This window comes from Vibrio sp. B1REV9 (assembly GCF_905175395.2).
Lineage (GTDB): Bacteria > Pseudomonadota > Gammaproteobacteria > Enterobacterales > Vibrionaceae > Vibrio > Vibrio alfacsensis.
This window is the reverse complement of sequence record NZ_HG992745.1, coordinates 286877-402219: the sequence shown is the minus strand read 5'-3', so window position 1 is coordinate 402219 and position 115343 is coordinate 286877. Positions and strand designations below refer to the sequence as shown.

At 45.5% G+C, this 115343-nt stretch carries 105 protein-coding genes and 1 pseudogene (2 of these 106 running past the window's edge); 61 read left to right on the top strand and 45 right to left on the bottom strand.

All coding sequences use genetic code 11. The features are described 5' to 3' along the window. Positions 1-105, top strand: the end of a protein-coding gene (locus KHN78_RS07310; RefSeq protein WP_080535477.1) for a transcriptional regulator. Its footprint begins 525 nt before the window's first position; the window shows 105 of its 630 coding nt (coding positions 526-630); the start codon falls outside the window, past its left edge; the stop codon is at positions 103-105. A 124-nt stretch (positions 106-229) separates the two neighbouring features. Here the strand turns inward: KHN78_RS07310 and gorA are convergent, their stop codons facing one another. Continuing rightward, positions 230-1585 carry a glutathione-disulfide reductase gene (gene gorA, locus KHN78_RS07305; protein WP_211915632.1) on the bottom strand — a complete coding sequence of 452 codons (1356 nt, stop codon included), beginning with the start codon at positions 1583-1585 and terminating at the stop codon, positions 230-232. 319 nt (positions 1586-1904) lie between these two features. Continuing rightward, positions 1905-2744 carry a 23S rRNA (adenine(2030)-N(6))-methyltransferase RlmJ gene (locus KHN78_RS07300; RefSeq protein WP_211915631.1) on the bottom strand — a complete coding sequence of 280 codons (840 nt, stop codon included), beginning with the start codon at positions 2742-2744 and terminating at the stop codon, positions 1905-1907. Between the two features lie 404 nt (positions 2745-3148). On the opposite strand from KHN78_RS07300, the gene prlC reads away from it, so the two are divergent. Next, positions 3149-5191, top strand: coding sequence for an oligopeptidase A (gene prlC / locus KHN78_RS07295; protein ID WP_128812102.1), 2043 nt, complete (start codon positions 3149-3151; stop codon positions 5189-5191). Between the two features lie 103 nt (positions 5192-5294). Here prlC and asnC read toward each other — a convergent pair whose 3' ends face one another. After that, complete coding sequence (asnC, locus tag KHN78_RS07290; protein WP_128812348.1) at positions 5295-5759, bottom strand: transcriptional regulator AsnC; 465 nt, start codon at positions 5757-5759, stop codon at positions 5295-5297. Positions 5760-5941: 182 nt separating this feature from the next. Between asnC and KHN78_RS07285 the strand changes: the two genes are divergently transcribed. Together KHN78_RS07285 and KHN78_RS07280 are read left to right on the top strand one after the other, a co-directional pair. Next, positions 5942-6721, top strand: a complete 780-nt coding sequence (locus tag KHN78_RS07285) for a class I SAM-dependent methyltransferase (protein WP_128812100.1) — start codon at positions 5942-5944, stop codon at positions 6719-6721. 241 nt (positions 6722-6962) lie between these two features. Continuing rightward, positions 6963-7562 carry a hypothetical protein gene (locus KHN78_RS07280; RefSeq protein ID WP_211915630.1) on the top strand — a complete coding sequence of 200 codons (600 nt, stop codon included), beginning with the start codon at positions 6963-6965 and terminating at the stop codon, positions 7560-7562. A 96-nt stretch (positions 7563-7658) separates the two neighbouring features. On the opposite strand, the gene KHN78_RS07275 is transcribed toward KHN78_RS07280, so the two are convergent. Both KHN78_RS07275 and uspA read right to left on the bottom strand, forming a co-directional pair. Continuing rightward, a complete protein-coding gene (locus KHN78_RS07275; RefSeq protein WP_128812096.1) occupies positions 7659-8537 on the bottom strand; it encodes a carboxylate/amino acid/amine transporter in 879 nt (292 codons plus the stop codon). A gap of 70 nt (positions 8538-8607) precedes the next feature. Beyond that, positions 8608-9033: a universal stress protein UspA gene (uspA, locus tag KHN78_RS07270; protein WP_211915629.1), complete on the bottom strand. Its 426-nt coding sequence runs from the start codon at positions 9031-9033 to the stop codon at positions 8608-8610. Between the two features lie 209 nt (positions 9034-9242). Between uspA and ftnA the strand changes: the two genes are divergently transcribed. The 3 genes from ftnA to KHN78_RS07255 all read left to right on the top strand — a co-directional run bounded on the left by ftnA (position 9243) and on the right by KHN78_RS07255 (position 11542). Next, entirely contained in the window at positions 9243-9770 is a 528-nt protein-coding gene (ftnA, locus tag KHN78_RS07265) for a non-heme ferritin (protein WP_128812094.1), read from the top strand. Positions 9771-9858: 88 nt separating this feature from the next. After that, positions 9859-10182 (top strand): universal stress protein UspB, encoded by a 324-nt coding sequence (uspB, locus tag KHN78_RS07260; protein ID WP_128812092.1) that lies wholly within the window; start codon positions 9859-9861, stop codon positions 10180-10182. A 166-nt stretch (positions 10183-10348) separates the two neighbouring features. Then, complete coding sequence (locus KHN78_RS07255; RefSeq protein ID WP_211915628.1) at positions 10349-11542, top strand: NAD(P)/FAD-dependent oxidoreductase; 1194 nt, start codon at positions 10349-10351, stop codon at positions 11540-11542. A gap of 73 nt (positions 11543-11615) precedes the next feature. On the opposite strand, the gene KHN78_RS07250 is transcribed toward KHN78_RS07255, so the two are convergent. After that, positions 11616-14063 carry a GGDEF and EAL domain-containing protein gene (locus KHN78_RS07250; protein ID WP_211915627.1) on the bottom strand — a complete coding sequence of 816 codons (2448 nt, stop codon included), beginning with the start codon at positions 14061-14063 and terminating at the stop codon, positions 11616-11618. 188 nt (positions 14064-14251) lie between these two features. Then, on the bottom strand, positions 14252-15160 hold the full coding sequence (locus tag KHN78_RS07245; protein ID WP_128812086.1) for a DMT family transporter: 909 nt from the start codon (positions 15158-15160) through the stop codon (positions 14252-14254). Between the two features lie 225 nt (positions 15161-15385). Between KHN78_RS07245 and rmuC the strand changes: the two genes are divergently transcribed. The 7 genes from rmuC to tatC all read left to right on the top strand — a co-directional run bounded on the left by rmuC (position 15386) and on the right by tatC (position 21569). Then, a complete protein-coding gene (gene rmuC, locus KHN78_RS07240; protein ID WP_211915626.1) occupies positions 15386-16918 on the top strand; it encodes a DNA recombination protein RmuC in 1533 nt (510 codons plus the stop codon). A 78-nt stretch (positions 16919-16996) separates the two neighbouring features. Beyond that, positions 16997-17776, top strand: coding sequence for a bifunctional demethylmenaquinone methyltransferase/2-methoxy-6-polyprenyl-1,4-benzoquinol methylase UbiE (gene ubiE / locus KHN78_RS07235; protein ID WP_211915625.1), 780 nt, complete (start codon positions 16997-16999; stop codon positions 17774-17776). Between the two features lie 11 nt (positions 17777-17787). After that, positions 17788-18423 carry an SCP2 domain-containing protein gene (locus KHN78_RS07230; RefSeq protein WP_211915624.1) on the top strand — a complete coding sequence of 212 codons (636 nt, stop codon included), beginning with the start codon at positions 17788-17790 and terminating at the stop codon, positions 18421-18423. Continuing rightward, the gene (ubiB, locus tag KHN78_RS07225; RefSeq protein ID WP_211915623.1) at positions 18420-20054 is read left to right on the top strand and encodes a ubiquinone biosynthesis regulatory protein kinase UbiB; all 1635 of its coding nucleotides are present in this window, start codon (positions 18420-18422) and stop codon (positions 20052-20054) included. The genes KHN78_RS07230 and ubiB overlap by 4 nt, the downstream gene beginning before the upstream one ends. A gap of 48 nt (positions 20055-20102) precedes the next feature. Beyond that, a complete protein-coding gene (gene tatA, locus KHN78_RS07220) occupies positions 20103-20351 on the top strand; it encodes a Sec-independent protein translocase subunit TatA (RefSeq protein ID WP_099079135.1) in 249 nt (82 codons plus the stop codon). Positions 20352-20354: 3 nt separating this feature from the next. After that, positions 20355-20756, top strand: coding sequence for a Sec-independent protein translocase protein TatB (tatB, locus tag KHN78_RS07215; RefSeq protein WP_211915622.1), 402 nt, complete (start codon positions 20355-20357; stop codon positions 20754-20756). A gap of 66 nt (positions 20757-20822) precedes the next feature. Beyond that, positions 20823-21569: a Sec-independent protein translocase subunit TatC gene (gene tatC, locus KHN78_RS07210; protein ID WP_128812075.1), complete on the top strand. Its 747-nt coding sequence runs from the start codon at positions 20823-20825 to the stop codon at positions 21567-21569. Between the two features lie 68 nt (positions 21570-21637). Here tatC and KHN78_RS07205 read toward each other — a convergent pair whose 3' ends face one another. Beyond that, on the bottom strand, positions 21638-22399 hold the full coding sequence (locus tag KHN78_RS07205) for a TatD family hydrolase (RefSeq protein WP_211915621.1): 762 nt from the start codon (positions 22397-22399) through the stop codon (positions 21638-21640). 186 nt (positions 22400-22585) lie between these two features. On the opposite strand from KHN78_RS07205, the gene hemB reads away from it, so the two are divergent. The 3 genes from hemB to polA all read left to right on the top strand — a co-directional run bounded on the left by hemB (position 22586) and on the right by polA (position 27599). Further along, a complete protein-coding gene (gene hemB / locus KHN78_RS07200) occupies positions 22586-23647 on the top strand; it encodes a porphobilinogen synthase (RefSeq protein WP_211916523.1) in 1062 nt (353 codons plus the stop codon). A 124-nt stretch (positions 23648-23771) separates the two neighbouring features. Continuing rightward, a complete protein-coding gene (locus KHN78_RS07195; protein WP_211915620.1) occupies positions 23772-24206 on the top strand; it encodes a GNAT family N-acetyltransferase in 435 nt (144 codons plus the stop codon). A 603-nt stretch (positions 24207-24809) separates the two neighbouring features. Next, positions 24810-27599, top strand: a complete 2790-nt coding sequence (polA, locus tag KHN78_RS07190; protein ID WP_211915619.1) for a DNA polymerase I — start codon at positions 24810-24812, stop codon at positions 27597-27599. A 754-nt stretch (positions 27600-28353) separates the two neighbouring features. On the opposite strand, the gene yihA is transcribed toward polA, so the two are convergent. Then, positions 28354-29010, bottom strand: a complete 657-nt coding sequence (gene yihA / locus KHN78_RS07185) for a ribosome biogenesis GTP-binding protein YihA/YsxC (RefSeq protein ID WP_211915618.1) — start codon at positions 29008-29010, stop codon at positions 28354-28356. Between the two features lie 159 nt (positions 29011-29169). Here yihA and KHN78_RS07180 point away from each other — a divergent pair, with 159 nt between their 5' ends. From KHN78_RS07180 to hemN, 5 genes are all read left to right on the top strand, one after another. Beyond that, complete coding sequence (locus KHN78_RS07180) at positions 29170-29787, top strand: c-type cytochrome (protein ID WP_128812067.1); 618 nt, start codon at positions 29170-29172, stop codon at positions 29785-29787. Between the two features lie 841 nt (positions 29788-30628). Continuing rightward, positions 30629-31267 carry a class I SAM-dependent methyltransferase gene (locus tag KHN78_RS07175; protein ID WP_211915617.1) on the top strand — a complete coding sequence of 213 codons (639 nt, stop codon included), beginning with the start codon at positions 30629-30631 and terminating at the stop codon, positions 31265-31267. Then, positions 31267-31806 carry a Der GTPase-activating protein YihI gene (gene yihI / locus KHN78_RS07170; protein WP_211915616.1) on the top strand — a complete coding sequence of 180 codons (540 nt, stop codon included), beginning with the start codon at positions 31267-31269 and terminating at the stop codon, positions 31804-31806. Before KHN78_RS07175 ends, yihI begins: the two co-directional genes overlap by 1 nt. Before the next feature lie 7 nt (positions 31807-31813). Continuing rightward, complete coding sequence (locus KHN78_RS07165) at positions 31814-32302, top strand: DUF2489 domain-containing protein (RefSeq protein ID WP_211915615.1); 489 nt, start codon at positions 31814-31816, stop codon at positions 32300-32302. 184 nt (positions 32303-32486) lie between these two features. After that, positions 32487-33878: an oxygen-independent coproporphyrinogen III oxidase gene (hemN, locus tag KHN78_RS07160; RefSeq protein WP_128812061.1), complete on the top strand. Its 1392-nt coding sequence runs from the start codon at positions 32487-32489 to the stop codon at positions 33876-33878. Between the two features lie 80 nt (positions 33879-33958). Here the strand turns inward: hemN and add are convergent, their stop codons facing one another. The 6 genes from add to glnA all read right to left on the bottom strand — a co-directional run bounded on the left by add (position 33959) and on the right by glnA (position 42544). Beyond that, positions 33959-34963, bottom strand: coding sequence for an adenosine deaminase (gene add, locus KHN78_RS07155; RefSeq protein WP_211915614.1), 1005 nt, complete (start codon positions 34961-34963; stop codon positions 33959-33961). A gap of 162 nt (positions 34964-35125) precedes the next feature. Further along, entirely contained in the window at positions 35126-37672 is a 2547-nt protein-coding gene (locus KHN78_RS07150) for an EAL domain-containing protein (RefSeq protein ID WP_211915613.1), read from the bottom strand. A 112-nt stretch (positions 37673-37784) separates the two neighbouring features. Next, positions 37785-39188 carry a nitrogen regulation protein NR(I) gene (gene glnG, locus KHN78_RS07145; protein ID WP_211915612.1) on the bottom strand — a complete coding sequence of 468 codons (1404 nt, stop codon included), beginning with the start codon at positions 39186-39188 and terminating at the stop codon, positions 37785-37787. A gap of 58 nt (positions 39189-39246) precedes the next feature. Further along, positions 39247-40293 carry a nitrogen regulation protein NR(II) gene (gene glnL, locus KHN78_RS07140; RefSeq protein ID WP_211915611.1) on the bottom strand — a complete coding sequence of 349 codons (1047 nt, stop codon included), beginning with the start codon at positions 40291-40293 and terminating at the stop codon, positions 39247-39249. Positions 40294-40435: 142 nt separating this feature from the next. After that, positions 40436-40975: a DUF4124 domain-containing protein gene (locus KHN78_RS07135; protein WP_211916522.1), complete on the bottom strand. Its 540-nt coding sequence runs from the start codon at positions 40973-40975 to the stop codon at positions 40436-40438. Positions 40976-41134: 159 nt separating this feature from the next. After that, complete coding sequence (glnA, locus tag KHN78_RS07130; protein ID WP_211915610.1) at positions 41135-42544, bottom strand: glutamate--ammonia ligase; 1410 nt, start codon at positions 42542-42544, stop codon at positions 41135-41137. Between the two features lie 529 nt (positions 42545-43073). Between glnA and typA the strand changes: the two genes are divergently transcribed. Together typA and KHN78_RS07120 are read left to right on the top strand one after the other, a co-directional pair. Then, positions 43074-44906, top strand: coding sequence for a translational GTPase TypA (gene typA / locus KHN78_RS07125; RefSeq protein WP_211915609.1), 1833 nt, complete (start codon positions 43074-43076; stop codon positions 44904-44906). Between the two features lie 117 nt (positions 44907-45023). Then, positions 45024-45566: an AAA family ATPase gene (locus KHN78_RS07120; protein WP_211915608.1), complete on the top strand. Its 543-nt coding sequence runs from the start codon at positions 45024-45026 to the stop codon at positions 45564-45566. A gap of 31 nt (positions 45567-45597) precedes the next feature. Here KHN78_RS07120 and KHN78_RS07115 read toward each other — a convergent pair whose 3' ends face one another. Beyond that, positions 45598-46239: a DUF2959 domain-containing protein gene (locus KHN78_RS07115; RefSeq protein ID WP_211915607.1), complete on the bottom strand. Its 642-nt coding sequence runs from the start codon at positions 46237-46239 to the stop codon at positions 45598-45600. Between the two features lie 35 nt (positions 46240-46274). Here KHN78_RS07115 and KHN78_RS07110 point away from each other — a divergent pair, with 35 nt between their 5' ends. From KHN78_RS07110 to KHN78_RS07100, 3 genes and pseudogenes are all read left to right on the top strand, one after another. Further along, positions 46275-47219: a virulence factor BrkB family protein gene (locus KHN78_RS07110; RefSeq protein ID WP_211915606.1), complete on the top strand. Its 945-nt coding sequence runs from the start codon at positions 46275-46277 to the stop codon at positions 47217-47219. Then, positions 47173-47624: pseudogene (dtd, locus tag KHN78_RS07105) on the top strand (D-aminoacyl-tRNA deacylase). The gene KHN78_RS07110 and the pseudogene dtd overlap by 47 nt, the downstream one beginning before the upstream one ends. Before the next feature lie 107 nt (positions 47625-47731). Then, positions 47732-48649: a bifunctional GNAT family N-acetyltransferase/hotdog fold thioesterase gene (locus tag KHN78_RS07100; protein WP_128812042.1), complete on the top strand. Its 918-nt coding sequence runs from the start codon at positions 47732-47734 to the stop codon at positions 48647-48649. On the opposite strand, the gene KHN78_RS07095 is transcribed toward KHN78_RS07100, so the two are convergent. From KHN78_RS07095 to hslR, 4 genes are all read right to left on the bottom strand, one after another. Then, positions 48635-50653, bottom strand: a complete 2019-nt coding sequence (locus KHN78_RS07095) for an AsmA family protein (protein WP_211915605.1) — start codon at positions 50651-50653, stop codon at positions 48635-48637. The two genes, KHN78_RS07100 and KHN78_RS07095, sit on opposite strands and share 15 nt — an antisense overlap. Positions 50654-50814: 161 nt before the next feature. Beyond that, positions 50815-52443 (bottom strand): phosphoenolpyruvate carboxykinase (ATP), encoded by a 1629-nt coding sequence (gene pckA / locus KHN78_RS07090; RefSeq protein WP_211915604.1) that lies wholly within the window; start codon positions 52441-52443, stop codon positions 50815-50817. A gap of 336 nt (positions 52444-52779) precedes the next feature. Beyond that, complete coding sequence (gene hslO, locus KHN78_RS07085) at positions 52780-53655, bottom strand: Hsp33 family molecular chaperone HslO (protein WP_128812036.1); 876 nt, start codon at positions 53653-53655, stop codon at positions 52780-52782. A 30-nt stretch (positions 53656-53685) separates the two neighbouring features. Further along, positions 53686-54072 (bottom strand): ribosome-associated heat shock protein Hsp15, encoded by a 387-nt coding sequence (gene hslR, locus KHN78_RS07080; protein ID WP_128812034.1) that lies wholly within the window; start codon positions 54070-54072, stop codon positions 53686-53688. A gap of 253 nt (positions 54073-54325) precedes the next feature. Here hslR and gspC point away from each other — a divergent pair, with 253 nt between their 5' ends. The 12 genes from gspC to KHN78_RS07020 are packed head-to-tail and all read left to right on the top strand — an operon-like array spanning position 54326 to position 65706. After that, complete coding sequence (gspC, locus tag KHN78_RS07075; protein ID WP_211915603.1) at positions 54326-55246, top strand: type II secretion system protein GspC; 921 nt, start codon at positions 54326-54328, stop codon at positions 55244-55246. A gap of 36 nt (positions 55247-55282) precedes the next feature. Then, complete coding sequence (gspD, locus tag KHN78_RS07070; protein ID WP_211915602.1) at positions 55283-57322, top strand: type II secretion system secretin GspD; 2040 nt, start codon at positions 55283-55285, stop codon at positions 57320-57322. Further along, positions 57322-58824, top strand: a complete 1503-nt coding sequence (gene gspE, locus KHN78_RS07065; protein WP_128812030.1) for a type II secretion system ATPase GspE — start codon at positions 57322-57324, stop codon at positions 58822-58824. Before gspD ends, gspE begins: the two co-directional genes overlap by 1 nt. After that, on the top strand, positions 58824-60041 hold the full coding sequence (gene gspF, locus KHN78_RS07060; RefSeq protein WP_128812026.1) for a type II secretion system inner membrane protein GspF: 1218 nt from the start codon (positions 58824-58826) through the stop codon (positions 60039-60041). The genes gspE and gspF overlap by 1 nt, the downstream gene beginning before the upstream one ends. 60 nt (positions 60042-60101) lie before the next feature. Beyond that, the gene (gspG, locus tag KHN78_RS07055) at positions 60102-60545 is read left to right on the top strand and encodes a type II secretion system major pseudopilin GspG (protein WP_211915601.1); all 444 of its coding nucleotides are present in this window, start codon (positions 60102-60104) and stop codon (positions 60543-60545) included. Between the two features lie 31 nt (positions 60546-60576). Further along, positions 60577-61182: a GspH/FimT family pseudopilin gene (locus tag KHN78_RS07050; protein ID WP_211915600.1), complete on the top strand. Its 606-nt coding sequence runs from the start codon at positions 60577-60579 to the stop codon at positions 61180-61182. Then, entirely contained in the window at positions 61163-61558 is a 396-nt protein-coding gene (gspI, locus tag KHN78_RS07045) for a type II secretion system minor pseudopilin GspI (protein ID WP_211915599.1), read from the top strand. The genes KHN78_RS07050 and gspI overlap by 20 nt, the downstream gene beginning before the upstream one ends. Beyond that, positions 61545-62270, top strand: a complete 726-nt coding sequence (gene gspJ, locus KHN78_RS07040) for a type II secretion system minor pseudopilin GspJ (protein WP_211915598.1) — start codon at positions 61545-61547, stop codon at positions 62268-62270. Before gspI ends, gspJ begins: the two co-directional genes overlap by 14 nt. Beyond that, complete coding sequence (gene gspK, locus KHN78_RS07035; protein WP_211915597.1) at positions 62263-63273, top strand: type II secretion system minor pseudopilin GspK; 1011 nt, start codon at positions 62263-62265, stop codon at positions 63271-63273. The genes gspJ and gspK overlap by 8 nt, the downstream gene beginning before the upstream one ends. After that, on the top strand, positions 63242-64444 hold the full coding sequence (gene gspL, locus KHN78_RS07030; protein WP_211915596.1) for a type II secretion system protein GspL: 1203 nt from the start codon (positions 63242-63244) through the stop codon (positions 64442-64444). The genes gspK and gspL overlap by 32 nt, the downstream gene beginning before the upstream one ends. 7 nt (positions 64445-64451) lie before the next feature. After that, on the top strand, positions 64452-64943 hold the full coding sequence (locus KHN78_RS07025; RefSeq protein WP_211916521.1) for a type II secretion system protein M: 492 nt from the start codon (positions 64452-64454) through the stop codon (positions 64941-64943). A 1-nt stretch (position 64944) separates the two neighbouring features. After that, a complete protein-coding gene (locus KHN78_RS07020) occupies positions 64945-65706 on the top strand; it encodes a type II secretion system protein N (RefSeq protein WP_211915595.1) in 762 nt (253 codons plus the stop codon). A 395-nt stretch (positions 65707-66101) separates the two neighbouring features. Here KHN78_RS07020 and cysQ read toward each other — a convergent pair whose 3' ends face one another. From cysQ to KHN78_RS07000, 4 genes are all read right to left on the bottom strand, one after another. Next, a complete protein-coding gene (gene cysQ, locus KHN78_RS07015) occupies positions 66102-66929 on the bottom strand; it encodes a 3'(2'),5'-bisphosphate nucleotidase CysQ (protein ID WP_211915594.1) in 828 nt (275 codons plus the stop codon). 62 nt (positions 66930-66991) lie between these two features. Beyond that, positions 66992-67555, bottom strand: coding sequence for an ADP compounds hydrolase NudE (gene nudE / locus KHN78_RS07010; RefSeq protein WP_211915593.1), 564 nt, complete (start codon positions 67553-67555; stop codon positions 66992-66994). 168 nt (positions 67556-67723) lie between these two features. Next, on the bottom strand, positions 67724-68308 hold the full coding sequence (gene nfuA / locus KHN78_RS07005; RefSeq protein WP_211915592.1) for a Fe-S biogenesis protein NfuA: 585 nt from the start codon (positions 68306-68308) through the stop codon (positions 67724-67726). Between the two features lie 97 nt (positions 68309-68405). Then, the gene (locus tag KHN78_RS07000; RefSeq protein ID WP_211915591.1) at positions 68406-69194 is read right to left on the bottom strand and encodes a ComF family protein; all 789 of its coding nucleotides are present in this window, start codon (positions 69192-69194) and stop codon (positions 68406-68408) included. Between the two features lie 84 nt (positions 69195-69278). On the opposite strand from KHN78_RS07000, the gene bioH reads away from it, so the two are divergent. Together bioH and KHN78_RS06990 are read left to right on the top strand one after the other, a co-directional pair. Next, positions 69279-70043, top strand: coding sequence for a pimeloyl-ACP methyl ester esterase BioH (gene bioH / locus KHN78_RS06995; RefSeq protein WP_211915590.1), 765 nt, complete (start codon positions 69279-69281; stop codon positions 70041-70043). 130 nt (positions 70044-70173) lie between these two features. After that, a complete protein-coding gene (locus KHN78_RS06990) occupies positions 70174-70638 on the top strand; it encodes an ATP-dependent Lon protease (protein WP_128812006.1) in 465 nt (154 codons plus the stop codon). Positions 70639-70766: 128 nt separating this feature from the next. On the opposite strand, the gene KHN78_RS06985 is transcribed toward KHN78_RS06990, so the two are convergent. Next, positions 70767-73085: a Tex family protein gene (locus KHN78_RS06985; RefSeq protein ID WP_211915589.1), complete on the bottom strand. Its 2319-nt coding sequence runs from the start codon at positions 73083-73085 to the stop codon at positions 70767-70769. A gap of 209 nt (positions 73086-73294) precedes the next feature. Between KHN78_RS06985 and KHN78_RS06980 the strand changes: the two genes are divergently transcribed. Next, positions 73295-75175 carry a RimK/LysX family protein gene (locus tag KHN78_RS06980; protein WP_211915588.1) on the top strand — a complete coding sequence of 627 codons (1881 nt, stop codon included), beginning with the start codon at positions 73295-73297 and terminating at the stop codon, positions 75173-75175. Positions 75176-75314: 139 nt separating this feature from the next. On the opposite strand, the gene greB is transcribed toward KHN78_RS06980, so the two are convergent. Continuing rightward, positions 75315-75800: a transcription elongation factor GreB gene (greB, locus tag KHN78_RS06975; protein WP_211915587.1), complete on the bottom strand. Its 486-nt coding sequence runs from the start codon at positions 75798-75800 to the stop codon at positions 75315-75317. Between the two features lie 214 nt (positions 75801-76014). Between greB and ompR the strand changes: the two genes are divergently transcribed. Continuing rightward, a complete protein-coding gene (gene ompR / locus KHN78_RS06970) occupies positions 76015-76734 on the top strand; it encodes a two-component system response regulator OmpR (protein ID WP_045460431.1) in 720 nt (239 codons plus the stop codon). Between the two features lie 213 nt (positions 76735-76947). Next, entirely contained in the window at positions 76948-78240 is a 1293-nt protein-coding gene (envZ, locus tag KHN78_RS06965) for a two-component system sensor histidine kinase EnvZ (protein WP_128812000.1), read from the top strand. 86 nt (positions 78241-78326) lie between these two features. On the opposite strand, the gene KHN78_RS06960 is transcribed toward envZ, so the two are convergent. From KHN78_RS06960 to gmk, 7 genes are all read right to left on the bottom strand, one after another. Then, positions 78327-79721, bottom strand: a complete 1395-nt coding sequence (locus KHN78_RS06960; protein ID WP_164837230.1) for a uracil-xanthine permease family protein — start codon at positions 79719-79721, stop codon at positions 78327-78329. A 249-nt stretch (positions 79722-79970) separates the two neighbouring features. Then, positions 79971-81956, bottom strand: a complete 1986-nt coding sequence (locus KHN78_RS06955; RefSeq protein WP_211915586.1) for an alpha/beta hydrolase family protein — start codon at positions 81954-81956, stop codon at positions 79971-79973. A gap of 256 nt (positions 81957-82212) precedes the next feature. Continuing rightward, positions 82213-84294, bottom strand: a complete 2082-nt coding sequence (gene recG, locus KHN78_RS06950; RefSeq protein WP_211915585.1) for an ATP-dependent DNA helicase RecG — start codon at positions 84292-84294, stop codon at positions 82213-82215. Between the two features lie 209 nt (positions 84295-84503). Then, on the bottom strand, positions 84504-85187 hold the full coding sequence (trmH, locus tag KHN78_RS06945) for a tRNA (guanosine(18)-2'-O)-methyltransferase TrmH (RefSeq protein ID WP_211915584.1): 684 nt from the start codon (positions 85185-85187) through the stop codon (positions 84504-84506). 54 nt (positions 85188-85241) lie between these two features. After that, positions 85242-87362: a bifunctional GTP diphosphokinase/guanosine-3',5'-bis pyrophosphate 3'-pyrophosphohydrolase gene (spoT, locus tag KHN78_RS06940; RefSeq protein WP_128811995.1), complete on the bottom strand. Its 2121-nt coding sequence runs from the start codon at positions 87360-87362 to the stop codon at positions 85242-85244. Between the two features lie 39 nt (positions 87363-87401). Further along, the gene (gene rpoZ, locus KHN78_RS06935) at positions 87402-87674 is read right to left on the bottom strand and encodes a DNA-directed RNA polymerase subunit omega (RefSeq protein ID WP_005379346.1); all 273 of its coding nucleotides are present in this window, start codon (positions 87672-87674) and stop codon (positions 87402-87404) included. A 204-nt stretch (positions 87675-87878) separates the two neighbouring features. Beyond that, on the bottom strand, positions 87879-88502 hold the full coding sequence (gmk, locus tag KHN78_RS06930) for a guanylate kinase (RefSeq protein WP_128811994.1): 624 nt from the start codon (positions 88500-88502) through the stop codon (positions 87879-87881). 32 nt (positions 88503-88534) lie between these two features. Here gmk and KHN78_RS06925 point away from each other — a divergent pair, with 32 nt between their 5' ends. After that, the gene (locus KHN78_RS06925) at positions 88535-88699 is read left to right on the top strand and encodes a hypothetical protein (RefSeq protein ID WP_211916559.1); all 165 of its coding nucleotides are present in this window, start codon (positions 88535-88537) and stop codon (positions 88697-88699) included. Between the two features lie 117 nt (positions 88700-88816). Here KHN78_RS06925 and KHN78_RS06920 read toward each other — a convergent pair whose 3' ends face one another. The 7 genes from KHN78_RS06920 to KHN78_RS06890 all read right to left on the bottom strand — a co-directional run bounded on the left by KHN78_RS06920 (position 88817) and on the right by KHN78_RS06890 (position 96478). Beyond that, positions 88817-90031 (bottom strand): tetratricopeptide repeat protein, encoded by a 1215-nt coding sequence (locus KHN78_RS06920; protein WP_211915583.1) that lies wholly within the window; start codon positions 90029-90031, stop codon positions 88817-88819. 11 nt (positions 90032-90042) lie between these two features. Then, positions 90043-90672: an energy transducer TonB gene (locus KHN78_RS06915; protein WP_128811992.1), complete on the bottom strand. Its 630-nt coding sequence runs from the start codon at positions 90670-90672 to the stop codon at positions 90043-90045. Positions 90673-90676: 4 nt separating this feature from the next. Next, complete coding sequence (locus KHN78_RS06910; RefSeq protein WP_128811991.1) at positions 90677-91084, bottom strand: ExbD/TolR family protein; 408 nt, start codon at positions 91082-91084, stop codon at positions 90677-90679. 44 nt (positions 91085-91128) lie between these two features. Further along, complete coding sequence (locus KHN78_RS06905; RefSeq protein WP_128811990.1) at positions 91129-91656, bottom strand: MotA/TolQ/ExbB proton channel family protein; 528 nt, start codon at positions 91654-91656, stop codon at positions 91129-91131. Between the two features lie 9 nt (positions 91657-91665). Beyond that, on the bottom strand, positions 91666-93027 hold the full coding sequence (locus tag KHN78_RS06900; RefSeq protein ID WP_211915582.1) for a MotA/TolQ/ExbB proton channel family protein: 1362 nt from the start codon (positions 93025-93027) through the stop codon (positions 91666-91668). Between the two features lie 3 nt (positions 93028-93030). Further along, positions 93031-93795: a DUF3450 domain-containing protein gene (locus tag KHN78_RS06895; RefSeq protein WP_128811986.1), complete on the bottom strand. Its 765-nt coding sequence runs from the start codon at positions 93793-93795 to the stop codon at positions 93031-93033. Between the two features lie 73 nt (positions 93796-93868). Next, a complete protein-coding gene (locus KHN78_RS06890; RefSeq protein ID WP_211915581.1) occupies positions 93869-96478 on the bottom strand; it encodes a TonB-dependent receptor plug domain-containing protein in 2610 nt (869 codons plus the stop codon). A gap of 816 nt (positions 96479-97294) precedes the next feature. On the opposite strand from KHN78_RS06890, the gene KHN78_RS06885 reads away from it, so the two are divergent. From KHN78_RS06885 to KHN78_RS06850, 8 genes are all read left to right on the top strand, one after another. Then, positions 97295-98320, top strand: a complete 1026-nt coding sequence (locus KHN78_RS06885) for an ABC transporter permease subunit (protein WP_211915580.1) — start codon at positions 97295-97297, stop codon at positions 98318-98320. 1 nt (position 98321) lies between these two features. Then, positions 98322-99365: an ABC transporter permease gene (locus KHN78_RS06880; RefSeq protein ID WP_211915579.1), complete on the top strand. Its 1044-nt coding sequence runs from the start codon at positions 98322-98324 to the stop codon at positions 99363-99365. A gap of 92 nt (positions 99366-99457) precedes the next feature. Continuing rightward, entirely contained in the window at positions 99458-101287 is a 1830-nt protein-coding gene (locus tag KHN78_RS06875; RefSeq protein ID WP_211915578.1) for an extracellular solute-binding protein, read from the top strand. Positions 101288-101296: 9 nt separating this feature from the next. Further along, positions 101297-102154, top strand: a complete 858-nt coding sequence (locus tag KHN78_RS06870; RefSeq protein WP_211915577.1) for an ABC transporter ATP-binding protein — start codon at positions 101297-101299, stop codon at positions 102152-102154. 36 nt (positions 102155-102190) lie between these two features. Then, on the top strand, positions 102191-103030 hold the full coding sequence (locus tag KHN78_RS06865) for an ABC transporter ATP-binding protein (RefSeq protein WP_211915576.1): 840 nt from the start codon (positions 102191-102193) through the stop codon (positions 103028-103030). Between the two features lie 150 nt (positions 103031-103180). After that, positions 103181-103606, top strand: a complete 426-nt coding sequence (locus KHN78_RS06860; RefSeq protein ID WP_128811972.1) for a phosphate-starvation-inducible protein PsiE — start codon at positions 103181-103183, stop codon at positions 103604-103606. Positions 103607-103772: 166 nt separating this feature from the next. Beyond that, complete coding sequence (locus KHN78_RS06855; protein ID WP_211915575.1) at positions 103773-104144, top strand: hypothetical protein; 372 nt, start codon at positions 103773-103775, stop codon at positions 104142-104144. 198 nt (positions 104145-104342) lie between these two features. Beyond that, a complete protein-coding gene (locus KHN78_RS06850; protein ID WP_211915574.1) occupies positions 104343-105296 on the top strand; it encodes a DMT family transporter in 954 nt (317 codons plus the stop codon). Positions 105297-105514: 218 nt separating this feature from the next. Here KHN78_RS06850 and KHN78_RS06845 read toward each other — a convergent pair whose 3' ends face one another. Both KHN78_RS06845 and KHN78_RS06840 read right to left on the bottom strand, forming a co-directional pair. Further along, entirely contained in the window at positions 105515-105919 is a 405-nt protein-coding gene (locus KHN78_RS06845; protein ID WP_211915573.1) for a YgiW/YdeI family stress tolerance OB fold protein, read from the bottom strand. 198 nt (positions 105920-106117) lie between these two features. Continuing rightward, a complete protein-coding gene (locus KHN78_RS06840; RefSeq protein ID WP_211915572.1) occupies positions 106118-106984 on the bottom strand; it encodes a YicC/YloC family endoribonuclease in 867 nt (288 codons plus the stop codon). Positions 106985-107158: 174 nt separating this feature from the next. Between KHN78_RS06840 and rph the strand changes: the two genes are divergently transcribed. After that, positions 107159-107875 carry a ribonuclease PH gene (rph, locus tag KHN78_RS06835; RefSeq protein WP_211915571.1) on the top strand — a complete coding sequence of 239 codons (717 nt, stop codon included), beginning with the start codon at positions 107159-107161 and terminating at the stop codon, positions 107873-107875. 106 nt (positions 107876-107981) lie between these two features. Further along, the gene (gene pyrE, locus KHN78_RS06830; RefSeq protein WP_211915570.1) at positions 107982-108623 is read left to right on the top strand and encodes an orotate phosphoribosyltransferase; all 642 of its coding nucleotides are present in this window, start codon (positions 107982-107984) and stop codon (positions 108621-108623) included. A 70-nt stretch (positions 108624-108693) separates the two neighbouring features. On the opposite strand, the gene KHN78_RS06825 is transcribed toward pyrE, so the two are convergent. The 3 genes from KHN78_RS06825 to coaBC form a co-directional block, all read right to left on the bottom strand. After that, complete coding sequence (locus KHN78_RS06825; protein WP_211915569.1) at positions 108694-109644, bottom strand: Kdo(2)-lipid IV(A) acyltransferase; 951 nt, start codon at positions 109642-109644, stop codon at positions 108694-108696. 5 nt (positions 109645-109649) lie between these two features. Continuing rightward, positions 109650-110240 carry a nucleoid occlusion factor SlmA gene (gene slmA, locus KHN78_RS06820; RefSeq protein ID WP_043046348.1) on the bottom strand — a complete coding sequence of 197 codons (591 nt, stop codon included), beginning with the start codon at positions 110238-110240 and terminating at the stop codon, positions 109650-109652. 158 nt (positions 110241-110398) lie between these two features. Next, positions 110399-111616: a bifunctional phosphopantothenoylcysteine decarboxylase/phosphopantothenate--cysteine ligase CoaBC gene (gene coaBC / locus KHN78_RS06815; RefSeq protein ID WP_211915568.1), complete on the bottom strand. Its 1218-nt coding sequence runs from the start codon at positions 111614-111616 to the stop codon at positions 110399-110401. A gap of 311 nt (positions 111617-111927) precedes the next feature. Between coaBC and radC the strand changes: the two genes are divergently transcribed. From radC to KHN78_RS06785, 6 genes are all read left to right on the top strand, one after another. Beyond that, positions 111928-112602, top strand: coding sequence for a RadC family protein (gene radC, locus KHN78_RS06810; protein WP_211916520.1), 675 nt, complete (start codon positions 111928-111930; stop codon positions 112600-112602). Between the two features lie 302 nt (positions 112603-112904). Then, the gene (gene rpmB, locus KHN78_RS06805; RefSeq protein ID WP_005467944.1) at positions 112905-113141 is read left to right on the top strand and encodes a 50S ribosomal protein L28; all 237 of its coding nucleotides are present in this window, start codon (positions 112905-112907) and stop codon (positions 113139-113141) included. Positions 113142-113154: 13 nt separating this feature from the next. Next, positions 113155-113325, top strand: a complete 171-nt coding sequence (rpmG, locus tag KHN78_RS06800) for a 50S ribosomal protein L33 (RefSeq protein ID WP_004410866.1) — start codon at positions 113155-113157, stop codon at positions 113323-113325. A 289-nt stretch (positions 113326-113614) separates the two neighbouring features. Continuing rightward, a complete protein-coding gene (locus tag KHN78_RS06795; protein ID WP_211915567.1) occupies positions 113615-114091 on the top strand; it encodes a hypothetical protein in 477 nt (158 codons plus the stop codon). Between the two features lie 110 nt (positions 114092-114201). After that, a complete protein-coding gene (gene mutM, locus KHN78_RS06790) occupies positions 114202-115011 on the top strand; it encodes a bifunctional DNA-formamidopyrimidine glycosylase/DNA-(apurinic or apyrimidinic site) lyase (protein ID WP_211915566.1) in 810 nt (269 codons plus the stop codon). Positions 115012-115127: 116 nt separating this feature from the next. Further along, positions 115128-115343: the 5' portion of a glycosyltransferase family 25 protein gene (locus tag KHN78_RS06785; protein WP_223917775.1), read on the top strand. Its footprint extends 477 nt past the window's final position; the window shows 216 of its 693 coding nt (coding positions 1-216); the start codon lies at positions 115128-115130; the stop codon falls past the right edge of the window.

Genomic DNA, 115343 nt, shown 5'->3' with positions numbered 1-115343 from the left:
AATAATGAGGGTATCTTTTTATTAAAAGGTACAGTCGGTAAGGTTGCGCATAGCCTGAATATCTCAGAACCGACGGTTTATAAGTACTTGCAGCAACTTAAGTGATAGGAGGAGCTAAAATGCTCAAGCCATGTCGCTTTGTGGATGTAAAAAGGGCCATTAATGATGGCCCTTTCTCTTAGTGTTCAGTCGTTAATTCATATGCTAACGATAAACGCAATTGACGCTATCAGCGCATCGTCACGAACTCTTCAGAGCCTGTTGGGTGGATAGCTACAACAGAGTCGAAGTCTGCTTTGGTTGCGCCCATCTTCATTGCTACGCCGAAGCCTTGAATCATTTCATCAACCGTGAAGCCGATGCCGTGTAGACCAACAACCGTTTCTTCTTCGCCAGCACATACTAGCTTCATCTTACATGGTTGACGGTGCTTAGTAACCGCTGTGTACATCGCAGTGAAGCTAGACGTGTAGACTTTGATGTTGTCTTTGCCGTATTTCTCTTCCGCTTCTTGAGTCGTTAGACCGATAGTGCCGATTGGTGGGTGGCTAAATACCACGGTTGGTACCAATTCGTAGTCCATCTTCGCGTTAGTTTTGCCATTGAATAGACGCTCAGAAAGTTGACGACCCGCTTTCACCGCTACTGGTGTTAGCTCGATACCGCCTTCCATGATGTCACCCACACAGTAGATGCCTTTCACGTTCGTTTCTTGGTACTCGTCTACCTTGATGTAGCCACGATCGTTCGTTGCAACGCCAGTTGATGCTAGGTTGATAGCGTCAGTGGCTGGGTGACGACCGATTGCCCAGATTAGGGTATCGACATTTTGGCTCTCACCGTTTTCTAGGTGTAGAGTTAGGCTGCCATCTGCTTCTTTTACCACTTCTTTTGGAACAGAGTGTGTATGCAGAGTTGGACCTTCTGCATTCATCACTTCTACTAGCGTTTCGATGATCATTGGGTCGAAGCTACGTAGCGGTGATTCTTTACGGCAGAATAGATGCGTTTCAGTGCCTAGTGCATGCAGAACGCCGGCGATTTCTACCGCGATGTAACCTGCACCGATCACTGCAACGCGTTTTGGCTGCTCAGCAAGCTCGAAGAAGCCGTTTGAATCGATGCCGTATTCTGCGCCTGGGATGTTTGGAATCGTTGGACGACCACCCACTGCGATCAGGATGTGATCCGCTGTGTAGTGTTCACCGTTTACTTCAACTGTTTTCTCGTCAACGAACTTAGCAAAGCCTTTAATCACGTTTACTTTGTTGTTACCAAGAACGCGGTCGTAAGATTGGTGGATACGACCAATGTAAGCCTGACGACTCTCAACCAGTTTGCTCCAGTCGAAACCTTTTACATCTACATCGAAGCCGTAGTCTTCTGCGTACAGGTTCATTGCTTCTGCAACTTGCGCACCGTGCCACATCACTTTCTTCGGCACACAACCAACGTTTACACAGGTACCGCCAAGGTCTTGAGCTTCGATAAGCGCTACTTTAGCACCGTACATTGCTGCACGGTTTGCTGATGCAATGCCGCCGCTGCCGCCACCGATACAGATATAATCAAAATGAGTCGCCATTACTTTCTCCAAGAGCTTATTAATTTTTGTCTGACAACAATTACATTGGGGTGGTGGGTGATGAACTCAACATCCCTAAATAAATTGTTAATTGCCTAAGCCTGTTGAAGTGACTTAAGCATGATCCGTTGTCCCTATCATAAATCGAGTCTAGCAATTTCCTAAATGGGAAAAAGTGACATTGCTTATGACAAATAGCGATGAAAGGATACTAAAGAGGAATAAGGCGAGTATTTGGGAATGCAAAATGAACGAAAAATCAAAAAAAACGCAACGATGAAATCGTTGCGTTTAAAAGTTTAAAAAGCAAAAGAGGTATTTACTCTGGAACGATCCAGTCAACTTTCCAGTGCCCCGTTGCTGGTGCGATCGCTTCTTGTAGGAATGGCAGAATTTCTTTCATCTGACTTTCCAGTTTCCACGGTGGGTTAATCACGATCATGCCCGATGCCGTCATGCCGCGCTCGTTGGTGTCTGGAGAGACGCCCAATTCGATTTGCAGGATTTTGCGAATGCCCAGTCCTTCTAAACCTTCAATCATGTCTTCGATATCACAGCGGTTTACCACTGGGTACCAAATCGCGTAGATGCCTGTTGCCCAACGTTTGTGGCTTTGGAAAATCGCTTGTACGACGTCGCGATATTCTTTTGCTAGTTCGTATGGTGGATCAATCAGCACCAAACCACGACGCTCTTGTGGTGGCAGGCTGCCTTTCAGACGCTTGAAGCCATCTTCTTTGTAAATGCTCACTTGACGATCGCGATGGAATTCTTGTTCCAGCAGTGGGTGATCGGCTGGGTGCAACTCAGTCAGAACCATACGGTCTTGTGGACGGATTTGCGCGCGTGCAACACGCGGTGAACCTGGGTAGTAACGCAGTTTATCACCGCTGTTCAACGTTTTGATTGAATCGATGTAGCTTGCGATGTCTTCAGGAATATTTGGGTTATCCCAAATGCGCGCAATGCCTTGTTTGTATTCGCCTGTTTTCTCAGACCATTCGTGAGTCAGATCGTAGCGGCCTACACCTGAGTGGGTGTCATGATAAACAAATGGCTTATCTTTTTGTTTCAGCGCATCAAGAATGAGGCTTTGAACGATGTGTTTTACCACGTCAGCATGGTTGCCAGCGTGGAAGCTGTGGCGGTAACTTAACAAATTAAACTCTCGAAACACTCTTTGAATGAGTGTGGTCTGTGATTTTCGATTTATGGAGGTATTATACTCAAGTAACTCGAATATGTAGAACTTCCGTTCAATTCAACGTAAATGAAACACCGTTGGTGCGGAAGCAGCATTGAAATTTCATTGCGCTACCCATATTTAGTTATTTGTAACAATACTAAAACGCGTCGTGTTTGAGTGACATACGCTTTTATATCATGACGAAATCTATAAGACTCAAGGACAGAGCAAGCGCTCTTTGACCATTTGGTCATCGCGGCATAGAAAAAGGGAACGGAGATCCCCCATCCATGTTGTTGACTTGCCTGTGCATTGAGTTGGCCTATCTCTATATATAGATAGGCAATTACAGAGCCAAAACACAAAAGGAATTATTCATGTCTAATCCACTTCTTACGTTTACGGATCTTCCTCCGTTTTCGCAAATCAAACCAGAACACATTAAACCTGCAGTGGAGCAGGCGATTACAGATTGTCGTGCCAAAGTTGATGAGGTACTGAAAGACAATGCAAACCCAAGCTGGGCCAGTGTGATCGCGCCGATTGAAGAAATTGACGATCGCTTGAGTCGCATTTGGTCACCTGTGGGTCACATGAACTCAGTCGTGAACAGCGAAGCGCTACGTGAAGCTTACGAAAGCTGTCTACCAATTTTGTCTGAGTACGGCACTTGGGTTGGTCAGCACAAAGGTTTGTACGAAGCGTACAAAGCAATCAAAGCAAGCGACGAATTTTCGACGTTGACACGTGCGCAGCAAAAGACCATCACTGATTCACTGCGTGACTTCGAACTTTCGGGTATTGGTCTACCAGCGGACGAGCAACACCGCTACGGCGAAATCAGCAAACGCATGTCTGAGCTGAGCTCGAAATTCTCCAACAATGTGCTGGATGCGACTATGGGTTGGACCAAGCATATTGTTGATGAAAAAGACCTAGCAGGTATGCCAGAGTCTGCACTTGCAGCGGCAAAAGCAGCAGCAGAAGCGAAAGAGCTTGATGGCTACCTAATTACGCTGGATATCCCATCTTACCTGCCTGTTATGACGTACTGTGATAACCAAGACCTACGTAAAGAAGTGTACGAAGCGTACGTAACGCGCGCTTCTGATCGTGGTCCAAACGCAGGAAAGTGGGACAACTCAGAAATCATCACTGAGCAGCTAAAACTGCGTCATGAAATCTCTCGCATGTTGGGTTTCAACACTTACAGCGAGAAATCTCTGGCAACCAAAATGGCAGAGAACCCAGCGCAAGTGCTTGGCTTCTTGAACGATTTGGCAACCAAAGCGAAACCACAAGGTGAGCGCGAAATCGAAGAGCTACGTCAGTTTGCTAATGCGGAATTTGGTGTCAGCGAGCTAAACGTGTGGGACATTGCGTACTACAGCGAGAAGCAAAAGCAGCACTTGTTCCAAATCTCGGATGAAGAACTGCGTCCTTACTTCCCTGAATCAAAAGCAGTAAGTGGTCTGTTTGAAGTGCTAAACCGCGTGTTTGGTATGACAGTGACTGAGCGCGAAGGTGTGGACACTTGGCACGAGTCAGTGCGCTTTTTCGATATCTTTGATAGTGAAAGCACATTACGAGGCAGTTTCTACCTAGACCTTTACGCACGTGAGCACAAGCGTGGCGGTGCGTGGATGGATGATTGCCGTGGTCGTCGTGTCACGCAATCTGGCGAGCTACAAACGCCGGTTGCTTACCTAACGTGTAACTTCAACCGTCCTGTTGGCGACAAGCCTGCACTGTTTACGCACGATGAAGTGGTGACACTATTCCACGAGTTTGGTCATGGTATCCACCACATGCTGACGCAAGTAGAAACAGGCGCGGTATCGGGCATCAACGGTGTGCCTTGGGATGCGGTTGAGCTACCAAGTCAGTTCCTAGAAAACTGGTGTTGGGAAGAAGACGCGCTGGCGTTTATTTCTGGTCACTATGAGACTGGCGAACCATTACCAAAAGCGATGCTAGATAAAATGCTAGCAGCGAAGAACTTCCAGTCGGCGATGGGTATCCTGCGTCAGCTAGAGTTCGGCTTGTTCGACTTCACTCTGCACACAGAATACGATCCAGAAGTGGGTGCTCGTGTGCTTGAAACCTTGGCAGAAGTGAAAGAGAAAGTGGCGGTTGTACCAGCGGTTGAGTGGGCGCGTTTCTCACACAGCTTTGGTCACATCTTCGCTGGTGGTTACAGCGCAGGTTACTACAGCTACCTATGGGCAGAAGTGTTGTCTTCAGACGCGTTCTCTCGCTTTGAAGAAGAAGGCATCTTCAACAAAGAAACCGGTCTAAGTTTCTTGAACAACATTCTAGAAATGGGTGGCAGTGAAGAACCAATGGAGCTATTTAAGCGCTTCCGTGGTCGTGAGCCAGAAATCGATGCGCTACTGCGCCATTCTGGTATCGCAGCGTAATCTCGATTGAGAATGAAAATGGGCAGCCAAGTGGCTGCCCATTTTTTGTTCGTAGGTTTAATTTTTATTCTTAGATTCGGTGTTTATTCTTTGACTCAGAGCATTATGGATTTACATTGCGATTGATTGGGTTTTGCAACGAAATCAGGGTCTCAGTGGATTGCACTTCGTCGATCGCTTGAAGCTTATCGATCAATACAAATTGCAGCTCTTCAATCGATTTGCACATCAGCTTAACGAAAATATTGTATGCGCCAGTGGTGTAGTAGGCTTCGACTACTTCATCGAGCGCATTGAGCTTTTCGAGTGCTGAATGATAATCACGCGCCGCATTGAGATTAATGCCGATAAAACAGCACACGTCGTAACCAAGCTTCTTGGTGTTTACAATGACCTCGGTCCCTTCGATGATATCCGCCGCTTTCATTTTCTCGATGCGAACGTGGATGGTTGCCGGACTAACATCAAATTGTTTTGCCATTTCCGCATATGGCGTTCGAGCGTCGGCCATTAAAGTCTTAAGAATTGCGCGGTCGAGATCGTCCAGTTTAGGCAAGCTGACATTCATACAAATCGTTCCATAAGGATGAGAGACAAAGGTCATTCTATACGCATCGACGGAACTTCGTACAGTCACGCTTGTTTGTTAAGAGCATGGCCGGGTGAAATCAATTTGGTGGAACCTAGCATCTATAGGTTATTTGGGTATACACTCAGCGGCAGTTAAACCGATTTTACTGGAGCCTCCTTTTGCAACTGCAATTGATTTGTGAAGACCCATCTCAACAGTCTCACCTTGATGAACTCGCTGCGCGTTGGCAGCTTTCTCACACTGATGATAGTGATTTTGCCTTAGTCTTAACGACTGAGCGTTTAGAACTGCGTAAAGTGGACGAGCCAAAGCTAGGTGCGATCTTTGTTGATTTGATTGGTGGCGCAGTGGGGCATCGACGTAAGTTCGGTGGTGGTAAAGGTCAGGCTATCGCCAAAGCCGCAGGCTTGAACAAAGGCGCGACGCCAACCGTACTTGATGGCACTGCAGGCTTAGGGCGCGATGCGTTCGTATTGGCATCGTTAGGTTGTAAAGTGCAGATGGTTGAGCGTCATCCTGTAGTGGCGGCATTGTTGGATGACGGCTTGGCTCGCGCAAAGCACGACCCTGAAATCGGAACTTGGGTATCAGAGCGCATGTCGCTTATTCATGCTTCTAGTCACGATGCGTTAGAACAATTGGCGCAAGATAAAGACTTCGTGCAGCCAGATGTCGTTTACCTTGATCCTATGTACCCACATCCTGAAAACAAAAAGAAATCGGCATTAGTGAAAAAAGAGATGCGCGTCTTCCAATCTTTGGTCGGTGCAGATCTTGACGCGGATGGCTTGTTGGCACCCGCAATGGCGTTGGCCACTAAGCGTGTGGTGGTGAAGCGCCCTGATTACGCGAATTGGTTAGATGAACAACAGCCAAGTATGGCAATCGAAACGAAAAAGAACCGTTTCGATGTGTATGTAAAAGCGTCAATGGCGTAAACATAGCGTAAGATTTTTTAACGGTCTGACTCTGTGGTACTTCTTCTCACAGCGCTCAATTGGGCGCTGTGATCGTTTCTACTTTTCGTCATGTCTACTGACACTTTTCGCTTGCTTATTCAGCACTCTGATTGTATATCTAATTAAGAATTATTATTATTTCACTTGGCATGATGCAGTCGCAGATTGTAAGGCAGTAAGAGAGTAAAACAGTCAATAGCGGAATCGCTGGAGTAGTAGCATGGCTAAACGTTTATGTAAGATGAATCGCAAACAGATCGCCGATAACTTGGGTGATATTCATCGTTTGGTGGTTGCGCCTAAATTCGTTTGTCGTTCTTGTGCGCGATCTTCTGCTTCGAAAGATACCTTGTGTAAACCGACTGCAATTCCACCTCAGAAATGCCAAGATAAGTTGCTGTCCGAGCAACAGGCTTGTGGTTTGTTGGCGGAAGCACTGCCAACTTCATCACTCACTCAAGACACATCAATCAACATGACTTCTGAGCAAAGCGCAGAGAAAGCGGCGATTGTGAAGCGTGTAGTGGAACGAGTAAAAGAGAAAAAACTGGCAGCGAAAGTAGCAGCCGTAACATCCGCTACCAAGTTAGAGATGCCGTCGATGTTTGACTTATCAGATAAGAAAGCGCTGAAGCAGGCGAAGAAAGCGGTTAAGAAACACTACAAGCAGCAGAAGAAGTTGCTTAAGTTAGCCAAAAAGCAGCAAAAATTACTGAAACGCCAACGCAAGCTTGAAGCGCGTAATGCCAAACTAGAGGTGCTGCTACCAACGCCACCAAACACCTTGATGAGCGATAAACTGCAAACCCCGATACATTAAACATCGTTTTCATAACTTATGACAAATATACCATTAGAGACAAAAAACGCGTCCATATGAGAGGACGCGTTTTTTATTGTCTGGTACCGAATATGGCTACTTGTTGGCGTAACTTATCTCTACACGTTTTTTCACCCAAGTCTCGTTAATCCACAATGACAGCATGATGATTGCGCCGCCAACAGTCAGGCGCATTACGTCGACGTCACGGTTCCAAATTACAATATTTACAATCAAGCCAGCAGGCACGAGTGCGTTGTTCATTACCGCGAGCGCGCCAGCATTGACCATAGTCGCACCTTTGTTCCACGCAAAATAACCAAAGCCCGATGCGATCAAGCCGAGGTAAGTCAGAATACCCCATTGTGTTGCCGTGGTTGGCATCTTGTCTAAGTTCCCCATAAGAGCAAAGGCGACGGTCGCGACACACAGTGCGCCTAAATAGAAGTAACCAAATACCGTGTGCTGCGGCAACTCAACCGATTCGGTTTCCATAATGTACTTATAGCCGACCTGACCGATGGCAAAGCACAAATTAGCACCCTGCACGACTAAGAATCCCATCAAGAAGTTTTCATTGATGCCAGCAAATTTAATCCACGCCGCGCCTAGTACCGCAATAGCCGCCGTGACCAAATACCAAGGCGAGAATCGACCTTTCAAGAAGTCATAAATCAAGGTGACGTAAATCGGGGTAAATACGGTGAACAGCAATACTTCTGGTACTGAAAGGAGCAGGAATGACTGGTAGTAAAAGCAATACATTAAGCCGAGCTGGAAACCGCCCACGATCATCAGTTTTACGATCAGAGACTTGCTAACGCCACGGAATTTTAAGAAAGGGATGAACACAACGCTCGCCAGCGCAATGCGCATGAAAACGGAGAACCAAGAATCAACCTGACCAGCAAGATAAACGCCGATCAGGCTAAATGAGAACGCCCAAAGTAGGGTGACTGCGGATAGATAAGCCATGGATGAGAATCTATATCAACAACAAAGATGACTGCAGTCTAACCAAGTTTGAGGGTCGCGCCAACGCAAATCAGTCTTTTAGCGGTACGACCAGCATATCGACGGGTGAGCAGTTAATAAGCTGACGCGTCGAAGACAATATCTTGCTCCAGAAATCTTGGTGGTGGCCGCAGACCACCATATCAAAGTTATATTCCTGAATGGTATCGCACAGTTCGTTACTCAAATCACCGCTACCCACTAGTGTATGGGTAATTGGGTACTCAGCGTACTCTTCAAAGTTTGCTAATTGGGTGCGTGACGCTTCCATTGCCTGGTGCTGGGCCTCAGCCATATTGATATCGATAAGACCAGTGTAGAGCTCGGCATAATTCACATCGATATGAATGAAAGAGACTTTGGCTTCTAGAGGCTTAGCCAATGACACCGCTTTTTTGATCAACACTTTACTGTCATCTGATAGGTCGACGGCCACAAGAATATGTTTGTAACTCATATTGCTATCTCCTTAAGAGGGTATAGATTCAGATTAGCACTAAGTCCCAGATATTTTTGCTGAAGTGATCTCATATCAATATTAATGGTACAAACTTTTGCCATAGTAATCATGTTATAGTGGCGTTATACCCAAGTGACTTTATTGTCGCCAATCCGCCAGTATTGAGGTTACTTGGGTATATTGCATGGACATAAATAGGAGTTAACATGCTGTCTCAAACTATGGTTGAACAATTGAATGAGCAAATTAATCTAGAATTTTTCTCATCCAATCTATACTTACAAATGAGTGCTTGGTGTGAAGACAAAGGTTTTGAAGGTGCGGCTGAATTTTTACGCGCTCACGCCGTAGAAGAAATGGAGCACATGCAACGTCTTTTCACTTATGTGAGCGAAACGGGCTCAATGCCAATTCTAGGTGCAATTGAAGCACCGAAGCATGATTTTGCGAGCCTAGGCGATGTTTTCCGTGAAACTTATGAACATGAGCAAATGATCACGGAAAAGATCAACAAATTGGCGCATGTTGCTTTTACAAGCCAAGACTACTCAACGTTTAACTTCCTACAGTGGTACGTGGCTGAACAGCACGAAGAAGAGAAGTTGTTTAAAGGGATTTTAGATAAGATCGAATTGGTAGGTGAAGATGGTAAAGCCTTGTTCTTCATCGACAAAGATCTAGCACAAATGGCAAAAGAAGGTTCATCTTCAATTATGGGTGCTCCAGCTGTATAACGCGCTTAGATCGCAATAGCAGCGGGTAAAGGGCGAAGCATTGTTTGCCTTTTTCTCTTGAGCATCAGTGAAGATGTAGGGAGGAAAGATGATCAGTGGAGACACAATCTTATTTGCGCTAATGGTAGTAACCGCCGTGAACATGGTCAGGTACTTTACCGCTCTTCGTTCTCTGATATATATCATGCGTGAAGCGCATCCTTTGCTTTACCAGCAAGTGGATGGCAATGGCTTTTTTACTACGCATGGTAATGTCACCAAACAAGTGAGGCTGTTTCACTACATTAAGAGTAAAGAGTATCACCATCATCACGATGGACTGTTTACCGATAAGTGTGAACGAGTACGTGAGTTATTTATTCTCTCTACGGCACTGCTTGGTGTTACTCTGCTCGCCGCTTTTATTCTTTAGTCGCGGTTTTTATTCTTTAGTAAGATACGGTGCTTGGAATTTAAGCGCTTTTCCTGCTCGATATTTGTCGGTAGAATAGCTGTATACAAAGCAAGGATGTGCATTACGCACATCCTTTTTTATTTTTTAGACGGTACCAACCTGAGTAAGTAATTGAGCGTTATCGATGAGTAAGAAATTTGATGTTGTTGTAATTGGCGCGGGTGCAGCGGGTTTGATGTGCGCGGCAGAGGCGGGTAAGCGCGGACGCCGTGTGCTTGTGCTAGATAATGCCAAAAAACCAGGGCGTAAAATCCTTATCTCAGGCGGTGGTCGTTGTAACTTTACTAACTACGATGTCTCTTCAAACAATTACTTATGCCAAAACCCACACTTCGTGAAATCAGCGCTGTCGCAGTACACCAACTGGGACTTTATCTCGATGGTCAGCAAGCACGGCATCGAGTTTGAAGAGCGCGATCACGGACAGTTATTCTGTGTTGATGCGTTTACCTCAAAAGACATCGTTAAGATGCTGTTAGCAGAATGCGACATGCCAAACATTCAGCAGCGTTACCAGTGTGATGTGCATTCGATTGAAAAAACTGACGATGGTTTTCGTCTGCATGCCGGAACGGAAAGCATTGAATGTGAATCCTTGGTGGTTGCAACGGGTGGTTTGTCGATGCCAAAACTGGGTGCGACGCCATTTGGCTACAAGATTGCTGAGCAGTTCGAGATCCCGGTGATCACCACCACGGCAGGTCTGGTGCCATTTACTTTGCACAAGGAAGACAAAGAAGATTTTGCTGAGCTTTCAGGTATTGCTATCCCAGCAGAAATCACAGCGCAAGATGGCACCATGTTCAAAGAAGCGCTGTTGTTTACTCACCGCGGCTTGTCTGGTCCATCGGTACTGCAAATCTCGTCATTCTGGAAAGCAGGTCAGAAGGTAACGATTAATCTCGTGCCAAATGATGATATCGCCGAATTGCTAGAGTGCAGTCGCGAGAAACACCCAAACCAATCTCTAAAGAACACGTTGGCAAAAGTGCTACCAAAGCGCTTAGTTGAAGTGCTGATTGAGCGTAAAGAGCTGGCAGACAAACCGCTTAAGCAGCTCAACCCGAAAGAGATGGCAACCATCGTTGAGCGTTTAGAGAACTGGACAGTAGCCCCAAATGGCACAGAAGGTTACCGCACAGCGGAAGTTACTTTAGGCGGAGTAGATACCGATCACCTGTCTTCAAAAACCATGGAATGTAAGAACATCAAAGGTTTGTACTTCATTGGTGAAGTGATGGACGTGACGGGCTGGTTGGGTGGTTATAACTTCCAATGGTGCTGGTCGAGTGGCTTTGTTGCGGGACAGTGGGCGTAATGCCTTAGCTAAACAGTTTCGAACTCAATGACATTGAAAAAGACCAAGCGCAAGCTTGGTCTTTTTGCTTTGATTATTTGAATAACGCTTCAGGACTGACGGGCGCGCTAAAGCGATAACCTTGACCATATAGACAGCCTCGCTCATGCAAGTACTGCGCTTGCTGCGCGGTCTCTATCCCCTCTGCAATCACGGTTAAGGATAATGTTTTACCCATCGCAATGATCGCATTTACGATCGCGTTACTGTCGTTGTTGCTTGGGACATCGCTGACAAATGAGCGGTCGACTTTGAGCTTATTGATTGGTAGGCCTTTTAGATACGATAGCGAAGAATAACCCGTTCCAAAATCATCTAATGATATTTCTATTCCTAATAGCCTTAACTGGTTGAGAGACTCAATCGCATGCAATGGGTCATTCAGTAGATAGCTTTCAGTAATTTCTAAATCGATGCGATCTGCTGGAAATTGAGTTTGCTGCAAAATGTCTTTTAGGCGTTGAATAAACCCCGGCTTTTGCAGTTGAAGCGCTGAAACATTGATGGCCATTTTGCCAAAATCAATGCCTTGGTCTAACCAATCTTTTCCTTGTCGGCACGCCTCTTTCATTACCCATGGACCAATCACTTGGATCAGTCCGGTTTTTTCTGCAATAGGAATGAACTCTGCTGGAGAAACGCTACCGAGTTCTGGGTGATCCCAGCGCAACAATGCTTCAACACCGACGACCTTGTGGTTATGGATTTGGTATTGAGGCTGATAAACCAGATAAAGCTCATTTTTTTCAATCGCTTCATGCAGCGCAGATTGTAGACGAACGTGAGAAATTGACTTGTCGGTTAAATCTGGAGAATAAAACGCATAGCCATTGCGGCCATTTTTCTTGGCTAAGTACATTGCCGTATCGGCATTTTTCAATAGTGTTTCACTGTCTTGACCATCTTGTGGATAGCAAGCAATGCCAATACTCGTCGAGATGCGAAGCGATTCATTTTGACCTACTTTAAATGGTCGGTTGAATAGGTTTAGTACTTCCTCAACGGCATCGATAAGTCGCGATTTTGATTGGATGTTTGGCAAAATGATCACAAACTCATCCCCACCGATCCGAGCCACATGCGCTTGTCGGTGCAAGACGTCTTGTAATCGTTCCGCTAATTTAGTGAGGAGTTGATCACCATAGAAGTGCCCTAAGCTATCATTGATGTGTTTGAAGTGATCAATGTCGAGGAATAGGGTCGCAAAAGAGTGATGATGTTTACGGCCGCTTTCAATGTGTTGTTCCAGCAATGACAAAAGCTGAGTGCGATTGGGCAAACTGGTAAGCGGGTCATAAAAGGCCATTCTCTGCAGCTTTTCTTCGTGCGCTTTACGTACGGAGATATCTTCAAATACACAGATGTAATTCACCAAATGACTGCTTTCATCCACGACGGTGCTGATGGTCGCCAGTTGGGGATAAACGCTGCCGTCCTTTCTTCGATTTACAAACTCACCTTTCCATTGGCCTGTTGTTTTAAGCTGACGCCATAGCTCTGTGTAGAAGTCCGGATCATGGTGGCCAGAGCGGATGATGTTCGGCTTTTGTCCAATGGCCTCTTCTGCGGTGAAGCCAGTGATGCGAGTAAAGGCACTGTTAATCTCAAGAATATTGGCCGTACGATCGGTTATCATCATGCCCTCATGAGAATGATTAAAAATGGTCGATGCCAATGAGAGCTGGTTTTCAACGGTTTTACGACGGGTCACATTGCGTGTCATACCCAAAATTCCGATGAGCTCACCAGCTTGATTGCGAATGGGCGATTTTATGGTCTCTAACCAAATGGGTTTGTTGCTACCATCAACTAGCGAGTACTCTTCGACAGTGTGTTGTCTACCCGTCGCGATGACTTCTTGGTCTGCATCCATAAATTGTTGGGCACGTGCAGGAGTAAATAATTCGCGATCTTTTTTGCCAATAATGTCCGTACTTTTCATATTCCAAGCCTCTTCAACAGTTCGGCTGGTTAGGACATATTCACCATCAATACTTTTTATCCATGTGTGGTCATCTAGCCCATCAACAAACTCTTGTAAGCTCGGTAATGTAGTATTAACGGGCTGTTGGTTTCGCAATTGCTCTTGATGAAAAATAACGCCAATGTCAAAACCAATGCGTCCACATAGAGCGCTCAAATCGATAGTGACTTCTGTTGAATGTTCATTGTTGTGGACTAAGGCAATCGCCGCAAAAAGTGTACCGTTAGGTTGCCATATCGGACAAAAGCTTAAGGTCTGGCCTGAAAAGTTGATGCGCTCCACCGCGAGGTTTGGTGCCTTGAACTGTTTGGTCATCGATTGAAGTAAGGCCACAATATCTTCTTGGTGGATATTCGTTGTGCTGATTTCACTGAGCTGCCATTGATACGTGTAGTCGTGGGCAAAAAGTAGCCCTTGAGCTTGGAAACGACCACAAAAGTGGTGCAGCGCATGTTTCCATGTAGAGAGAAGATCGGAAGATACTGCAAAGCGAAACATAATTACTAGATGACCTTAGCGGTTTGTTGCAGGAGGTCTGCAAAGCGCTTAAATGATAATTCTGTATGTATAGCGAATGCGCTATCGTATCTGAAGCAAGGTGTTTTCTATATCAGGAGAGAGGTGGTTAATGATTGATTTGTTAACCTCCTCTCCTTTTGAGGTAATCTTGTCGGTTTTTAAATAACTTACGGGGCCGTTTCCGAGACTTGACGTGATTTTCCGAAGCGAACTTGTTGGATAACCAAACCGCTGATGATCATGACTAATCCCATCAATGTTGATGGATGGATCTCTTCTCCGATGATTGTCGCAAGGAGTGCCAGAGAGATAAACGGCGATGCAAAAATCAGGTTGCTGATACGCGCCGTATTCTCAGTCAGTTTGAGCGCCGTAAGCCACAGTACAAATGTCACTCCCATCTCAAATAGGCCGACATAAGTCACCGCAGCCCAACCTTTGGCAGAAATTTGGCCCCAGCTTGCCCCCTCATAGAGACTCAGACCAACAGCAAAAGGGATCGCCACTAAGAAACCCAGTAATACGCCAATGACAGGGTCCGCTTTGTTTTTTGTATTCAGGATCCAGTAACTCGCCCAAAGTAGTGTGGAAAGCAGCGCCAAACAGACGCCAAGTGGGCTTTCAAAATCCATTCCCAAGACGTTACCTTTAGTGGCAATCACAATGACTCCGGCATAACTAAAGCAACACGCGATCCAATCTTTGCCACGAATTTTCTGACCTAAGAAAACGGCCGCCATTAAGGTTAGAGTGATGGCCCAGCTGTAGTTAATGGCTTGTGCTTGAGAGGCGGGTAACAAATCGTATGCTTTGAATAAAATCAGGTAGTAAGCGAGAGGGTTAATTAAGCCCAGTAGTAAGTAGTACCAAGGGTTAGACAAAAAAGTCGCACTAAGTTGGTTTAGCTTACCTTGCACGCCACATACCAGGGTCAGTGCTATCGCTGACACTATGCTTGCTATGGTGAGCATCTGAATAGGAGTGAATTCCGCCAAAGTCAATTTAAATGCGGTCGCCACTGTTGACCAAAGTAATACCGCTGAAAGCCCAAATCCTAGGGCGCGACGCTCGTTCATGATGCCTCTATGTAATGATGACGCACTGCTCGTTGTCGAAAATATGAACAGGAGTGAGTATGTTGTACGGAAACTCGAGGGCGTGATGACCTCTCGGGCGAAATATAACCGTTTGAGGTTAACATCCCTTAGTGTATGCGAGGACTTTTTATCCAACAAACTGGACATTTATCCAGTATGTAAATACCATTATTAAAGATAAAAAACACAGGCTAACTCGCTATTATGCAATGGATTCTTGAGCATCAATCTCTCATTCTGTCTTCACTTTTTGCCGCGACAACGAGCGGTGTCGCAGTAGGTTGGTGGGTCAAGCAACGTTTTGTTATGCAAACTCAGTTGCTTGAACAACAATTACATTCTGAAAAACAGCTTCATCAACAACAACTTGAACAGGCAAAGCAGAGTCTTGCTGATGCGCAGCAAGAATTGGATGAGCTCGATGACGAGCGTGATAAAGCGGCATTTGAGGTGCGTCAAACACACGGTAAGCTGATGGCTGCGATGGAAAAGCTGCGCTATTTTGAAGCAGTGAAACAAGAGCGCCAGCAGTATTTTGATGAGCTAGGGCAGATGCGAGAACACAAATCACGCCTTGAAACCCAGCTTGGTGAGCAGCAAGCGCGTCACGAACAGATCAATCAAGCCAATGCTGAAAAGCTGCAAATCCTCGAACACGCAGAAGCGCGTTTAAAGCAGCAATTCGAGCACTTAGCGAATCAGTTGTTCGAAGAAAAAACCGCCAAAGTCGACATTCAAAACCGTCAGAGTTTGGAGGGCTTGCTTTCTCCACTCAAAGAGCAGCTTGAAGGGTTCAAAAAGCAGGTTAACGACAGCTTTAGCCAAGAAGCCAAAGAGCGTCATACGTTGGTGCACGAGTTGAAAAACCTGCAACGCCTTAATGAACACATGACTCGGGAGGCGGTCAACCTAACCCAGGCACTAAAAGGCGATAACAAACAACAAGGTAACTGGGGGGAAGTGGTTCTGGCTCGCGTATTGGCAGAATCTGGCTTGCGTGAAGGGCACGAGTACCAAACTCAGGTGAGCTTGCAAAACGAAGCGGGCAAGCGCTATCAACCTGATGTGATTGTTCACTTACCGCAAAACAAACAAGTGGTGGTCGATTCGAAGATGGCTTTGGTGGCATACGAGCGCTACTTTAACGCTGAAACCGACACTCAGCGTGATCAGGCGCTGAGCGATCACCTTTCCGCGCTGCGTGCACACATTAGAGGGTTGAGCCTTAAGGATTACCATCAGTTGAAAGGCATTCAGAGCCTCGACTACGTGTTGATGTTTATTCCGGTGGAGCCTGCATTCCAAGTCGCGATTCAAGCGGATCCGAGCTTGGTGAAAGACGCGATGGAACAAAACATTATCTTAGTGAGCCCAACCACCTTGCTGGTGGCGCTGCGCACGATTGACAACCTGTGGCGCAATGAACGTCAGAATGAAAATGCTCAATTAATTGCGGAGCGTGCTGCAAAGTTGTATGACAAGCTGCGCTTGTTTATTGATGATATGGAAGGGCTAGGAAGCGCGTTAGATAAGGCCAATCAAACGTATCAAGGGGCGATGAATAAGCTTGCAACAGGCCGGGGCAATGTGATCCGTCAGGCAGAGGGCTTTAAGCAGCTTGGGGTTGAAGTAAAACGGCCTATTTCTCCTGAACTTTCTCAGTTGGCACAGAGTGAGTCATTTTCTGAAAATGCTTCTTTAGTAGAAAGACATCCGGCTGAGGATAAAGTAAACTAATCGACCGCAGTACAGTGGGCGAGCATATTTGTCAGCCATCGCCCTGACGTGAAAAAGTGCTGCCGAAGAGGAATCAGAATGACGGACACAAGCGTGCAATCAAATACAGCGTTAGAGAATGAAACGACCCACTTTGGTTTTACCACGGTGGCAAAAGATGAAAAAGTGACCAAAGTTGCCGAAGTTTTCCACTCAGTGGCAGCAAAATACGACATTATGAATGATTTGATGTCGGGTGGTATTCACCGCCTTTGGAAGCGTTTTACTATTGATTGCAGTGGCGCTCGTCCGGGTCAACGTGTTCTTGACCTAGGTGGTGGTACTGGTGACCTGACGGCGAAATTCTCGCGCATTGTTGGCGACCAAGGCCATGTGATCCTAGCGGACATCAATAATTCTATGCTCAACGTCGGTCGTGACAAACTGCGCGACAATGGTGTTGTTGGCAACGTGCACTATGTACAAGCAAACGCGGAAGAACTGCCATTCCCAGATGATTATTTTGATGTGATCACTATCAGTTTCTGTCTACGTAACGTAACAGACAAAGACAAAGCTCTTCGCTCAATGTTCCGAGTATTAAAGCCGGGGGGGCGTCTATTGGTTCTTGAGTTCTCGAAGCCAATCTTAGACCCGCTGTCAAAAGTGTACGATGCGTATTCGTTCCACTTATTACCAAAAATGGGTGAGTTGGTGGCGAACGATGCTGACAGTTACCGTTACTTAGCAGAATCGATCCGCATGCACCCAGATCAAGATACGCTGGAAAACATGATGATCGAAGCTGGCTTTGAAAACACCAAATACTACAACCTTACTGGTGGTATTGTGGCGTTGCACCGTGGCTACAAATTCTAAGGATAAGCGGCATGCCATTTGAACCTCTTATCACAGCGGCAATTGAAACAACGCTGAACACCTTGATTAAAGACGATCCTGAATTGGGTCGTCGTTTGTCACGTCTGAAAGGTCAGGTGATTCAAATTCATCTGAAAGAAATCAATAAGACGCTGACGTTCATCTTCAGCCAGCAAATTGATGTATTGGGCCATTACGAGGGTCAGCCAGATTGTTATCTGTCATTGAATCTAAGTGTCCTGCCTGAACTGCGCGATCAAGCCAACATCACTCGTCTTATCAAACAAGATAAGTTGGAGCTTGAGGGTGATATACAATTAGCGCAAAAATTCTCGCAATTGATGGTGGATTGCAAGCCGGACATCGAAGAGTGGTTATCTCGCGTGACGGGTGATGTTGTCGCACATACTGTTGTACAAGGCACTAAGAATGTCGGGCGTTTTTTTGCTTCTCAAGCAGATAAGCACCAACGACATCTTGCTCAAGTGGTGACGGAAGAGTGGAAATTGGCACCCGCACCATTGGAAGTCGCCTACTTCTGTGACCAAGTGGATGATGTGCGTAGCCAAGCCTCCCGTGTGGAAGCTCGACTCAATGCTCTACTAAACAAACTTGATACGGATAAGCCGGCGTTGGAGCAACCATGACGCCAACAGAAATAAAGCGCTTATACCACATCATTAAAGTTCAGCTGGAATATGGCTTGGATGAGTTGTTGCCAGAGCATCAGCTAACCAAAGCACCGCTATTAATGCGCAAAAGCTTATTCTGGATTAAGAACCAACACCCAGAAAAACCATTGGGCGAACGTCTTCGTCTTGCTTTACAAGAACTTGGTCCGGTTTGGATTAAGTTCGGTCAGATGATGTCTACTCGCCGTGACCTCTTTCCGCCACACATTGCTGACCCTCTTGCGCTTTTACAAGACCGAGTTGCTTCATTTGATGGGCAATTGGCAAAAGAGCAGATGGAGTTGGCTCTGGGCGGCCCATTAGAGAACTGGTTCACGGAATTTGATATCAAACCGCTCGCGTCAGCGTCGATTGCGCAAGTACACACTGCGCGTCTAAAAGACACTGGCCAAGAAGTGGTATTAAAAGTCATCCGTCCAGATATTCGTCCGGTCATTGATTCAGATCTAAAACTGATGCACCGCATGGCGCGTATAGTCGCCCGTGCAATGCCGGAGGCTCGTCGCTTAAAGCCTGTTGAAGTGGTTCGTGAATACGAAAAAACACTTTTGGATGAACTTGATTTACGTCGTGAAGCCGCCAATGCGATTCAACTGCGTCGCAACTTTGAGGGCAGTGAAGAACTGTACGTTCCTGAAGTTTTTCCTGACTTCAGTAATGAAACTGTCATGGTTTCTGAGCGAATATATGGCATTCAAGTTTCTGATATTGAAGGCTTGGAAGCAAATGGCACCAATATGAAGTTGCTTGCGGAGCGCGGTGTGAGTGTGTTCTTTACTCAAGTGTTCCGAGACAGCTTTTTCCATGCAGACATGCATCCGGGCAACGTGTTCGTTAAACCGGAGCATCCAGAGAATCCGATGTGGATTGGGCTAGATTGCGGTATCGTTGGTACACTTAATAGTGAAGACAAACGCTATTTGGCAGAAAACTTCCTCGCGTTTTTCAATCGTGACTACCGCCGCGTGGCGGAATTACACGTAGATTCGGGGTGGGTTCCGGCCGATACCAACGTCGACGAATTTGAATTTGCGATTCGCATTGTGTGTGAGCCAATTTTCGCTAAACCACTGTGTGAAATCTCATTCGGTCACGTGTTGTTGAACTTATTCAATACCGCGCGTCGATTCAATATGGAAGTGCAGCCGCAACTTGTATTGTTACAAAAAACGCTGTTGTACGTGGAAGGTCTTGGTCGCCAGTTGTACCCGCAACTTGATTTGTGGGAGACGGCGAAACCTTTCCTTGAAGAATGGATGATGAACCAAGTTGGACCGCAGGCTTTGGTGAATGCTATCAAAGATCGTGCGCCATTTTGGGCAGAGAAACTACCGGAACTGCCAGAGCTACTTTACGATAGCCTAAAACAAGGTAAAGCCATGAATCAACGCATGGATCAGCTTTATCAAGGTTACCGTCAGAGTAAGCGTCAGCAGGCGACAGGAAAGTTTTTATTTGGTGTTGGAGCCACTTTAGTCGTATGCTCGGCAATATTAGTGGATCACGCTTATGAGCAGTTATCGGTCGCTAGCGGCATCGCTGGTGTCACATTTTGGCTGCTTAGTTGGCGAGCTTATCGTCGTTAGACGTTAAACTCTTGAAATAAATTTGTTTAAAGACCCGAGGTAAAAAGAATGGGTGGTATCAGTGTTTGGCAACTTCTAATCATTGCTGTAATTGTTGTATTGCTATTCGGAACTAAGAAACTACGTGGTATCGGTGGCGATCTAGGTGGTGCCGTTAAGGGCTTCAAGAAAGCAATGAGCGAAGATGACTCTGCGAAGAAAGAAGAAAAAGACGCAGACTTTGAGCCAAAAAGTTTAGAAAAACAGCAGCAAAAAGAAGCGGCTCCTGAAACGAAAAAAGACAAAGAGCAGGCGTAATAAGTGTTTGATATCGGTTTTTGGGAACTGGTATTAATATCTGTTGTTGGTCTGGTCGTTCTTGGACCGGAACGTTTGCCTCATGCTATTCGTAGTGTTTCTCGTTTTGTCGGTGCTGCAAAGAGCATGGCAAACAGCGTGAAAGACGAATTGTCACATGAGTTGAAAGTCCAAGAGCTGCAAGAAAACTTGCGCAAAGCAGAGCAAATGGGGATGGAAGATCTGTCTCCGGAGCTTAAATCTTCGGTTGATGAATTGAAGAAAGCGGCGCAATCTGTAAACCGCCCTTACGCGGAGCCAACCAAATCAGACGCAGAGCCAACGAAACACGAGGCTAGTGCGACTGAAGCCGTTGAGAAAGCGGAAGAGATTAAGGTTACAGCGGCAGATAAAAAAGCCGAATAGTCTCAGTAGGAGGAGCTACACAAGATGGTAGCTCCTTTTTGATCAGCTTTATAAAAGAGGTTTGCCATGTCTACCGTCGAGCAGACACAGCCTTTAATTAGCCATTTGCTAGAACTCCGTAACCGACTATTGCGTGCCATCTTGGCAGTGTTGGTGGTGTTTGTCGGGCTAATTTACTTTTCTAACCACATCTATGAGTTTGTCTCAGCCCCATTGGTAGAACGACTGCCAGAGGGTGCAACTATGATTGCAACAGATGTGGCTTCGCCATTTTTTACACCATTGAAGCTGACGTTAATTGCTTCGGTGTTTATTGCGGTGCCGTTTATCTTGTACCAAGTATGGGCCTTTGTGGCGCCAGGTTTGTATAAGCATGAACGTCGTTTGATCATGCCACTGTTATTTTCTAGCTCATTGTTGTTCTACTGTGGTGTGGCATTTGCTTACTTCGTGGTGTTCCCCCTGGTGTTTGGCTTCTTTACGGCTATCTCGTTAGGCGGGGTAGAGTTCGCAACTGACATCTCGAGCTATCTTGATTTTGTTCTTGCGCTGTTCATGGCATTTGGTATTGCATTTGAAGTGCCTGTCGCGATTATCTTGCTATGTTGGACTGGCGCAACGACGCCACAAGATCTAAGAGAAAAGCGCCCATATATTATTGTTGGTGCTTTTGTTGTTGGCATGTTGCTGACCCCACCAGATATTATTTCTCAAACTCTGTTAGCTATTCCGATGTGTTTGCTGTTTGAAGTGGGTTTGTTCTTTGCACGTTTCTACACTCGCAAAGATGAAGAGGCAGAAGTGGAAGAGTAATCCATTCCAGAATGTAAAAAAGCGGCTTAGATAAGCCGCTTTTTTGATCGCTTGGTGTTCTTATACCGTTATAAGCGAAAGAGCGCGGTCGCATTTTGAGTCGTGATGCGATCAATATCTTCTACCGTTGAGTTGGTCAACTCAGCCACTCGAGCGGCAACTAATGATGTGTATGCGGGCTCGTTGCGTTTTCCACGATGTGGGACTGGCGCTAGATATGGGCAGTCGGTTTCTAGGATCACCCAGTTCATATCAAGATGCGGAATGACTTTATCCATCCCACCATTTTTAAACGTTGAGACGCCGCCGATACCTAAATGAAAGCCAAGTTTATTGATGGCTTGTGCTTCTTCTACGCTGCCACCAAAACAGTGAAATACGCCGCGCAAACGACCATCTTGCTCTTGGCTAAGTAGGGTGAGTGTTTCTTCGATGGAATCGCGAGTGTGAATGACCACGGGTAAATCCATCTCTTTCGCCCAGTTCAACTGATTGATAAATGCCATTTCTTGCTCAGCGCGGAACGTTTTATCCCAGTATAAGTCGATACCAATTTCACCGACCGCGATAAATTTGTGCTTTTCGAACCAAGATCGAATGATTGCTAATGTTTGCTCAACATTACCATCGACGTAGCAAGGGTGTAGGCCCATCATCGAGCGGCATATTTCTGGATACAAGGCTTCGGTTTTTAGCATTGGCTCGATAGAGTCAAGATCGATGTTTGGCAGCAGTATCTTACTAATCCCTTGAGCTAAAGCGCGTGTAACCACCTCATCGCGGTCATTATCAAATTCGCTGGCGTAAATATGAGCATGCGTATCGATCATCGTTTGTCTCTATGGTTCGTCTTTAAATTGATTGATTCAACAGTATACTCGAGTGTGAGTGCTGGGTCATTTTCGCGTTTTTAGTGACCTTTTTTCATATTGTCACTCGCAAGGTGCTGCAAGAGTGATATGATTTTGCCACCAGATGATTTTGATCATCATAACCGTCCAGACAAGGAGAAAATGGTGTCTGTATCAATTCAAGGTCCATTCCCTGCACGCCGTATGCGTCGCATGCGTAAGCACGATTTTAGTCGTCGTCTGATGGCTGAAAACCAACTTTCTGTTAATGATCTGATTTACCCAATGTTTGTTCTAATGGGTAAAGACCGCCGTGAAAGTGTTGAATCGATGCCGGGTGTAGAGCGTTTGTCGATTGATTTAATGCTAGAAGAAGCGCATTACTTAGCAAGTTTAGGTGTGCCAGCGATTGCATTGTTTCCTGTCGTAAACCAAGACGCAAAGAGCCTATGCGCTGCAGAAGCATACAACCCAGAGGGCTTAGTTCAACGTGCTGTTCGTGAATTAAAAGAGCATGTGCCGCAAATGGGTGTCATTACGGACGTAGCACTTGATCCATTTACGACTCATGGGCAAGACGGCATTATCGATGAAAATGGCTATGTGATGAATGATGAGACGACAGAAGTGCTTATCAAACAAGCCTTGTCTCATGCGGAAGCGGGTGCGGATGTCGTGGCACCATCAGATATGATGGATGGTCGCATTGGTAAGATCCGTGAAGCATTAGAAGAAGCGGGCCATATTCATACACAAATTATGGCTTACTCTGCTAAGTATGCATCAAATTATTACGGCCCATTCCGTGATGCAGTCGGTTCAGCATCGAACCTAAAAGGCGGTAACAAGAAAAACTACCAAATGGATCCGGCAAACAGCGATGAAGCGCTGCACGAAGTGGCACTTGATATCAATGAAGGTGCTGACATGGTCATGGTAAAACCAGGTATGCCTTACCTTGATGTGGTTCGTCGAGTGAAGACAGAACTACAAGTACCGACGTTTGCTTATCAAGTTTCAGGCGAATATGCGATGCACAAAGCTGCCATCATGAATGGTTGGCTAAAAGAGCGTGAAACTGTTTTGGAATCACTGCTTTGCTTCAAACGTGCTGGTGCAGACGGTATTTTGACCTACTTCGCGAAAGATGTTGCAGAGTGGTTGGCAGAAGAAAATGCGCAGGCGGCTCAGCATCTAGTGAAAGTTCAGCAAGCAGCAGAAGAGTAATTATCGCTCAATGAGAAAAACCAGACCGACAATTGTTGTCGGTCTTCATGTACCCAAGTAACCTCAGTCATAATGCATATGACCTAATGTTACTTGGGTATTTTTATCTCTGGAGAGTAGAACAATGACAATGCTGATTCGTGAAGGCACGCTGGAAGAGGCGATCCAAGTAGTAGCACGCGTAACTGAGTTTGCACGTGGTGAAACGGTTGAATCCATGGCAGCACGCCTTGGAGATAAAAAGAGTTTAATCTTAGTCGCTGAGAAAGCCGGTACGATCCTTGGTTTTAAAATCGGCTATGAATTTGATGATTACACGTTTTATAGCTGGTTTGGTGGAGTAGCACCAGAAGCGCGCAATGAAGGCGTAGCGCAAATGCTGTTAGAGGCTCAAGAAGATTGGGTCTCGGAACAGGGCTATAAAATGCTAAAAGTGAAATCACGTAATCAATTTCCAGCGATGCTACGTTTACTGCTAAGAAATGACTATATTATTGAAAAATTTGAAGAAAAGCCAAACCTTCGCGAGTCTCGTGTTCACTTTATTAAAGCTGTGTGAAAATAAATGAGATATTTTCTCATTTAACTGTTGATTATTAAATGAGAATCATTATTATTAATGGCGTCTTAGGGAACGAGAGAGGTTCATAAGGAGAGGGCGTTACTGATTAACCAGTGGTTGAGAAAGTAATGAAATCGACGATTGACCGTAAACGAATTCTTTTTGACACGACATTGCTCACATTGCTTCCAGTGTAATTTATAGCTTCTTGGCAAAGTTACCTCATTAATAGAACTAACTTTACCACTTCTGCTAGGCGACCCATCGGGGTCGCTTTTTTCTTTCCGAAAATTTTTTATTGACGCCTTTCACTAAAACTTTTCCACATGTAACGATCATTTATAGATCCTTGATCTTGTAGATCTGTTTCCAATAAGTTCTTTATAAACAGTGCTTTAGGTTTTGGTTTTTTGTGTTTCATTTCAAGTTAATAACCGGTGGATAATTTATATAAACAGAGTTATCCACAGTGTGACGTGTTTTTCGTGAACAAACTCGGAAAATTTCCGCGAACTTGATCGCGCGAACAAGATAGATTCAGATCAGTAGTCATGGCATTCTAAGCAGATCTCTTAAGTACTGATTTGGATACAGACAATTATGGCAAGTATTCCTGAAAACCCGTTGATTCTTATCGATGGTTCTTCTTATCTATATCGCGCTTTTCACGCTTACCCTGGCACGATGAGTAACGGTGAAATCCCAACTAACGCGGTGTATGGCGTAGTGAATATGCTACGTAGCATGATGCGCCAGTTTGCTTCTGATCGCATCGCCGTGGTTTTCGATGCGAAAGGTAAAACTTTCCGTGACGATATGTACCCAGAATACAAAGCGAATCGTCCGCCCATGCCGGATGATCTCCGCTGCCAAATTGAACCGTTACATAATGTTATACGTGCAATGGGTCTCCCACTTATTTGCATACCCGGTGTTGAAGCTGATGACGTTATTGGCACACTTGCGTATCAAGCATCTCAACAAGGCATGCCTGTATTGATCAGTACTGGCGACAAAGATATGGCGCAACTTGTGGATGACAACATTACTCTGATCAATACCATGACGAATGTTGTGATGGATCGTGAGGGTGTGATTGAAAAGTTTGGAATTCCACCAGAGTTGATCATCGACTACCTTGCACTGATGGGCGATAAAGTGGATAACATCCCTGGCGTTCCAGGTGTAGGTGATAAAACGGCGACTGCACTACTGCAAGGTATTGGCGGTTTAACTAAGCTGTACGAAAACCTTGATGATATTGCAGCACTTGGTTTTCGTGGTTCAAAGACCATGGCGAAGAAGCTCGTTGATAATAAAGACAATGCCATGCTGTCTTATGAGCTAGCCACCATCAAGCTAGATGTAGAACTGGAAGAAACGCCAGAATCATTACTAAAAGCAGAACCAAGCAAAGATGAGCTGATCAAATTGTACGGTCAATTGACGTTCAAATCTTGGCTGAATGAGCTTTTAGATGGTGGCTCGGGTGTTGTTGAAGCGGATGAGTCAACTGGTGCAGTACGCGGTAGTTCAGTATCTAAAGCGGATATGGACACCTCAGCGGTGAAGATTGATCGTAGCCAATACGAAACTATTTTGGATGAAGCCTCATTCATGGCTTGGCTAGACAAGCTAAAAGCGTCTGACCTGTTTGCGTTTGATACAGAAACCGACAGCCTAGATTACATGGTAGCAAACCTTGTTGGTCTGTCATTCGCTATTGATGAGGGCATTGCAGCTTACGTTCCTGTCGCGCACGATTACCTAGATGCACCGCAGCAACTCGATCGTGAGTGGGTGCTTGCAAAACTTAAACCGATTCTTGAGGATGAAACTCAAGCGAAAGTGGGTCAGAACCTGAAATACGACGCCTCAGTATTGGCTCGCTATGGCATCGAGATGAAAGGTATCAAGCACGATACCATGTTAGCGTCCTACGTTTATAACAGCGTTGGTGGCAAGCACGATATGGATAGCCTTGCGCTGCGTTTCCTACAACACAGTTGTATTTCGTTTGAACAGATTGCAGGCAAAGGCAAGAACCAACTGACTTTCAATCAAATCGAATTGGATGAAGCGTCACCATACGCAGCAGAAGATGCTGATGTAACACTGCGTCTGCACAACCGTCTATTTGCAAATCTTGAGCAAGATGACAAGCTAAAAGCGGTTTACGAAGAAATCGAAATGCCGTTGGTCCCTGTGCTTTCTCGCATTGAGCGCACTGGTGTATTGATCGATGACATGAAGCTCAGTACACAGTCAGTAGAAATTGCTGCTCGCTTAGACGAGTTAGAGCAGAAAGCTTATGAAATTGCTGAACAAGAGTTCAACATGAACTCGCCGAAACAGCTTCAAGCGATTCTATTTGAAAAAATGGGCTTGCCGGTGATCAAAAAGACTCCATCGGGAACACCGTCGACGAATGAAGAAGTACTGCAAGAACTGGCTTTGGATTATCCACTACCAAAACTGATCTTGGAATACCGTGGTTTAGCGAAGTTAAAATCGACGTACACAGACAAGCTACCAAAGATGATTAACCCATCAACAGGTCGTGTACACACTTCTTACCACCAAGCCGTAACCGCGACGGGTCGTCTATCGTCGACGGATCCAAACTTGCAAAATATTCCAATCCGTAATGAAGAGGGACGTCGAATCCGTCAGGCATTTATTGCGCCAGCTGGCTACAAGATCTTGGCGGTCGATTATTCTCAGATTGAATTGCGCATCATGGCGCATCTATCGGGAGACCAAGCACTGCTTGATGCGTTCCGTCACGGCAAAGATATCCATGCAGCAACCGCTGCAGAAATCATGGGTGTGTCTATTGACCAAGTATCAAGTGAGCAGCGACGTCGTGCTAAAGCGGTTAACTTCGGCCTTATCTACGGTATGAGTGCATTTGGCCTTGCGAAGCAGCTTGGTATTCCTCGCAGTGAAGCGCAAGCTTATATGGATAAATATTTTGAACGTTACCCAGGTGTCATGCAGTACATGGAAGATACTCGTAGTGCTGCTTCGGCACAGGGCTATGTTGAGACCATCTTTGGACGTCGCTTGCATTTACCAGAAATTCAATCGCGTAACGGTATGCGCCGTAAAGCGGCAGAGCGTGCAGCGATCAACGCTCCGATGCAAGGGACCGCGGCGGATATCATCAAAAAAGCAATGTTGCTTGTTGATCAGTGGATTCAAGAAGAGGGCAATGGCCGAGTGAAACTTCTGATGCAAGTACACGATGAATTGGTGTTTGAAGTCGAAGAGGCTTCTTTAGTCGAAATTGAAAGTAAAGTACAAGAATTGATGGAATCTGCAGCAGATTTGGAAGTGCCTCTTGTTGCGGATGCGGGTCATGGTGATAACTGGGATCAGGCGCACTAGTCATTTTTAACGCAATTTACGCTAATTTATATGAGCCAGCGCACAAACGCTGGCTTTTTTTGTCAATAAAAAAAGCAATTCGAAATTTTGAATTGTTGTTGCTTAATGAAACTTTAATGAAAATTAACTACAAAAGTTCTTTGCAAATCTGACCAATTGTTGTACATTATCTCTCGTAGGGTACAGAGGTAAGATGTTCTATCTTTCAGACCTTTTGTTTCACGTTATTGGATTAGGCTGATTCAGCGCCCCAGTCAGTTTTTGACTGGGGCGTTTTTTATTGGGCGAAAGAAAATTTTCTTTTTGACTCAATAGGTTAATAATAATCCGTTCAATTCTCGCTTGTTCAAGCATCTAAGTCACTGCAATACATAGATTTTTTACATCAACTCGATCCGATGTTTGTTCTGTAAATTTATTCCAATCACACTATCATTTTTTCTTGAAAGAAAGTAAGTAGACACAAGCTTTGTCTGAAAATCCAGTTAAGTTATTGATTTGTTGAATAATAATGAGTTATAAAAATTGTGAAATGTAATGTTATTCGTCTTTGATTGCTTTTTGACCTATTGAAAAACAAATTCAGTTCAGTAATGCTTGCAGCATAATAATTATTACCAGTTTTCTCTCCCATTATCCCTGCCAGGAAGGTGGGGGTTTTTATTGTCTAAAATTCACGTTTATGGACAGCAGATAAACAAAAGCCCCACCAAAAGGCAGGGCTATATCGAAAAATTTTAACAAAATTTGTTAATTATTCTTCGCCGCTCTCTTGAGAATCTTGCTCTTCTTCAATCAGATGTGCGAACGCTGGTGCAAACCATGTATCCAGTTTGGCACGTAACTGATCGACACCGAGACCTTTCAGTGAAGAGAACACATCAACCGATACGTCACCACCAAAAGTTTCTACTTGTTTGCGAATTTTTAGTAGCGTTTGTTTGCGAGCACCGCTTTTCAGTTTATCTGCTTTAGTTAGAAGAACTTGAACAGGGATGCGACTGTCAATCGCCCAGAAAATCATTTGTTGGTCGAGATCTTTCATTGGATGACGAATGTCCATCAGAACCACCAAGCCTTTTAGACACTCGCGTTTCTGTAGGTATTCACCCAATGATTTCTGCCATTTGTTCTTCATCTCAATCGGTACTTGAGCGAAGCCGTATCCTGGCAAATCGACGATATGACAACCTTCTTCTACCTTGAAAAGGTTGATCAATTGAGTACGACCTGGGGTCTTTGATGTCTTAGCTAAACTTTTTTGGTTAGTTAGACGGTTTAGTGCACTCGATTTACCAGCGTTTGAGCGTCCTGCAAACGCAATCTCGACACCTTCGTCCTCCGGTAGGTGGCGAATATCGGGTGCGCTGGTGATGAAATGCGTGTTTTGGTAATGAATTTTTACGCTCACTGTTAACTCCATCTCGACTTTGTGTAGTCGATTGATTACTTTTTTGTGAAATTGTGTAAAATAACCGTGCTCGGCATAAGGTCGCCTATTGTACCATGAGTGTACGCGGTATGTTCACATTCCGTGGTACTGGAAGCTTGATAATTATAATGGAATGTCATGAAGAAATTAGCGCTAATTTTGAGTCTTTTAGCCAGTTGCTCAGTATGGGCCCAAGGTAATATTGAAGCTGGTAAAGCAAAATCACAAACTTGTGTCGCCTGTCATGGAGCAGATGGTAACAGTGCACTTGCAATGTACCCGAATCTTGCAGGCCAACACGCTAAGTATCTTGAAAAGCAGTTAAAAGATCTAAAACTCGGTATGACGAGTGGTGGTAAACAAGGTCGTTACGACCCTGTTATGAGTGGTATGGCTATGCCACTGAGCGATGAAGACATCGCCGATCTGTCCGCTTACTATGCCTCTTTACCTATTGCAGAAAGCTCAACCCCAGAGAATGTGGTCGAACAAGGCAAAGTACTTTACACCGCTGGTGATGCAGAGCGTGGTCTTACCGCATGTATCGCATGTCATGGTCCTCGCGGTAACGGTACTGAACTGTCAGGTTTTCCTAAAATATCTGGACAGCAAGCGGACTACATTAAAGCTCAGTTAGAGAAATTCCGTGATGGTAACCGTAATAATGATATGAACGCGATGATGCGTGATATCGCGAAGAAGATGACAGATGAAGATATTGAAACTCTGTCAAAATACGTTGGCGGTTTGCACTAATATATTGAAGTTACTTGAGTATATGTCCCCTACATAGTTCGAGCAAAGTTAAACAAAAATGCCCTGACAATCCTGTCAGGGCATTTTTGTTTCGGAGCCTCAATATCTTACTCGCCGTTGCAAAATAAATTGGGTGAGGGTAGGCATTATTTGAGTGATGTAGATCACGTTCTGTTTTGCGTAGTAAAGAGATAGATCGCTCGGGTCTTTGTGAGATATTTGCCATGCGTATGCTGTACGATTTCTCGTGAGCAATTCTAAGTGCATGATAATAAATGCCATTTGTTATGAGTGAAAAATTGTCTCAAATTATTTCATTTAGTGGGTTGTTGGTTTTTGGAGAATCCGTAAAGTAGCAACTGTTCACAAGGAGTGGCACTCAGGATTTCAGACCATGGATTTTAGGTCTCCAAGGACGCAAGCGAGGGAAGCTTGGTAGTCGGAAAAGGGACGTAGGTAGGCAAGGAGTCTACCGGATATGGATGGTCATCTCGTCTGATGGTTAAGACAGTGAAAAGGATCAAGCTCAGGAAGTAGCTCAGCAAACAGGAAGTGAAAGGATAGCCAAAATTCATCAGGAAGATGGAAAACAACACTTTTTGGCAAGGAAAGCACGAAAAACAAAAGGATTCTTGGTGCACCAGATGTGTGCAACACAGTTTCGCCACTTGAGGTGGCATTTAGAAAGCGACAGTTTAACTGTCGCTTTTTTTATATCTGTTTGGCGACGAATAAGCACAATCAAACTTTTTTAACAAAAATTGCTGAAAAAATATCCAGCAACACTCCAATCTAGGTCTACTTTCTGGTATGTTTCGCATCCCTGTTTGAGGAAGCCAGCATGCATACTTGTCCTTTATGCCAGAATCAGCGCACTCATCACTATTTTGAAGACAAGCGACGCGAGTATCTTCAATGTGAACAGTGCAATTTGGTGTTCGTTAACCCAGACCAACGTTTGGATGCAGAAACCGAAAAAGCTCACTATGATTTGCATGAGAACAACCCAGAAGATATGGGATACCGACGTTTTTTAGCGCGGATTGCTGATCCAATTGCAGAGCGAATTTTGCCACAATCGAATGGAATCGACTTTGGTTGTGGTCCTGGCCCAACGCTTTCCTTGATGTTAGAAGAAGCAGGGCACAACATGGCGTTATATGATCTTTATTACCACCCAGATACCTCGGTGCTAGAAAAGCAGTATGACTTCATGACAGCAACAGAGGTGATCGAACACCTCTACCACCCCGATTTGGTGTGGAAACAATGGTTGAATTTAGTTAAGCCAGGAGGCTGGATAGGCCTGATGACGAAAATGGTCATTGATGTAGAAGCCTTTCAATCATGGCATTATAAGAACGACCCTACCCATGTGGTGTTCTTTAGCCATGAGACGTTCCAGTTCCTAGCTGAGCGGGATAAGCTCGAACTCGAATTTATTGGTAATGATGTAATTTTACTGAGGAAAACCCAGTAATGAGCCGTAGTAAAAAATCTAGAAAGCCAGGTGCAGCAGGCGCACCTGAGTTTGTTGTCACTCGTAACCGTACAGAATCTGACGTTGAAGGTCGCCTACGCAAGCGTGCGAAAAAACGTAAGGGCTTGAAGAAAGGTAGCCGCAACTCTGAAGTGAACGAGCAGAAGAAGCAATCGGCTGCGCAAAATCGTGATCCACGCCTAGGCAGCAAGAAGAAGATTCCTCTAATTGTTGAGCCAGCGAAGAAGATGACGAAACAAGAGCGCCGACTATCTGCTGAGCAAGAGCTAGAGATGCTAGAAAATGATGCGCAATTGAACGTGTTGTTGGATCGCATTGAAGCCGGTGAAAACCTAGGTAAAGGCTTGCAACAATATGTTGATGAGAAGCTTGATCGTATCGAAAGATTAATGGACCAATTGGGTCTATTAGAGCCGGAAGAAGAAGACTTCACCGCTCCAGCAGCAAAAGGCACGCGTAATGACGATGATCTACTTGCTGATTTCGACGGTATTAACTTCGATGACTACAAAGGATAAGTAATCCATGAACGTAACCTTATTAGCGATTGCAGGTGCAGTGATTATTATCGCGCTGGCTTCTTATGCAGGTTACCTTCTGCTTCAATTAAAAAAGCAAAAGGAATTGCAGCTGAAGCACAAAAAATTGGCGATTGATAAACGTAATGCCAATATTTTTGAGAATGTGCATACCTTGTGTCTAGCGGGTATTCAAGGTCAGTGTGATTTGTCTGAAATCAGCATTCGTGTCTATAACATTATGGACTACGTCCAGGGTGAAGACCGTGTTGATTTCGATACCACCTACCCTGCGATTTCAGAGCTTTACCATGTTGTAAAAGATATGGCGCGTGGCGAAGATCGCCAAAAGCTGACCAAGAAAGAGCGTATGCAACAAAACTTAGCGCGTCATAAAGCCGAAAACCGTCTGACTGATGCGATTGTTGAAGAACTCAAAGTGTTGCAGAAAAACGTCCAGCCACTGAATAATCAAATCAATATTCAGATGATTTAATTACTTTCTCCCGTGGCTTATCTAACAGCCATAGGGGGATCGTGATCACGCTAGCACTTCTTTAGTTTTATACTTAAAAAGCGGTGAGCGGTTACCGTCGTTGTCGTCTTGGTATGGCAGAATAACGGCCTCTGAGTATCGGGTGATGAGAACTTTCACCCTAGCATTTACGGAAAGTACCACCATGTCGAATCAACATACTGAATCGAAACAGCAAATTGTCTGGGATCAAGCGGTATTGGATAAGTACAACTATTCCGGTCCTCGCTACACGTCGTACCCAACAGCACTGGAGTTTCATGAAGCGTTTACCATCTCGGATTACGATATGGCATGCACTCAATACTTAAATCGTCCGCTTTCGTTGTACGTTCATATTCCGTTCTGTCATAAGCTTTGTTACTACTGCGGCTGTAATAAAGTCATTACTCGCCACTCACACAAAGCAGATGAATATCTTGATGTATTGGAACATGAGATTCGTCAGCGCGCATCATTGCTTGTTGGGCGTACTGTAACGCAATTGCATTTTGGTGGTGGTACACCAACATTCCTATCTGAAAAGCAAATCACTCGCGTAATGGATTTATTGCGCCAAGAATTCACATTCAGCGCGGATGCAGAAATCAGTATTGAAGTCGACCCACGTGAAATCGAGCTGACGATGCTTGATCACTTGCGTAGTGAGGGCTTTAACCGTTTGAGTATCGGGGTTCAGGATTTCAATAAAGAAGTTCAGCAGCTTGTAAACCGTGAGCAAGATGAAGAATTTATCTTTGCGATGGTCGCACGTGCAAAAACGCTTGGTTTCCGCTCAACGAACCTTGACTTAATTTACGGCCTGCCGAAGCAAACGAAAGCGTCTTTTGCGAAAACGCTAGAGCAAGTGCTAGAGATGCAGCCTGGCCGTCTGTCTGTGTTTAACTATGCTCATATGCCACAGTTGTTTGCCGCGCAACGTAAGATCAAAGACGAAGACTTACCTCAAGCAGAAGAGAAGATGGCGATCCTGCAGGATACTATTGCTACGCTGACAGGCGCGGGTTACCAGTTCATCGGTATGGATCACTTTGCTATGCCTGATGATGAGCTTGCTGTCGCTCAGCGAGAAGGTATTTTGCACCGTAATTTCCAAGGCTATACCACTCAAGGCGAATGTGACTTAGTTGGTTTTGGCGTTTCAGCGATCTCAATGATTGGTGATGCGTATGCGCAAAACCAGAAAGAACTGAAAAAGTACTATGCACAAGTGAATGACTTACGTCATGCGCTATGGAAAGGGGTTTCTCTGGATGCTGATGACTTATTGCGACGCGAAGTGATTAAGCAGCTTATTTGTAACTTCAAGTTGGATAAGAAAGCAATTGAATCAGAATTTAAGGTTAACTTTGAACACTATTTCAAAGAAGACCTACAGCTTCTGCAAACTTTCATTGATGACGAATTAGTTGAAGTCGATGGCAATGAAATTCGCGTGACACTACGTGGCCGTTTATTGATTCGTAACATCTGTATGTGCTTCGATAAATACCTACGTGCAAGAGCTCGTCAGCAGCAGTTCTCTCGCGTCATTTAAGTTTGAAAGCGACTCTCAATATAAAAATGCCAGCATCTGCTGGCATTTTTGTTTCTGTTATAAGTTTTTACTGCAATGAGTTATGCGCGGTCTTTTACTTTTTCTTTCAGCTCAGTTTTCTCTGCATCAGATAGGAAAGCGAGATCAAGACCGTTAATTTGCGCTTGGCGAATCTGCGCTTGAGTTAGACCTGCTGCTGGTGCTGCAACTTCATACTCGTATGGTAGCTCGATGCCCTCAACTGCTGGGTCGTCAGTGTTTAGACACGCAAGAACGCCGTGCTCTAGGAACTGTTTGATCGGGTGGTTGGCAAGAGAATCAACCGTGCTGGTTTGGAAGTTCGATGTTAGGCAAGACTCAATACCAATACGGTTTTCCGCCAGATAATCCATCAGTTTAGGATCGTGAATTGCTTTTACACCGTGGCCGATACGTGTTGCACCAAGCTCTTGAATTGCTTGCCACATGCTTTCTGCGCCCGCCGCTTCACCAGCGTGTACGGTGACATTAAGGCCTGCATCACGCACTTGTTTAAAGTGAGAGACAAAGCGATCACCAGGCTGACCAAGTTCGTCACCGGCAAGGTCAACTGCAACGATGTGCGATTTTTGGCTAAGGATAGCATCAAGCTCTTGCTGACAGGCATCCGTTCCAAACGTACGGCTCATGATACCGATTAAGTTTGCCTTGATACCAAAATCACGCATGCCCGCTTGAACACCATCGACAACCGCTTCAACTACACCGGCAACAGGCAGTTTGTGTTTCATCGCCATGTAGTAAGGGGAGAAACGCAGCTCTGCGTAGTCGATTTGTGCGTTTAATGCGTCTTCTACGTTTTCGTAAGCAACACGGCGACATGCATCTAGATCGCCAAGAACCGCCACACCCCAATCAAGCTTAGAAAGGAAAGCAACAAGAGATGGCTCAGCTTCAACAATTTGAACGTGTGGAGTTAAAGACTCAATATCGTAAGCAGGTAAAGCAACACCAAATTGCTGACCAAGTTCCAGAATGGTTTTAGTACGGATGTTGCCATCAAGGTGACGGTGCAAATCTGTTAGGGGAAGATTCTTCGTTATCATTATGTCGTTCCGGGTTGTTTGTTATAAACAGGCATTCAGCCCAAACATTATCAATGACAATACATGGGGAAGATAAGTGGTTACTTGGGTATAAAGTATAAATAACAGTTGGGTATATTGTCAGTATGAGATGGCCAGTAAATCAGCAATTTCAGCGCTTTTTTACTTCATGTTCACCAAATGTGTTGGCCATTCTTCAATTGGCAATGGGCGGCTGTAGTAGAAGCCTTGAACTTGTTCACACCCCAGAGTGCTCAGCAGTTGAGCTTGCGCAGCGGTTTCTACTCCCTCAGCAACGACCGTGGTTTTTATTCCTTTGGTAATTCTAATGATCGCAGCCACTACCGAGTTATCCAAATTCTCTTTCGATAAGCGATTAATGAATGTGCGATCAATTTTCAAGCATGTAAATGGTATCGCATGTAGATAGGCTAAGGACGAATAGCCTGTTCCAAAATCATCAATAGCAATACCTAGTCCCATATTACGGAGTGCAGAGATATTCTCTAACGTGGTTGGGGCGCTATCAACGATACGAGACTCTGTTATTTCTAAGGTTACATTCTTTGCTGGTAGCCGAGTTTCGTCGAGTACTTGTTTGACGGTATCAACAAAGTCAGGGCATGACAGTTGGTTAACCGATACGTTGACGTGCAGCTGGAAGTTTTCCGGCCATTGTTTGTTGTCGATGGCGCTGCGCGTATCGTTACAAGCTTGTGAGAAAATTTGCTGGCCAATCGCTTTTATCATACCGCTTTCTTCAGCGATAGGGATGAACTCTAAAGGTGATACCATACCGGACTCACTATCCCAACGAGCCAGCGCTTCAGCACCACAGATGTTGCCACTAGCAAGATCGATGATTGGCTGATAGTAAGGTTTGAACTCACCGTTATTAATACCCGTTTGAACTTTTGTCACCATTTGTGTGCGGTATTTCGATGCGCTCGCCATTTCTGGGCTGTAGTGGCACACATTGGTCATTGAATCTTGCTTCGCGGAGCTAAGAGCGATACTGGCATTACGTAACCATAAATTCATATTATGCGCAGAATCTGTACGTACGATACCCATGGAGACTTTAATCACCACGGTTTCGCCGTCGAGCATGAATGGGGAAGCGAGAAGTTGCTGTATACGCCTTTCTATTAAGCGAGTGTCCTCATCACTGCTGAGTTTTTGGATAAAAACAGCAAATTCATCTCCGCCAATTCTCGCAAGAATGGCTTCTTCTTGGAGCTGTTGTCTTAATCGTTCCGCAATGTTGATGAGCAGTTGATCACCACTGTGGTGCCCAACACTATCATTAATATCTCTAAACTTGTTGACTCCCAATAGGAATAGGCAACCTGGCTGCTGTGAGTCTAAATGTTCACTGATTTCGATTAAACCTTGACGGCTGTACAAGTGTGTCAATGAATCAAACTCTAATTGTTCACGCAGGGCTTTAAATGAGGCTTTTAAGTTGTTTGCCATCTCATTGAACGTTTTCACTAGGATGGTGGTTTCATAAATAAAGCCAGGGCGAGGCAGCGGACTATCCCAGTCTCCTTTTGCAAGGTGTTGTGCGGCCACAACGGTGGCTTCTATTGGTCGAGTGGTGCGGTTGAAGATGACCCAACCTATCGCAATGCCAACTAAACTGACAAAAACGCCGACGATCCAACTTTTTTGCTGACTTTTTGGCAAGGTTCCAAGTAAATCCGATTCAGAAATTGAAGTACTAATAAACCAAGTCAGGCCATTCGGATCATGATAAGGCGTAACACGACTGAACATGCGTTGGCCATCTAAATTGAGCTCAAAAGTATACGGTGCATCGCTTTTGGATAGATCGATACTTTCTATCCGCTCCGCATTCAATTGGATCATTGGGTCTAGACTTTCTGATGCCAATAAGCGTTGGCCTTCATCTGAGAATTTCGTTCCCCATGAGATCACGCTGCCTTGGCCTGAATGTGCCACTAATCGACGATCTTGATCCATGATGAAAACCGAAGCTTTGGTGTTAGCTTTGAGCTCACGTAAGAAAAAACTGAATGTATTAATACGAATATCTGTCACTAGTACACCAGCAAACATGCCTTTTTCGTATACCGGTGCCATTGCCGATAAGGTGACATCTTGGCGCTCATCTGCATTGGGGTAGACGGGAGACCATCGAGCTTGATTATTGCGCGCAACAGGTTGGTACCAAGGACGAGTTCGAGGGTCATAGTTAGCAATAATGGTACGAATATTGTCGCTGAGCTTATCATTGTCATAGATGACCAAATTGCCATCTGTGCGATGGTCTTGAACCATCAGCGTATAGTTGCCATCAGGCTCACGGCGGAAACCTGCAAAATCACCAGTTCGAGAACCAAAAGCAATCACATCTAATTGAGGAATAGAATGGTAAAGGTTCTGAAAAGCGCTTCTCAAGTAAGTTTTAATGTCTTGAGTATCGTTTGGTTGGTAAAGGTTGTGATAACTGACGTTATGCGCGAGCGAAGTCACGGCCGAAAAAGGTTTGCGCAAATAATCATTGAGATGATCGTGAACACTTTCAGTCAGAACGGATAGCTGCTTGTCGCTGAGATCCGTTACGACGTCTTCGTAGCTCTGTTTTTGGACGTAAACAATCACACTGATAGCCAGCAAAAAGATCATCACAAACGGGATGAGTACAGCAGTGCGCAATGTAATTTGAGTCGTCGTGTTAGACATTGTCGAGTTACTTAGGGTGTGGTGTACCGTAATTGTACTGACAATTTGGCTATCAAGCGAGCATATTGTTGCGTGCTTGATAACCAATGTTCAAATTATTGGGTACTTTGTATTAATACAGTTCTTTGAGTTTTCGGGTGAGGGTGTTACGTCCCCAACCTAGTACTTTAGCGGCATCCTGTTTATGACCTTTAGTATGTTCGAGTGCCGCTTCGAGCATTATACGTTCAAACTCTGGCAAAGCGTACGACAGTAGTTCTTTATCCCCCTCAGCAAGGGCACTGCGCGCCCATTTAGATAATTGCTCTTGCCAACTGCCATGTTCAGAATCTTTCGTAATTTTTTTCTCTTCCAGTAATTCTGGTGGTAAATCACTTGGAAGGACTTCACTGCCACTGGCCATTACGGTTAGCCAACGACAAATATTTTCCAGTTGTCGCACGTTCCCGGGCCAAGCTAAACGATTGAGGATATCAATGGATGATGGGTGCAGGGTTTTGGTTTCAACGCCGAGTTCATCAGCGGCACGCACTAAGAAGTGTTGGGTCAGCTTTTCGATATCTTGTCGACGCTCGCGAAGAGCGGGAATCTGCACACGAATCACGTTGAGACGATGAAACAAGTCTTCACGAAAATCGCCATTGTGGACCAGTTTTTCTAAGTTTTGGTGAGTGGCGGCGACAATCCGAACATCTACACTGATCGGAGAATGCCCACCGACGCGGTAGAATTGCCCATCTGCAAGTACGCGTAACAACCGAGTTTGAATATCTAACGGCATGTCCCCGATTTCATCTAAGAATAAGGTGCCTCCGTTGGCCTGTTCAAATCGCCCTTGACGGACACTGTTAGCGCCAGTAAATGCGCCTTTTTCATGGCCAAAGAGCTCTGACTCAATTAAGTCTTTTGGAATGGCTGCCATGTTGAGTGCAATGAATGGTTTATTTGCCCGTGGACTATGGCGATGTAATGCATGAGCAACGAGCTCTTTACCCGTCCCTGATTCGCCATTAATTAATACTGAGATTGATGAGCGAGATAGTCGGCCAATGGCACGAAACACTTCTTGCATTGCAGGCGCTTCACCAATGATCTCTGGTGTATCCGCTGGCACATCATCAGGGAGCAAATGTTCACGCTTATTCTCTTGGCTATGTGCGATAGCTCGCTCGACAAGTGTCAGTGTTTCATCAATATCAAAGGGTTTCGGTAGATACTCAAATGCCCCTTTTTGGTACGCATTCACCGCCGCGTCGAGATCCGAATGCGCGGTCATAATGATCACGGGTAGATCGGGGTAATTCTGTTGCAGTTGTTTAAGCAGTTCTAGGCCATCAATGCCAGGCATGCGAATGTCAGAGACTAGGACATCAGGCACTTCACGCTCTAAAGCCATGAGAACACTTTCCCCATCCGCATAGGTTTCGCACTTAATGTTTGCGGAGGAGAGGGTCTTTTCCATTACCCAGCGAATTGAACTGTCGTCATCGACGACCCAAACATATCCTTTACTCATGAATTAATCCTTGCAGCAAAAGCCGAAAACTGACGCATAGCAGATCCATTGAATGGGGTCAGATTGGCAGGTAAATCGTAAAAGTGGTGTGGCCAGGCCAGCTTTCAACGTCTATTTTGCCGTTGTGCTGGTCGATCAAGTTTTGTGAAATTGACAGTCCGAGTCCGGTTCCGCCCTCACGGCCGCTGACCATAGGGTAGAACAAGGTATCTTGTAGTTCTGGTGGTATTCCCGGACCATTGTCAGTGATTTCAATGCGAGCCGCGAGTTTACAACGCTGGCCATGAATGTTCGCTTGGTGCACCGTTCTGGTGCGAATTGTGATTTTTCCATGCTCTTGGCGAGACAGAATCTGCGCTGCGTTACTGACGATGTTAAGCATGGCTTGCTCGATTTGATCGGCATCCATCAATATTTCTGGCAAGCTCGGATCGTAATCTCGTTCAATCACGACACTATGTTGTGACTCCAACTCAACCAGTTGGCGAACTTTTTCCAAAACTTGGTGAAGATTCTCTTCGCTTTTCTTTCCCGGTTTTTGTGGGCCCAATAGGCGATCAACCAGCGCTCGTAATCGGTCAGCTTGTTCAATGATGATATGGGTGTATTCTGTCAGCGACGGATCGGGCAGCATCTTTTCTAACAGCTGTGCTGCGCCTCGCAATCCTCCCAACGGGTTTTTGATTTCATGGGCCAGTCCCCGCACCAAAAGCTTCGCTGCTTGTTGCTGGGCGTGTTGATTAAGCTCTTGAGTCAGACGACGCTGCTGATCAATCTTGCGCATCTCGACAAGTAACATCAGTTTCTTTTGCCAAGTGAGCGGACTAACAGTGACTTCCAGCATCAACGGGCGTCCATCAACCACAAAGGTAACATCACTGTCGGTAATGCTTTGGCCGCTTTGCAGAGGCTGAGTCAGGAGTGCTAAATCCATGGAGGCATGCTGAATGAGTTGGGATAGCGGCTGATCGACAATGCGTTTAGCGCTTTGTGAAAACAACAATTCCGCAGCAGGATTAGCAAAGCGAATCGCTAACTCATCATCAAGAATTAACGTTGCTGTCACCATGTTATCGAGAATAGCGCTAGGGAGACTGGTATCCACAATACGTCCTTGTTTGAGTCATGAATGTGCCTTGCACCACGATGGTGCATTAGAACGTAAGTATGGCGAATATGGCAGAGAAGAAAAAGTAAAAAGCGTAGAGAAAGAATGATTTTCCTCACGTTGTTCTCTACTTTGCCCCTTAATTGCTCGGACTGACGCTTGCTCTATGTAAATGCACCGTTATAGGGATAGTGGATGCAATAAGCTTGCCGTTTCGTATTGTTTGGACTGCCAAAATGTGTGTGCCACGGTCGATGTTATTCAGTCGCCAGTCTAAGTTATGTTGAGGTGTACCATAGGGCTTACCATCGAGGAGTAATTGAAATTGCTCAGTGCTTTCTAAGGGGCGATTGGATTTAAGCTGAACCGTGATGATGCCGTGGTTACTGCGAATCACCATATCGTGCTGAGGCTCCAGTATCTTTAAAGAAAGTGGCTTTTGTTGTGTGTGTTCAGGAAGCTCGTTGAGCGCAAATGATGCACGATGGTTTAGCGCGGGCGTTGACGTGTTAACTTTTACATTGGGAAGAACAGTCACTTCTGCCCCTTTTTGGGGAGTGTCACTAAAGTGACGAACGCCTTTTTCATCAAGCCAGGTAAATATCTCTTGGGTGCAAGGCGCTGCGGTTGAAAATGAAATTAAAATAATCGCGAAAGAAAAGCGCACTTTTGCGTTCATATTTTTCTTTTTCTTTTTGCTCATCATTCCTTTCTATACGGAAACTCTTGTTGATTGTGTTGGCCGTTATAAACGACAGCATCTTTAGTTCGAATACAAAAAAGGCCCGCCTGCGAGGCGAGCCTAAGATTTTGTTACTGTGCTTACACAGTCTACATCTTATACAGAGTAGTAAAGTTCGAACTCAAGTGGGTGAGTCGCCATGTTCACGCGCTCAACATCTTGAGATTTCAGTGCGATGTATGAATCGATGAAGTCATCAGAGAATACACCACCAGCCGTTAGGAACTCACGGTCTGCATCGAGTGCATTCAGTGCGACTTCTAGAGACTCTGCTACTTTTGGAATCTCAGCTGCTTCTTCCGCTGGTAGGTCGTACAAGTCTTTATCCATTGCTTCACCTGGGTGGATCTTGTTCTTGATACCGTCAAGACCAGCCATGAGTAGAGAAGCAAACGCTAGGTATGGGTTTGCTGCTGGATCTGGGAAGCGAGCTTCGATACGACGTGCTTTCGGGCTTGGAACTACTGGGATGCGGATAGATGCAGAACGGTTACGAGCAGAGTACGCTAGCATAACTGGTGCTTCGAATCCTGGTACTAGACGCTTGTACGAGTTTGTTGATGGGTTAGCAAACGCGTTGATTGCACGAGCGTGTTTGATGATACCACCGATGTAGTAAAGTGCCGTTTCAGAAAGGCCGCCGTACTTGTCACCAGCAAATAGGTTTACACCGTCTTTTGCTAGAGATTGGTGAACGTGCATACCTGAGCCGTTGTCGCCTACAAGTGGTTTTGGCATGAATGTCGCTGTCTTACCAAATGCGTGAGCAACGTTGTGAACCACGTACTTGTAGATTTGGATTTCATCCGCTTTTGTCGTTAGCGTATTGAAACGTGTTGCGATTTCGTTTTGACCAGCAGTTGCCACTTCGTGGTGGTGAGCTTCAACCACTAGGCCCATTTCTTCCATGATTAGACACATTGCAGAGCGAATGTCTTGAGATGAGTCAACTGGAGCTACTGGGAAGTAACCACCCTTAACACCTGGACGGTGACCTTTGTTACCACCTTCGATGTCAGAACCTGTGTTCCATGCTGCTTCTACGTCATCAATCTTGAAGAATGAACCAGACATATCGTTAGAGAATTTCACGTCATCAAATAGGAAGAACTCTGGCTCTGGACCAACAAGAACGGTGTCTGCGATACCAGTAGAGCGCATGTAGTCTTCAGCGCGTTTAGCGATTGAACGTGGGTCGCGGTCGTAGCCTTGCATAGTTGCAGGCTCAAGAATGTCACAACGAACATTTAGCGTTGCGTCTTCTGTGAATGGGTCAAGAACAGCAGAAGATGCGTCAGGCATCATTACCATGTCTGATTCGTTGATGCCTTTCCAGCCAGCAACTGATGAACCATCGAACATTTTACCTTCTTCAAAGAAGTCAGCGTCGATTTGGTGAGCAGGGATCGTAATATGCTGCTCTTTACCTTTTGTATCAGTGAAGCGTAGGTCAACAAACTTAACTTCGTTTTCTTGAATTAGCGATAAAACGTTTTCTACTGACATCTTGGATAACCTCCAGTGTTATTAAAGCGGTGAAAGCTCGATTTATGAATCGTTGATAAAATCCAGCATTGATTAATCTGTTTGACATATCGTTAATCGATGCTTGTTTCTCTAAAGCTAAAACCGTGCCAAAAATAATATTCCTTTATTTTCAGCTGGTTATGGTTTTAAGTGCGCATTTGGTGCAAACGATTGCACCAAAATGATCTATCGAAGCACTAATTTGGTGCAATCGGAAAGTGTTGCACCATCATGTGACAATATTATTGTTCATTCAGCCTGTTTTTTGAGCGCTGGTCAATTTCTATTAACGGGGATTAGGATAAAATTGAGCTGAATCAATCCGCTATACACCAGAAAGTGAGCGTTAAGCGTAAATTTGACAGAAATGCTCGGGAGTAGATCACATATTTCTATGCTTTTTGCTAAAATCTGGTACATTATGGCCGTTTTTTTAATCAGCAAATGTCACCAGAGAGCACCCGTTCTCAGCGTGGGGGCATTTCATCTATCTAAGTGAATCAAATCCATGGCTACTCCACAGATTGATAAATTAAGAAATATCGCGATCATCGCGCACGTTGACCACGGTAAAACAACACTGGTTGATAAACTACTACAACAATCAGGTACTCTAGAGTCTCGCGGCGAAGCTGAAGAGCGAGTCATGGACTCAAACGACATCGAAAAAGAACGTGGTATTACCATTCTTGCTAAAAACACAGCAATTAACTGGAATGATTACCGCATCAACATCGTAGATACTCCGGGACACGCGGACTTCGGTGGTGAAGTAGAACGTATCATGTCGATGGTAGACTCAGTACTACTTATCGTTGACGCAGTTGACGGCCCAATGCCGCAAACTCGTTTCGTAACGCAAAAAGCATTTGCTCACGGTCTTAAGCCAATCGTTGTAATCAACAAGATTGACCGTCCTGGCGCACGTCCTGACTGGGTTATGGACCAAGTGTTCGACCTATTCGACAACCTAGGTGCAACTGATGAACAGCTAGACTTTAAAGTGGTTTACGCATCAGCACTTAACGGTTGGGCGACGCTAGAAGAAGGTGAAACTGGCGAGAACATGGAACCACTATTCCAAACTATCGTTGACCAAGTTGAAGCACCTCAAGTTGACCTAGACGGTCCACTACAAATGCAAATCTCTCAGCTAGATTACAGCTCATACGTAGGTGTTATCGGTGTTGCGCGTGTAACTCGCGGTACTGTACGTCCTAACCAACAAGTTACAATCGTTGGCGCAGATGGCAAGAAACGCAACGGTAAAGTGGGCACAGTAATGGGCTACCTTGGCCTAGAGCGTCATGACATCGAGCAAGCTAATGCTGGTGACATCATTGCAATCACAGGTCTTGGCGAGCTTAAAATCTCTGACACTATCTGTGACGTGAACAACGTTGAAGCAATGACTCCGCTTTCTGTTGATGAACCAACAGTAACGATGACGTTCCAAGTAAACACTTCTCCGTTTGCGGGTAAAGAAGGTAAGTTCGTTACTTCACGTAACATCCTTGAGCGTCTACAGAAAGAATTGGTACACAACGTTGCACTGCGCGTTGAAGAAACTGACAACCCAGATCGCTTCCGCGTATCAGGCCGTGGTGAGCTTCACCTATCTATCCTGATCGAAAACATGCGTCGTGAAGGTTTCGAGCTAGCAGTATCTCGTCCAGAAGTAATCATCAAGCGTGATGAAGATGGTAACCTACAAGAACCGTTTGAAACTGTAACTATCGACGTTATGGAAGAAAACCAAGGCGGTATCATGGAAGCAATCGGTCTTCGTAAAGGCGAACTGACTGATATGTCTCCAGATGGTAAAGGCCGTGTTCGCATGGACTTCATGATGCCATCACGTGGTCTGATCGGTTTCCAAACTGAGTTCATGACGCTAACATCTGGTTCAGGTCTTCTATACCACTCGTTTGATCACTACGGCCCACACAAAGGCGGTACTATCGGTCAACGTAACAACGGTGTTCTGATCTCGAACGCAACAGGTAAAGCACTGACTTACGCACTGTTTAACCTTCAAGAACGTGGTCGTCTATTTGCTGAGCACGCTGATGAAGTTTACGAAGGCCAAGTTATCGGTATTCACAACCGTTCAAACGACCTAACAGTAAACTGTCTGAAAGGTAAACAACTAACGAACGTTCGTGCATCTGGTACTGATGAAGCACAGGTTCTTACTCCAGCAATCAAATTCACGCTAGAGCAAGCGCTAGAATTCATCGATGATGACGAACTAGTAGAAGTAACACCAGAAAGCATCCGTATTCGTAAACGTCACTTGACTGAAAACGATCGTAAACGTGCTTCACGTGATGCGAAATAATCATCTAATTTAGATTAGCTGATATAAGAAAACCCTAAGCCGTATTGCGACTTAGGGTTTTTTATTGCCTGTTGTGCGTCAAACCTGCCGTCGTCATTACTAATTTAAAGGGGATGTATGAAGCCCATTATCATTACCGGGGGGCCGGGAGCGGGAAAAACCACGCTCATTAAAGCGCTCGCCGATGTTGGTTATGCCACGTTTGAAGAGGCATCTCGTTACCTAATTACCGAACAAAGCCGTTTGCCTAATGGCGCTCTTCCTTGGACGAATCTGCCAGCATTCGCCCAACTATGTCTAGAGTTAATGGGAAAGCAAAAGAGAGAGGCTTTAGAGCACTCGTTGGCTTTTGTTGACCGAGCAATTCCAGACATTGTGGCGTACCTTCAAGTGGGAGGCTGTCATGTGGGGCCTGAATTTATAGCGGGCAGTGCTGGATATCACGATCAAGTGTTCGTTTGTCGGCCAGAAGCGTCTATCTACGTGCAAGACGAAGTACGTCCTCACAGCTTTGAAGAGGCGATGCAAATCCATCAAATGCTTGTCGACACTTATGGAGAGCTTGGTTATAAGGTCGTTGACGTGCCATGGGGCACAATAAGAGAAAGGGTTGAGTTTGTTCGAAGCGTCGTTGGTTTCGTTGATGAGATCATAAATTAAAAGCTCCTCACGAGGAGGAGCTTTTAAAGACTTACTTTTGATTCAACTGTTGTAGGAACTTATCTGATTCAGCGATCGCGGCATTCATTTGTTTGATAGCGTATTGGATGTCTTTCTCTAGGCTTGAGAACTCACCTTTTAGTGAGCCAATCGCACTCGCGTTCAAGTTATGCTTGAGGTAAAGCGTGTTATCGCGCAATGTATTTAGAACGGGTGTCATTTTACTCTCAGCACGCTTCATCGCACTGAGCATGGTTTTGTAAGACGCTTTGGTTTCACGCAACTTCTGCTCGCTAGAACGGCGCAGCTTAGCACTGGTGTATAGGTCTAGCTCGTCTTGCCATTCTGCAAATAAGGCATCAGACACATCTTCAATCGCTGCAATACGGTCACGAACGTCCTGTGCGGCTTTTTCGCTGTCTTCGTATTTATCGTTTATGTTGTTGTAAACGCTTTCCAATTCACCGCCATTAAAATTGGTCAAAGCTGAAAGGGCTTCTAAAGCGCTGGTGAATTCTTCTTGCGCGTCTTGCTGCGACTCTTTGGCATCTTCAACTCGATCAACCATGATTTCGCGTTTGTGATAGCCCACTTGTTCCATTGCGGAATAATAAGCCGATTGACAACCAGTTAAGGTGAAAATTGATAGTACAATTGCTAATAAATAAGGCATTCTTATGTCCTCGACGCTAATCTATGGGATGAACTATGAACCAGTTATCAGAGAGTTACAAGGTGAGATTAACAAGACTTGTACCAGGCAGTGTCGCGTTTTTTAAATATCTTCTCAAACGAATGACGCACGATCGGGTTAACGTAAATGCTGGCTACCTCGCGTATATCACTTTGTTGTCCATTGTGCCGATGTTGACCGTGTTGCTATCAATATTGTCTAAGTTTCCGGTTTTTGCGAATGTTGGTGAAGTGCTGCAAGGTTACATCATTGATAATTTTGTCCCAGCCTCAGGGGATGCGGTGAGAACCGCGCTGCAAGAGTTTGTGGCGAATACTGGTAAAATGACCGCGGTAGGTGGTGCGTTTTTGTTTGTCGCCGCTTTGATGCTGATTTCTAACATCGACAAGAATCTTAACTACATCTGGCGAGTGAGCGATAAACGTCGTCCAGTGTTTTCGTTCTCAATGTATTGGATGGTATTAACGCTTGGGCCAATCATGGTTGGAGCGAGTATTGCGGCTACGTCTTATGTAACGTCATTAAGACTCATCGAGAATGAAACGTTGTCGGGGGCTTATGATCTGTTTTTGCGTTGGCTTCCGCTGTTGCTTTCATTCTTTGCGTTTATGGGACTGTACCTATTGGTTCCAAATAAAAAAGTTTACCTCACACATGCGAGTTTAGGAGCTGCGGCTGCGGCGATTTTGTTTGAGTTCAGTAAAAAAGGCTTTGCGTTCTATATTACGCAATTCCCATCGTATCAGTTGATTTACGGAGCGTTAGCTGCGATCCCTATCCTGTTTGTTTGGGTGTATCTGTGTTGGCTGATCGTGCTGATTGGTGCGGAAGTCACGGCATCGTTAGGAGAGAGAGAGCACTGGAGTGATAACTTAGAAATGATACACTCGACGGCAGAATTTCAATTAACAGATGAAGGAAAAGAGAGTCGTGATAGCGCTAATTCAACGCGTCAGTGAAGCGGCCGTTCGAGTGGACGGTGAAGTGGTGGGTGAAATCGACCAAGGTCTACTTGTCCTACTTGGTGTAGAAAAGGACGATGATGAAGCAAAAGCAAAGCGTCTGATGGAGCGTGTGACCACTTACCGAGTATTTGAAGATGACGAGGGGAAAATGAACCTCAACGTAAAACAAGTGAACGGTCAGGTATTGGTGGTGTCTCAATTTACGCTACCCGCAGATACCAAAAAGGCACGCGAGCAGGCTTTTCTCGCGGCGCACATCCGACGGATGCCGAGCGTCTTTATGACTACTTTTCTGATTTGTGTGAGCAAGAACTGCCTACGCAGCGAGGCCGTTTTGCTGCCGATATGAAAGTGTCACTCATTAACGATGGACCTGTGACATTCTGGCTACAGGTCTAATCTGGTAACCTTAGCGATGTAGTCTAAGCTTTAAGCCCAAGTAAACCGAATTTGCTTGGGTATTGCATCTAAGACTTCTATTTGATTTGTACTTTCAAAGGATTGATATGTTCAAGCTCATCACACCAAAAACAGAAAATCAGCTCAAAAAGTACTATCAATTTCGTTGGCAATTGTTGCGAGAGCCTTGGCGAATGCCTGTGGGTTCCGAGAGAGATGAATACGACGGGATGAGCCACCACCGCATGATCACCGACAGCCGTGGTCGTCCAATGGCGATTGGTCGCTTGTATATCACGCCTGATAACGACGGGCAAATCCGTTATATGGCGGTGAAAAATAATCGTCGTACCAAGGGGATGGGCTCGCTGGTATTGGTCGCGCTAGAGTCGCTCGCTCGACAAGAGGGCGCGAAACGTCTGGTGTGTAATGCGCGTGAAGATGCGATCGCATTCTATGAAAAAAATGGCTTTGAGCGCCGTGGTGAATTAACCGATGAGCGAGGACCAGTGCGTCACCAACAAATGGTCAAGCCGCTCGATCCCATGGCTGATGTGCTGCGTCGACCAGATTGGTGTACGGAGCTACAGGAACGTTGGGAAGCGCAAATTCCCATTGCGGATAAGATGGGGATAAAAATCAATCAGTACACGGGCTACCAGTTTGAGTGCAGTGCGCAGCTTAATCCTAACTTGAATCCGCATAACACGATGTTTGCAGGCTCCGCGTTTACTCTTGCAACCTTAACCGGGTGGGGGATGACGTGGCTACTCATGAAAGAGCGTGGTTTGCATGGTGATATTGTGTTGGCAGATAGCTCGATTCGATATCGTCATCCTGTTGAGCAAAACCCGGTAGCGAGTACTTCTTTAGATGGCATCAGTGGGGATTTAGACCGCTTAGCATCAGGGCGAAAAGCTCGTATTGTTATTCATGTTGTGATTTACAGTGGCGATGTCCCTGCGGTGGATTTTGTGGGCACTTACATGTTGTTGCCTAACTACTCAAAATTACTGAGCTGTTGAGTCTGCCACCGTCTTGTACTCATCTTCTTCCGTGACCACTTCGTTGAACTCTTCATGGTGCTCAATGTTTATGTCGCCAACTGGAGCAGCAGTAGGCGCCTCTGAGGGATCCTTTTCTTTTTTTGCAGGTTCTGATTGAGTGACACATTCATTTAGCTCTACATCGCGGCTAAAGAGGTCTCCTTGGACTTTTCCACATAAATCCTTGAGCTGATAGACCACACCATTGAGAGGATCGTTTGCCATATCAAATCCGCCAGATATCGAACCCGTTATCGCTTTGCCAGAGATAGTGACTGGTTGCATCGTTACTTCACCACGCTGAGCTTTCAACTGAATTGGGCTGATCATGACGGTTTTTAAGGATTGGTCTGATTGCGATGTTAATGTGGTATCGCGCAAGTTCGCGGCGACCTTGCCAGATAAACTGTAAGCGAGCATGCTTTGATCACCGCCAAGCCCTTGTAAGTCGAGACTTAAATCAGAGAAGCCATTCAGGGCTAGTGCTGGTGGCAAATATGGACGAACTAATTGCAAAGGGAGACCGTCGGCATTGAGGTTTAGCCCCCATGGCTGGCTAGGGGCGCTAAGATCATATTGACCAAATCCCTCGATATAGCCTTGCTCAAGCGGCGCGAATAAGCGTGTTAATTGCCAGAAACCATTTTCGCTCTCCGTTGAGAGCGCAGCGTGGGATGACAATACTTGATCGTAGCTTGCGTTAACGACACTGGCATTGAGCTTGCCATTCCAGACTCCCCAGCGTCCATGAGTATGTTTTACAGTGAGTTGATGACCGTCTAGGTTTAAACCCGAAAGTTGCCAATAGGGCGGATGTGAGAGTTGGATGATCTGGCTACGATCAATCTCAAGCTGTTTAATATCGACTTGCTGGAGCTTCTCTGTAGCAGCCTGCCACCAATCATTCTTGTCTTCTGGCTGGATGGCCCACTTTAATCCACTGATGGTCGCAGTGTTAATTTTCCAGTGTTCTGGCTCCAAGTCTCCGGAGACTTGTACCGAACCTTGTTGCCAATCGAAGCTCAGCTCTTGTAGTTGAATGGAGTCAGGTTTGAATTGAGCATTCAAGCGAGGTTCAACCGCCGTTTGTCCTCGAAAACTGACGCTGTCAGCTTGTAGAGAAATCTGCGCGGTTGTCTCCCACAGAGATATGGGCAGAGTGGCATTTTCTACGGATAATTCTAAGTTTTGCCAGTGCCAGTTACCGTATTCAATCTCAGCATTGAGCAAGTCGACACTGTTTATGTGATGGATATGGACAGGCAGTTCTTGCCAAGGCTTAGCGAGTAAGGATTGCAGTTGAGTGTTGTTGATATTCAGTTTGTCGATGGTCACATTCACCAATGACCAACCTTGCGGATATTGCTCCGCTTGACCAGAGACTTCACTTCCTCGCCAGTTAAAGGATGCCCCATATAGCGTACTGTCTTGTGTTTTGTAGTCGATATCGATAAGCAGTTTATTTAATGCTTCACCATTCCAATACAACTGCTCGGCGGAGAGTTGGATCTGACCATATGGCAGTGGCTGTGATGGGCTCGCCCAAGTCGGTTCTTGGATTTGCAAATTTAACCCATTGATACTGAATGACTCATCAGCATAGTCAATGTTCTTTAATGCTACTTGATGAAAGTACACATGACTAAGGTTTGGCAGTGTCGGTAGGCCGCGTTGCAAACTCAGGCCATCGAGCAGCAAGCTATCGACAATCCATGTTCCATCGCGGCGGATGTCTGGGTTTAACCATAGGTCGACTTGCTCAATGAAAGGGAGCTTTTCTTGTTTGGTCGCCACGCCATAGAGCGTTATATGGTAAGGAAAATCATACTGAATGTTGTCGACTTGCAGAGGGAGGTCGACAAGATTGGCAAACTGATCCCACACTTGGCGAGAATAAGAGGTGGTAAGCAGAGTCACAAAGGCGGCTGGAAGCACGATCGCCAGTATGAGTATAAGAATTAGAATTCGACCTGCTGTTTTCATCCCTGCCAAAACCTGTATGTAGTATGGAGTAAGTGAGTATCGACTTACTTTGATAGGCCTAAGCTTGTATCAATCTTGGTAGGGATTCAATAAAAAGCCCCTCAAAAGAGGGGCTTGATGATCATTTTTGTGCTTGAGGCACTCATGATTTCATTGATGGTTTAATCGAGTTGAGGGCCCGCTTTCACGAGAGATTGACCTTCCGCGTTGTCAGTGTACTTATCAAAGTTGTTGATGAAGCGCTCTGCCAAATCTTTCGCTTTGCTTTCCCATTGTAGTGGGTCAACATAAGTGTCACGTGGGTCTAGGATGCTTGGATCCACACCTGGTAGCGATGTTGGCACCTCTAGATTGAAGATTGGAATGTGCTTGGTTTTCGCATCTTCAATTGAACCATCAAGGATCGCATCAATGATGCCGCGTGTATCTTGGATAGAAATACGCTTGCCACTGCCATTCCAACCAGTGTTGACGAGGTAAGCTTCTGCGCCAGCCGCTTCCATACGTTTTACGAGCACTTCAGCGTATTTAGTTGGGTGAAGTGTTAGGAATGCCGCACCAAAACAAGCAGAGAACGTAGGCGTTGGCTCAGTGATGCCGCGCTCTGTACCAGCCAGTTTCGCTGTGAAACCAGATAGGAAGTGGTATTTGGTTTGTTCCGGTGTCAGCTTTGACACTGGAGGAAGCACACCAAATGCGTCAGCCGATAGGAAGATCACTTTGTTTGCGTGACCACCTTTCGATACCGGCTTCACGATGTTGTCGATGTGATGAAGTGGGTAAGATACGCGGGTGTTTTCTGTTTTAGAACCGTCATCAAAGTCGATCGAGCCATCGCCGCGTACGGTGACGTTTTCGAGCAGAGCATCACGACGGATGGCGTTGTAGATATCTGGCTCTGCCTCTTTTGATAGTTTGATGGTTTTCGCGTAACAGCCGCCTTCAAAGTTGAACACGCCATCGTCATCCCAACCGTGCTCATCATCACCAATCAGTGCCCGTTTAGGATCCGTTGATAGGGTGGTTTTACCGGTACCAGACAGACCAAAGAAGATCGCGACGTCGCCTTCCTCGCCCATGTTGGCACTACAGTGCATAGAGGCGATGTCTTTTAGCGGTAGGAAGTAGTTCATCATCGCGAACATGCCTTTTTTCATTTCGCCGCCGTACCAAGTACCGCCGATCAGTTGCATGCGCTCTGTTAGGTTGAATACGGTGAAGTTTTCAGAGTTCAGACCATGCTCTTCCCACTTCTCGTTTGTGCATTTTGCACCGTTCATGACAACGAAATCAGGTTCAAATGTTGCCAACTCTTCTTCTGATGGTCGAATGAACATATTTTTTACGAAGTGCGCTTGCCACGCTACTTCGGTAATCACACGAATGCTCAGACGAGTGTCTGGATTCGCACCACAGTAACCGTCAATCACAAAAAGGCGCTTACCTGATAGTTGATTAGTCACCAACGTTTTTAGGTCGTCCCATACTTCTTTGTTGATTGGTTTGTTGTCATTTTTTACCGCGTCAGATGTCCACCACATATGTTCTTCTGTGGTTGCGTCTTTTACGATGTATTTATCTTTTGGTGAGCGACCAGTAAAGATGCCAGTATCGACGGCAACTGCGCCGAGTTCTGTCACCACGCCACGTTCATAACCTTCTAGGTCAGCACGTGTTTCTTCCTCGAACAGCATTTCGTAGCTTGGGTTACGAATAACCTCTTTGACGTTATGCAGTCCGTGCTTAGTGAGATCAAGTGTTGCAGCCTTAGTATGTTCCATAACGGTCATAGGTGCTCCTTATAAGGATTTTGTAGGGAATTTGTAAGAAATTTTTTATTTTTATCTGCTCACCATGCTAGCAACGGGCCGGGAATAAAACAGGGATATAGCTCAAAAAATACCCACTATTTAGGTGTGGTTTTAGGTGTCCCGTCACATATTGGTTTCAATAGTTTATCGTGCGCGCAAACCATTGCGCTAGGGCAAAGCGATTATTAATCTTTTAAAATTAAGAAGTTGTTTTATTACGAGCGAGGCTAGATGTAGCGGGGGTTGGATCACAAAAAGGCCAGCGTAAAGCTGGCCTTTTGATAGGTAAATTACATGCTTGATAAGCTATGAAAATTAATGCAGGGTTTTATTGTTTGGTTCTGCTTCAGAATAGAGTTCGGTAATAGCAGGTTCATCAAATGCGTATGACGTGCCACAGTAATCACAATGTAAAGAAACCGATCCTTCTTCTGCTAAAATGTCATAAACTTCAGCTTTGTCTAACGTGATGATGGCCGCACCGCTACGCTCACGAGAACAACCACAGTGGAATTCAACCGGTTGTGGTTCGTATAGGCGAACAGTATCTTGGTTGTATAGACGGTATAAAAGCTCGTTTGCTTCAAGCGTAAATAACTCTTCGTCTTTTACTGTGTTTGTTAGTTGCTCTAGGTGCTCAAAGTCTTCAGGTGTACCTGTGCCATCTGGCATGATTTGAATCATCATACCTGCTGCATGTGCTTTGCCATCAAGCTCGCCTGTGCGGATCCAAATACGAGTTTTTAGCTGTTCTGAGTTAGCGAAGTAACCCTCGATAACGTCAGCTAGCGTGTCACCCTCTAAGCCAACCACACCTTGGTAGCGTTCACCTTTCTTCGGCTCGATAGTGATCACTAGGTAACCTTTACCCATCATATCGTGCAGGCTTGCGTCGTCTGCAATATCGCCTTCCCAACGTGCAACACCGCGGATCTTTTGATCATGGTCGCCATTGATAACCGCAAGAGAAACTGGGCCATCACCCTGCAATTGGATAGTGATTGAGCCTTCGAACTTCAAAGTTGCCGTTAAAAGTGTGGTTGAAACGAGTAGCTCACCCAACAGTTTTTGTAGTGCTGCCGGATATTCCTTGCTGGAGATAATACGTTGGTACGCTTCATCCAATTGTACCAACTCGCCACGTACAGAAAGATCTTCGAATAGGTAGCGGTTTAAAACATTATTTGCCATGGAGTGCTTTCCTCGTCGGTAATTCCGGCTTTATTGGTGTTTGAATTTAATGATGTCTCGGCGCTGCTTTTTATCTGGGCGGCGTTCCGGACTAGGGTTGTGGGCGTTGAGTTTGCGTTGCATCGCTTGCTCTTCACGTAGACTGATACTTGATTCAGTTTCGCGGTATAGCGTTTGTGCGATGGGAGCACCCATACGGCGGTCAGAAATTTTCTCGATAACCACCGTCTTTTCTTCGTTACCTTGACGAAGACGGATCTCTGCGCCGAGCTCAACGATTTTGCTAGGTTTGCTTCGTTGGCCATTATAGTGGACTTTACCACCGTCGACCATATTACGGGCAATGGAGCGGGTCTTATAGAATCGGGCGGCCCAAAGCCATTTATCTAGCCTTACGGCTTCATTTTCGGAACTCATAGGACTCAGTGCTATCTAATCACGACACGAATAGTGTAGTGACTGGTGGATTATTCACCTACAGATGGTGCCAAGGTGTTTTTTTTTCAAGGGAGTTGGCAAAAACTACATAAGAAAAAAGGTACAAAAGGCAAGTTATGATATAATTTTCCGCTATTTGTTGAGTAGTAAATTTATTGCAATTTTAGCAACGTAGAGTCGATTTCCGCGTATAAAACAGGACGGCTGACGTTAGAATAAAGGAATTCGTTCAGTGAAGCGTTTAGAGCTAAGTGCAGGATTATCAAGTCGCTCGCTACTGACTCATATCAAGTCCAACAATCATGCCATTCAAGCCAAACTCAGCTTGCTACTGACTTGTCTTTTTATTGCACTAACGGCTTGGGTGCTCGGAAAATTGGTGTGGCTATCCGTCCCTCAAAGCACCGATGTCGTTCAATGGCGTCCATCGGCGAGCCGCGTCGAATCAAACACCGCAAAAAACACGATCGACTTTAATGCACTGCAAAATGCGCATTTGTTTGGTAAATACACCGAGCAAAAGCCAGTGATTGTTGAGCAACCGGTCGTCCAAGATGCACCAAAGACACGCCTTAATTTAACTTTAGTCGGTGCCGTTGCCAGTAGCAATGTGAAAACCAGCCTTGCGGTGATCGCAAACCGTGGCAAACAAGCGACCTATGGTATTGGTGAAGAAATTGAAGGCACTCGCGCAACATTGAAAGCGGTTTTGGTGGATCGAGTCATTATCGATAACCAAGGTCGAGATGAAACCTTGATGCTGCAAGGTATTGAGTACAAAAAATTGTCAGAAAGCCCACAAGCCGCACGTCCAGTTGCGAAACCAAGCGACAATGCCGCTGTTGGCGATAAATTAGAGCAAATCCGTGAAGAAATTGCTCAAGACCCACAAAGCGTATTTAAGTACATCAATATTTCTCCAGTGAAAAAAGACGGGGGAATTGCAGGCTACCGTGTATCTCCGGGACGTGATGCATCATTGTTTAATGATGTCGGTCTAAAGGCGGGCGATATTGCGGTGCAACTTAATGGGATCGATCTAAGTGATCCATCTTCTTCAGTGCAACTGATGCAAGTGATGAACGATCCACAAGAACTTAATCTGACTGTTGAGCGCGATGGCCAACAGTACGATATCTATATCCAATTGTAAGACTTAGGCGAACGGCGTAAGTTCAGGGAGACATACGTGAAACATTGGTTTAGCAAAAGCACTTGGCTACTGGCAGGAACGCTCCTGTGCGCGCCTGGTGCGATGGCGAACGAGTTTAGTGCAAGTTTCAAAGGCACTGACATTCAAGAATTCATCAACATTGTGGGTCGTAATCTAGAAAAGACCATCATCGTTGATCCATCTGTACGCGGTAAAATCGATGTACGTAGTTATGATGTTTTAAACGAAGAACAATACTACAGCTTCTTCCTGAATGTTCTCGAAGTATACGGCTACGCGGTTGTTGAGATGGACAATAACGTCCTGAAAGTGATCAAAGCAAAAGACGCGAAAACATCGGCAATCCCAGTTGTGAGCGGTAATGCTGAGCCAGGCGATAGCGTGATCACCCGTGTTGTTGCGGTACGTAACGTATCGGTACGTGAACTTTCTCCGTTATTACGTCAGCTGATCAATAACGCAGGTGCCGGTAACGTGGTGCACTATGATCCAGCGAACATCATCTTAATCACAGGCCGAGCAGCCGTGGTGAATCGCCTCGCGGAAATCATTAAACGTGTTGACCAAGCGGGTGATAGAAATATTGAGCTGGTTGAGCTTCAAAATGCATCGGCAGCAGAAATGGTGCGCATTATTGATGCGTTGAACAAAACTACGGCACAAAAAAGCACACCAGAATTTCTTGAGCCGAAAATCGTGGCAGATGAGCGCACGAACTCCATCCTAATTTCTGGCGATCCAAAAGTGCGTGCTCGTCTTAAACGTTTGATTCGTCAACTTGATATCGAAATGGCAACCAAAGGTAATAACCGAGTGGTTTACCTCAAGTATGCGAAAGCGGAAGATTTGGTTGATGTACTAAAAGGCGTGTCTGATAACTTGCAAGCAGAGAAACAAGCAGGCCAGAAAGGCGCATCAAGTGCGAAGCGTGGCGAAGTGGTGATTGCATCTCATGAAGCGACCAACTCTCTCGTGTTGACTGCGCCGCCAGATATTATGATTGCACTGCAAGATGTGATTGCTCAGCTGGATATCCGTCGTGCTCAAGTATTGATTGAAGCATTGATCGTGGAGATGGCAGAGGGTGACGGTGTGAACCTCGGCGTTCAGTGGGGTAACCTCGAAACGGGTGCGATGATCCAATACAGCAATACTGGTGCACCAATTGGTCAAGTAATGGTTGGCTTAGAGGAAGCCAAAGATGTTACGAAAACTGAAAGTTATTGGAACTCTAGCGGTGGCGAGAATGGTAACGGTGCCTGGGAAACCCGTGAGTTCACTGAAGAGGGTGATTATTCAACACTGGCTGCGGCATTAGGTGGCGTGAACGGTGCTGCAATGAGCATCGTAATGGGCGACTGGACAGCATTGATCAGCGCAGTGTCATCAGATTCGAACTCGAACATCTTGTCATCACCAAGCATTACCGTGATGGACAACGGTGAGGCATCATTTATTGTTGGTGAAGAAGTGCCGGTGATTACTGGCTCAACCGCAGGTTCAAACAACGATAACCCATTCCAAACGGTGGATCGCAAAGAAGTGGGCATCAAGCTGAAAGTCGTGCCTCAGATCAACGAGGGAGACTCTGTTCAGCTGAATATTGAACAAGAAGTGTCAAACGTGTTGGGTGCCAATGGTGCGGTGGACGTGCGTTTTGCTAAGCGTCAATTAAATACTTCAGTGATGGTACAAGACGGTCAAATGTTGGTACTAGGTGGGCTTATTGATGAGCGTGCACTAGAGAGTGAATCGAAAGTACCGCTGCTTGGTGATATTCCGGTTCTTGGTCATCTGTTCAAATCGACCAGTACTCAAGTAGAGAAGAAAAACCTGATGGTGTTCATTAAGCCAACCATTATTCGTGATGGCATGACGGCAGATGGTATTACTCAGCGTAAGTACAACTTTATTCGTGCAGAGCAACTATACAACCAAGAACAAGGCTTGAAGCTGATGTCGGATGACAACATCCCAGTTCTGCCTGAGTTTGGTCGTGAGCGTAAGCACCCAGCTGAAATCCAAGCATTCATTGATCAAATGGAAGTGAAGTAATGGTTGATATGTTAGACACAGCGCCAAGTATGCGTCGTCTGCCATTCAGTTTTGCTAATCGCTTTAAACTGGTATTGGAGACGGAGCACCCAGAGCGCCCTCCAATTCTTTACTATGTGGAGCCGCTTAATCCAGCGGCTCTGGTTGAAGTGCGCCGTGTACTGAAACAGAATTTTATCCCGCAAGTGATGGATAAAGATGCGTTTGATAAGAAGCTCACTGAAGCGTATCAGCGTGACTCATCTGAAGCTCGTCAATTGATGGAAGATATTGGTGCAGATAGCGATGACTTTTTCTCGTTGGCAGAAGAGTTACCGCATGATGAAGACTTACTTGAGTCCGAAGATGATGCGCCAATTATCAAGTTGATTAACGCCATGCTTGGTGAAGCGATTAAAGAGGGTGCTTCGGACATTCATATCGAAACATTCGAGAAAACGCTGTCTATTCGTTTCCGTGTCGATGGTGTGTTGCGTGAGGTATTAACCCCAAGCCGCAAACTCGCACCATTACTGGTTTCCCGCGTGAAAGTAATGGCCAAACTGGATATTGCAGAGAAACGCGTGCCACAAGATGGGCGTATTTCATTGCGTATTGGTGGGCGTGCGGTCGACGTACGTGTTTCAACCATGCCGTCATCACATGGTGAGCGTGTGGTAATGCGTCTATTGGATAAGAACGCTACCCGCCTTGATTTGCACAGCTTAGGCATGACGCCTTCAGTACACCATAACTTTGCTCATCTGATCCAACGTCCGCATGGCATCATCTTGGTGACGGGCCCAACGGGTTCGGGTAAATCCACGACCTTGTATGCTGGCCTGCAAGAGATCAACAGCAACGAGCGCAACATTTTAACGGTGGAAGATCCGATCGAATTCGATATCGATGGTATCGGCCAGACGCAAGTTAACCCGAAAGTGGACATGACGTTTGCTCGTGGTTTGCGCGCGATCCTGCGTCAAGACCCGGATGTTGTGATGGTGGGTGAGATCCGTGACTTGGAAACGGCTCAGATTGCGGTTCAGGCCTCGTTGACTGGTCACTTAGTGATGTCGACGCTGCATACCAACACAGCCGTTGGTGCGATTACACGTCTCCGTGATATGGGCATTGAACCATTCCTTATTTCTTCTTCTTTGCTTGGTGTACTGGCTCAACGTCTCGTACGTACGCTGTGTTCGGATTGTAAAGAGCCGTATGAAGCGGATAAAGAACAGAAGAAACTGTTTGAAATGGAAGAGACAGAATCTTTAGTTTTACATCGCGCTAAAGGATGTGAGGCCTGTAACCAAAAAGGTTACCGTGGCCGAACGGGTATTCATGAACTATTGATGGTTGATGACAAAGTTCAAGAGCTTATCCATAGCGAAGCGGGTGAACAAGAAGTAGAAAAAGCCGTTCGTGCACATACACCAAGTATTCGTAGCGATGGCTTGAGCAAAGTGCGCCTTGGCATTACGTCACTTGAAGAAGTCATGCGAGTAACCAAGGAAGCGTAATGGCGGCATTTGAATACAAAGCGCTGGATGCGAAAGGCAAACAGAAAAAAGGCACGATTGAGGGGGACAACGCCCGTCAGGTGCGCCAACGCCTAAAAGAGCAGGGAATGATTCCTGTTGAGGTCATGGAAGCCAAAGCCAAAGCGGCAAAGTCTTCTGGTTCGGTTGGTTTTAAACGTGGCATAAAAACGGCTGAACTGGCTTTGATAACACGTCAACTTTCTACGTTGGTGCAATCCGGCATGCCGTTGGAAGAGTGTTTAAAAGCCGTATCAGAGCAAGCGGAAAAGCCACGTATTCGGACCATGATTGCTGCCGTTCGTTCTAAAGTTACGGAGGGTTATCCGCTAGCGGACAGCTTAGGTGACTATCCGCATGTCTTTGATGAGTTATTTCGTTCCATGGTTGCGGCGGGTGAAAAATCCGGCCACTTGGATACCGTATTGGAACGCTTGGCAGAGTATGTCGAGAACCGTCAAAAGATGCGCTCTAAACTCTTGCAGGCTATGATTTATCCGGTTGTTTTAGTGGTCTTTGCGGTGGCGATTGTCTCTTTCTTGTTGGCAACGGTCGTGCCTAAAATTATTGAACCTATCATTCAGATGGGGCAAGAGTTGCCTCAATCAACGCAGATTTTGCTTGCGGCCAGCGAGTTTATTCAGAATTGGGGTTTGATTATTTTTGGTGTGGTCGTGGTGTTTTTCTACGGCCTAAAATTAGCGTTACAAAAACCAAACTTTCGTCTAGCGTGGGACAGAAAAATTCTGAGCATGCCATTGCTGGGTAAGATTTCTAAAGGTTTGAACACGGCCCGTTTTGCACGCACGCTCTCGATTTGTACTTCAAGTGCCATTCCTATTCTTGAGGGGATGCGCGTTGCAGTAGACGTGATGTCAAACCGCTATGTAAAGCAGCAAGTGTTGGTTGCCGCGGATAATGTGCGCGAGGGGGCGAGTTTAAGAAAAGCCCTTGATCAAACTCGTTTGTTTCCACCAATGATGCTACATATGATTGCCAGTGGTGAGCAAAGTGGTGAGCTAGAAAGCATGCTCACACGAGCGGCTGATAACCAAGACCAAAACTTTGAATCAACGGTTAATATTGCTTTGGGTGTGTTTACACCAGCATTGATTGCATTGATGGCAGGCCTTGTGCTTTTCATCGTAATGGCGACATTAATGCCAATGTTGGAAATGAATAACTTAATGAGCGGATAAAATTCGGGTTAAGACGTGTCTATTGATGATATGGCTTGAATCTAACTTTTGGAGAAAACAATGAAATTTAAGCGTAGTAAACAGCGCGGCTTTACACTTTTAGAAGTAATGGTCGTTGTGGTTATTTTGGGTATCTTGGCAAGTTTTGTTGTGCCAAACCTATTGGGTAACAAAGAAAAAGCAGACCAACAAAAAGCGATCACAGACATTGTGGCGCTAGAAAATGCGTTGGATATGTTCAAGTTGGATAACAGCGTTTACCCAACAACAGACCAAGGTCTAGACGCGCTTGTTACAAAACCGTCTAACCCTGAGCCACGCAACTACCGTGATGGTGGTTACATCAAGCGCCTGCCAAACGACCCTTGGGGTAATGAGTACCAATACCTAAGCCCTGGCGATAATGGCACGATTGATATCTTCACTCTTGGTGCAGATGGTCAAGAGGGTGGTGAAGGTCCTGCTGCTGATATTGGCAACTGGAACATGCAAGACTTCCAATAATATTGATGACAAACCAGCACTAATGAAGCAAATGCAAAAACATCACGGTTTTACATTAATAGAAATTCTATTGGTGCTGGTTTTGTTATCCCTTACCGCGGTAGCGGTGATCACAACCTTACCGACAAGCCAGAAAGACCTTTCCAAACAGTACGCTCAAAGCTTTTTTCAACGTTTGCAGCTGTTGAATGAAGAAGCCGTATTGAGTGGCAAAGATTTTGGCGTTCGTGTTGATGAAGCGAAATCAACCTATGTGTTGTTGAGTTTGACTCAAGATGGTTGGCAGCCTCTCGAATTAAAGCAAATTCCGAGTGAAACCAAGTTAGAAGATGATATCGCTTTGCAGTTAGAGCTGGGGGGCGGAGCTTGGGATGATGATAATCGTTTGTTTGAACCGGGATCTTTGTTTGATGAAGACATGTTTGCCGAGGAAGACGACGAAAAAAACAAAAAAGTAAAACCACCACAAGTGTTTGTTTTTTCTAGTGCGGAGCTGACGCCTTTTACGCTGTCTTTCTTCCCTGAAAATGGTGATACATTGAATGATGGTTGGCGAATAATTGGTAAAGAAACTGGCGAAATTAAGTTGTTAGCGCCAGGAGAAGAAGCGGAAGACGATGACAATACGAGATTCTAACCTACACCGTATTGGTAAATCGTACCGCAAAACACGAGGTATGACGTTGCTTGAGGTGCTTGTTGCACTCGCTATTTTTGCCACCGCAGCGATCAGTGTGATTCGCTCTGTGAGTCAGCACATTAATACCATCAGTTATTTAGAAGAAAAAATGTTTGCAGCTATGGTTGTGGATAACCAAATGGCTAACGTGATGCTTGCTACCGAAAAGCTAAAAGCAAAAAACGGTACAGAAGAGCTTGCGGGCCGCACTTGGTATTGGAAAGTCACACCCGTTGCCACCGCGCAGCCATTGCTGAAAGCATTTGATGTCAGTGTCGCGACAGCAAAAAACACAAGCCCAGTGGTTACAGTGAGAAGTTATGTGGCGCAGTAAAACGAAACGCTTGATGCACTGCCACCCAACACGTTCAAAGCAAAGCGGTTTTACGCTGATAGAGGTGTTGGTCTCGATCGCCATATTTGCCAGTTTGAGTGTCGCTGCGTATCAAGTGGTGTCTCAAGTGCAGCGCAGCAATATGCTCTCACAAGAACGCACTCAACGCTTGAATGAGCTTCAAAGGGCGATGGTGATGATGGATAACGACTTTCGTCAGATGGCGATGCGCCAAATGCGCACTAACGGTGAAGAACCATCAAGCCAGCTGATTTTTTGGTCCGATTATCTGTTGGATTCGGATGCAAAAGGCGTAATGTTTTCGCGTTTGGGGTGGCATAACCCTCAACAACAATTTCCGCGAGGAGAGGTAACGAAAGTGGGTTATCGCCTCAAAGACAATGTGTTGCAACGTATATGGTGGCGCTATCCAGATACGCCAGTCGGTCAAGAGGGATTGGTGACACCACTGCTCACTCAAGTCGAAAGCTTTGATATGCGTTTTTATGATGGCAAATCTTGGCAAAAAAATTGGGCGAAGAATCGTGAGCTTCCAAAGGCCGTATCGGTGATCTTAGACCTTAAAGATTATGGCGAGATCACACGAACGTACTTAACACCGGATGGCAAGTTAAGCTCGAGCAACAGCGATGATGCTTCTAGTAACGGCTCTGCAGGAGGTAACAACGCTTCAGGAGACAGCAATGGCTAAACGTCAGCGCGGCGTCGCTTTGATCATTGTCCTTATGCTGTTAGCCATTATGGCAACCATTGCAGCAAGTATGTCCGAACGATTGTTTTTGCAGTTTCAGCGCGGTTCAAACCAGATCAACTATCAACAAGCTTATTGGTATAGCCTAGGGGTAGAAGCCTTGGCAAAAGTGGGTATCGAACAGAGCTACAAAGACAGCGATACCATTAATCTTAGCCAACCTTGGGCAATAAAAGAGCAGGTGTATCCTCTCGATTATGGTCAAGCCTCAGGTAAGATTATTGATAAGCAGGCATGCTACAACCTCAATGTGCTAGCGAGTGTGCAGCCAGCCGGTGAACAAACGACTCGACCGTATTTGGTTCAAGTGCTTCAACGTATGTTAGAAGAGGCGGATGTCGAACCTTATCAGGCTGAAGTGATCGCGGATTCTGCGTGGGAATATGTAGATAGCGACAATACCGTTCGTTCAACTACTGGGGTCGAAGATAGCACTTATGAAGCGATGAAACCCGCTTATTTGCCACCAAATGGCTTGATGGCAGATGTTAGTGAGTTGCGTGCGATTTATCAGGTGTCTGGCGATATTTATCAAAAGATTGCGCCATTAGTGTGCGCGATTCCTACCGATGATTGGCGTTTAAACGTGAATACCATCGAGGTCGAACAAGCCCCCATTTTGGTGGCGATGTTTACCCCTGGCTTGAATAATAGCGATGCTGTCCAGTTGATAGAAAAGCGACCTTTTGATGGTTGGGATAGCGTTGATGAATTTTTAGCTGAGTCAGAATTAGCTGGCTTAAGTGATGATGTAAAGAAAAATGCAAAAGGCTATTTGAGTGTCGATAGCGCTTATTTTGAATTAGATGCACAAGTGCTGGTGGATGAATCCCGAGTTCGTATCCGAAGTCTTTTGCAAAGTACGAATAGAGAAACGGTGACTGTCGTTCGCCGTCGTTTTGGAGGAATCAGTGAGCGAGTTTCTGACCGTTCGGCTGAGTAGCGAACAACAAAGTACCATTCCATGGTTGGTGTGGTCGACACAACAGCAAGAAGTGATTGCCAGCGGTGAAATCGCCGGGTGGGAACATTTGGATGAGCTGGCAGCATATGCTGAGCTGCGACAAGTGATAGCCCTGCTTGCAAGCAATGATGTTGTCCTTACGGAGTTAGATATCCCACCGGGTGCTGCTCGTCAGTTTGACAGTATGTTGCCTTATTTGGTGGAGGATGAAGTCGCACAAGATGTGGATAGTCTGCATTTCACCGTATTCGATAAGCAAGCCGATAAGGCACAAGTGTGTGCTGTCGAGCGAGCTTGGATCCAAACCATTTTGCAGCGTTTTTCCACTCAAGGCATTGTGATTAAGCGAATTTTGCCTGATGTGTTGGCTCTGCCTTGTGAAGAGGATAGCAGTACGGCGGTATTACTTGGTGATCAGTGGCTGATCCGCCATTCTCAAACGCAAGGTGCGGTGGTCGATAGCTCGTGGTTAGATTTGTATCTGTCGGCTTATCGACAGAATAAACCAGAGTGGAAACTCAATAGTTATAGCTCTTTACCAGAGACTTCTATGGCAGATGTTTGGGTCGCGAAACCTGAAGAAATGACCATGGAACTGCTGGCGAAAGGAGTGGCTGAGACGAAGACCAACATTTTGACGGGGGCATTTAAGCCAAAGTCGTCTCTGGGCAAATACGTTAAGGTATGGCAGAAAACCGCGATCGCAGCGAGTGTGTTGCTGGTTGTACTTGTGGCTCAACAACTCTTAATGGTCCATAAGTACGAAGCGCAAGCTGAGGCGTATCGTGAAGAGAGTGAACGTATTTTCCGTCAAGTATTCCCGGGCAAGAATCGTATTCCAACGGTGAGCTACTTAAAGCGTCAAATGACGGATGAAGAGCGTCGCTTATCGGGCGGAGCCAGTGAGCAAGCGATGTTGCCTTGGCTTGCCGCTTTACCATCTGCGTTAGGGCAGGTGAAAGATCTGCAAGTGACGAGTTTTAAATATGATGGTCAACGTGGTGAAGTTCGCATTCAAGCAACAAGCTCTGATTTCCAACCATTTGAGCAAGCGCGTGTGAAATTAGCAGAAAAATTTAATGTTGAACAAGGTCAACTCAACCGCAACGGCAATGTTGTGATGGGTAGCTTTGTATTAAAGCGTCTGTGAGGTGATGATGAAGAATTTAATTTCTCCGATTCAAGCATGGTGGAGCGGCATCTCACAGCGAGAACAGCGTTTAGTGTTGGGTTGTGGGGCCATTGCGGTTGTAGGCATCATTTATTGGGGTGTCTTGCAACCTATGAGTCAACGTGCCGAATTAGCACAATCGCGAATCTCAAGTGAAAAGCAGTTGTTGAATTGGGTACAAAATAAAGCGGATGATATTACCGCACTACGCAAAAGCGGTGGTGTGAGTTTTTCCAATCAGCCACTTAACCAGATTGTTTCTTCGTCTGCTCGTCGCTATAAAGTTGAGCTTATCCGAGTGCAACCGCGCAACGAGAGTGTGCAAGTATGGATCAAGCCTTTAGCATTTAACCAAATGGTAGATTGGCTGCGTTACTTAAAAGAACAACAAGGTATTGAGGTGGAATTTCTTGATATCGACCGAACAGAGCAAGCTGGCATGATTGATGTGAATCGCTTGCAATTTAAGCGAGGTTAAGGTGAAGCGAGTCGTTCTTTACGTAGTGATTTTTATCACCTTCTTCTCTGCAAGTTTGATTGCAGGTTTGCCCGTCTCTTGGGTTCTCCAACAAGCACCAAAAGTGAGAGGTTTGGAAATTCAAGGTGCTCAAGGTACGGTTTGGCAAGGCCAAGCATCGAATGTGATGTGGCAGCGCCAGAACTTAGGTGAAGTGAATTGGGACTTTCAATTATCTCGTTTGTTTACCGGTAAAGTGGAATTTGCTGTGCGTTTTGGTCGCGGTAGCGATATGGATGTACGTGGCAAAGGCTTTGTGGGTTATAGCCTAGCAGGTGGTCCCTACGCAGAAAATTTGGTGGCGTCTATGCCTGCGGAAAAAGTCGTGGAGCAAGCTCGATTGCCTGTACCTGTTGGTGTGGATGGTCAACTAGAGCTGAATATTCGTCATGCGTCTTATGCCGCACCGTGGTGTAAAACTGGTGAGGGCACATTAGTATGGAGTGCGAGTGGCATTCAAAGTCCGTTAGGCAGTCTTGACCTTGGCCCTGTGATTGCGGACCTAAATTGTAAAGACAGTGTGCTGATAGCATCGGGTGAGCAGCAAAGTAAGCAAGTATCCGCAGCGTTTTCTGCAGAGTTACAACCAAATCAGCGCTATTCAACAAAAGCCTGGTTCAAGCCAGGCGCAGAGTTTCCATCGGGGATGAGTGACCAACTAAAATGGCTAGGTAATCCGAATGCTCAAGGTCAATACGAGTTTAATTACCAAGGTCGATTTTAGCCAAATTTGGTATCCATCACATCACCAAAGAGCTGCCAGTGTGCGGCTCTTTTTGTTTTATGCGTGATATTCGTTTTATCGCCTCTTTTTTTTGCGCCCCTTTTTGATTATGGAGTCTCTCTTTCTTAAGCAAGATAGGTTTTAGATCATAGTAGGCCAAACCATCTATTCGCTGTACAAAAAGTTCAACTGAGCATTGAGCTGTTATCTAATACTATGATTTTTAATAATATAGTAGGGGAGTGTACAGCTAAATCAGCATTTAGTTCATGATAGGCTAAATGCTCCTAACGCTGTACACGTGATAAAAAGAAAGGCCACGAAATGGATTCGTAGCCTTTGTGATTTTTCAACGCTAACGTTCGTCGTTTACTTAATGTGATGGGTATTCGAGCTTAATCTTTTTCTTGCAGGATCTCATGCCAAGGTAAGTCGGCATCACCTAAAACAATAAAATTGGGGTTCTCAAGTGTCTCACGTTCGTTGTATGAAAGAGGCTCCAACTGCGTACTGAGTATGCGTCCGCCAGCCTCTTCGACAATACATTGAGTGGCAGCGGTGTCCCATTCACCTGTTGGACCTAAACGTAAATAACAGTCCACGGCACCCTCTGCAACTAGGCAGGCTTTGAGTGCTGCCGAACCGAGTGGAATCAAATCATAATTCCAAGCACTGCTCATGCGACTGGTAATGCGATTAATGTCTTGGCGTCGGCTAATGGCAATCGCAATGTTCTGTCCCGGTTGCTCATGCTTGTGCGTATAGATTTTTACACTTTCGGACATATCTGGAATTTTCCAAGCCCCTTTTCCGCTGTATGCGTAATAAGTTACACCCGAGACAGGGCCGTAGACGACCCCCATGGTTGGCTTGTTGTTATCAATCAATGCAATGATCGTGGCAAAGTCTCCGCTGCGTGCGATGAACTCTTGTGTGCCATCAAGGGGGTCGACTAACCAGTTGCGCTCCCACTTTTCACGTTGCTCTAAGCTAATGTCAGCCGCCTCTTCAGAAAGTACGGGAATGTCCGGTGTTAATTCACTTAGGCGCTCAGTAATCAACTTATGTGCAGCAATATCGGCACTAGTGACTGGGGTTTCGTCACTTTTTGTGTAGGCTTCGTACTGTTTTTTTTCGTAGATGTCTAAAATCAATTGTCCTGCGCTACGCGCAATTTCGATGACTTGCGGAAGCAGGTGAGATAAATCTTTGGTCATTGGCATAGGTCGTGGTCCTTTCTCGCCATTTTTTATCAATTTTTGAACTCTGGATTATTTAGAGATCTTTATGGGTTGCGAGTGGTGTTTTGTAAGTGTTTTAGTGCCAACATCAACGCGGTGATGCTTCTTGCTTCACAAAAGTCCAAGTGCGTTAAAAGCTCTTCTGCCTGAGCGAGAGGCCAACGTACGATTTCGAGTGGCTCAGGCTCGTCGCCTTGCATTTGTTCAGGATACAGTCCTTGTCCCAAAAATAGCGTCATTTTGCTAGAAAAGTAAGAAGGGGCGAGGATTACGCGTTTTAATGGAACTAAGTGTTGAGCACCAAAGCCAATTTCTTCTTTGAGCTCTCGATCTGCTGCTTGTTCTGGTGTTTCACCCGCGTCAATTAATCCCTTTGGAAAACCCAATTCGTAGCGTTCCGTTCCCGCCGCGTATTCGCGTACCAGTAGGAGATCGCCTTGTTCCGTCACCGGGACAACCATGACGGCATCGCGTCCACTGGGTTTCATTCGTTCATAGGTGCGAAGTTCGCCATTGGAAAAGCGAAGGTCGAGGGCTTCCACTGCAAACAGTTTTGATTTTGCAACTGTCTCGCAAGACAATATTTCTGGTGGTGTCCTTTTCGACATAACGCTGACTCCTAATGTCATTGGCAAGTGGGGGGAGAACCTAATATATGAGAAGAACGCTTGAGTTTCTAGCGTGATAATGGCTCATTATTGGTTTGAAAACAAAAATGGGAGGCATCTGCCTCCCATTTGTCGTTGATATAAGTAAAGTTCGAGTATCAGTCGAACTTAGTAGTAAGAGTGATCGCCACGATCATGCTCTGTAGCATCGCGAACCGCAGTTAGCTCGCCAACAAATTGGTTTAATAGTTCTTTCTCGATGCCTTCTTTTAGTGTCACGTCCACCATTGAACAGCCGTTACAACCGCCACCGAATGCGACGATTGCGATGCCATCTTCAGTGATTTCTACAAGGTTAACGTGGCCACCGTGACCAGCAAGTTGCGGGTTCACTTGAGTTTGGATGACATACTCAACACGCTCAACAAGAGGCGCGTCGTCCGCCACTTTACGCATTTTTGCGTTTGGCGCTTTAAGAGTCAGTTGAGTGCCCATTTTATCTGTTGCGAAGTCGATCTCTGCATCTTCTAAAAACGGTAGGCTAAGCTCATCAATGAATGCCGAAAAACCACTGAATGTGATTTCAGTATCGGTTGCTTCTACGGCTTCAGGTGGGCAGTAAGATACGCCACACTCTGCATTTTGGGTTCCTGGATTCACAACAAAAACACGGATGTTTGTGCCTTCAGGCTGTTGGCCTAAAAGGTTGGCGAAGTGTGTTTGCGCAGTTTCTGTAATAGTAATATTTGACACGACGAATACCTGAGTAATTTTGTAGGCTATTACTGCTATTCTACTCCTGTTGGCGTCTCGGTCTAGTCTTTTTGATGCTAAGACATGGCGAAGCGATCTAGAGTGAGCCAGGGGCAGGAGTTCTGCAGATGCAGTAAATATCGATGCTTTCTACACCGACTTCAAGTAGTAAATCACATAATTGTCGGACGGTACTGCCCGTTGTGACGACATCATCAACAATTGCGACATGAGAATCGCGCACTTTACCTTTTAGCGCAAATGCACCTTTCAAATTCTGCTCCCGGTTGCTTTTCTTATGCCCCCGTTGTGATGGAGCACTTTTGATGCGTTTAAACACGTTTGGTTCAAACCTTACCTCAAGGTGGTTTGCTAAGTATCTTGCAAGAGTATGGCTTTGATTGAAACCTCGCTTTAGGTACCGTTGCCAATGCAGTGGAACGCAGGTGATAACTGGCGCGGGATGCTCAATTCGTTGTGCAAGTAATTGAGTGAGTGCATTAACGTGCCAAGGTTCACCGTCGTCTTTAAATCGTTGAACTTGGGCTGAGAGTGGGAAGTCATAATCACCAAGCGTGAACAAGCGCTGCCATGGCGGGGGATCGCGCAGGCATGCCCCACAGGGTATTTTAGCTTGGTCTATTTGAGTCGTTTGGTTGATTTGATTCGCTTGTTTAGTAGAAGCAAGAACGGTGGTAACAGCCTGCTCATTTGTCATCGATAAACCGCACCGAGCGCAACGTTGTATGGGGTTAAGTTGAGCAAAACAGTGCTCGCACCAGCGTAGTGGATTGGTCGCTTGATAGGCGTTAATTGGAAATCGACATAAACCACATTGACTGCCCAACACACGGTGCATGATGTTTTGCCATTGATGAGATAACATACAATCCATTCAAGGTTAGATTGACATCAGATTAACGCTTGAGCGGAATACTAAGGCATAGAATAAGTGGGAGAGACTGAGAGCATGAGCACGAATTTACACTGGCAGTCGTTTGGCCAAGGGCCAGATTTGGTGTTGTTGCATGGTTGGGGGATGAATGGTGCTATCTGGGAACAGACAGTAACGTCACTTGAACCTTATTTTCGTGTTCACATCGTTGATTTACCCGGTTATGGTCACAGCGCGGCCTACCACGCGGAAAGTTTAGCTCAAATTGCCGATATGGTTCTGAGCAACGCTCCAGACAGAGCAGTGTGGTTGGGCTGGTCGTTAGGTGGTTTAGTTGCAACGCATATTGCCCTTAACGCTCCGGAACGTGTCAGTAAGCTAATCACTGTCGCCAGTTCGCCGAAATTTGCGGCTGAGCGTCCTTGGCGCGGTATTCAGCCGAACGTTTTGACGGCTTTTACCTCCCAATTACTGGAAGATTTCTCTGTCACGATCGAGCGCTTTATGGCACTGCAAGCCATGGGCAGTCCATCGGCGCGCAAAGACGTGAAGCAATTAAAGCAAGCTGTCTTGTCTCGACCGCAACCGAATCCAGACTCTTTGCTCGTGGGATTGAACATTCTTGCGGATGTTGATTTGCGTGATGCATTACATGGCCTTTCTATGCCGATGCTGCGTCTTTACGGCAGACTCGATGGATTAGTGCCTATCAAAGTGGCCTCTGATTTGAGTGAACAACTCCCAAACACGCAACAGTTTGTGTTCGAACAGTCCTCTCATGCGCCCTTTATGACTGAGCATGATGCGTTTTGTCTTCGGGTGCGAGAGTTTGCAGCTTAGCGTTTAAAAATTGGAGCCAATAAAAGCGCTAAAGCTGCTTAAAAATTGGTCGATACAAGTTTTAGCACACTCTTCTTGTGGGAAGCGTTTGCTGTATTGACGAGTTGGGCGACGCTCAGGAGGGTTCGCAATGATTGTGTCACCGGCCAACATTAGTGTGCCATTGATCGCACCATCCGTGAATGTGCAGACCGAGCAAGTTGCTCGTGAAAATAAAGTTCGAGAACCTATCACGCCGACGGTTGCATTGGCGAAAACCAATGCCGAGCGCAAAGTGACGAGTGATGAGAAACGACGTCGACAATCCTCTTGGGATCCATCTGATCATCCTGATTATGAAATCGATCCGGATGTCGATAGTCATTATCACGAAGAACCAGAGGATACGTTAGCGCGTTTGTTTGGTTTACTCGCGCTCAAGTCTTATAGCGAGGAGCAGGGAAAGGGCTACACGATTCGCTTTCGGTTACCTAAGCGTATTTTGGATGCAGCGATCAAAGAGGGGGTGATGGAAAAGCGCAGGAAGGTGATTAAGTTTCATTATGGTCATGCCGTCGCGCCCCATACTCCATCTGAAGTGATAGCAGTACTATGAAGCGATCCAAATAAAAACGCTCCAAGCAGGTTAAACTGATTGGAGCGTTTTTTTTACTCTGTACTCTTTTGAATCTGAGTACTAAATCTTAGCGAGGTTATTTTTTACGAGGTTGTTTTTTTACGAGATCACTTTTTCGCTTTCGCAAAAGCGGCCGCAAATGCCCCACCCATGGCGTTGTTTGATGAAGACTCATCACGACGAGGTTGTTGGCGACGTTGTTGGTCATTACGACGCGGTGTCTCCGAACGTTGACTGCGGTTGTCTTGACCAGGCTCGTCGTTCAAACGCATGGTTAACGCAATGCGCTTACGCTGAACGTCCACTTCCATGACTTTAACTTTGACGATATCACCGGCTTTTACTACTTCACGAGGATCTGAAACAAAGCGGTCAGTGAGCGCAGAAATGTGTACAAGCCCATCTTGGTGAACACCGATATCGACGAAAGCACCAAAGTTAGCCACGTTGGAGACCACGCCTTCTAGAATCATGCCGGGTTCTAAATCTGATACAGCGTTAACGCCCTCCGCAAATGTTGCGGTTTTAAACTCAGGACGAGGATCTCGGCCTGGCTTGTCGAGTTCTTTAATGATGTCCGTCACGGTCGGTAAACCAAAGTTATCATTGGTGTAGTCGATTGCGTGTAGGCTTTTTAGGAAGCTCGAATCACCGATCAACGCTTTGATGTCTTTGCTGTTTTTTTCAGAAATCGCTTTTACCACTGGGTAAGCTTCTGGGTGAACGGCTGAAGCATCAAGAGGGTTCTTGCCATCCATAATACGTAGGAAACCCGCACACTGTTCAAATGCTTTAGGGCCTAAACGAGGCACTTTTTTCAGTGTGGTACGAGCGTCGAAGCGGCCGTTTTCATCACGGAAGTCGACAATGTTTTGTGCGATGGTACTGGACAAGCCCGCAACGCGAGTGAGCAGTGCTGCAGAGGCGGTATTCACATCAACACCAACAGCGTTTACACAGTCTTCCACAATGGCATCTAGGCGTTTTGCTAGCATTGATTGGCTCACGTCATGCTGGTATTGACCCACCCCGATCGATTTTGGATCGATTTTTACAAGCTCAGCCAGCGGATCTTGTAGGCGACGTGCAATAGACACCGCGCCACGCAAAGATACGTCCATGTTCGGGAACTCTTTTGCTGCTAACTCAGAGGCTGAGTAAACCGATGCACCCGCTTCACTGACGATGATTTTCTGTACTTTCAGATTGCCACGTTTGATCACATCGGCCACGAAACTGTCGGTTTCGCGTGAAGCCGTACCGTTACCGATCGCGATCAAATCGACGTTGTACTTGCGAACAAGTTGGTCAACGACTTGCGCAGATTTGTCGTATTGTTTTTGTGGTGGGTGAGGGTAAATGGTTTCGGTCGCAAGCACTTTACCAGTAGGATCAACAATAGCGATTTTTGAACCAGTACGCAGACCCGGATCGAGGCCAAGCGTTGCACGAGGGCCTGCAGGTGCTGCCATCAGCAAGTCTTTTAGGTTGGTAGCGAAGACTTCAATCGCCTCGATTTCAGCGCGCTCTTTCATTGCGCCCATCAATTCGGTTTCCATGTGCATGGAGACTTTAATGCGCCAAGCCCAGCTGATCACTTGTTTACGCCACGTATCTGCAGGCGCGCTACTTAGGGTCACGCCGTAGTGGTCGGCGATGATGGTTTCGCAGTAAGACTGACGTACGCCATTTTCCTGTTCTGGATCGGCATTCATTGCCAATGTCAGAAAGCCCTCGTTACGACCACGTAGCATCGCCAGTGCGCGGTGCGATGGTACTTTGCTTAGCGGTTCGTTGTGGTTGAAGTAATCTTTAAACTTCTCACCGTCGTTCTCTTTGCCCTCAACCACTCGAGCAACCATTTCTGCATTACGGTTTAGGTGGTTACGGATCTTCTCAAGCAGGTTTGCGTCTTCAGCGATGCGTTCCATGATGATCGCGCGTGCGCCATCAAGCGCTGCTTTAGTATCGGCCACGCCATTATCGGCATTCAGGTATTTGCTTGCTTCGTTTTCTGGTTCCGTTTGAGGGTGATTCCACAGGATGTCAGCTAACGGTTCTAGGCCTGCTTCAATTGCAATTTGACCTTTCGTGCGACGTTTTGGTTTGTATGGTAAGTACAGGTCTTCTAAGCGAGTTTTGCTGTCTGCTTGCGTGATAGCTTGTTCTAACTCAGCGGTGAGTTTGCCCTGTTCTTGAATGGATTTTAGGATGGTTTGACGGCGGTCGTCTAACTCGCGAAGGTAAGACAGGCGGCTGTCTAGTGTACGCAATTGGGTATCATCAAGACCACCCGTTACTTCTTTACGGTAACGGGCAATAAATGGGACTGTGTTACCGTCATCGATCAGGGTTACAGCAGCATTAACTTGCTCAGGGCGAACATTCAGCTCTTGAGCAATCATGCGACAGATAGCTTGGCTCATCCGTGTCTTCTCTTTCATTTTGTTTGGGTATTGGTTATGTATAGAACATTGGGGCCATTGGTAGAATTTGCAATGTTTTAATGGCGCTTCACAAAAATTTACCGAGTGCTGGTGGACATCAGTCAGGTTTGTGTCAAAACTGTAATTAAATTCGAAACTTATGCGTTGGTTTGTCGACTAACTCCTTACCTTAGCTCATACGGAAAATCATGATGAAGAAAATGTCTTTGGCTCTGGCGCTTTCAAGTGCTTTACTAGCGACCCCCTTAGCTTGGTCTCAGTCTCTTTCTGCTACAACGCAAGCACCTATCTACCAACTTGATGACAAGCCGGTTTTAGGTCGTGTCGAAAGTGTGCACTACAGTGATATTCCGGAATTAAGTGATGTGCCTTTTATTGGGAAAATCGATACGGGCGCAGATACCACGTCAATGCACGCTGACAATATTCACGTGACCAGTTCCAACCCAGAGTACAAAGAACTAAAAGATGACAAATTGATGTGGGCGATTGTCGACGATCTAGGCGGAACCAACGCAAAGTGGACGGCGGAAAGTTTCAAGCCGTATCAAGTGACCGTGAGCTTTACTCTTCATCACCCTTACACTGGGGAAGAGGTCAAAATCACCGATGATTTAGACCGTATCAGTGCCATTCGCAGCCGTACCAGTGAAAAACCAATTTTGCGCCCAACTGTCAAAATGCCAATGACCATTGCCGGCCACACCGTTGATACCGTGGTGAATCTTACTAAGCGTACGCAATTTTCTGCCCCAGTTTTGATTGGTAAGACGTACCTCGATAACAACGCATGGGTGTTTGCAGGTTATGACTATTTGCAAGAGCAACCCAACGCCCAGATGATTGGTAAAAAAGAAACGGTGAGTATCGAGGGGCTCCCTTACAAAGTGAGCATATCGACATCTAGCCGCTATACCAACGTTCATGCACTCAATATCAAGGTCGATAAAAAGAAGCAGCAAGTTTCTTTTACCTTGGAGGGGGAAAATGGCAAGCGCCATTCAATGACGCTGCCATTGATCCGAATGCTGAAAACCAGCAAGGGTGAGCGACCATTGGTGTACCTCCCAGTAAAAGTGAGTGAAACCGAGACTCAACAATGGTTGGTTTACTTGCGAGACCGTAGCGGCTTTAGTTCGCAGATTCGCTTAGGGAAAGACGTTGCGAGTCAACACTTTGTGATTGATACCGATAGAGAAAATTTACTCGGTGGGGTCGAGAAATCTTTTAAGAATGCTTTGAAATCGAAGCCATTGGTGATTTCACCTCAAGAGTCGGTGAATATTGATGGCTACAGCCTGCCTGCGTATCCAACGTTTACGGTCAAAACCCCATTACTTCGAGTAAATGGCTTTGAGTTAACGACAAAAGACAAAAAAGAGGTGGTAACGTTCTACTTACCAACAAGTAATGGCAAAGAAGAGAAAATTACGAAGCCAGTGCTTAAGAAACTTAAGGTTGGCGATGCTGTTCGCCCTGTTGTTGAGGGCGACTTTATCTTGGGTGATAAAGAAACCTCAGTTAAGTTTGCCATTGATTTGTTGGAAAAAGACCAGCAGCAACCGTTTTTCGTATTTGGTCATAACATGGCCAAAGGGGGCGTATTGCTGAATACACGTGCGGATCATTTGTTGGATGCACAGCCGCTTTTCAAGGCGGGGCACATTGAAGTGGCTGAAGTGGAGGGGCTTTCTTTCCCAGTCAAATTGGACACTGGCGCTGATGTGAGTTCCATTAATGCACAAAACATCAAACAGTTTGAAAAAGACGGTAAAAAGATGGTGAGCTTTAACTATGAAAACGACGCTGGCATGAAAAAAGCGTTCACCAAACCTGTGGTCGATGTGATGCGTATTACCGCGAAAAAAGGCGAGAAAGCCAATGAGCGCCCGGTGGTCGAGATGCACGTAAAATTGGGTGAATTAGAGAAGAAAATTCGCGTTAATTTACAAGACCGTAGCCGTTTTCATTACAGTATGATTTTGGGTAAGAACTTTTTGAAACATGGTGCGGTCGTTGCCAGTGATACCAACTACATCGTGACTGAAAAGCCGGATTACGAAGAGTAATTACACGGCAGAGGTTCTTTCTGAACGAATACATCTTTGCTAAAACACAAAAACCGCATCTGAGAATGCGGTTTTTTCTATGGTTTATTTTTATATCTTTTTGGTGTGCATCCGCGATAAAACTATCGGCTCAGACGAATTACTGTTCTTCGGCTTGATAGCGAATGCTATTTATAAACCATTCTTTAAAGCCCTCGGGCGTTTTTACGCTGAACTCGTCATCGACTTCTTTTTTTAGTAGTGCGCGTGCCATCGGGGAATCAATCGAAATGTAACCTTTTGCATCGCCATAGATTTCATCGGGTCCAACGATGCGGAAGCTTTTCACATCGCCCGCTTCGTTTTCAATTTCTACCCAAGCGCCAAAAAAGACTTTGCCCTCTTGCTGAGGATCGAAATCCACGACTTTTACTTGTTCGAGGCGTTTTCGTAAATACCTGACTCGACGGTCAATTTCACGAAGACGTTTTTTATTATACTGATAATCCGCATTTTCACTTCGGTCGCCCAAACTTGCCGCCCAAGTGACTTTTTTGGTGACTTCAGGTCGTTCTTCTCGCCATAAAAAATCGAGCTCGGTTTTTAGGCGATTGTAGCCCTCACGGGTAATTAGATTGGTTTTCATCAGAGAGACATCAGCTATTTTGGGATTCTATTCATCATATTAGCCTTGAAGCTAGTTGACTGTAAATTCTTGTGAGTGTGAGAAATTTGATGGTCGGCGTCGAAATTATTCATCAAAAGCGTGTTTAAGATAAAAAGAGTAACAATTTGCACAAGCACGTTTGAAAAAACAGTGATACATTTTTGACAACAGATGCCTTTGAAAGGATGTTTCAATGCAGGAAAATCATAAAATATTAGTGGTCGATGACGATGCTCGTTTACGTGCGCTGTTGGAGCGTTACCTTTCTGAGCAAGGTTTTCAGGTGAGAAGTGTAGCTAACGGCGAACAGATGGACCGTCTTCTGACTCGTGAAAACTTCCACCTTATGGTTTTGGACTTAATGTTGCCGGGTGAGGATGGACTTTCGATTTGTCGACGTCTACGTCATGCGAACAACATGTTGCCAATTCTTATGCTGACAGCAAAAGGTGATGAAGTAGACCGCATTGTGGGTCTTGAGGTCGGCGCAGATGATTACCTACCAAAGCCGTTTAACCCGCGTGAGCTTTTGGCTCGAATTAAAGCGGTACTGCGCCGTCAAACGGTTGAACTGCCGGGCGCGCCAAGCACGGAAGAGAAAGTGGTTGAGTTTGGTGAATTTCGTCTGAATCTAGGCACTCGTGAGATGTTCCGCGGTGAAGAGGCAATGCCACTGACTTCAGGTGAATTTGCGGTACTTAAAGCCTTGGTTACGAATGCTCGTGAGCCAATGTCACGCGATAAGTTGATGAACATGGCTCGTGGTCGTGAGTACTCAGCAATGGAGCGTTCTATTGACGTCCAGATTTCTCGTCTACGCCGCATGTTAGAAGATGATCCAAGTAAACCACGCTATATTCAAACTGTGTGGGGCTTAGGTTACGTCTTCGTTCCAGACGGCAAAGAAGCGTAATCACGTTTACATGCCAAGTATATGCCCAAGCCACGACAATGATGAATGATGTTCGATTCTTTCGTCGCTTGGGTGTTTTACTTACTGGGCAATGTTATCGACCGGTACTCGGTTATTCACACTCCGCTCTTTCGCAGTTTACTCTTTTGACGAGAGGGACGGAAACCTCGCGATTAAGGCTCTCCATCAGGAGCGCTCTATTAGGGACTCCCCATGCGAATCCGAAGTTCATTTACACAATCCATTCTACTGTTTGTCTCTTTGCTTCTTGCTAGCCAAGTCTTTTCTTATTACGCCGTTTTTAACTATGCGCTGATGCCAAGCCTGCAACAGTTCAACAAAATACTCGCTCATGAATTAAATTTGGTGCTTGATGAAGACGGTTTATTGAAATCGGATGCGCCATTACGCCATCAATTGCTTGAAAATTTGGGTGTGACGGTTCATAGCGTTGATAGCGAAATGATGGATGAATTCAATCACGCCATGTCGATCGATTTAATGTCGGAAGAAATGAGCCAAGAGCTTGGCTCTCCGACTGAAGTACGATTGTTACTGGGCAGTGAAAGCTACATTTTATGGATGCGCATCGACGAGTTGCCAAATTCCATCATTCGAGTTCCTCTGTCTGAACTGCAAGAAGAAGATTTTGCTCCGCTATTTCGTAATAGTTTGATGATGGCGCTACTGATCATCGCGGGCGGTTGGTTATTCATTCGTTTGCAAAACCGTCCGTTAATCGAATTAGAGAAAGCGGCAAAAGGGGTTGGGCGAGGGGAAATCCCACCACCATTACCAGAAAAAGGAGCGTCAGAGATCCGTTCTGTGACTCGGGCATTTAATCAAATGTCGAAAGGTATCCAAGAACTGGAAGAAGATAGAGCACTTTTAATGGCAGGGATCAGTCACGATTTACGTACGCCATTGACTCGAATCCGTCTTGCGACAGAAATGATGTCACCAGAAGACAGCTATTTGGCGGAGGGGATCATTAGCGATACGGAAGAGTGTAACGAAATCATCAGTCAGTTTATGGATTACCTCAAACCCGTCAATAAAGAGTCGTTTGAGCAAGTGGACATCAATACGATCACTAGTGATGTCGCGACTTCGGAGGGCGGTTATGAAGTAGAAATTGAGACGGATTTGAACGCGAACATACCAACCGCGAAAGGCAGTCCGATTGCTATCAAGCGCGCTGTGAGTAACTTGGTGGTCAATGCGTTGCGTTATGGAAATGGCTGGGTAAAAGTCAGTACGGGCACAACGGCGGACAAGCAATTGGTGTGGGTGTGTGTCGAAGACAATGGTCCAGGGATCGAGCCTTCACAAATTGCGAAGTTGTTTGAACCGTTTACACGCGGTGATACGGCTCGCGGTAGTGAGGGGACAGGGTTAGGGCTGGCTATTGTAAAGCGTATTGTCAGCCAACATTCTGGCTCGGTGATCATCCGAAATCGCAGTGAAGGCGGCCTGATCGCACAAATTAGTTTCCCTACAAAATAAATATTGGAAACCGCGAGCATCGAGAGAAAAAAAGCCCAACCGAAATAGTGGTTGGGCTACCTGACATCCCGATATTCAGTATAAAGTTAAGACGATTTTACTTCTTGAGTGACAAGCTCTTCCGTGTCTTCTTCCAATTTTTCAGGAAGTAGGAGATTCAATATGATCGCGGTGATACCACCTGCCGCAACACCCGTTGAGAAGATGCTCTTAATAAAGTCTGGCATGAACTGAAGAATTTCAGGTTTTTGTGCAATACCCAGACCCATTGAAAATGACAGCGCCATGATGAGAATTGCACGGCGGTCGAGTTCTACACGAGAAATAATGCGCACACCTGCTGCGGCAATCGTGCCAAACATAACGATGGTTGCGCCACCTAATACGGGCTCAGGAATCAACTGAACGAAACTCGCTACGCCCGGGAACAAACCAAGAATCACCAACATACCGGCAATGAAGTAGCCCACATAGCGACTTGCTACGCCAGTCAGCATAATGATGCCGTTGTTTTGGCTGAATGTAGAGTTAGGGAAACTATTGAATACGGCGGCAATCGCAGAGTTTAGGCCGTCAGCTAACACGCCGCCTTTAATGCGCTTCATGTAAATCGGCCCTTTCACTGGCTCACCAGAGACTTCAGATGTCGCGGTGATGTCGCCAATCGCTTCTAGGGCTGTGATAAAGAAAATCAACACAAGTGGAATGAACAGTGACCAGTCAAAACCAAGGCCGTATTGCATTGGAATTGGTAGAGCAATCAGATCGGTCTGTCCTAGTTTTGAGGTATCCACCATGCCCATGAAGTAAGCCATCACGTAACCTACCAGCATAGCAATCACGATGGAAGCAACGCGAAGATATGGGTTTTTAGAGCGGTTCAAAATGACGATTAAACCCAGTACGGTTCCTGCTAATGCCAGCTTATCTAGGCTACCAAACGAACCATCGCTCATTGCCGCATAGCCACCGCCCATTGATACCAAACCGACTTGAATCAGCGTTAGACCAATCAGTGTCACGACAATACCCGATACCAAAGGTGTAATGATTCGACGTGCGTGCTCTAGAACTCGTGAAAGAAAAATCTCAGCAAATGAAGCGACTAAAATGGTGCCGAATATAGCGGCCATCATGGTGTTAAGATCCGCACCGCCAGCTTGCAGTGACAGGCCTGCACCAATAATTGGGCCTAAGAAATTGAAGCTCGTGCCCTGTATAGACAACAGTCCTGAACCGATTGGGCCGAAAGTGCGAATTTGAATAAAAGAAGACACGCCAGATGCAAACAATGACATGCTAATGATGGTGTTGGTCTGCTCAGCAGGTACGCCTAAAGATTGGCAGATAATCAAGGATGGTGTAATGACGGCCACGAACATTGCCAATAAGTGCTGAAGTGCAGCAAAAATAGTCTGAGGCAATGGTGGACGGTCATTGAGTTGATAGACCAATTCCGAAGGTCGGTTTGAAGTTGTCATTGTTTGTCTCGCTAGTCGCAAAAAAGTTTACCCAGAACTCGCTGAATGGGAGTACTAGGCGGAGTTGACGTTATTACCTGTGATTGCTGTTAATCAGCGTCAACTCAGATTGGTTTGGTGTGACAAGGAGCACACCACAAATTTTGTGCGGGATTATAGAGGGATTTTGTTAAAAAGCAAACGTTTGCTTTGTTCGAAAAAATAAAAGACGATAGCACCGAGGGTATCGCCTTTTATTTTTTAGGATGTTTAGTTTTTCAAATGCTTATCAAAGAAGTTGAGCACATGAGCGTAATATTTCGCTCGATGCTCATCTTTGTAAAAACCGTGTCCCTCGTCATCGAGAACAAATGTCTCATAAGGGTATTTAATGTTGTCCAACGCTTTTGTCATCGCATTAAATTGTTCGATAGGGGCACGTTGATCTTTGCCACCATGAACGAGTAGGATCGCAGACTTGAGTTTGTCTGCATTATGCGTTGGAGACATCGCCTTGAGGATTTTCGGGTCGTCTCCAAGGACTTCGGTTAAGAAGCTTAGCCCCATTTTACTATCCGGGACGTCACCCTCTTTGAACATCAACTCAAGATCATAAACACCGGCTGTACCGACCGCACACTGAAACAAGTCTGGTGCGATGCTCGCCGATTTAAGTGCGCTGTATCCACCAAAGCTCCCACCTGAAATACACACTCGTTGTTTATCGGCAATGCCTTCGCTGATGATGTGTTTGGTGGCGTCAATAATGTCATATTGAATGTCTGTGCCCCATTTTCGGTAGCCTGCTTCTTCAAATTGTTTGCCAAAGCCACCACTGCCTCGGAAGTTGACTTGTAATACCGCATAGCCATGACTGGCAAGAAACTGGTTTTCTTCGCGAAATTCCCACCAATCTCTTGGCCCATGAGGCCCTCCATGTGGGTTGACGATGAGTGGGAGCTTTTTCGGTTCGGCATTGGGTGGCAGAGTGAGATATCCCGTGATGCGTTTTCCATCACGACTGGTGAATTCGACCGGTTTTACTTCTGCCATTTTCGCAGGATCTAACCATTCTCTGGCCGAAAACAAATAGCGTATTTCTTTTGGTTGCGTCGTAAATAGGTAGTAATCACCAGGGTTTCGGTCGTTGAATGCCATAATGACATAGGCGTCACCCGTATCGGTTTCACTGACTAATCTAACTTGGTGTCCGGGTAGGGAGGTAAGGATTTGTTGGAGATATTCACTGCGCTTGTTTTTGGGATCGACAAAGGCATAGGTTGGATAATCGCTCTCAAACTCCACCGCATAAAGCTGTTTTGAATCTGGATCAAGCCAGTAGTTTTTTGGATCGACGCTCGAATCGGATGCGACTTTTGTGCTTTCACCTGTTTTTAAATTTAGGCGATGGACCGCTCTTGGCTCCCCTTTGTAACTGACGGCAGCATAAACAGAGTCTTGATTACTGCCAAAAGAGATGGGGTAAAACTCTTTGAAGCTCTTTAATGATTGGATCTTGTCAGAGCTTCTCCATTGCTCATTGACGCGATAATAAAGCTCCACTTTATTTTTGTTATTGAGACCAGAAACAAAGCGCACCTCGCCATTATGATCGGTCAGAAAACGACTAAATCCTACTGGAGATGTGGTTATTTTAGAGCGTCGCCCATTGTAAACATTGACTCGATAGACTTCACTTGGCCTTTCTATATCAAATTTGTAATCGCCAATAGGCAGTGCGGACACCAAGATGTGTCGGTCATCATCGGGCAAGATATCTAATACATGACCAAACGCTTTGACGATGGAGGCTGAACGTATCAACTTACTTGATTTTGGCGGATTATAACCAAAGATGTAGGCGTATTTTTTCCCGTCAACATTGGCTGATACTAATTCGCCATAACTTACTGGAGCGGTTGACCAACTTTTTAAATACTCTTTCGAGGCAACAACTCGCTCGTTATTAATCCAGTGATAGTCACCGACTTGTTCATTACCATTAAAACGTAACACACTGCTTGGCTGCATAGTTTTAGCATTGAGAATGACCAAGGCGTCTTTGCCATCAATGTTTGATTCGAATGCTAAATGTTTACCGTCTGGAGATATTTTGGGGTTGAAGTAGGCGGAACTTTTTGAAAAGAGCTCTGCGGAGGTGAGAGGGGCGTTTTGCTGATCCTTTGCGAAAACCGGAGTGGTGTATAACGCGGCAATGGTTACTGCTGTGACTGCAAGCCGTTTGCTTTTGTTCATGCATCTATCCTTGATGGCAAATGGTTTTTAGGAAAGGTACAACTTGGCGCAATTCAACCATAAAGTCGAATGATGTTAGGTTCAATGAGAGATAGGTAGGAAGAATTGGTGTATATAAAACTAGTCTTACAGAACGCTGTCTGCAAGACTGAGGTAAATATTGAAACTAGATAACCTCAATTCGGGATAAGAAAGTCTACATTGCTTAGCTTATCCCGAGTTGTGGTTAGATAGCATATAAAATCGGTAGCCGCAGCTATGCTTTCGAGTAGATGTCTCGTTCGCCTAGCCAGCGGTCGATGATCGCGTTCGCATTCGCTGGGTAGTTGTCATGAATGTATCGGGCAATGCGTTGAACTTCTGGGATCAGGCGTTGATCTCTCACTAAATCAGCAATCTTAAAGTCTGCCAAGCCAGTTTGTTTGGTCCCGAGCAGCTCACCAGGTCCACGGATCTCTAAGTCTTTTTGTGCAATGACAAACCCATCGTTACTTTCTCGCAATACGCCTAAACGCTTTTGCGCCGTTTTGGATAGCGGAGAGTGGTACAGCAGTACACAATGGCTGGCGACTGAACCCCGACCAACACGGCCTCTTAACTGGTGTAACTGGGCCAAACCTAGACGCTCTGGGTTTTCAATGATCATTAGGCTGGAATTTGGTACGTCTACACCCACTTCAATAACGGTTGTTGCTACTAATAGATGTAGCTTGTTGTCCTTGAAGTCTTGCATGACGGCCTGCTTCTCCGCCGGCTTCATTCGTCCATGTACCAAGCCAATTTTTACGTCGGGCAGTTTACGTTGCAACTCCTCTGCGGTATCTGCCGCAGCTTGGGCTTCCAGTACTTCGGATTCATCAATCAAGGTACACACCCAATACGCTTGTTTACCCTCGTTTAAGCAGGCATTGCGCACACGTTCAACGATATCGTCACGTTTGGTATCTGGAATAGCAACGGTCTGAATAGGTGTTCGACCGGGCGGCAGTTCATCAATGACTGAGGTCTCTAAATCAGCATATGCGGTCATCGCCAACGTCCGTGGGATCGGAGTTGCCGTCATGATAAGCTGATGTGGATAAGCACCTTGCTTGGCTCCTTTCTCACGAAGTTCTAATCGTTGATGAACCCCAAAACGGTGCTGTTCATCAATAATCACCAAAGCGAGGTGGTGGAATTCGACATGCTCTTGGAATAAAGCATGCGTTCCGACCACCATTTGTGCTTCACCACTGGCGATACGTGCAAGTTCCGTCTCTTTGGCTTTACCTTTTAGTTTGCCGGCAAGCCAACCCACTTTTACGCCCATTTTCTCAAACCAGTTTGCGAAGTTAATCGCGTGCTGCTCAGCAAGCAGTTCTGTCGGTGCCATGAGTGCGACTTGGTAGCCGTGCTCAATGGCTCTGACCGCCGCTAGCGCCGCCACCAAAGTTTTTCCTGAACCTACATCACCTTGTACGAGACGCATCATTGGGTGCGCTTTTTCTAAGTCAGCTTCAATCTCTTTGACGACACGAGCTTGTGCATTGGTCGGTGAGAATGGCAGTTGAGCAAGGAGTTGATTTTTAAGATGCTCACACGATGCCAAGGGTAATGCGACGTCTTGTTGTCCTTTGCTGCGCACGGCAAGCATAGAGAGGTTCTGCGCCAACAATTCTTCCATGATTAAACGAATTTGCGCAGGATGTTTGCCCTCATCAAATTCGTCGACGTTAATGCTTGGTGGTGGGCGATGAATGGTGTGCAGCGCTTGGGACATGGTAATTTGGTGATCGTACAAACCGGATGGCAGCAGCTCTTGTACCGCCGCTTTATCGAGTAGCGCTAAGGCTTGTTCCGTTAGGTTACGCAACGTGATTTGACGTAATCCGTCGGTGGTTGGATAAACTGGGGTTAAGCTCTGTTCCACATCCGGCTTTTGTTCACTGACATAGAACTTGTAGTCAGGGTGAACAATCTCCAGCCCTATACCGCCACGCTTAACTTCACCGTAAGCATGTACTAACTTACCTTGTGAAAAATTATTCTTTATCGCGGCAGTAAAATTGAAAAAACGCAGGGTGATGGTACCGTTTCCGTCGCTTATTTTTACCGTTAGCATTTTGCGTTTGCCAAAAATGGTATCGACAGCCATGACTCTACCTTGTACCGCAGCCCAAAGCCCCGCGTGCAGTTTGGCGATAGGATAAATACGGGTGCGATCTTCGTAGCGAAGAGGAAGGTGGAACAATAAATCTTGGACACTATGTAAGCCAACTTTGGCGAGTTTTTCTGCGACTTTCGCGCCAACTCCAGAGAGAGAACTTAAAGGAACAGCAGATAACATTTGGGCAGACATAGAGAGCTCGAAAAATAGTTAACGTATAGGTATGTTAACCATTGAGCTGTGTTTTTGTACAGGAAAAAGATTGAAAGTATTGAGGATGTTTACTTAGATATTACGGAATACGGAATACGGAATACGGAATACGGAATACGGAATACGGAATACGGAATACGGAAGTGGAGTCATCGGTATTCCGTGAGCGAAGCGTTATGTATTCTGGGTTATTTACTTTGCATCTCTTTCCACCACGCCTCATCTGCGATGATCTGACCATCATCATCAAGTTGAGGGTAATCTAACCCTTTGCGCTTGGCGACTTTAGCCAGTACTGGATGACCACGCTCAAACAGAATACGGTTGATGGTCTCTTTTGGTAGTGCACTTTCTTCACGGTTGTACATGCCTGCAGCTTCACGCTGACGCTGTGCTTCGTAGAGGATTACGGCACTGGCGACTGATACGTTCAAAGACTGTACCATACCAATCATTGGGATGATGATGTCGTGATCGGCTAATTTTTTTGCTTGCTCAGATGCGCCAACTTTTTCGCTACCAAGAATAATTGCGGTTGGTTTTGTGTAGTCAATGTCGCGAAAATCAACGGCGGTATCGGATAGGTTAGTGACCAATACTTGCATGCCTTGTGCTTTAAGCTCGGTAATGGCGGTTTCAATGGCGTTGTGTGTTTCTACTTCCACCCAATTTCGAGCGCCTGCTGAGGTGTGGGTAAGGGTACGCATTTTATCTGGCCAAATCGCGTGAACTTTGTGCAGACCTGTAGCATCAGCCGTTCGGATCACGGCGGAGACATTATTTGGCTTATGGACTTCTTCTAGACAGAGAGTAAGGTCAGTTTGACGTGCCTTGAGCACTTGGTGAATGCGGTTGTAACGTTCTAAATTCATAATATAAAGGGATATAAAAAATCGCCACCCAATGTGATTGAGTGGCGATTAAGGTTAGTTCTTTCTGCGTCTAACTCGCGTCGCTTGTGGCATGGCTTTGATTTTACGCATAATGCCTGCAAGGTGGACACGATCTTTCGTGGTGAGCAGTACGGTCACCGTATACAAACGTCCATCACGCTCTTCGGTAGAAAGGCCATGAATGTTTGAGCCGGTTTTCGAAATGACGTTAGTCAGCTCTGCTAGCGCACCTTGATTATTGAGCATGTCGACTTTCAGCTCAGCGATGAACTCTTTATCGTAATCCTCAGACCAAGCGACAGCCATGTATTTGTCTGGCTCTTTTTGGTAACCGCGTACGTTTGGACACGTTTCACGGTGAACAACAAGACCACGACCTGGAGATACATGGGCAATGATGTGGTCATCTGGTATCGGATGACAACAATTTGCGAAGGTCAGTAGTAGCCCTTCTGCACCGCGAATCGGCAGTTTCTTGCTTGAATCGTTTGGAATCGAGCTGGTTGTCGTCAACTCATCGGTATCACCGAGTAGGCGACGCGCAATGACGATGCTCATCAATTCACCCAAACCAATCGCTGCTAACAAGTCATCGACGCTTTCTAAGCGGAGATCGGTGAGCACTTCTTGAATGTTTTCTGGGTAGATTGAATCAATTGAGTGGCGGCCAAGAGCATGATTGAGTAGGCGACGGCCTAGCGTAATCGATTCTTCACGACGCATGGTTTTCAATACTTGACGAATCTTAGTGCGAGCACGTGAAGTTACGACATAGTTTAACCAAGCTGCATTTGGACGCGCACCAGGCGCACTGATGATCTCTACTGTCTGACCGTTTTTAAGCGCCTTACTAAGTGGATAAGGATTGCGGTCAACACGAGTGCCAACACAAGAATTGCCAACATCCGTATGTACGGCATAAGCAAAATCTACGGCAGTGGCGCCTAGAGGGAGTTCAACGATACGACCTTTCGGTGTGAAGACGTAAATCTCATCTGGGAACAGATCGGATTTTACGTTTTCAATGAATTCGAATGAGTTACCCGCGCTTTGTTGCAGTTCGAGTAGGCTTTGCATCCAACGCTGTGCTTTTACTTGCGCGGTCGTGCCTGAACGCTCACCTTTATCCTTATAAGACCAATGAGCAGCAACACCTTTGTCTGCCATTTGATCCATATCTTCAGTACGGATTTGTACTTCGACAGGTACGCCGTGTGGGCCAACCATTGAAGTGTGCAGAGATTGGTAGCCATTCGCCTTTGGTACGGCGATGTAATCTTTCATGCGACCAGGACGAGGCTTATACAAGCTATGAACTTGGCCTAGCACCCGATAACAAGTATCTGCAGTATCAACAACCACTCGGAACGCGTAGATATCCATGATGGTGTGGAAACGCTGCTCTTTGGTTTTCATCTTGTTGTAGATGGAGAACAGGTTTTTCTCACGACCAAGTACACGAGCATTCAAGCCGACATCTTCAAGGCGACCTTCGATTTCACTGTGGATGCGTTGGATCATCTCTTTACGATTACCACGAGCGGCTTTCACCACCTCTTTTAGTACTCGATAGCGATTTGGGTAAAGTGCCTCAAAACCAAGCTCTTCAAGTTCAGTCTTGATATTGTGGATACCAAGTCGGTGGGCAAGCGGTGAGTATATCTCAAGAGTTTCACGAGCAATGCGGCGTTTTTTGTCAGGACGTAGGGCGCCTAACGTACGCATATTGTGTGTGCGGTCAGCCAGTTTGATCAGGATAACGCGGATGTCTTGCACCATAGCAAGAACCATCTTACGAAAGTTTTCTGCCTGAGCTTCTTTTCTGTCGCGGAATTTGAGTTTGTCCAGTTTTGATACACCATCAACCAACTCAGCGACCGTAGTGCCAAACTTCTCTTCGAGATCTTCTTTGGATACATCACAGTCTTCGATGACGTCATGTAATAAAGCTGCTTGGAGGGTTTCAATATCGAGGCGCATTTCGGCCAAGATACGAGCCACTGCGACAGGGTGGATAATGTACGGTTCCCCGCTTGAACGGGTTTGCCCTTCATGGGCATCTCGCGCTACCACATAAGATTGACGCAGAGCCTCAATTTGAGGCTCTGTTAGGTATTCTTGGGCAACGTCTTTGAGGCTATCAAATAGATACAAATTATAGGCCCGGGAGGTTGTTGAATTCTAAAGTCAGAATTAACGGTTGTGAGCGATGCTGCTTACTGCCGCTAGCTCTGCCGCTTCTTGTTCTTGTTGCTCTTGACGTTCACGAGCGTCCAGAACTTCTTTAGTAATTAAACCTTCTTCGATTTCGCGTAGAGCGATAACCGTTGGCTTATCGTTCTCTTCTGGCACTAGTGCATCTTTACCGCCAGTTTGCATTTGACGAGCGCGGCGAGCCGCAATCAGTACTAGGTCGAAACGGTTGCCAACTTTTTCAACAGCGTCTTGAACAGTTACGCGTGCCATGAGGACTCCAAATAGTTAACTAAATTTTGAATGACGAGAAAGTATACAGTCTTAGCGTGTTATTTACTAGCGGTAAGACATGTAACTGTATAAGCAATATATGCTTCCTTACCGAAATAAAGAAGCAGAAATTTATTCTTTTTACCTGCCATGATGTACATCTGGGGAGATCCCATTCCAACATCACGTGAGGGTAAAGCAGTCTTACTCTGCTAGAAGAGCGTCAAGCATGCCTTTGTATTTAGCCGCTTGCTTTTCTTCTTTCAATCGCTCTGCACGTAGGATTGCTTTGAAATCCATTAGAGCAGTGTCAAAATCATCATTTACGATGACATAATCATACTCATTGTAGTGAGAGATTTCTGACTTAGCTTCTGCCATGCGTTTTGCGATGACTTCATCGCTGTCTTGTCCACGAGTGGTAAGACGGCGTTCTAACTCACCATTTGATGGTGGTAGGATGAAAATGCTTTTTGCTTCTGGCATTTGTTCGCGAATTTGACGCGCGCCTTGCCAATCGATATCTAAGAATACATCGATACCTTTATTTAGCGTTTCTTCAATCCATACACGCGATGTGCCGTAGTAATTTCCAAACACTTCCGCGTATTCGAGGAAATCACCTTGTGCAATCAGAGTTTCGAACTCCTCTTTGGCGACAAAGTGGTAGTGGGTACCGTTTTCTTCACCAGGGCGCATACCACGAGTAGTATGAGACACAGACACTTTCATTGCGTATGTTGGGTTACGTTCCAACATCGCTGAGATCAAGCTAGATTTACCTGCGCCGCTAGGTGCAGATACGATATAGAGAGTACCTTTGCCCATTGTACTGTTCCACTATTGGTTGGATTGAGTGAATGCCGAAAGAAAGTATCGACATCGTTAACGATAGCACTGGCTTTGATGATTTCTCCACCAAGCATGTTGAGATTGGTGATAAACCCGCCAGAAAAATGGAGGCGAAGAGTATCATGATCTCCGAACGGTTGCTAGCCGATCTTTGGGATCTGTGTTGTCAGTGAAAAATGAACGTAAGAATGAAAAAAGGGAAGCTTTCACTTCCCCAGGCGTGCGACTGACTCACACTTAATCTTATTATACTCAATCAAAAGATCGTGTATTTAAGCAGCAATGTCCGTTTAACCCTGTGATTCAAGGAAATTGATCCAAGGGCCCGCGACAGCTTTCATGTCCGGAGATTGCGCTGCACTCTTCATTGCTTTAAGCGCATTGCTTGGCTGATTCAATTCGAAATACGCCATGCCTCGAATGTAATTCAGTTCACCTTTATCATCACGTTTCGCATCTGGTGCCGCATTTTTAGCAAACTTAGTTGCGGCAGAGTATTGCTTGTCGAGAATCATTAAACGAGCGATCTTGATCTGCGTTTTTGCTTTTGGGGCTAACTTGTAAGCGGCTACATAGGTCTCAATCGACTTATCTAACTCCTGTGCTTGTTGCCAGAAAGAAGCCAACTTCTCTAAGTTTTTAGCATCACGCGTGATCTTGCCCTCATCCATCGACGTTTGCATCGTCTTTGCAGCGCGGAAAGGAACTCCTTGATAAGCTTGGAAGTTTACCAAACGTAAGTACTCTTTCTCTTCTTCCAGTAGACCTAGTTTGTGGGCCATTTCTAAAGTAGAGAGGGCATTTCGCTCTTGGTTTAACTCCATGTAAATACCAGACAGCTGTGTCCAGTAGCGCTTATTTTGTGGATACTTGGTGGTCAAAATTTTCAGTACACCGGCCACACTCTTGAACTGTTTTAGCTCATAGTGTGCTGACATCAGAAGCTGATACCAAGACTCACTAGGGTTCTTACTCATTGCGATCGCTTTTTTGGTCGGCGGAATCGCATTTTTGTAATCCTCTAACTGAATGTAGGCACTCGCAAGAGTGATATATGCGTGTGCTTGTGGTTTTTCTTCGGTCGTTTCCGAAATTTTGAACCACTCATTCATCGTGTTGACGGACTTTCTAAATTGTCCCTCTGCGAGGTATAACTGCGCCAGACTATAACGAACTTGCTGGGCTACTGGTACAGGCAGCGCATCGAGCTTCAAGGCATCGGCAAAGTACTTTGCGGCTTTAGGGTAGTTGTCTTTTAGTGAATAAAGAAACCCCATCTGCTGAAGTAAAACGGCTTTGTCGTATTGCTTTTTGCTTGAACCTTTCAATGCTGCATTTAACTTCTCAATTGCTTGAGAGTACTTTTCCTCAGCGATAAGTTCTTGAACTTTGTTTACTGTACGGAAAGTTCTGTCAGACAACTCAGGGTTACTGGCAAAAGCAGGCGCGCAATACGCGCCTGAAATAAACACCAGAGAAGCCAACAATTTTGTATATGCTTTCATGTTGCGACTCCTTAGTTAGTAGAGAACTCGATTTCTTGGGATAGACGAGAAGTCACTGCTTTTCCATCAACCATTTTCGGTTTAAAGGTCCACTTAGAAACGGTTTTTCTCGCGGCTTTACCCAAGCCCAACTTACGAGGAGATTCTTTTAAGACTTTTACATCTTGCACTGCTCCACGCTCGTTGACGGTAAATTCTACTAATACAATTCCTTTTTCAATTCCCGCTCGTGCTGCTTTACGTGGCATCTGAGGTTGGAATGTCGCAAGAGGTACAGGCCCCCCTCCGCCAGCCAGTTTGGCACCACCTTGAGCGTAGTGACCAAGTACGGAGCCCCCTGTTACGTTCACGGGTAGATCCAACTTAGGCATATCCATCGGAATTTGATCCATCACCGGTTTAACTGTCGACGTCACCTTCATTTCAGGTGGTGGCGGCGGACGCTTAGGCGGTGGCGGTTTCGGAAGTTCGCGTTTTTTCTCCTGTATTTTTTCGTCCGGTTTAATGCGAATGAATTCCACCATACGGAGATCATCATCCGACACTAGCTCGTGGCGCTCTTTATTTACTAGCTTGTCCATCCCCCAGAACAATCCGAGGGAGACAACGAGCGCCAGTGCAATGGAGGCCAGATACCGCATAAGCTTAATCCTTATTCGTTGCGGCAATGGAGATGCTTTCTACACCCGCCATCTTGATCTGGTCCATTACTTTCACGACTACGCCCGCGTTTGATTCGGTATCCGCTTGAATAACAACGGCACCATCAGGGCTCTCTGCACGTAGGCGTTCGATGTTGGCTCGAACCGCGTCGACTTCTATACGACGTTTATCCACCCAAACATCACCAGCTGCACCAATGGCAACCATAATGTTCCCTTTTTTCACGGTTTGCGCGGAGCTTGCCGTAGGACGATTTACTTCTAGACCAGCTTCTTTAACGAACGATGTTGTTACGATAAAGAAGATCAACATGATGAATACGATGTCCAGCATCGGTGTCATATCGATAGCGGCTTCTTCACTGCTATCACTGCTATAGCGTCTCTTCATGACCTATACCTCTAATTCCGTTTACTCAGGCAATTCCCATTTACTTAGCTAATGTGCTTTAGCTTATCTTCAAGCTTCTGCGTGGTGACTTTGGCTAAATGATCAAGACGAGTACTAAAGAAAAGTCCTGATAGAGAAGCCACCATCCCGGCTAATGTTGGGATTGTTGCCTTTGAGATCCCCGAGGCCATTGCTCGAGGGCTTCCTGTTCCTGTGACTGCTAAGATGTCGAATACTTGGATCATGCCGACAACGGTGCCGAGTAGACCCAGTAGGGGACAAAGTGCAATCAATACTTTGACGATTGGCAGTCCCTTTTTATTCTCAATATCCTGACGAGAAACGATTTCTTGTCGGATCATCTTTGCATTCCAGCTTTTATGTTCTGAACGATCTTCCCAAAAGCTAACGGCTTTTTTCATTGCTCTTGGGGCGACGGCAGCGAAGTAAAACCAGCGTTCTAGCAATACTGCCCACAACATGAAGCTGAGGATAAAGATGGCAACGAGAACATCACCACCCATTCCCAAGAAGCGCCTAATTGATTCAAGTTCTCCAACTAACCACCACATAATGCCTCCTTAGCTTTCGGCTTTATGCAGTTTTTCCTGATAGCGAGCGATGAAGCCTGCACTCTGTTCTTCAAGAGTTTGAACCAAACGGCGACCTTTACTGTGTACGATGGTGTACAGGAACAGCAGAGGAATTGCGACAACCAGACCAAGCATTGTTGTTACTAGTGCTTCTGAAATACCGCCAGCCATTAGCTTAGGATCGCCGGTACCAAATAGTGTGATTGCTTGGAACGTACCGATCATACCCATCACTGTACCTAGTAGACCGAGAAGTGGCGCTACAGAAGCAAACAGTTTGATTGAGCTGATAAAGCGTTCAATGCTCGGTGCGTTACGTAGGATGATTTCGTCCAGTTTCGCTTCAAGATCTTCAAGGTTGTCACCTTTGTGTTCTTGGTAAGCTTGGATAACTTCACCCAGAGGGTTGCCAGGAATAACCGTGTCTGATTTAGCCTGCTTACGCATTTTGCCACCGATAACCAATAGGCGTAGGTAACAAATGAGAGCAATCAATGCACCAACAGCACCCATCGCTAGGATGACGTAACCAACGATACCACCTTGGTCAATACGCTCCTGAACGGTAGGGCTTTGTACAAGTAGAGATAGAATCACACCACGAGATGGGTCAATAAATAGTGGTTCGTATGTGCCATCTGCTGCTTCAAAACCACCGACTAGGCGAGTGATGTTTTTGGCTGGTTGACGTGACAGCTCTTCGAACTTACCCGTCTGAGGGACGTAAGTGACGTATTTGCCATCTGCGATTGCGTTAAACTCACCAACAAGTGTGACGTCTTGAACGGCTTCTTTACCCTCGCCGTATACAACGGTTGCTTGAGTTGTGGTTGTCTCACCTGAAGCAACAACTTGCTGCAGGATAGTGTGCCAGAACGCTTCAAGCTCTTGTGTTGATGGCAGCTCTTTACTTTCGGCTAACTTTGATAGCAAAGCGTCACGCTCAGGGAATTGCACGGCATTTTGTGATGCCGCAAAAAGACCTTTGAATTCACCTGCATATTGGCGAACCACGCCAAACATTTCACCTAACGTACCTGAACGAACGCGAAGTGTTTCAGTCAGGTCGGTTAGCTGTTTGTCGTTTTCATCAAACGTGGCTTTTAGCTCATCACCAAGTGCTTGTTGAGCGGCAAGTTCTGCACGAGCTTTTTCAAGTAGCGCAGCTTGTTGATCGCGGTTGTTTTTGAACTCAGCTTCACGAGCTTTGTTTTCTTTTGATTCAACAATACTTTCTGACTTTACGTTTTTCAGTAGTTCAGATAAGTTCTTAGGGGTTTCTGCTTGCACACCAGAAACCATGAATAAGCTCGCTAGCAAACCAGCGGCTAGAGTTTTGAATCCTTTCATTTCTTATTCCTCCCCAGCAAATACAGGCAGTTTGATCAGCGCTGGTGGCGCTTGTTTCTTAGCGATACGAAGGCCTTGCTGTACAGCGATACGGTAGTTTTCAGGTAGCGATTCCCATTGACGGGTTTGTTGATTCCACATGCCTGTTTCACCACCATCCGGAGATTGGAATAGAAGCGCAGTACGACCAATACGTAGGAAGTCGTAAGTCACGGTCTCACCGTTACGCTCTAGGCTGGCTTTGTAAGATTCAATTGAGCGAGAGAAGCCTTCTTCGATTTGGTAGGCTTCCATCACTTTACGGAATTTTTCTGAAGTCGTAACGTCTGCACGATCCATGAGATCACGAAGTTCTACCACACGTTTGTTACGTTCTTCTTTTTGGAAAGGTAAGTCTAAAGTGACAAACTCATCCAGAGCGTCGATCATTTTAAGAGTGAGAGGGACAACTTCTGTTGCGGTTTGATCGATTTGAGCAATTTGATTATTTAGGGAGTCCAGTTCACCTTGCTGAGACTGAACCATACGGTTGATTTGCTCATTGTAAACTTTCATGCTGTCGATTTGACGCAGTAGGCCTTTGTATTCAGCCAGCATGGTCTCTGCACTTTCAGCATAGTTGTCGATTTTTTGTTGTGAAGCCTGTGAGGACTTCGTTGTTTTTGCTTGGTTAGCGACGACGGTACCAGAGTCGGCAGCCATCGCTGCACTACTTACTGATAAAATCGCGGCAGTAACTGCACTTACGCCAAATTCCTTTAACGTCATAGTTGCATCCTTGTCAGTGTATAAAAGTCAGTCGAATAGGGCGCAGGAAAAGCTCCTGCGCCAAAGTTTTTAATTAAAAGTTTTGAGAGTAGTTCACGAAGAATACTCGGCCTTGAATGCTGTACAGCTCATCGTTGTAAGTAACGCCATCTGCTTCAAATGCTGGATCTTCGTCAGTTAGGTTACGCACACCTGCTGTTAGTTTTGCATCCCAAGGAGCCATGTAGTTGTAGGCTACGTTGAATGTGGTGTAGCTTGGAATCTTACCTGTCTTGTTGTAGTTCTTATCGACGTCTTGCGCTTGTGACGCAATGTAGTCTGCAGATACATAGATGTCATGGTCGCTCAGGATGTTGAAGCCAACACCAGTCTGGAAGCGGTACTCAGGTAGACCATTGCGGCCAACTTTGTTGTTTGTTGGGCCTCCTACGTATTCAGGGCTGCTGTAATCAAGAACATAAGAACCCATGAAGTCGTAACGTACAGTAGCTACATCAAAGTCGTATAGGTAGTTCACTTTCAGATCGAGACCTGATGTTTCAAGGTCACCAATGTTTGATAGTGGAACGATAGCGCTAGTGATGTTACCTGTGCTGCCACCTTCACGAGTGATGTTCGGGTTTGATTGACCGCTGCTACGCTCTTGGTCGATCATACTCTGTAGGGTGTTCATTACGATGGTGTCTTCAATGCGAATGTTGTAGTAATCCACAGTTAGACCCAGATCTTCGATTGGAGAGTAGCTCACACCAAAGTTAAATGATGTTGACGTTTCTGCATCAAGATCTTCATTTGACGTACGTGTCGTTGTGTACTGTTTCTCTGGACACTCTGAATCAGAAATGCCATTTGCTTCACAGTAGACGTAGTCTTTTGCGTAGTCATTTGATTCACTGTCCGCGCCGTAAAGGTTTGATAGAGATGGTGCGCGGAAGCCCATGCCCGCACCTGCGCGGAACATTAGGTTATCAAGTGGTTGGTAACGGAAAGACGCTTTTGGCGAAACTGCGCCACCGAAATCGCTGTAGTGGTCATAACGGACGGCGACGTTCATTTCTAGCTCATCGGTAAAGGCTACCAAAGATTCAGCGAAGAATGCGTAGGTTTCACGATCACCTGCTGCTGAGTTACCTGCACTACCAATGATATTACCCGCTTCACTTTGTGAATCGTATTGGTCAAAGTAATCGTAGGTGGTCATTTCAGCGCCCACATACAAAGGAATGGTGATATCACCAACTTCTGCTAAGTCGAACTGCAGACCGCCGTTAAATTGGTGCATTTCCATTTGTGATTCACGTGCTGTCGTTGCCGCAAGGTCGGCTGTTGCATCCGCACTGAACTCACCATTTATAAACTCACCAGAGTTCGCTAATGATTCCGCTGGGTTACGTAGAACGTAGCCTGTACCACGCTCATTACTGTTTGAGTAGTTCAAGTGGTAACCTGCTTCCCAAATTACTTCACCGAAACCGTCAGTATAGAAAGACCCGTCTAGGCCTGCTTTCATGTCGGCTTGGAAATCAGTAACTGTGGTATCACGAGTGCCAACACCTGTGAATCGGTAGTAGATACTTGCCGGCCCTGCTGTAGGATCAAGTTGGTTCTGCTCGAAGAATGCTTTGCCGCCATCAGTGTCAGGGTCAATTTCAAAGTAACCTGCAGCAGGAGCAAAACGACCAAAGCTTTCGTTACGGCTCAATAGCATTTGCGCATTGAACGTTGTCGTATCCGTTAGGAAGATATTACCGTTAACGAAAACCGTATTACGCTCAAGAGAGGCGGTTTGCGCCGCTTCTGCGGTGTAGTCGTAGCCACACATTGGGCCTAAGCCTGGGTACTCAGTAACGCCGACAAAGCCTTTGCCATTACACTTATTTGTTGCCGGATCATATGAGCCAGCGATCGGTTTTAATTTTCCATCATGGTAAACGTTACGGCCGTAGATACTTACGCCAGACATATCAAAGTAGTTATCAGAACCGGTATTCTTTGAGCTTAGGTAGTCACGATCACGCAGGTAGATTTCATCTTTAGAGTCGTGTTCAAAAGAGAAATAGATATTGCCTTTTTCGCCTGATGTACCCGTTACGATAGAGAAGTTCTGCTCGTCGCCGCCTTCTTGTGATGGAACACCTGCACCAACCGTTACGTTGATGCCATCAAATTCGTCTTTAAGGATAACGTTGACTACACCAGCAACCGCGTCAGAACCGTAGACCGCAGAGCCGCCGTCAGCCATGACTTCAACTCGTTCAACGATTGCCGCTGGAATTACGTTCAAGTTTGCTGCGCCGCCACCCATGGTTGCAGAACCTGGCAGACGCTTACCGTTAATCAGAACCAGTGTACGAGATGCACCTAGACCACGTAGAGACATGGTTGCTTGGCTCTGCCAAGAGTTACCAGAACTCTCACTGTATGAACCAAAAGAGTTAAATGAAGATTTACGTAGTACATCAGCAATAGAAATATCGCCCGCGCGTTCGATTTCTGCACGACCAATAACTGCAACTGGAGTGCTTCCTTCCATAGATGCACGCGTTAGACGCGAACCAGTAACTTTCATTTTTTGCAGTTTTTCGACTTGTTGCTCTTCTGCCTGTGCTGCCATTGGGGCCACTGCTACTGTTCCCAAAGCTAGACTAATCGCAACAGACAAAGCGGTTGTGTTTTTATACATCCTTGTTGCTCCGTTTCTTATTATTCCCTGCGTCGGTCAATCTCCGACCTTTGTGACGTTAAATTTTCGTTAACGCTTGTCCCATGTATACCTGAGATGAAAAAAGGAAGTCAAACCAGTGGTAAAGAGATATGATAAAATGTAAAAAAGATGTAAAAAACCAAAAAGTTCAAATATAGCAGTTGAAAGTGTTGTTTCTTTCTGATTTTTCAACGGTAAATTCCAATAAAACACTGTATTTTGTGTTTCTTATAAAGATTAATGACTTATTTTGGTTATGGTTTCTAAGTAGGGTAATGAAACTGATTTACCTATCGTTACTAGAATATAATTCTGTGGCGTGTAAATTGTTAAATAATAGTGCGATGTCTGTTGGGGCGTTGTTGGTATCAAAATATGATACCCGTTGTCGGGAAAGGGCTCATTTGCATTCTAGAGTCAAATGATTCCCAGTAATAGTGTGTAATTATTCTATGTAATTGCGTTTTTATGTAGGTTGAGGGCGCGAATCTGACTAGATTGATATTCTGTATGAATTGTTTTTGTGGTTTTTTATAATTTTTTACAAAAACATTTCAGTTTTTCGAGGTCAGCAGAAGTTTGTCATGTTTTGAAGCCAAACACTTGAAGCGGCATAAGATTCAAGATAAATATGAGCCTGATATTATTGCAGTAGTGTAAAAAACTAGTTATTGAAACTCAGGGAGTGTGTTTCAACAGTCTTAGTTACTACGGTATAGAAAAGCCCCATTTTTAGGCTGGCACTTCCTTACTGAAGCCACCTTGAATGGACAGTAGACAAGGAGCAAGTTGTATATGCTGTCGTACTTTTTACGCCGATTGGCCTTGGTCATACCAACGTTTCTCGGGATCACCATTCTTATTTTTGCCATTACTCGTTTTGTACCTGGCGGCCCAGTTGAGCGCATGTTATCTCAAATGCAAGCGCAAGGAGATGGCGCAGCTTCAATGACATCTGCCGGCGGAAATACCGCACTTTCTGACGAGCAAATCGCAGAGCTCAATGCATTTTATGGTTTAGACAAGCCCGTTGTTGAGGCTTACGTGGATTGGTTGACTCGACTTGTTCAATTAGACCTCGGTGAGTCTACTCGTTACTACGAACCTGTATCAGATATGATTGCAGAACGCCTGCCAGTCTCTCTTTTCTATGGGGGGATGACATTCTTCATCAGTTATTTCATTTCAATCCCACTTGGTTACTATAAAGCGCTTAAGCATGGCTCTGTATTTGATTCTGCTTCTTCTATTTTTATCTTCGTCGGCTATGCGCTACCTGGGTATGTTGTTGGCGTATTGTTGATCACACTGTTTAGTTATCACTTGGAATGGTTTCCTATGGGGGGCTTCGTTAGCGATGATTTTGATGATTACGAGACATTCTTTGAACGGGCACAAGATGTGATGTGGCACGCAGTGCTGCCGTTAATTTGTTACTTAATTGGTGATTTTGCAACGTTGACGATGACGATGAAAAATAACCTGATGGAAAACTTATCGTCAGATTATATCCGTACAGCGATTGCGAAAGGCCTTCCATTTAAGAAAGCAGTACGCAAACACGCACTTCGTAATAGCTTGATCCCAATTGCTTCGCACTTCGGTAACTCCTTATTGTTCTTTATGACGGGCGCATTTCTTATTGAAGTTATCTTTAATATTGATGGTATTGGCCTGCTTGGCTACGAATCTATCATGGAGCGTGATTATCCAGTCGTCATGGGCATCGTAGCGATCAATGCGGTATTGCTGCTTATCGGCAACATCATCTCTGATGTTTGTGTTGCTTTAGTCGACCCACGTGTGAAGTTTGGAGCGTAATATGATTAAAGTTAGCCCGTTAACTCAAAAGAAGATCCGTCACTTTAAAGAAATCAAACGCGGTTATTGGTCATTTTTGATTTTGACCACCATGTTAGTTTTATCTCTTTTTGCAGAACTGCTGATCAATAGCAAAGCATTGGTCGTCAAATACGACGGCAGCTATTACTTTCCGGTTGTGAGTGACGTCCGTTTAGGCAGCGAATTTGGCCAAGCGTCTTCAAGTGAAGCGAATTATCGAGAATTGCAAAAAGTGTTCGAAGCGGAAGGAGGGGATAACTTCGTTATTCTGCCAATCGTTCCTTGGAACCCTTATGAACAAGACTTCAGTGGTGACTTCCCGCCGACAGCTCCTAATGCTGAGAATAAGCACTATTTGGGAACGGATGTGATCGGTCGAGATATTTTGGCTCGTCTTGTTTACGGTTTTCGAACGGCAATGGGTTTTGCATTGATAACGATGGCCGTGTCGTATGCAATCGGTACTGCCGTCGGTTGTGCGATGGGCTTTTGGGGCGGCAAGTTCGATCTGTTTGTTCAACGCTTGATTGAAATTTGGTCTATGGTGCCATTTTTGTACGTCATCATGATCTTAGTCTCTATCGTACATCCCACCTTTACTTTGTTTGTCGCGATTAACGTATTGTTTGGGTGGATGGGGATGACTTGGTATATGCGGACCATGACCTATAAAGAATCTGCTCGTGAATACGTTATGGCTGCTCGTGCGTTAGGAGCATCGACCGGACGTATTTTGTTTAATCACATTTTACCTAATACCATGGTTATGATCGTGACGTTGGCGCCATTTACTATTGCGGCAAACATCACCGCGCTAACGGCTCTAGACTACCTTGGCCTTGGCTTGATGCCGCCAACACCAAGTTGGGGTGAGTTGTTGCAACAGGGTAAGTCGAATTTGGATTCTCCATGGATTGTTGCATCCGTTGTTAGCTCGATTGTCTTGGTTTTGGTCATGGTGACTTTCATTGGCGAAGCTATCCGAGCGGCATTCGACCCGAAAAAATTCACACGCTATGTTTGATACCGTTGGTTGAGCAATGATGCTTTACCGTAAAGGCTTAACGGCAATGCTTTGACTAGCACAGTGAGAAGAACATAAAAAAGGGAAGTTTTATGAACAAATTATTTTTAGCACCGATGCTCAGTGCTTTGAGTTTTGGCGTGATGTCAGCAACGCTACCGACAGACTTAAATTGGCAAACAAATTGGGATGAGCCCCTATTTGCCTCAGAAGATGCGAAGTTTGGTGGCACTTACCGAACCTATGTAAATAGCTTTCCACAAACACTACGCAGTGTAGGGCCAGATGCAAACTCAGGGTTTCGTGGATGGTTTGCTGATGATGTGCCAAACCTTGTCAGTTTACACCCAGATACATTGGAGTGGATTCCGGATCTTGCCAACGAATGGGCGTTTGGTTCAGATAATAAAACCGTCTATTTCAAATTGAACCCTAAAGCTCAATGGTCTGACGGCAAGCCTGTGACCGCAGATGACTTTGTGTTCATGCTTAAGTTCTATCGTTCTAAAGATATCGTGGCACCATGGTATAACGAGTTCTACACCAATGTGATCGCTGATGTCATCAAATACGATGACCACACTTTGGCTTTCGTTTCTGGCTCAGAGAAAAACCAAGAAGATTTGTTGTATACGCTAGGCTCTTTGACCCCTCGTCCTGCTCATTTTTATGCCAACCCATCTAAAGATGAGAATGGTGATGGTATCGACGACAATTTTGTTCGCAAGTATAACTTTAAGAGTGAACCGACCACGTTTGCTTATTACCTAGATAAAGTGAAAAAAGGTAAGAGCGTTACGTTTAAGCACGTCGGTGAAGATTGGTGGGGCTATTCAAATGCCTACTACAAAAATCGTTATAACGTTGAGAAAGTTCGCTTTACTGTCATTCGTGATGCAGATATTGCGATGAAGCACTTTGAGAAAGGTAAACTGGATTCGTTTGGATTGATCATGCCGACATTGTGGCACGACAAGAGTCAGTCTGCGCCGTATCAAAAAGGCTATATCAATAAATTCTGGGGCTATAACCAATATCCAGAGGGGGCTGGTGGCCTTTGGCTCAATACCGCTAAGCCAATGTTGGGCGATATCAATGTTCGTAAAGGCATTACGTTGGCCAGTGACTTTGACGGTATGATCGAGAAACTCACTCGAGGTGATTACGTTCGCAAACCAAACCCGCTTGGTGTTGGTCGTGGGGAATATGATTTGACCGATGTTGAAGCACCTACGTTTGAACCTGAAAAAGCCGTGGAGTATTTCGTTAAAGCTGGTTTTGATAAGGTCGGCGAAGACGGCATTCGTATGAATGAAAAAGGTCAGCGTTTGAGCTTTGCTATTACTTACAGTTTCCCGACGCATACCCCTCGAATGTCTTACTTGAAAGAGCAAGCTAAGCTAGCGGGCTTAGAGTACACACTGAACCTCGTGGATGGGTCTTCTGCTTTTAAATACATCTTGAATAAAAAGCATGAAGTGGCATTTTTGACCATGGGAACGGCAGAAGTCCCTGCTTACTGGGAGTATTTCCACTCATTTAATGCGAATAAACCGCAGCCAAATAATCACACGAATTATAGCTCACCTGAGCTTGACGAGTTGATTATGGCGTTTAAAGGGGAATTCGACCTTGATAAAAAACGGGCACTTTCGCGCCAAATCCAATCTAAGGTTATCGACGCTTCTGTCATCGTTCCGGGTTATATGGTGCCATATACTCGAGAAGGGCATTGGCGCTGGATGCAATATCCTGAGAGTCCAATGACAAAGCGTTCAGCGTCTTTATTCCCAAGCTCTTTCTCGCCAGGTCTAGGCGTGTTCTGGCTTGACGAAGACATGAAAAAAGCAACTCAAAAAGCGATGAAATCAGGCAAAACGTTTGATCCAGTTATTGCTGTTGATGACAGATACAAGCTGTAAGGATGTGTTATGGAAAACGATGTAATCCTAAGCGTTAAAGATTTAGAAGTGGAGTTCATCACTGACGATGGCCCGGTAAAAGTGTTGCACGGTGTGAACTTTGATGTTCGCGCTGGTCGTACGCTTGGCCTAGTTGGTGAATCAGGCAGCGGTAAGAGCGTGACATCCATGTCGATCATGGGTCTGCTGCCTAAGCCGTATGGCAATATCGTCAACGGTGAAGTTAATTATCGAGGTACCAACCTCGTTACGCTCCCAGCGGCAGAAATGTATGCCATGCGTGGTGAGCGCATCTCTATTATCTTCCAAGACCCGATGACGGCACTGAACCCTGTACACTCTATTGGTCGTCAGCTCTGTGAAGTGTTAGAGCTGCATCGCCCGGAATTGGGTAAAAAAGACCGTGAAGCTTACGCCATTGAAATGCTGGCGAAAGTGAAAATTCCAATGCCAGAGAAACGCTTGAATGAGTACCCGCACAACTTATCTGGTGGTATGCGTCAGCGTGTGATGATTGCGATGGCATTAGCATGTAAACCCGACATTCTGATTTGTGATGAACCAACGACAGCACTGGATGTCACGGTTCAGGCGTCTATTCTTGAGTTAATGAATGAGCTTCAAGAAGAGACGGGCATGGCGATGATCTTCATTACTCATGATCTCGGTGTCGTCGCAGAAGTGTGTGATGACGTGGCCGTGATGTACGGTGGACGCATTGTTGAAAAGGCAGAGATTTTCGATCTGTTCGATAATCCACAGCATCCGTACACAGAGCGTTTGATGGGCTTGATGCCAAGCTTAGACAATGAACCTAAGCAGATGATCGACATTAAACCGATTGATGCCAGTATGTTTGCTAGCTAACTGGTGCAAAGTGAACAAGTCATAAAAGAGGATGTTATGGCAAAAGAAGTATTAAGAATTGAAAATCTTAAGCAGCACTTTGTATCTGGAAAGGGGCTGTTTAAGAAAGGTTATACGATTAAAGCGGTAGACGGTGTATCGCTGTCGGTCAGTGAGGGAGAAACACTTGGTCTCGTGGGTGAGTCTGGTTGCGGGAAAAGTACCTTAGGTCGCACAATTTTAAAGTTGTATGAGCCGACAGAGGGGCAAATTTTCTTTGAGGGAAAAGACATCACCAAGTTATCCGTCAAGGACATGCGTCCACTGCGTAAAGATATGCAGATTGTCTTTCAAGATCCAATGGAGTCGCTCAATCAGCGCCATACGATCGGCATGATTCTCGAAGAACCATTTGTGATTCACAAGATTGGTACACCGGCAGAGCGCAAGCAGTGGGTAAAAGAACTGCTGGTCAAAGTCGGTTTGCCAGAAACGGCAGTTAACCGTTATCCACATGAATTTTCTGGTGGTCAGCGCCAGCGTATTGGTATTGCTCGAGCGATTGCCCTTAAGCCTAAACTGCTGATTTGTGATGAGTCGGTGTCAGCGTTGGACGTATCAGTTCAAGCGCAAATCCTAAACTTGTTATTGCAACTGCAGCAAGAGATGAATCTAGCAATTATCTTTATCTCCCATGACTTATCAGTGGTGAAGCATGTGTCTGATAAAGTGGCAGTGATGTATTTTGGCAAAGTGGTAGAGGCGGGTAATGCGAGAGAAATTTACGCGAACCCTCAAAACGATTACACCAAGAAGCTTCTGTCTGCGATTCCGATCACTCACCCTAAGTATCGTAGGAAAAAACGCGTGGCAGAAAAAAAGCAGCAAGTGGCGTAACGCCACCAAGTAAATAACGTTTTATCTAAATAGAAACGCTCCGCATCATTCGGAGCGTTTTTGATCTTAGCTTCCGCGTCTGTATTCATCGAATTTAACTTCACGTGCTACAATCGAAGTTTACTCCCTGATTTGTTTGGATAGTTTGCAATGCCGTCCCATTTACCTAAATCATTCAGTCGTCCATTTCTGAAAATATTTCATCTGCTTGAAGCCGTACTTTTGGTTGCCATTACGCTGGCCACGGTGTGGGCGATGGTGGAAGAGTTTATCCACATTTATGTGCAAAAGCGTGTTGCACTCGATGACATCCTATTGATGTTCATTTACTTGGAAGTGCTCGCTATGGTCGGACAGTTTGTGATGAACGGTAAGATACCGGTTCGATACCCTATCTACATCGCCATGATGGCCATTGCTCGCTACATTACGCTTGGTATGAAAGAGCTCGACTCTGTGATGATAGTGTGGCTCTCGTTAGCGGCGTTTATTCTGGCTGCTGCAACCTTGGTTATCCGAGTCGGTCATCATTATTGGCCGTATATCGATAATCAAACCTCTGAAAAAGATGAATAATGTTAAGCCTCACCCTGTGTGAGGCTTCGTTTTTATGTGACGTGAAATCACAATTAAATGGCTTGGGAGTAAAAAAGTGTAAAGTCATCTCAAGCCATCTTGTTTCTTGCATGATTGATGAGTATCTTCACACTAACCTTTTTTACCCGTTTGATGAGATATTGTGATGCGAGCGAAAAGCACATCGACAATTTATTTTCTGCTGAGTGTCTTGATTGCATTTGTGCTTTCAAGCGGTATTGCTCGCGCAGAAATACCATCAATGGTGAACCACATCACGACGGCTGAGCCTTTGCATATCAGCTATTGCGATTTGATCTTTGGCGATGCAACACAGGATGAGCCGGGTTGTTGCGAACCGGGCGGAACATGCTTTGAAAAGCAGTGTTGTTCTCATGGTCACGCATCGGGTACCGCAGTAGTAGAAACTCAGCTGCGATCTTATGAAGCTCCGTACAGAGATGAACTGGCGGTAAGCAAAACCGTGCTCTACAACAGTGCAGACATGCACTCTCACTATCGTCCTCCGATAGCTTAATTCCTATCTCGCAGCATCTCGCTGCCAACAATGTTACTGCACGTAATGTCGTGCGAATTTGTTACGCGTGTAAATAGCGATCTATTTGCACCATCCTGTGATGGGAATGAAAAATGAAAACCAAACTAATTGCTCGTACTGAGCACTTTGCCGCGCGCCTGCTAAACCTTGTTAACACTCGACAAGCGGGAGGCCATCATGACGTATAAACACCTACCAATCATATTGTTTGTATCTGTGTGCTTGATTTGGGGTACTACTTGGTTTGCGATGGAGGTAGCTGTGCAAACTATTCCGCCCATCTTTGCGACCGGACTGCGCTTTCTGATCGCTGCCCCATTATTAATCATGCTTGCTAATCATCTTAAACAGCCGCTCTTTTTCCCTAAAGGAAAAATGTTTTGGATGTTCGTTGTCGCGGTCTTCTATTTCGCGATACCGTTTACCTTGATGATTTTTGGAGAACAATACATTTCATCGGGCCTTGCTTCGATCATCTTTGCCAATATGCCTATTGCTGTCATGGTGACGTCGAGCTTGTTTCTTGGACTTCGGTTACGTAAATCTCAGATTGCTGGACTTTTGGTTGCAGTGCTCAGTTTAATTCTGATTTTAGTGAAAGAAATGAGTTTAGGCGGAGAGGATTATTTATTCGGTTTTCTCGCTTTAGGTGGCGCAGTCATTATGCATGCAGTGATGTATGTATTTGTTGAAAAGTTCTGTAAAGGCATTCCGGTGCTTACATACAACGCATTTCCAAGCTTTGTCGCCTCAGCGCTGCTGTTTATTACCTCATTGATTGTAGAGCAACCAAACATCTCTCAGTTCTCAATAGACTCCATTGCAGCAGTGATTTACTTGGGCATGTTTGCTAGCGTAGGCGGCATTGTGGCCTACTTTAAGTTGGGGCAAGTTTCGACGCCGTTTACAGCATCGATCTGCTTTCTCTTTTTCCCATTAATTGCGCTGAGTCTCTCTACATGGATTACAGGCAACAGCCTGTCGTTGGTATCTGGTGCCCTGTTGCTGCCATTACTGGGCGGTATTTTTGTGACCAAAGCGGAACCTCATTTCTGGCAACGCTTTCGAGTGAAACCGGAAGAGAGAGAAATAATGGTATGCGAACATTGTATGAAGAAACTCAATGCTTAGAGCTGAGTATGTATTCAGTACATTGGCAGTAATATTAAATAGTTTAGAGACTTGCCAATAAGAGAACCCATCGGTGACGATTTTCGGCTCACTCCTATTTGAGGGATAAGTAAATGGGCATCTGTTGTGGCCAACAGATGCCGAGTCATAAAATTAAGCCCTAAACCGCACTGAGTTTTGGGCTTAATTATGGGTATTTGAATAAGCTAGGAAAATACTCAACGCTTGTTAAGAATTCGAATCCAATCCACATCGACCGCGTTGGCGCTGTCATTTTTATCGATTTCACCGACTATTTTAACTTGGTCTTTTGGCGTGATGTTTTGTCCGTCCCACTCGTCATCGTCGATTTCAATCGTCATTTGACCTGTTTTATCTGCGAATGTGTATTGTTCGTTACCTAACGACATGGTGATATGGCCGATAAGAGTGACTTTGTTACCATCAACTAACCAATCTGCGTTCATGACATCTTCGACGGTATTCAGCGTATCATTTTGGCTTGGGCCATCGAATCCACCACTAGTTGCTAGCATGCCTTGTTGATCAATGGTGTTCTCTGAAGCGAGGACAGAAGCGGACAGCACTACACTGCTAATGAGTATGGCGATTGCTTTTTTCATTGTATGTCCTTTTGTTTTTCGGGAAATAGGAAGTTCTTCGAGTTGCCTCTTTCTCTTTAACTCTAATACTTATCAATGAAAAAGCGATACCTAACTAAGCAATCTTATTTTAACACTTTGAATATTAATGGGTTAGGTAAAGAAAAAGGCTCTGTATCAGAGCCTTTTAGTTAAATGCTAAACATTAAAATATTGAAATTACTCAATGTTCTGGATCTGTTCTCTCATTTGCTCGATCAGAACTTTAAGTTCAACACCCGATGCGGTGATATCGGTGCTGATCGATTTTGATGCTAGTGTGTTAGATTCACGGTTGAATTCTTGCATCATAAAATCTAAACGACGACCCACAGAGCCACCTTTTTTCAGGATATTCGTGGTTTCTTTCACATGAGAGTCTAAACGGTCTAGTTCTTCTGCCACGTCGGATTTCTGAGCCAACAGAATCAGCTCTTGCTCTACACGTGATGGGTCGAGTTCAACTTTTGCATCTTCAAACTTAGAGAATAGGCGCTCACGCTGCCACTCTAGAATTTCAGGCATACGAGCACGAACTTTCACAACTTCTGACGTAATCGCTTCCAAGCGTTGTTCGATCAGCGCTTTCATATTATCGCCTTCGCGTCCACGAGCTTCGATGAATTCGTCAATCGCTTCGTCAAATGCACTAAGTAGTTGTTTGTTAATTTCATCCATGTTTTGTTCAGGCGTTTCCATCACACCAGGCCATTGCATCACTTGGAATGGATTGATGCGGCTAAGTTCACCTGTCATGTGCATCACTTGCTCTGCTGCTTTAATCACCTGTTGAGCTAATGTTTCATTGATGCTCAGTTCCGCTTTTGCCGCAGGGTTTGCTTCAAAACGCAAGCTACATTCTACTTTACCGCGAGCTAGGCGCTTACGGAAACGCTCACGCAATACTGGCTCAAGTGCACGAAACTGTTCTGGCATGCGAAAGTAAGTTTCTAGATAACGCTGGTTTACACTGCGGATTTCCCATACTGCAGAGCCCCAATCGCTTTTTACTTCTTTGCGTGCATACGCTGTCATACTGTAAATCATTGAATTTTCCTGTCTCAAATTTTGCTGAAAATTACCCCGCAATAGTAGCACAGCAAGACGTGAGTCGCTTTGAGAATCTGTGGTCTGTTCGACCAGATAGCTTTATTTAAACGATTCCGTTATAATCTGCGCCCAACCAAATCGTCTTCTCCTCATTAATTAAGGTAGATGCCCATGCGTCCAAACGATCGCAAGGCGGACCAAGTTCGCCCAATCAAAATTACTCGTAACTACACGGCTTACGCTGAGGGTTCAGTGTTAGTTGAGTTCGGTAACACCAAAGTGTTGTGTAATGCGACCGTAGAAGAATCTGTGCCTCGTTGGTTAAAAGGCCAAGGTAAAGGTTGGATCACGGCTGAGTATGGCATGCTACCTCGAGCGACCCACTCACGTACTCGTCGTGAAGCCGCGAACGGTAAACAAGGTGGCCGTACGATGGAAATCCAACGTCTTATCGCACGTAGCTTACGCGCTGTTGTCGATTTGAAAGCGATGGGTGAGTTCATGATCACGGTTGACTGTGATGTTATCCAAGCCGATGGCGGTACTCGTACTGCTTCTATTAGTGGCGCAAGCGTGGCAATGGCTGACGCGTTCCAACACCTGATTGATAGTGGCAAACTAAAAGCAAACCCAATGAAAGGTCACGTAGCGGCTGTTTCTGTCGGTCTGCTTGGTGAGGATGTTCTGTGTGACCTTGAGTACGTGGAAGATTCAGCAGCCGATACCGACATGAACGTGGTGATGACGGAAGAAGGTAAGATGATTGAAATTCAGGGCACCGCAGAGGGTGAACCGTTCAGTCATGAGCAGCTGATGGCATTGTTAGAGTCGGCGAAAATCGGTATTACGGAAATTGTCGCAGCTCAGAAAGCGGCGTTAGAAAATTAATTATTTTAAGTAGCTTCCCTAGAAAGGAAGCTATTTTTTGCCTATTGCTAGGGCCTAGGACCTAGGGTAAGAATTATATTTACACAGTGAAAATTGAGAGAGAATAATGAAAGCATACCAGCGTGAATTTATTGAGTTTGCACTTGAGAAACAAGTTCTTAAGTTTGGTGAGTTTACTTTGAAATCAGGCCGTAAGAGCCCATACTTCTTTAACGCTGGTCTTTTCAATACGGGTCGTGATCTAGCGCGACTAGGCCGCTTTTACGCGGCAGCGCTTGCTGACTCAGGCATCGAATTTGATGTACTGTTTGGCCCGGCTTACAAAGGTATTCCAATTGCGACTACAACAGCAGTAGCGCTAGCGGATCACCACGACATCGACACGCCTTACTGCTTCAACCGTAAAGAAGCTAAAGACCACGGCGAAGGTGGCAACCTTGTGGGTTCAGCGCTTGACGGTCGAATCATGCTAGTGGATGACGTCATCACAGCGGGAACGGCTATTCGTGAATCAATGGAAATCATCCAAGCGAACGGTGCAGACTTGGCTGGCGTGCTGGTTGCCATTGACCGTCAAGAGAAAGGCAAAGGCGAGCTGTCTGCGATTCAAGAAGTGGAACGTGATTTTGGCTGTGCCGTGATTTCTATTGTCAGCCTGTCTGATTTGATCACTTACCTTGAAGAGAAAGGTGATGCAGCAGAGCACCTAGAGTCTGTTAAAGCGTACCGCGCAGAATACGGCATTTAATTGTTCTTTCATCATTAAAGAAAAAGGGGCTGGTGGATATCCATCAGCCCCTTTCTTTTGTCTTTATCACTTACTTGTAGCGAATGCCTTTTTGGGCATTCTTATCTGCCATTGTCTTATAGCGTTTGTGTAGCCACATCCATTGTTCTGGAGCGCGCAAAATCACTTCTTCCACAAAGGTGTTCATGTAGGCCGCTGCCGCGACTTCGTCTTTTTTCGGATAGTCAGCTTCGATGCACTTATCAGCGATGATTTCGTATTTGCCATCTTTATTGCGGAAACCAGAGCCCGGAATGATAGCGCACTTAGACGTGTAAGCCAGAATGCTAGTACCAGTGGTAGTACATGCATCCTTGATTGCGAAGAAAGGCACAAATACGGATTTGTTACGTCCGTAGTCGTGATCTGGTAAGTAGAACAAACGCTCGCCACTGCGAAGAACGCGGATCATCTGTTTGACGTCTTTCCGATCGATGAGTTTATTGCCGTTATGCGTGCGCCCCCAATACTGAATGAAGTTGTACGCAGGGTTATTGTGTGGTCGAAATGCTCCGTAACCTGCGACGCCAAGTACCGCAAACGCACGCGCCGTGATTTCTAAGTTTAGAGCATGCACACAACACAGCAGCACACCTTTACCCTCAGCTGCTTTCTCACGCAGTGCGACAAGATCTTTTTCGATGATCAGGTTTTTAAAGCGCCAGGTTGGCCAAAACCAAGTAATGCCCGTTTCAATCAATGCCATTCCGGTATTTTTGAAATTTTCTTCAACGATGTGTTGGATCTCTTCCTGAGTTTTTTCAGGGAAAGCCAATTCAAGGTTGCGTGTGGCGATATGAACCCGCTTTTTGCCGTATCGCATACCAAAGTGACCGATGGTTCGGCCTAGGGACAGCAATAAGCGATATGGAAGAATGTTGACCACAATGGCTAATAAGCCAAACCCGAGCCAAACACCCCAATTTCGAGGATGGAGAAGGGAAAGAGAAAACTCGGGTTGCGTGTATTTTTCTTTACTCATAGTCTCTACTTGATTTGTGCGCTAAGGAGAGCCCAGTACTCATCAAAGTTAGCGGTAGGTTGGTACTTAAAGTCGCTGCGAACGAAGCGGTTTAAACTACCTTCAACTTGTCCAAGGATCTGAGCGGCTAGAATACGTTCCTCAACCGGAAAAGATTTGCCCTCACGGATCTTACGTTCACGTAGGATCTGACGCAGTTGAGTTTCAATACGTTCGAACAATTGGTTAATTCGTTCACGTAGGCGTTCATTTTCAAACATTAAAGCATGGCCAGAAAGAATACGTGTCAGGCCTGGGTTACGTTCTGAGAATGCAAGGATCAGGTGCATTACCATACGAATTCGCTCTAATGTGTCTTTCTCATCGTCTAAAATTCGGTTGATTCGAGTCATCAAAGCTTCTTCAATAAACTCAATCAAGCCCTCAAACATGCGAGCTTTACTTGGAAAGTGGCGATATAACGCGGCTTCTGAGACGCCGACTTGTTTTGCCAGTTTTGCCGTAGTAATGCGTGAAGCGCCCTCTGTAGATTCAAGCATCTGTGCGAGTGCTTGCAAGATCTCTTCACGACGATTGGATTTTTTACTGCCGGCCATTAATTGTTTCCTTTGAAAATAAAAGTTGAGCGCAGGGGATTATAAGGCGCTCTTTGGCATCACACTAGACTCGTGAGGGGGGAATGGGAGGTTTAACACCCTCACTTGTCATGTTTATAGCAAAATTGTGCCAGTTTTTAGTTAGACCGAATGCGACTTTATGCCTCTGGCGGTAATGACATTAGTTCGTGCATTTTTTCCAAAATGGAGATGCTTAATGCTTCTTTTGATGCCAACGCTAATGCTAACTCGCCTTGTGGCCAGAATAGAGTAATGGCGTTATCACTGCTGTTAAAGCCTTGCCCTTCAACGGAAACATCGTTAGCACAAATCATATCCAGATTCTTTCTCACTAATTTACCGCGAGCATAGGTTTCAACGTCGTTTGTTTCAGCGGCAAAGCCAACCGTAAATGGACGTTGCTGGGTCATCGCGGCAACGGTCGCCACAATATCAGGGTTTTTGACCATTTTGATGGTCATGTGATCGTTGCTTGCAGTCTTTTTCAATTTTTGAGACGCAATTTCTTCCGGACGATAATCTGCAACCGCGGCACAACTAATGAATGCATCGTGACTAGCGGCGTGAGCGATAACGGCATCGTGCATTTCTTGAGCGCTATCCACGTTGATGCGCTTCACACCTGCTGGTGCGCTCAGGTTCACGGGACCACTAATTAAGGTTACGTTTGCCCCCATTTGTGCCGCTGCATTAGCTAATGCGTAACCCATTTTTCCTGAGCTATGGTTGGTGATGTAGCGAACTGGGTCGATAGCTTCACGCGTTGGACCTGCGGTGATCAAGATTGCTCGACCGTCCAATACCTTTGGTTGGAAGAATTGTTCACACAAGTTGACCAATTGCATCGGTTCTAGCATTCGACCAGGACCGATATCACCGCAGGCTTGTTCGCCAGCAGCCGGTCCCCAAATGTGCATACCACGGCGCGCGAGTGTCGCAATGTTTTCTTGCGTGGCGATATTGCGGTACATCTGTTGATTCATTGCTGGAGAAACCGCCACTGGTGAATCGGTTGCAAGCACAAGCGTAGTCAGTAAATCATTCCCCATTCCCGCTGACATGCGCGCTATGAGATCCGCGGTTGCTGGCGCAAGTAGTACAAGGTCAGCCCATTTTGCCAGCTCAATATGACCCATCGAAGCTTCTGCCGCTGGGTCTAGTAAGCTATCAGACACTGGACGGCCGGAGACCGCTTGCATGGTCAAAGGTGTAATGAACTCTTTTGCTGCTTTGGTCATGACGACTTGAACTTGGGCGCCTCTTTCTATTAGGCGACGGGTTAGCTCTGCACATTTATAGGCAGCAATACCGCCACTGATGCCGAGTAGAATTTTCTTTCCTGCTAGTGTTTGCATGTGAGATCTCCAATTTTTCTGGCGAGAATTTTAGCATAAGTTGCGTGCCCATCGCTCAGGCAAATCAGTCAAGAGGTTTACCTAAATCAAACTAATAGAGATAAATGATTACCTCTACATTGAGTAAGCATGAGTACCCATCGAAAAAAGAAAGACGTTATATGAGGGGATTGCTTACTCGAAAATGGTGGTAGTTGATGAACCGCTTGATTACATAAAAATAAAAACTTGAACGAAGAAAGAGGATGGCACACTCGACTTTTTAATGATCTCAGGTGGAATGGAGCTTTGTTTATTTGCCTGAGGTTCTAATGACTCTGAAATCTTTTCCAGTAGATTCCATGCCGAGAGAAAAATTACTTGCTCGTGGCCCCCAAGCGTTATCTGACGCGGAGTTATTAGCGATTTTTTTGCGTACAGGAACGCATGGAATGAATGTCATCGAACTTGCTGACTTTTTGATTCAAGATTTTGGCACGTTAAGGCAATTATTTTCGGCAACAGAAAAAGAATTTTGCCAACACAAAGGGTTAGGGCAAGCCAAATATGTTCAATTGCAAGCCGTATTGGAAATGACTCAACGTTATTTAGCGGAGACATTAAAGCGAGGTGATGCGTTAACCAACCCCGTTCAAACGAAGTTATATCTGTCTTCTATATTGCGTGACCGCCATAGAGAAGCGTTTTATGTTCTATTTTTGGATAACCAGCATCGAGTCATAAACGATGAAATTTTATTCGAAGGGACGTTGGATGCAGCCTCTGTGTATCCAAGAGAAGTGGTCAAGCGGGCTTTGCACCATAATGCTGCGGCGCTCATCCTTGCACACAATCATCCCTCTGGAGTCGCAGAGCCTAGCCAAGCCGATAGGCGAATCACACGTCGGTTAATTGATGCATTGGCGCTGGTGGATATTCGCATTTTGGACCATTTCGTTATCGGAGATGGGGAGAGCGTCTCTTTTGCTGAGAGAGGATGGATATAGTTGTGCATTTTTTAGGTTGTTAGTTGCTAAAAATCTGCTATCATCCTCGCCACTAAATTTTTAACTGAATTCAGCTTGAACTGCTAGAAAAAATCTGCTGTTTAAAAAAAGATCACGAAAACCTGTAAAAAGGATCTGTTCGGGTCTTGAGCAATGCATATCAAGTTAGTATAATGCGCGACCTTTGATAGCCTTGTATGGATTTTCCATAGCGGTTCTTAACCTCAAACTTCTTTCATGAAATAGAGAGGTTCGGCCACCAAGGTTGATATCGAGCTGAAACGATTTTGGAGAAGACATTCATGTCACGAGTATGCCAAGTAACTGGTAAGCGTCCAGTAACGGGTAACAACCGTTCACACGCACGAAATGCTACTAAGCGTCGTTTTCTGCCGAACCTACAAACTCATCGTTTCTGGGTAGAGAGCGAAAAACGTTTTGTTAAACTACGCCTTACTGCAAAAGGTATGCGCATCATCGACAAGAAAGGTATTGATACTGTTCTTGCTGATATCCGTGCACGTGGCGAAAACGTTTAAGAGGAAATAGGCAATGGCAAAGAAAGGCGTTCGTGAGAAAATCCGTCTAGTATCTTCAGCAGGTACAGGCCACTTCTACACAACTGATAAGAACAAGCGTAACATGCCAGGCAAATTTGAGATCAAGAAATTTGATCCAGTTGTACGCCAGCACGTTATGTACAAAGAAGCTAAAATCAAGTAATTGATTTTGTCTCTTTGACAAATTGAAAAACCCAGCTTTCGAGCTGGGTTTTTTATTATCTGAAATTCCTTAACTTCTTCTCTCGTATCTCTCGTATCTCTCGTATCTCTCGTATCTCTCGTATCTCTCGTATCCCTCTTTGCTTTTTGCAAATGACTTATTTGTGCAGCACTTTGGGTGTATTTCTGGTTTGCATACATTCACTTTGCATCTCGACGTTGCAGATGTCCTAGTCAAAATTGACACTCTTTGGTAGTTTGTCTCTAACTACAAGAGATTAGGAGTGGCTATGCGCGTAAGTCCGGCTCGCCGTCGTCGTTGGAACAATATTCTCATATTAAGCATTATTGCCTTTATGGTGATCCTAAATGCGCCAACATGGATCAAAACCTATCTTATTGATGAACCAATGGATCCTTATCCAAGTTTGCTTAGAACGGATCATGTTGTTAAAGCGATTTATTTTTCTGGGTGGGATTTAGAAAAGCAAAATGGAGATTGGCAATCAAACCTTAAAGCAACCATTCCGGCACAAGCGATTATCGAGCGCTGGCAAGCGTTGAAAGGGACCGAGCTTTCGCAAAATCAATATGAACAACTAAAACCTCGTCTTTCAGCTCCAGAAAGTATAGAAATCTGGTACCAAGATTTGGAAGAGCCTCAGCGTATTACATTCTATCGCCTTGATAATTTTTGGGTATTCAGCAACTGGCAAGGGAAGTGGATTGCCATTTCCGTTGATGATAACTACCTCATGCCTAAATAAGCTAGAGTGGCTTATGGCTTATGGCTTATGGCTTATGGCTTAAACTATTTTGGTTTCCCCATTTTTTCATTAAGTGAAATGCTTACCTCAATGCAGTTAAGGAGATGCTCATGCCAGAATTACCAGAAGTAGAAGTCAGTAGAATGGGGATCAGCCCACATTTAATTGGTCAAACGATCAAGGCTTTCGTGTTTCGAACTCCGAAGCTGCGCTGGGATATTCCTCAAGAGCTGAAACAACTTGAGGGGCAGGTCGTCCGGAATATTTCTCGTCGGGCAAAGTATTTATTGATTGAAACGGACAAAGGAACGGCGATTGTTCATTTGGGTATGTCGGGATCGCTTCGTGTGTTGGATGCGGATTTCCCTGCCGCAAAGCATGATCATGTTGATCTCAAACTGACCAATGGCAAAGTGCTACGTTATAACGATCCGCGCCGCTTTGGAGCATGGCTTTGGTGCGCGCTAAACGAGTCACATGCGGTTCTGGAACATATGGGACCTGAGCCTTTGACCGAAGAGTTCAACGCGGACTACGTAGCGGAGAGAGCCAAAGGTAAGCGTGTCGCGATTAAGCAGTTCATTATGGACAATAAAGTTGTCGTCGGAGTCGGGAACATCTACGCCAATGAGTCTCTGTTCAAATCACGCATTCACCCGACGCGGCCAGCAGGTAAGTTATCAATAAAAGAGTGGCAGTTGCTTGTAGAGAATATTAAAGCAACGCTAGAGATCGCGATTCAGCAAGGTGGAACCACACTTAAAGATTTCGCCCAAGCGGATGGAAAGCCAGGCTATTTTGCTCAAGAGCTACAAGTTTATGGTAAAGCAGGCGAACCTTGTCCAGAGTGTGGCGAAGCTCTCCAAGAACAAAAGATTGGTCAACGGAATACATTTTTTTGTGGAAGTTGCCAGAAATAGGATTGATATCGTTAGTAAGTAAGGTGAGCAATACATTAAGGAGTATTCTTGCTAATCATTATGCCGGTAGATACTATATTGAGCAGCACATAATTGTCTGAGGGTTAGCTGTAGAAATGGGTAGTAGCACACCATTAAAAGTGTTTGTCATTACAACGGGTAATGATGAGCGAGTAGCACGTATTCAAAACTATCTTAAAGGTATTGATTTCGAGTTTGTGTACTCAGATTCATATGATGATCTTCTAACTCTTGAGAAAGAATACGAGAGTTACTCTCACAAGTTTCGTCAAAAAGCAATTATGGCAGGAGAAATTGGTTGTTTTAAGACG

Coding starts and splice junctions, on each gene's coding strand:
- KHN78_RS07120 (WP_211915608.1), top strand. CDS start 45,024: ATGAAGCCCATTATCATTACCGGGGGGCCGGGAGCGGGAAAAACCACG.
- KHN78_RS06990 (WP_128812006.1), top strand. CDS start 70,174: ATGATTGTGTCACCGGCCAACATTAGTGTGCCATTGATCGCACCATCC.
- KHN78_RS07025 (WP_211916521.1), top strand. CDS start 64,452: ATGAAGAATTTAATTTCTCCGATTCAAGCATGGTGGAGCGGCATCTCA.
- envZ (WP_128812000.1), top strand. CDS start 76,948: ATGCGAATCCGAAGTTCATTTACACAATCCATTCTACTGTTTGTCTCT.
- KHN78_RS06870 (WP_211915577.1), top strand. CDS start 101,297: ATGGAAAACGATGTAATCCTAAGCGTTAAAGATTTAGAAGTGGAGTTC.
- KHN78_RS06860 (WP_128811972.1), top strand. CDS start 103,181: ATGCCGTCCCATTTACCTAAATCATTCAGTCGTCCATTTCTGAAAATA.
- rph (WP_211915571.1), top strand. CDS start 107,159: ATGCGTCCAAACGATCGCAAGGCGGACCAAGTTCGCCCAATCAAAATT.
- rpmG (WP_004410866.1), top strand. CDS start 113,155: ATGGCAAAGAAAGGCGTTCGTGAGAAAATCCGTCTAGTATCTTCAGCA.
- pyrE (WP_211915570.1), top strand. CDS start 107,982: ATGAAAGCATACCAGCGTGAATTTATTGAGTTTGCACTTGAGAAACAA.
- KHN78_RS06875 (WP_211915578.1), top strand. CDS start 99,458: ATGAACAAATTATTTTTAGCACCGATGCTCAGTGCTTTGAGTTTTGGC.
- gspK (WP_211915597.1), top strand. CDS start 62,263: ATGGCTAAACGTCAGCGCGGCGTCGCTTTGATCATTGTCCTTATGCTG.
- KHN78_RS06880 (WP_211915579.1), top strand. CDS start 98,322: ATGATTAAAGTTAGCCCGTTAACTCAAAAGAAGATCCGTCACTTTAAA.
- KHN78_RS06955 (WP_211915586.1), bottom strand. CDS start 81,956: ATGAACAAAAGCAAACGGCTTGCAGTCACAGCAGTAACCATTGCCGCG.
- coaBC (WP_211915568.1), bottom strand. CDS start 111,616: ATGCAAACACTAGCAGGAAAGAAAATTCTACTCGGCATCAGTGGCGGT.
- gspI (WP_211915599.1), top strand. CDS start 61,163: ATGACAATACGAGATTCTAACCTACACCGTATTGGTAAATCGTACCGC.
- gorA (WP_211915632.1), bottom strand. CDS start 1,585: ATGGCGACTCATTTTGATTATATCTGTATCGGTGGCGGCAGCGGCGGC.
- KHN78_RS06840 (WP_211915572.1), bottom strand. CDS start 106,984: ATGATTTACAGTATGACAGCGTATGCACGCAAAGAAGTAAAAAGCGAT.
- KHN78_RS07255 (WP_211915628.1), top strand. CDS start 10,349: ATGAGTAAGAAATTTGATGTTGTTGTAATTGGCGCGGGTGCAGCGGGT.
- KHN78_RS06920 (WP_211915583.1), bottom strand. CDS start 90,031: ATGAAAGCATATACAAAATTGTTGGCTTCTCTGGTGTTTATTTCAGGC.
- KHN78_RS06900 (WP_211915582.1), bottom strand. CDS start 93,027: ATGAAAGGATTCAAAACTCTAGCCGCTGGTTTGCTAGCGAGCTTATTC.
- cysQ (WP_211915594.1), bottom strand. CDS start 66,929: ATGCCAATGACCAAAGATTTATCTCACCTGCTTCCGCAAGTCATCGAA.
- prlC (WP_128812102.1), top strand. CDS start 3,149: ATGTCTAATCCACTTCTTACGTTTACGGATCTTCCTCCGTTTTCGCAA.
- KHN78_RS06905 (WP_128811990.1), bottom strand. CDS start 91,656: ATGTGGTGGTTAGTTGGAGAACTTGAATCAATTAGGCGCTTCTTGGGA.
- glnA (WP_211915610.1), bottom strand. CDS start 42,544: ATGTCAGTAGAAAACGTTTTATCGCTAATTCAAGAAAACGAAGTTAAG.
- KHN78_RS06985 (WP_211915589.1), bottom strand. CDS start 73,085: ATGAGCCAAGCTATCTGTCGCATGATTGCTCAAGAGCTGAATGTTCGC.
- KHN78_RS07135 (WP_211916522.1), bottom strand. CDS start 40,975: ATGAACGCAAAAGTGCGCTTTTCTTTCGCGATTATTTTAATTTCATTT.
- KHN78_RS06915 (WP_128811992.1), bottom strand. CDS start 90,672: ATGCGGTATCTGGCCTCCATTGCACTGGCGCTCGTTGTCTCCCTCGGA.
- KHN78_RS06850 (WP_211915574.1), top strand. CDS start 104,343: ATGACGTATAAACACCTACCAATCATATTGTTTGTATCTGTGTGCTTG.
- KHN78_RS07250 (WP_211915627.1), bottom strand. CDS start 14,063: ATGTTTCGCTTTGCAGTATCTTCCGATCTTCTCTCTACATGGAAACAT.
- tatA (WP_099079135.1), top strand. CDS start 20,103: ATGGGTGGTATCAGTGTTTGGCAACTTCTAATCATTGCTGTAATTGTT.
- ubiB (WP_211915623.1), top strand. CDS start 18,420: ATGACGCCAACAGAAATAAAGCGCTTATACCACATCATTAAAGTTCAG.
- rpmB (WP_005467944.1), top strand. CDS start 112,905: ATGTCACGAGTATGCCAAGTAACTGGTAAGCGTCCAGTAACGGGTAAC.
- add (WP_211915614.1), bottom strand. CDS start 34,963: ATGATAACGAAGAATCTTCCCCTAACAGATTTGCACCGTCACCTTGAT.
- greB (WP_211915587.1), bottom strand. CDS start 75,800: ATGAAAACCAATCTAATTACCCGTGAGGGCTACAATCGCCTAAAAACC.
- yihI (WP_211915616.1), top strand. CDS start 31,267: ATGAGCCGTAGTAAAAAATCTAGAAAGCCAGGTGCAGCAGGCGCACCT.
- KHN78_RS06925 (WP_211916559.1), top strand. CDS start 88,535: ATGCCGAAAGAAAGTATCGACATCGTTAACGATAGCACTGGCTTTGAT.
- mutM (WP_211915566.1), top strand. CDS start 114,202: ATGCCAGAATTACCAGAAGTAGAAGTCAGTAGAATGGGGATCAGCCCA.
- gspG (WP_211915601.1), top strand. CDS start 60,102: ATGAAATTTAAGCGTAGTAAACAGCGCGGCTTTACACTTTTAGAAGTA.
- KHN78_RS07000 (WP_211915591.1), bottom strand. CDS start 69,194: ATGTTATCTCATCAATGGCAAAACATCATGCACCGTGTGTTGGGCAGT.
- KHN78_RS06890 (WP_211915581.1), bottom strand. CDS start 96,478: ATGTATAAAAACACAACCGCTTTGTCTGTTGCGATTAGTCTAGCTTTG.
- uspB (WP_128812092.1), top strand. CDS start 9,859: ATGATCAGTGGAGACACAATCTTATTTGCGCTAATGGTAGTAACCGCC.
- KHN78_RS07180 (WP_128812067.1), top strand. CDS start 29,170: ATGAAGAAATTAGCGCTAATTTTGAGTCTTTTAGCCAGTTGCTCAGTA.
- KHN78_RS07175 (WP_211915617.1), top strand. CDS start 30,629: ATGCATACTTGTCCTTTATGCCAGAATCAGCGCACTCATCACTATTTT.
- KHN78_RS07115 (WP_211915607.1), bottom strand. CDS start 46,239: ATGCCTTATTTATTAGCAATTGTACTATCAATTTTCACCTTAACTGGT.
- KHN78_RS06960 (WP_164837230.1), bottom strand. CDS start 79,721: ATGACAACTTCAAACCGACCTTCGGAATTGGTCTATCAACTCAATGAC.
- KHN78_RS07100 (WP_128812042.1), top strand. CDS start 47,732: ATGTTCAAGCTCATCACACCAAAAACAGAAAATCAGCTCAAAAAGTAC.
- trmH (WP_211915584.1), bottom strand. CDS start 85,187: ATGAATTTAGAACGTTACAACCGCATTCACCAAGTGCTCAAGGCACGT.
- nudE (WP_211915593.1), bottom strand. CDS start 67,555: ATGTCGAAAAGGACACCACCAGAAATATTGTCTTGCGAGACAGTTGCA.
- gspF (WP_128812026.1), top strand. CDS start 58,824: ATGGCGGCATTTGAATACAAAGCGCTGGATGCGAAAGGCAAACAGAAA.
- rmuC (WP_211915626.1), top strand. CDS start 15,386: ATGCAATGGATTCTTGAGCATCAATCTCTCATTCTGTCTTCACTTTTT.
- KHN78_RS06865 (WP_211915576.1), top strand. CDS start 102,191: ATGGCAAAAGAAGTATTAAGAATTGAAAATCTTAAGCAGCACTTTGTA.
- KHN78_RS07245 (WP_128812086.1), bottom strand. CDS start 15,160: ATGAACGAGCGTCGCGCCCTAGGATTTGGGCTTTCAGCGGTATTACTT.
- polA (WP_211915619.1), top strand. CDS start 24,810: ATGGCAAGTATTCCTGAAAACCCGTTGATTCTTATCGATGGTTCTTCT.
- KHN78_RS06910 (WP_128811991.1), bottom strand. CDS start 91,084: ATGAAGAGACGCTATAGCAGTGATAGCAGTGAAGAAGCCGCTATCGAT.
- pckA (WP_211915604.1), bottom strand. CDS start 52,443: ATGACCGTTATGGAACATACTAAGGCTGCAACACTTGATCTCACTAAG.
- ftnA (WP_128812094.1), top strand. CDS start 9,243: ATGCTGTCTCAAACTATGGTTGAACAATTGAATGAGCAAATTAATCTA.
- KHN78_RS07275 (WP_128812096.1), bottom strand. CDS start 8,537: ATGGCTTATCTATCCGCAGTCACCCTACTTTGGGCGTTCTCATTTAGC.
- KHN78_RS06825 (WP_211915569.1), bottom strand. CDS start 109,644: ATGAGTAAAGAAAAATACACGCAACCCGAGTTTTCTCTTTCCCTTCTC.
- KHN78_RS07195 (WP_211915620.1), top strand. CDS start 23,772: ATGACAATGCTGATTCGTGAAGGCACGCTGGAAGAGGCGATCCAAGTA.
- bioH (WP_211915590.1), top strand. CDS start 69,279: ATGAGCACGAATTTACACTGGCAGTCGTTTGGCCAAGGGCCAGATTTG.
- KHN78_RS07280 (WP_211915630.1), top strand. CDS start 6,963: ATGGCTAAACGTTTATGTAAGATGAATCGCAAACAGATCGCCGATAAC.
- KHN78_RS06980 (WP_211915588.1), top strand. CDS start 73,295: ATGATGAAGAAAATGTCTTTGGCTCTGGCGCTTTCAAGTGCTTTACTA.
- hslO (WP_128812036.1), bottom strand. CDS start 53,655: ATGGCAAATAATGTTTTAAACCGCTACCTATTCGAAGATCTTTCTGTA.
- glnG (WP_211915612.1), bottom strand. CDS start 39,188: ATGAGTAAAGGATATGTTTGGGTCGTCGATGACGACAGTTCAATTCGC.
- KHN78_RS06885 (WP_211915580.1), top strand. CDS start 97,295: ATGCTGTCGTACTTTTTACGCCGATTGGCCTTGGTCATACCAACGTTT.
- slmA (WP_043046348.1), bottom strand. CDS start 110,240: ATGGCCGGCAGTAAAAAATCCAATCGTCGTGAAGAGATCTTGCAAGCA.
- tatC (WP_128812075.1), top strand. CDS start 20,823: ATGTCTACCGTCGAGCAGACACAGCCTTTAATTAGCCATTTGCTAGAA.
- rpoZ (WP_005379346.1), bottom strand. CDS start 87,674: ATGGCACGCGTAACTGTTCAAGACGCTGTTGAAAAAGTTGGCAACCGT.
- hemN (WP_128812061.1), top strand. CDS start 32,487: ATGTCGAATCAACATACTGAATCGAAACAGCAAATTGTCTGGGATCAA.
- recG (WP_211915585.1), bottom strand. CDS start 84,294: ATGTCTGCCCAAATGTTATCTGCTGTTCCTTTAAGTTCTCTCTCTGGA.
- KHN78_RS06855 (WP_211915575.1), top strand. CDS start 103,773: ATGCGAGCGAAAAGCACATCGACAATTTATTTTCTGCTGAGTGTCTTG.
- KHN78_RS07165 (WP_211915615.1), top strand. CDS start 31,814: ATGAACGTAACCTTATTAGCGATTGCAGGTGCAGTGATTATTATCGCG.
- asnC (WP_128812348.1), bottom strand. CDS start 5,759: ATGAATGTCAGCTTGCCTAAACTGGACGATCTCGACCGCGCAATTCTT.
- ubiE (WP_211915625.1), top strand. CDS start 16,997: ATGACGGACACAAGCGTGCAATCAAATACAGCGTTAGAGAATGAAACG.
- KHN78_RS07150 (WP_211915613.1), bottom strand. CDS start 37,672: ATGTCTAACACGACGACTCAAATTACATTGCGCACTGCTGTACTCATC.
- KHN78_RS06895 (WP_128811986.1), bottom strand. CDS start 93,795: ATGACGTTAAAGGAATTTGGCGTAAGTGCAGTTACTGCCGCGATTTTA.
- KHN78_RS07095 (WP_211915605.1), bottom strand. CDS start 50,653: ATGAAAACAGCAGGTCGAATTCTAATTCTTATACTCATACTGGCGATC.
- KHN78_RS07050 (WP_211915600.1), top strand. CDS start 60,577: ATGCAAAAACATCACGGTTTTACATTAATAGAAATTCTATTGGTGCTG.
- ompR (WP_045460431.1), top strand. CDS start 76,015: ATGCAGGAAAATCATAAAATATTAGTGGTCGATGACGATGCTCGTTTA.
- radC (WP_211916520.1), top strand. CDS start 111,928: ATGACTCTGAAATCTTTTCCAGTAGATTCCATGCCGAGAGAAAAATTA.
- typA (WP_211915609.1), top strand. CDS start 43,074: ATGGCTACTCCACAGATTGATAAATTAAGAAATATCGCGATCATCGCG.
- KHN78_RS07205 (WP_211915621.1), bottom strand. CDS start 22,399: ATGATCGATACGCATGCTCATATTTACGCCAGCGAATTTGATAATGAC.
- hslR (WP_128812034.1), bottom strand. CDS start 54,072: ATGAGTTCCGAAAATGAAGCCGTAAGGCTAGATAAATGGCTTTGGGCC.
- KHN78_RS06845 (WP_211915573.1), bottom strand. CDS start 105,919: ATGAAAAAAGCAATCGCCATACTCATTAGCAGTGTAGTGCTGTCCGCT.
- uspA (WP_211915629.1), bottom strand. CDS start 9,033: ATGAGTTACAAACATATTCTTGTGGCCGTCGACCTATCAGATGACAGT.
- gspE (WP_128812030.1), top strand. CDS start 57,322: ATGGTTGATATGTTAGACACAGCGCCAAGTATGCGTCGTCTGCCATTC.
- gmk (WP_128811994.1), bottom strand. CDS start 88,502: ATGGGCAAAGGTACTCTCTATATCGTATCTGCACCTAGCGGCGCAGGT.
- KHN78_RS07230 (WP_211915624.1), top strand. CDS start 17,788: ATGCCATTTGAACCTCTTATCACAGCGGCAATTGAAACAACGCTGAAC.
- gspJ (WP_211915598.1), top strand. CDS start 61,545: ATGTGGCGCAGTAAAACGAAACGCTTGATGCACTGCCACCCAACACGT.
- KHN78_RS06795 (WP_211915567.1), top strand. CDS start 113,615: ATGCGCGTAAGTCCGGCTCGCCGTCGTCGTTGGAACAATATTCTCATA.
- KHN78_RS07110 (WP_211915606.1), top strand. CDS start 46,275: ATGAACCAGTTATCAGAGAGTTACAAGGTGAGATTAACAAGACTTGTA.